This is a genomic window from Psychrobacter pocilloporae (assembly GCF_029872915.1).
Lineage (GTDB): Bacteria > Pseudomonadota > Gammaproteobacteria > Pseudomonadales > Moraxellaceae > Psychrobacter > Psychrobacter pacificensis.
Window position 1 is genome coordinate 807,400 of record NZ_PGFT01000001.1, and the last position, 115,343, is coordinate 922,742.

The 115,343-nt window shown below is 44.3% G+C and carries 112 protein-coding genes, 5 tRNA genes and 3 rRNA genes (2 of these 120 only partly in view); 78 read left to right on the forward strand and 42 right to left on the reverse strand.

Translation table 11 applies throughout. The features are described from left to right. The 5 genes from CUR83_RS03530 to gatC form a co-directional block, all read right to left on the reverse strand. A protein-coding gene (locus tag CUR83_RS03530) for a tyrosine-type recombinase/integrase (protein WP_252962844.1) crosses the window boundary here: on the reverse strand, positions 1–74 show its beginning. Its footprint begins 1,165 nt before the window's first position; the window shows 74 of its 1,239 coding nt (coding positions 1–74); the start codon lies at positions 72–74; the stop codon falls past the left edge of the window. 161 nt (positions 75–235) lie between these two features. Next, a tRNA-Pro gene (locus CUR83_RS03535) sits at positions 236–312 on the reverse strand. 114 nt (positions 313–426) lie between these two features. After that, positions 427–1,953, reverse strand: a complete 1,527-nt coding sequence (gene gatB, locus CUR83_RS03540; protein ID WP_284719101.1) for an Asp-tRNA(Asn)/Glu-tRNA(Gln) amidotransferase subunit GatB — start codon at positions 1,951–1,953, stop codon at positions 427–429. Next, positions 1,953–3,449 (reverse strand): Asp-tRNA(Asn)/Glu-tRNA(Gln) amidotransferase subunit GatA, encoded by a 1,497-nt coding sequence (gene gatA, locus CUR83_RS03545; RefSeq protein WP_284719102.1) that lies wholly within the window; start codon positions 3,447–3,449, stop codon positions 1,953–1,955. The genes gatB and gatA overlap by 1 nt, the downstream gene beginning before the upstream one ends. A gap of 81 nt (positions 3,450–3,530) precedes the next feature. After that, complete coding sequence (gene gatC, locus CUR83_RS03550; RefSeq protein ID WP_071003135.1) at positions 3,531–3,845, reverse strand: Asp-tRNA(Asn)/Glu-tRNA(Gln) amidotransferase subunit GatC; 315 nt, start codon at positions 3,843–3,845, stop codon at positions 3,531–3,533. Between the two features lie 617 nt (positions 3,846–4,462). On the opposite strand from gatC, the gene CUR83_RS03555 reads away from it, so the two are divergent. From CUR83_RS03555 to rplQ, 33 genes are all read left to right on the forward strand, one after another. Further along, a complete protein-coding gene (locus CUR83_RS03555; protein WP_071003137.1) occupies positions 4,463–5,500 on the forward strand; it encodes a rod shape-determining protein in 1,038 nt (345 codons plus the stop codon). A gap of 231 nt (positions 5,501–5,731) precedes the next feature. Continuing rightward, positions 5,732–6,586 carry a rod shape-determining protein MreC gene (gene mreC, locus CUR83_RS03560; RefSeq protein WP_284719103.1) on the forward strand — a complete coding sequence of 285 codons (855 nt, stop codon included), beginning with the start codon at positions 5,732–5,734 and terminating at the stop codon, positions 6,584–6,586. Positions 6,587–6,718: 132 nt separating this feature from the next. Then, positions 6,719–7,204, forward strand: a complete 486-nt coding sequence (gene mreD, locus CUR83_RS03565; protein WP_071003141.1) for a rod shape-determining protein MreD — start codon at positions 6,719–6,721, stop codon at positions 7,202–7,204. 74 nt (positions 7,205–7,278) lie between these two features. Continuing rightward, a complete protein-coding gene (locus tag CUR83_RS03570; protein WP_071003143.1) occupies positions 7,279–7,965 on the forward strand; it encodes a Maf family protein in 687 nt (228 codons plus the stop codon). A gap of 120 nt (positions 7,966–8,085) precedes the next feature. After that, a complete protein-coding gene (locus tag CUR83_RS03575) occupies positions 8,086–9,690 on the forward strand; it encodes an Rne/Rng family ribonuclease (protein WP_071003145.1) in 1,605 nt (534 codons plus the stop codon). A gap of 408 nt (positions 9,691–10,098) precedes the next feature. Further along, positions 10,099–10,410, forward strand: coding sequence for a 30S ribosomal protein S10 (gene rpsJ / locus CUR83_RS03580; protein WP_010196670.1), 312 nt, complete (start codon positions 10,099–10,101; stop codon positions 10,408–10,410). Positions 10,411–10,459: 49 nt separating this feature from the next. Then, the gene (rplC, locus tag CUR83_RS03585; RefSeq protein ID WP_071003147.1) at positions 10,460–11,098 is read left to right on the forward strand and encodes a 50S ribosomal protein L3; all 639 of its coding nucleotides are present in this window, start codon (positions 10,460–10,462) and stop codon (positions 11,096–11,098) included. Positions 11,099–11,112: 14 nt separating this feature from the next. Continuing rightward, positions 11,113–11,715 (forward strand): 50S ribosomal protein L4, encoded by a 603-nt coding sequence (rplD, locus tag CUR83_RS03590; RefSeq protein ID WP_058025577.1) that lies wholly within the window; start codon positions 11,113–11,115, stop codon positions 11,713–11,715. Further along, positions 11,712–12,062: a 50S ribosomal protein L23 gene (gene rplW, locus CUR83_RS03595; RefSeq protein ID WP_058025576.1), complete on the forward strand. Its 351-nt coding sequence runs from the start codon at positions 11,712–11,714 to the stop codon at positions 12,060–12,062. Before rplD ends, rplW begins: the two co-directional genes overlap by 4 nt. A gap of 11 nt (positions 12,063–12,073) precedes the next feature. Next, positions 12,074–12,901: a 50S ribosomal protein L2 gene (gene rplB / locus CUR83_RS03600; RefSeq protein WP_058025575.1), complete on the forward strand. Its 828-nt coding sequence runs from the start codon at positions 12,074–12,076 to the stop codon at positions 12,899–12,901. A 12-nt stretch (positions 12,902–12,913) separates the two neighbouring features. Beyond that, positions 12,914–13,189 (forward strand): 30S ribosomal protein S19, encoded by a 276-nt coding sequence (gene rpsS, locus CUR83_RS03605; protein WP_010196682.1) that lies wholly within the window; start codon positions 12,914–12,916, stop codon positions 13,187–13,189. 10 nt (positions 13,190–13,199) lie between these two features. Beyond that, a complete protein-coding gene (rplV, locus tag CUR83_RS03610; RefSeq protein WP_058025574.1) occupies positions 13,200–13,529 on the forward strand; it encodes a 50S ribosomal protein L22 in 330 nt (109 codons plus the stop codon). 3 nt (positions 13,530–13,532) lie between these two features. Next, positions 13,533–14,261 (forward strand): 30S ribosomal protein S3, encoded by a 729-nt coding sequence (gene rpsC, locus CUR83_RS03615; RefSeq protein WP_058025573.1) that lies wholly within the window; start codon positions 13,533–13,535, stop codon positions 14,259–14,261. A gap of 3 nt (positions 14,262–14,264) precedes the next feature. Next, on the forward strand, positions 14,265–14,678 hold the full coding sequence (rplP, locus tag CUR83_RS03620) for a 50S ribosomal protein L16 (protein WP_025644399.1): 414 nt from the start codon (positions 14,265–14,267) through the stop codon (positions 14,676–14,678). Further along, positions 14,678–14,875, forward strand: coding sequence for a 50S ribosomal protein L29 (gene rpmC, locus CUR83_RS03625; protein ID WP_025644397.1), 198 nt, complete (start codon positions 14,678–14,680; stop codon positions 14,873–14,875). The genes rplP and rpmC overlap by 1 nt, the downstream gene beginning before the upstream one ends. Next, entirely contained in the window at positions 14,872–15,147 is a 276-nt protein-coding gene (gene rpsQ, locus CUR83_RS03630) for a 30S ribosomal protein S17 (protein WP_021813375.1), read from the forward strand. The genes rpmC and rpsQ overlap by 4 nt, the downstream gene beginning before the upstream one ends. A gap of 183 nt (positions 15,148–15,330) precedes the next feature. Next, entirely contained in the window at positions 15,331–15,699 is a 369-nt protein-coding gene (gene rplN / locus CUR83_RS03635) for a 50S ribosomal protein L14 (RefSeq protein ID WP_010196702.1), read from the forward strand. Positions 15,700–15,707: 8 nt separating this feature from the next. Beyond that, entirely contained in the window at positions 15,708–16,025 is a 318-nt protein-coding gene (gene rplX / locus CUR83_RS03640) for a 50S ribosomal protein L24 (RefSeq protein WP_058025572.1), read from the forward strand. A 21-nt stretch (positions 16,026–16,046) separates the two neighbouring features. Continuing rightward, positions 16,047–16,583 carry a 50S ribosomal protein L5 gene (gene rplE / locus CUR83_RS03645; RefSeq protein WP_057758706.1) on the forward strand — a complete coding sequence of 179 codons (537 nt, stop codon included), beginning with the start codon at positions 16,047–16,049 and terminating at the stop codon, positions 16,581–16,583. 12 nt (positions 16,584–16,595) lie between these two features. Further along, positions 16,596–16,901 (forward strand): 30S ribosomal protein S14, encoded by a 306-nt coding sequence (rpsN, locus tag CUR83_RS03650; protein ID WP_058025571.1) that lies wholly within the window; start codon positions 16,596–16,598, stop codon positions 16,899–16,901. Between the two features lie 11 nt (positions 16,902–16,912). Further along, positions 16,913–17,311 (forward strand): 30S ribosomal protein S8, encoded by a 399-nt coding sequence (rpsH, locus tag CUR83_RS03655; RefSeq protein WP_058025570.1) that lies wholly within the window; start codon positions 16,913–16,915, stop codon positions 17,309–17,311. A 176-nt stretch (positions 17,312–17,487) separates the two neighbouring features. Next, complete coding sequence (gene rplF, locus CUR83_RS03660) at positions 17,488–18,021, forward strand: 50S ribosomal protein L6 (protein WP_058025569.1); 534 nt, start codon at positions 17,488–17,490, stop codon at positions 18,019–18,021. A gap of 11 nt (positions 18,022–18,032) precedes the next feature. Continuing rightward, complete coding sequence (rplR, locus tag CUR83_RS03665; RefSeq protein WP_058025568.1) at positions 18,033–18,383, forward strand: 50S ribosomal protein L18; 351 nt, start codon at positions 18,033–18,035, stop codon at positions 18,381–18,383. Positions 18,384–18,385: 2 nt separating this feature from the next. Next, positions 18,386–18,901: a 30S ribosomal protein S5 gene (rpsE, locus tag CUR83_RS03670; RefSeq protein WP_075106935.1), complete on the forward strand. Its 516-nt coding sequence runs from the start codon at positions 18,386–18,388 to the stop codon at positions 18,899–18,901. Between the two features lie 20 nt (positions 18,902–18,921). After that, positions 18,922–19,101, forward strand: coding sequence for a 50S ribosomal protein L30 (rpmD, locus tag CUR83_RS03675; RefSeq protein ID WP_071003155.1), 180 nt, complete (start codon positions 18,922–18,924; stop codon positions 19,099–19,101). Continuing rightward, positions 19,101–19,541 (forward strand): 50S ribosomal protein L15, encoded by a 441-nt coding sequence (gene rplO / locus CUR83_RS03680; protein WP_058025566.1) that lies wholly within the window; start codon positions 19,101–19,103, stop codon positions 19,539–19,541. The genes rpmD and rplO overlap by 1 nt, the downstream gene beginning before the upstream one ends. A 19-nt stretch (positions 19,542–19,560) precedes the next feature. Further along, the gene (secY, locus tag CUR83_RS03685) at positions 19,561–20,892 is read left to right on the forward strand and encodes a preprotein translocase subunit SecY (protein WP_180952577.1); all 1,332 of its coding nucleotides are present in this window, start codon (positions 19,561–19,563) and stop codon (positions 20,890–20,892) included. A gap of 32 nt (positions 20,893–20,924) precedes the next feature. Further along, a complete protein-coding gene (gene rpmJ / locus CUR83_RS03690; protein WP_011279805.1) occupies positions 20,925–21,041 on the forward strand; it encodes a 50S ribosomal protein L36 in 117 nt (38 codons plus the stop codon). Between the two features lie 252 nt (positions 21,042–21,293). Next, a complete protein-coding gene (gene rpsM / locus CUR83_RS03695; RefSeq protein WP_058025564.1) occupies positions 21,294–21,650 on the forward strand; it encodes a 30S ribosomal protein S13 in 357 nt (118 codons plus the stop codon). Positions 21,651–21,670: 20 nt separating this feature from the next. Then, positions 21,671–22,060, forward strand: coding sequence for a 30S ribosomal protein S11 (rpsK, locus tag CUR83_RS03700; RefSeq protein ID WP_058368279.1), 390 nt, complete (start codon positions 21,671–21,673; stop codon positions 22,058–22,060). 48 nt (positions 22,061–22,108) lie between these two features. Beyond that, positions 22,109–22,750: a 30S ribosomal protein S4 gene (gene rpsD / locus CUR83_RS03705; RefSeq protein ID WP_068408447.1), complete on the forward strand. Its 642-nt coding sequence runs from the start codon at positions 22,109–22,111 to the stop codon at positions 22,748–22,750. An 81-nt stretch (positions 22,751–22,831) separates the two neighbouring features. Next, on the forward strand, positions 22,832–23,839 hold the full coding sequence (locus CUR83_RS03710) for a DNA-directed RNA polymerase subunit alpha (RefSeq protein WP_068408445.1): 1,008 nt from the start codon (positions 22,832–22,834) through the stop codon (positions 23,837–23,839). A 19-nt stretch (positions 23,840–23,858) separates the two neighbouring features. Then, positions 23,859–24,218: a 50S ribosomal protein L17 gene (rplQ, locus tag CUR83_RS03715; protein WP_068408443.1), complete on the forward strand. Its 360-nt coding sequence runs from the start codon at positions 23,859–23,861 to the stop codon at positions 24,216–24,218. Between the two features lie 78 nt (positions 24,219–24,296). Here the strand turns inward: rplQ and CUR83_RS03720 are convergent, their stop codons facing one another. Beyond that, entirely contained in the window at positions 24,297–24,917 is a 621-nt protein-coding gene (locus CUR83_RS03720) for an L-threonylcarbamoyladenylate synthase (RefSeq protein ID WP_093069565.1), read from the reverse strand. 232 nt (positions 24,918–25,149) lie between these two features. Then, positions 25,150–25,893, reverse strand: a complete 744-nt coding sequence (locus CUR83_RS03725) for an elongation factor P hydroxylase (protein WP_093069567.1) — start codon at positions 25,891–25,893, stop codon at positions 25,150–25,152. A gap of 182 nt (positions 25,894–26,075) precedes the next feature. Here CUR83_RS03725 and CUR83_RS03730 point away from each other — a divergent pair, with 182 nt between their 5' ends. The 6 genes from CUR83_RS03730 (at position 26,076) to lysM (ending at position 30,545) form a co-directional block, all read left to right on the forward strand. Further along, positions 26,076–26,669, forward strand: coding sequence for a YceD family protein (locus tag CUR83_RS03730; RefSeq protein ID WP_212563826.1), 594 nt, complete (start codon positions 26,076–26,078; stop codon positions 26,667–26,669). A gap of 317 nt (positions 26,670–26,986) precedes the next feature. Continuing rightward, positions 26,987–27,169 (forward strand): 50S ribosomal protein L32, encoded by a 183-nt coding sequence (rpmF, locus tag CUR83_RS03735; RefSeq protein ID WP_057758809.1) that lies wholly within the window; start codon positions 26,987–26,989, stop codon positions 27,167–27,169. A gap of 423 nt (positions 27,170–27,592) precedes the next feature. After that, the gene (gene fabD / locus CUR83_RS03740; protein WP_223334772.1) at positions 27,593–28,561 is read left to right on the forward strand and encodes an ACP S-malonyltransferase; all 969 of its coding nucleotides are present in this window, start codon (positions 27,593–27,595) and stop codon (positions 28,559–28,561) included. Then, entirely contained in the window at positions 28,558–29,286 is a 729-nt protein-coding gene (gene fabG, locus CUR83_RS03745) for a 3-oxoacyl-ACP reductase FabG (protein WP_058025367.1), read from the forward strand. The genes fabD and fabG overlap by 4 nt, the downstream gene beginning before the upstream one ends. Positions 29,287–29,539: 253 nt before the next feature. Then, entirely contained in the window at positions 29,540–29,776 is a 237-nt protein-coding gene (gene acpP, locus CUR83_RS03750; protein ID WP_071003168.1) for an acyl carrier protein, read from the forward strand. Positions 29,777–30,035: 259 nt separating this feature from the next. Next, positions 30,036–30,545 (forward strand): peptidoglycan-binding protein LysM, encoded by a 510-nt coding sequence (lysM, locus tag CUR83_RS03755; RefSeq protein ID WP_071003170.1) that lies wholly within the window; start codon positions 30,036–30,038, stop codon positions 30,543–30,545. A gap of 109 nt (positions 30,546–30,654) precedes the next feature. On the opposite strand, the gene queG is transcribed toward lysM, so the two are convergent. After that, a complete protein-coding gene (queG, locus tag CUR83_RS03760; protein ID WP_284719104.1) occupies positions 30,655–31,824 on the reverse strand; it encodes a tRNA epoxyqueuosine(34) reductase QueG in 1,170 nt (389 codons plus the stop codon). 248 nt (positions 31,825–32,072) lie between these two features. On the opposite strand from queG, the gene CUR83_RS03765 reads away from it, so the two are divergent. Further along, a complete protein-coding gene (locus CUR83_RS03765) occupies positions 32,073–33,896 on the forward strand; it encodes an NAD(P)H-hydrate dehydratase (RefSeq protein WP_284719105.1) in 1,824 nt (607 codons plus the stop codon). A gap of 18 nt (positions 33,897–33,914) precedes the next feature. Here the strand turns inward: CUR83_RS03765 and CUR83_RS03770 are convergent, their stop codons facing one another. Then, positions 33,915–34,412 (reverse strand): DUF4124 domain-containing protein, encoded by a 498-nt coding sequence (locus CUR83_RS03770; RefSeq protein ID WP_240365363.1) that lies wholly within the window; start codon positions 34,410–34,412, stop codon positions 33,915–33,917. Positions 34,413–35,256: 844 nt separating this feature from the next. Here CUR83_RS03770 and CUR83_RS03775 point away from each other — a divergent pair. The 5 genes from CUR83_RS03775 to CUR83_RS03795 all read left to right on the forward strand — a co-directional run bounded on the left by CUR83_RS03775 (position 35,257) and on the right by CUR83_RS03795 (position 40,009). After that, positions 35,257–37,089, forward strand: a complete 1,833-nt coding sequence (locus CUR83_RS03775; RefSeq protein ID WP_212564547.1) for an acetolactate synthase 3 large subunit — start codon at positions 35,257–35,259, stop codon at positions 37,087–37,089. Beyond that, the gene (ilvN, locus tag CUR83_RS03780) at positions 37,089–37,586 is read left to right on the forward strand and encodes an acetolactate synthase small subunit (RefSeq protein WP_071003178.1); all 498 of its coding nucleotides are present in this window, start codon (positions 37,089–37,091) and stop codon (positions 37,584–37,586) included. The genes CUR83_RS03775 and ilvN overlap by 1 nt, the downstream gene beginning before the upstream one ends. Before the next feature lie 139 nt (positions 37,587–37,725). Further along, positions 37,726–38,742, forward strand: coding sequence for a ketol-acid reductoisomerase (ilvC, locus tag CUR83_RS03785; RefSeq protein ID WP_058025375.1), 1,017 nt, complete (start codon positions 37,726–37,728; stop codon positions 38,740–38,742). Between the two features lie 352 nt (positions 38,743–39,094). Next, the gene (locus CUR83_RS03790) at positions 39,095–39,427 is read left to right on the forward strand and encodes a hypothetical protein (protein WP_227517147.1); all 333 of its coding nucleotides are present in this window, start codon (positions 39,095–39,097) and stop codon (positions 39,425–39,427) included. A 369-nt stretch (positions 39,428–39,796) separates the two neighbouring features. Then, positions 39,797–40,009 (forward strand): cold-shock protein, encoded by a 213-nt coding sequence (locus CUR83_RS03795; RefSeq protein ID WP_071003179.1) that lies wholly within the window; start codon positions 39,797–39,799, stop codon positions 40,007–40,009. Positions 40,010–41,566: 1,557 nt separating this feature from the next. On the opposite strand, the gene CUR83_RS03800 is transcribed toward CUR83_RS03795, so the two are convergent. The 8 genes from CUR83_RS03800 to CUR83_RS03835 all read right to left on the reverse strand — a co-directional run bounded on the left by CUR83_RS03800 (position 41,567) and on the right by CUR83_RS03835 (position 48,176). Further along, entirely contained in the window at positions 41,567–43,825 is a 2,259-nt protein-coding gene (locus CUR83_RS03800; protein WP_071003181.1) for a YfjI family protein, read from the reverse strand. A gap of 109 nt (positions 43,826–43,934) precedes the next feature. Continuing rightward, complete coding sequence (locus CUR83_RS03805; RefSeq protein ID WP_071003183.1) at positions 43,935–44,126, reverse strand: hypothetical protein; 192 nt, start codon at positions 44,124–44,126, stop codon at positions 43,935–43,937. Beyond that, positions 44,113–44,388 carry a hypothetical protein gene (locus CUR83_RS03810; protein WP_071003185.1) on the reverse strand — a complete coding sequence of 92 codons (276 nt, stop codon included), beginning with the start codon at positions 44,386–44,388 and terminating at the stop codon, positions 44,113–44,115. Before CUR83_RS03810 ends, CUR83_RS03805 begins: the two co-directional genes overlap by 14 nt. Next, on the reverse strand, positions 44,381–44,656 hold the full coding sequence (locus CUR83_RS03815) for a hypothetical protein (protein ID WP_071003187.1): 276 nt from the start codon (positions 44,654–44,656) through the stop codon (positions 44,381–44,383). Before CUR83_RS03815 ends, CUR83_RS03810 begins: the two co-directional genes overlap by 8 nt. Further along, positions 44,640–44,948, reverse strand: a complete 309-nt coding sequence (locus CUR83_RS03820) for a helix-turn-helix domain-containing protein (RefSeq protein WP_071003189.1) — start codon at positions 44,946–44,948, stop codon at positions 44,640–44,642. The genes CUR83_RS03815 and CUR83_RS03820 overlap by 17 nt, the downstream gene beginning before the upstream one ends. Positions 44,949–44,951: 3 nt before the next feature. Further along, positions 44,952–45,179 (reverse strand): helix-turn-helix domain-containing protein, encoded by a 228-nt coding sequence (locus tag CUR83_RS03825; RefSeq protein ID WP_071003191.1) that lies wholly within the window; start codon positions 45,177–45,179, stop codon positions 44,952–44,954. 133 nt (positions 45,180–45,312) lie between these two features. Then, the gene (locus tag CUR83_RS03830; RefSeq protein WP_071003192.1) at positions 45,313–46,668 is read right to left on the reverse strand and encodes a coiled-coil domain-containing protein; all 1,356 of its coding nucleotides are present in this window, start codon (positions 46,666–46,668) and stop codon (positions 45,313–45,315) included. A 179-nt stretch (positions 46,669–46,847) separates the two neighbouring features. After that, complete coding sequence (locus tag CUR83_RS03835) at positions 46,848–48,176, reverse strand: tyrosine-type recombinase/integrase (RefSeq protein ID WP_284719106.1); 1,329 nt, start codon at positions 48,174–48,176, stop codon at positions 46,848–46,850. 272 nt (positions 48,177–48,448) lie between these two features. Between CUR83_RS03835 and CUR83_RS03840 the strand changes: the two genes are divergently transcribed. From CUR83_RS03840 to CUR83_RS03850, 3 genes are all read left to right on the forward strand, one after another. After that, positions 48,449–49,012 carry a DUF421 domain-containing protein gene (locus CUR83_RS03840; RefSeq protein ID WP_240365360.1) on the forward strand — a complete coding sequence of 188 codons (564 nt, stop codon included), beginning with the start codon at positions 48,449–48,451 and terminating at the stop codon, positions 49,010–49,012. A 456-nt stretch (positions 49,013–49,468) separates the two neighbouring features. Next, positions 49,469–50,218 carry an electron transfer flavoprotein subunit beta/FixA family protein gene (locus tag CUR83_RS03845; RefSeq protein WP_212563821.1) on the forward strand — a complete coding sequence of 250 codons (750 nt, stop codon included), beginning with the start codon at positions 49,469–49,471 and terminating at the stop codon, positions 50,216–50,218. Positions 50,219–50,369: 151 nt separating this feature from the next. Beyond that, entirely contained in the window at positions 50,370–51,302 is a 933-nt protein-coding gene (locus CUR83_RS03850) for an electron transfer flavoprotein subunit alpha/FixB family protein (protein ID WP_252962847.1), read from the forward strand. A 212-nt stretch (positions 51,303–51,514) separates the two neighbouring features. Here CUR83_RS03850 and CUR83_RS03855 read toward each other — a convergent pair whose 3' ends face one another. Both CUR83_RS03855 and CUR83_RS03860 read right to left on the reverse strand, forming a co-directional pair. Continuing rightward, positions 51,515–52,309, reverse strand: a complete 795-nt coding sequence (locus tag CUR83_RS03855; protein ID WP_252962848.1) for a TrmH family RNA methyltransferase — start codon at positions 52,307–52,309, stop codon at positions 51,515–51,517. Between the two features lie 93 nt (positions 52,310–52,402). Next, a complete protein-coding gene (locus tag CUR83_RS03860; protein ID WP_240365359.1) occupies positions 52,403–53,386 on the reverse strand; it encodes a class 1 fructose-bisphosphatase in 984 nt (327 codons plus the stop codon). Positions 53,387–53,771: 385 nt separating this feature from the next. Here CUR83_RS03860 and CUR83_RS03865 point away from each other — a divergent pair, with 385 nt between their 5' ends. The 3 genes from CUR83_RS03865 (at position 53,772) to CUR83_RS03875 (ending at position 56,657) form a co-directional block, all read left to right on the forward strand. Then, on the forward strand, positions 53,772–54,845 hold the full coding sequence (locus CUR83_RS03865; RefSeq protein ID WP_071003207.1) for an aspartate carbamoyltransferase catalytic subunit: 1,074 nt from the start codon (positions 53,772–53,774) through the stop codon (positions 54,843–54,845). 175 nt (positions 54,846–55,020) lie between these two features. After that, positions 55,021–56,115 (forward strand): dihydroorotase, encoded by a 1,095-nt coding sequence (locus tag CUR83_RS03870; RefSeq protein ID WP_071003776.1) that lies wholly within the window; start codon positions 55,021–55,023, stop codon positions 56,113–56,115. A gap of 56 nt (positions 56,116–56,171) precedes the next feature. Next, entirely contained in the window at positions 56,172–56,657 is a 486-nt protein-coding gene (locus tag CUR83_RS03875; RefSeq protein WP_227517148.1) for a DUF2127 domain-containing protein, read from the forward strand. An 88-nt stretch (positions 56,658–56,745) separates the two neighbouring features. Here CUR83_RS03875 and CUR83_RS03880 read toward each other — a convergent pair whose 3' ends face one another. From CUR83_RS03880 to CUR83_RS03895, 4 genes are all read right to left on the reverse strand, one after another. Then, on the reverse strand, positions 56,746–58,020 hold the full coding sequence (locus CUR83_RS03880; RefSeq protein ID WP_277077833.1) for a cation:proton antiporter: 1,275 nt from the start codon (positions 58,018–58,020) through the stop codon (positions 56,746–56,748). Positions 58,021–58,158: 138 nt separating this feature from the next. Continuing rightward, positions 58,159–59,790, reverse strand: a complete 1,632-nt coding sequence (locus CUR83_RS03885) for a DUF2254 domain-containing protein (protein WP_284719107.1) — start codon at positions 59,788–59,790, stop codon at positions 58,159–58,161. Positions 59,791–60,336: 546 nt separating this feature from the next. Further along, positions 60,337–63,198 carry a M66 family metalloprotease gene (locus CUR83_RS03890; protein WP_284719806.1) on the reverse strand — a complete coding sequence of 954 codons (2,862 nt, stop codon included), beginning with the start codon at positions 63,196–63,198 and terminating at the stop codon, positions 60,337–60,339. A gap of 166 nt (positions 63,199–63,364) precedes the next feature. Continuing rightward, entirely contained in the window at positions 63,365–64,936 is a 1,572-nt protein-coding gene (locus CUR83_RS03895) for a YihY/virulence factor BrkB family protein (RefSeq protein ID WP_284719108.1), read from the reverse strand. Positions 64,937–65,224: 288 nt separating this feature from the next. Between CUR83_RS03895 and wrbA the strand changes: the two genes are divergently transcribed. Together wrbA and CUR83_RS03905 are read left to right on the forward strand one after the other, a co-directional pair. Beyond that, entirely contained in the window at positions 65,225–65,842 is a 618-nt protein-coding gene (wrbA, locus tag CUR83_RS03900; protein WP_075106955.1) for an NAD(P)H:quinone oxidoreductase, read from the forward strand. 127 nt (positions 65,843–65,969) lie between these two features. Beyond that, positions 65,970–66,422 carry a hypothetical protein gene (locus CUR83_RS03905; RefSeq protein WP_223334802.1) on the forward strand — a complete coding sequence of 151 codons (453 nt, stop codon included), beginning with the start codon at positions 65,970–65,972 and terminating at the stop codon, positions 66,420–66,422. A gap of 112 nt (positions 66,423–66,534) precedes the next feature. Here the strand turns inward: CUR83_RS03905 and CUR83_RS03910 are convergent, their stop codons facing one another. Continuing rightward, complete coding sequence (locus CUR83_RS03910) at positions 66,535–67,290, reverse strand: DUF3108 domain-containing protein (protein WP_284719807.1); 756 nt, start codon at positions 67,288–67,290, stop codon at positions 66,535–66,537. Between the two features lie 457 nt (positions 67,291–67,747). Here CUR83_RS03910 and groES point away from each other — a divergent pair, with 457 nt between their 5' ends. Further along, a complete protein-coding gene (gene groES / locus CUR83_RS03915) occupies positions 67,748–68,038 on the forward strand; it encodes a co-chaperone GroES (RefSeq protein WP_284719109.1) in 291 nt (96 codons plus the stop codon). A gap of 99 nt (positions 68,039–68,137) precedes the next feature. Further along, positions 68,138–69,778 carry a chaperonin GroEL gene (gene groL, locus CUR83_RS03920; protein ID WP_284719110.1) on the forward strand — a complete coding sequence of 547 codons (1,641 nt, stop codon included), beginning with the start codon at positions 68,138–68,140 and terminating at the stop codon, positions 69,776–69,778. A gap of 210 nt (positions 69,779–69,988) precedes the next feature. Here the strand turns inward: groL and yaaA are convergent, their stop codons facing one another. Next, positions 69,989–70,801 carry a peroxide stress protein YaaA gene (gene yaaA / locus CUR83_RS03925; protein WP_223334803.1) on the reverse strand — a complete coding sequence of 271 codons (813 nt, stop codon included), beginning with the start codon at positions 70,799–70,801 and terminating at the stop codon, positions 69,989–69,991. Between the two features lie 478 nt (positions 70,802–71,279). Here yaaA and CUR83_RS03930 point away from each other — a divergent pair, with 478 nt between their 5' ends. From CUR83_RS03930 to CUR83_RS03955, 6 genes are all read left to right on the forward strand, one after another. After that, on the forward strand, positions 71,280–72,434 hold the full coding sequence (locus CUR83_RS03930; RefSeq protein WP_071003229.1) for an NAD(P) transhydrogenase subunit alpha: 1,155 nt from the start codon (positions 71,280–71,282) through the stop codon (positions 72,432–72,434). 97 nt (positions 72,435–72,531) lie between these two features. Then, on the forward strand, positions 72,532–72,870 hold the full coding sequence (locus CUR83_RS03935) for a proton-translocating transhydrogenase family protein (protein WP_058024937.1): 339 nt from the start codon (positions 72,532–72,534) through the stop codon (positions 72,868–72,870). Continuing rightward, positions 72,867–74,267, forward strand: a complete 1,401-nt coding sequence (locus tag CUR83_RS03940; protein WP_075106960.1) for an NAD(P)(+) transhydrogenase (Re/Si-specific) subunit beta — start codon at positions 72,867–72,869, stop codon at positions 74,265–74,267. Before CUR83_RS03935 ends, CUR83_RS03940 begins: the two co-directional genes overlap by 4 nt. 172 nt (positions 74,268–74,439) lie before the next feature. After that, on the forward strand, positions 74,440–74,976 hold the full coding sequence (locus tag CUR83_RS03945; protein WP_284719111.1) for an acyl-CoA thioesterase: 537 nt from the start codon (positions 74,440–74,442) through the stop codon (positions 74,974–74,976). Between the two features lie 134 nt (positions 74,977–75,110). Further along, positions 75,111–75,320, forward strand: coding sequence for a Fe-S cluster assembly protein IscX (gene iscX, locus CUR83_RS03950; protein WP_071003236.1), 210 nt, complete (start codon positions 75,111–75,113; stop codon positions 75,318–75,320). Between the two features lie 170 nt (positions 75,321–75,490). After that, positions 75,491–76,009, forward strand: a complete 519-nt coding sequence (locus tag CUR83_RS03955; RefSeq protein ID WP_284719112.1) for a GyrI-like domain-containing protein — start codon at positions 75,491–75,493, stop codon at positions 76,007–76,009. Here CUR83_RS03955 and CUR83_RS03960 read toward each other — a convergent pair. The 3 genes from CUR83_RS03960 to CUR83_RS03970 all read right to left on the reverse strand — a co-directional run bounded on the left by CUR83_RS03960 (position 76,006) and on the right by CUR83_RS03970 (position 79,480). Beyond that, the gene (locus tag CUR83_RS03960) at positions 76,006–77,220 is read right to left on the reverse strand and encodes an IS256 family transposase (RefSeq protein ID WP_284719113.1); all 1,215 of its coding nucleotides are present in this window, start codon (positions 77,218–77,220) and stop codon (positions 76,006–76,008) included. The genes CUR83_RS03955 and CUR83_RS03960 overlap by 4 nt on opposite strands. A 243-nt stretch (positions 77,221–77,463) precedes the next feature. After that, positions 77,464–78,663 carry a succinyl-diaminopimelate desuccinylase gene (dapE, locus tag CUR83_RS03965; RefSeq protein WP_284719114.1) on the reverse strand — a complete coding sequence of 400 codons (1,200 nt, stop codon included), beginning with the start codon at positions 78,661–78,663 and terminating at the stop codon, positions 77,464–77,466. Between the two features lie 61 nt (positions 78,664–78,724). Next, positions 78,725–79,480, reverse strand: a complete 756-nt coding sequence (locus tag CUR83_RS03970; RefSeq protein ID WP_284719115.1) for a 2OG-Fe(II) oxygenase — start codon at positions 79,478–79,480, stop codon at positions 78,725–78,727. 140 nt (positions 79,481–79,620) lie between these two features. Here CUR83_RS03970 and CUR83_RS03975 point away from each other — a divergent pair, with 140 nt between their 5' ends. The 11 genes from CUR83_RS03975 to CUR83_RS04025 all read left to right on the forward strand — a co-directional run bounded on the left by CUR83_RS03975 (position 79,621) and on the right by CUR83_RS04025 (position 90,169). Continuing rightward, entirely contained in the window at positions 79,621–80,508 is an 888-nt protein-coding gene (locus CUR83_RS03975; protein WP_284719116.1) for a 23S rRNA (adenine(2030)-N(6))-methyltransferase RlmJ, read from the forward strand. 148 nt (positions 80,509–80,656) lie between these two features. Then, positions 80,657–81,460 (forward strand): CDP-diacylglycerol--serine O-phosphatidyltransferase, encoded by an 804-nt coding sequence (gene pssA / locus CUR83_RS03980; protein ID WP_284719808.1) that lies wholly within the window; start codon positions 80,657–80,659, stop codon positions 81,458–81,460. Positions 81,461–82,468: 1,008 nt separating this feature from the next. Then, a 16S ribosomal RNA gene (locus tag CUR83_RS03985) occupies positions 82,469–84,007 on the forward strand. Between the two features lie 73 nt (positions 84,008–84,080). Continuing rightward, a tRNA-Ile gene (locus CUR83_RS03990) sits at positions 84,081–84,157 on the forward strand. A gap of 96 nt (positions 84,158–84,253) precedes the next feature. Continuing rightward, positions 84,254–84,329, forward strand: a tRNA-Ala gene (locus tag CUR83_RS03995). A gap of 351 nt (positions 84,330–84,680) precedes the next feature. Further along, positions 84,681–87,536: ribosomal RNA gene (locus tag CUR83_RS04000) — 23S ribosomal RNA — on the forward strand. A 164-nt stretch (positions 87,537–87,700) separates the two neighbouring features. Then, positions 87,701–87,814, forward strand: a 5S ribosomal RNA gene (gene rrf, locus CUR83_RS04005). Together the 16S, 23S and 5S rRNA genes with 2 tRNA genes alongside form the textbook arrangement of a ribosomal RNA operon. Positions 87,815–88,085: 271 nt before the next feature. Then, positions 88,086–88,490 carry a hypothetical protein gene (locus tag CUR83_RS04010; RefSeq protein WP_223333910.1) on the forward strand — a complete coding sequence of 135 codons (405 nt, stop codon included), beginning with the start codon at positions 88,086–88,088 and terminating at the stop codon, positions 88,488–88,490. 72 nt (positions 88,491–88,562) lie between these two features. Beyond that, positions 88,563–88,976, forward strand: coding sequence for an OsmC family protein (locus CUR83_RS04015; protein ID WP_071003250.1), 414 nt, complete (start codon positions 88,563–88,565; stop codon positions 88,974–88,976). A 4-nt stretch (positions 88,977–88,980) separates the two neighbouring features. Next, positions 88,981–89,442 carry a flavodoxin family protein gene (locus CUR83_RS04020; RefSeq protein ID WP_284719117.1) on the forward strand — a complete coding sequence of 154 codons (462 nt, stop codon included), beginning with the start codon at positions 88,981–88,983 and terminating at the stop codon, positions 89,440–89,442. A gap of 67 nt (positions 89,443–89,509) precedes the next feature. Further along, entirely contained in the window at positions 89,510–90,169 is a 660-nt protein-coding gene (locus tag CUR83_RS04025; RefSeq protein ID WP_284719118.1) for a DUF938 domain-containing protein, read from the forward strand. Between the two features lie 99 nt (positions 90,170–90,268). Here CUR83_RS04025 and CUR83_RS04030 read toward each other — a convergent pair whose 3' ends face one another. Beyond that, positions 90,269–91,060, reverse strand: a complete 792-nt coding sequence (locus CUR83_RS04030) for a dienelactone hydrolase family protein (RefSeq protein WP_284719119.1) — start codon at positions 91,058–91,060, stop codon at positions 90,269–90,271. Between the two features lie 425 nt (positions 91,061–91,485). Here CUR83_RS04030 and CUR83_RS04035 point away from each other — a divergent pair, with 425 nt between their 5' ends. Together CUR83_RS04035 and CUR83_RS04040 are read left to right on the forward strand one after the other, a co-directional pair. Next, positions 91,486–93,573, forward strand: a complete 2,088-nt coding sequence (locus CUR83_RS04035) for a catalase (protein ID WP_284719120.1) — start codon at positions 91,486–91,488, stop codon at positions 93,571–93,573. Between the two features lie 254 nt (positions 93,574–93,827). Next, the gene (locus tag CUR83_RS04040; protein ID WP_071003256.1) at positions 93,828–94,616 is read left to right on the forward strand and encodes an MBL fold metallo-hydrolase; all 789 of its coding nucleotides are present in this window, start codon (positions 93,828–93,830) and stop codon (positions 94,614–94,616) included. A gap of 74 nt (positions 94,617–94,690) precedes the next feature. Here CUR83_RS04040 and CUR83_RS04045 read toward each other — a convergent pair. The 7 genes from CUR83_RS04045 to leuS all read right to left on the reverse strand — a co-directional run bounded on the left by CUR83_RS04045 (position 94,691) and on the right by leuS (position 103,715). Then, positions 94,691–94,766: transfer RNA gene (locus tag CUR83_RS04045), tRNA-Lys, on the reverse strand. A gap of 202 nt (positions 94,767–94,968) precedes the next feature. Then, a tRNA-Lys gene (locus tag CUR83_RS04050) sits at positions 94,969–95,044 on the reverse strand. 194 nt (positions 95,045–95,238) lie between these two features. After that, entirely contained in the window at positions 95,239–97,188 is a 1,950-nt protein-coding gene (locus CUR83_RS04055; RefSeq protein ID WP_284719809.1) for a MacB family efflux pump subunit, read from the reverse strand. 250 nt (positions 97,189–97,438) lie between these two features. Next, positions 97,439–98,758, reverse strand: a complete 1,320-nt coding sequence (locus CUR83_RS04060) for an efflux RND transporter periplasmic adaptor subunit (RefSeq protein WP_284719121.1) — start codon at positions 98,756–98,758, stop codon at positions 97,439–97,441. 258 nt (positions 98,759–99,016) lie between these two features. Beyond that, the gene (locus tag CUR83_RS04065) at positions 99,017–100,102 is read right to left on the reverse strand and encodes a DNA polymerase III subunit delta (RefSeq protein WP_284719122.1); all 1,086 of its coding nucleotides are present in this window, start codon (positions 100,100–100,102) and stop codon (positions 99,017–99,019) included. A gap of 161 nt (positions 100,103–100,263) precedes the next feature. Further along, positions 100,264–100,977 (reverse strand): LPS-assembly lipoprotein LptE, encoded by a 714-nt coding sequence (locus CUR83_RS04070; protein ID WP_284719123.1) that lies wholly within the window; start codon positions 100,975–100,977, stop codon positions 100,264–100,266. Between the two features lie 50 nt (positions 100,978–101,027). Beyond that, complete coding sequence (leuS, locus tag CUR83_RS04075) at positions 101,028–103,715, reverse strand: leucine--tRNA ligase (protein ID WP_071003262.1); 2,688 nt, start codon at positions 103,713–103,715, stop codon at positions 101,028–101,030. A 236-nt stretch (positions 103,716–103,951) separates the two neighbouring features. Between leuS and CUR83_RS04080 the strand changes: the two genes are divergently transcribed. Continuing rightward, positions 103,952–104,323: an arsenate reductase gene (locus tag CUR83_RS04080; RefSeq protein WP_186474917.1), complete on the forward strand. Its 372-nt coding sequence runs from the start codon at positions 103,952–103,954 to the stop codon at positions 104,321–104,323. 85 nt (positions 104,324–104,408) lie between these two features. On the opposite strand, the gene CUR83_RS04085 is transcribed toward CUR83_RS04080, so the two are convergent. The 6 genes from CUR83_RS04085 to CUR83_RS04110 all read right to left on the reverse strand — a co-directional run bounded on the left by CUR83_RS04085 (position 104,409) and on the right by CUR83_RS04110 (position 111,749). Next, entirely contained in the window at positions 104,409–104,582 is a 174-nt protein-coding gene (locus CUR83_RS04085; RefSeq protein WP_186474916.1) for a hypothetical protein, read from the reverse strand. Positions 104,583–104,595: 13 nt separating this feature from the next. Next, complete coding sequence (gene argB, locus CUR83_RS04090; protein ID WP_284719124.1) at positions 104,596–105,513, reverse strand: acetylglutamate kinase; 918 nt, start codon at positions 105,511–105,513, stop codon at positions 104,596–104,598. 74 nt (positions 105,514–105,587) lie between these two features. Then, positions 105,588–107,435, reverse strand: coding sequence for a phosphohexomutase domain-containing protein (locus CUR83_RS04095; protein ID WP_284719125.1), 1,848 nt, complete (start codon positions 107,433–107,435; stop codon positions 105,588–105,590). 177 nt (positions 107,436–107,612) lie between these two features. Next, entirely contained in the window at positions 107,613–108,077 is a 465-nt protein-coding gene (dut, locus tag CUR83_RS04100; RefSeq protein WP_212563795.1) for a dUTP diphosphatase, read from the reverse strand. A gap of 126 nt (positions 108,078–108,203) precedes the next feature. Then, positions 108,204–109,595, reverse strand: a complete 1,392-nt coding sequence (gene mgtE, locus CUR83_RS04105; RefSeq protein ID WP_284719810.1) for a magnesium transporter — start codon at positions 109,593–109,595, stop codon at positions 108,204–108,206. Positions 109,596–109,715: 120 nt separating this feature from the next. Then, a complete protein-coding gene (locus tag CUR83_RS04110) occupies positions 109,716–111,749 on the reverse strand; it encodes a UvrD-helicase domain-containing protein (RefSeq protein ID WP_284719126.1) in 2,034 nt (677 codons plus the stop codon). Between the two features lie 761 nt (positions 111,750–112,510). Between CUR83_RS04110 and ndhC the strand changes: the two genes are divergently transcribed. From ndhC to nuoC, 3 genes are all read left to right on the forward strand, one after another. Further along, positions 112,511–113,134, forward strand: coding sequence for an NADH-quinone oxidoreductase subunit A (gene ndhC, locus CUR83_RS04115; RefSeq protein WP_284719127.1), 624 nt, complete (start codon positions 112,511–112,513; stop codon positions 113,132–113,134). 137 nt (positions 113,135–113,271) lie between these two features. Continuing rightward, the gene (locus CUR83_RS04120) at positions 113,272–113,940 is read left to right on the forward strand and encodes a NuoB/complex I 20 kDa subunit family protein (RefSeq protein ID WP_284719128.1); all 669 of its coding nucleotides are present in this window, start codon (positions 113,272–113,274) and stop codon (positions 113,938–113,940) included. A 160-nt stretch (positions 113,941–114,100) separates the two neighbouring features. Further along, on the forward strand, positions 114,101–115,343 hold the 5' portion of the coding sequence (gene nuoC / locus CUR83_RS04125) for an NADH-quinone oxidoreductase subunit C/D (RefSeq protein WP_284719129.1). 533 nt of this gene lie beyond the right edge of the window; 1,243 of the gene's 1,776 nt are visible here — the first part of the coding sequence; it begins with the start codon at positions 114,101–114,103; its stop codon lies beyond the right edge, outside the window.

The following is a 115,343-nucleotide window of genomic DNA, read 5'->3' on the forward strand; positions in this document are numbered from 1 at the left end:
TATTTGTCAGGTCGGCTAGGGGTGCAAGTGTCGCTAGGCTTTAAGCGTTTGATTTGGCTATCAGTTAAAGGCATGACGGTATATTTCCATGACGGTATAAAATATACCGTAAAATATACCGCATTATTACATGGATTACCATGTTTTATGATGGGCTATAGTGTAGGGCTTATAGCTTGAAACGCCCATAAAAAAAGGGCAGACGGTCAATGACGGTCTACCCTAATATGTTGTTTGGTCGGAACGGCAGGATTTGAACCTGCGACCACCACACCCCCAGTGTGGTGCGCTACCAGACTGCGCTACGCCCCGAATGACTGACTATTTTACGCAAAATTATGTATATTGCAAGGGCTATTTATATTAGTCAAAATCTACAATACCATTCTGCCTAGCATAGTCAGTCTAATTGCTACGCTGCTCGTGTTAACCTAACAATTCTTTTAGAATTTGGTTCACTTGCTGCGGGTTAGCACTACCGCGACTGGCTTTCATGACTTGACCGACCAAACCGTTAAAGGCTTTTTCTTTACCGCCGCGATATTCTTCGACCATCGCTTCATTTTTTGCAATGACGTCTTCGACCATGGCTTTGATAGCGCCCGTGTCAGTCTCTTGCTTGAGGCCTTTTTCTTTGATGATTTTGTCTGCTGCGTCATCATCATTGCCACTTTCGCGCTCATATAGCGCACTAAAGACTTTTTTGGCCAATTTGCCAGATAGCGTGTCATCTTTGATACGTTTTAGCATACCAGCCAACTGTTTGGCGCTGATAGGGGAGTGGGTGATGTCTTTATCGTCTTTGTTCAGTGCGCCGAGTAAGTCGCCCATGACCCAGTTGCCAGCCATTTTGGCATCTGCTTGCCCAACTTCTGCGACCACAGCTTCAAAGTAATCAGCAATTTGACGACTACCAGTCAAGATACGAGCGTCATATTCTGACAGACCAAGCGCTTCTTCAAAGCGTGCACGGCGAGCGACAGGTAGCTCTGGCATGGCTGCTTTGATCGCGTCAACGGTATGCTGCTCAATTCGGACAGGTAGCAAGTCAGGATCAGGGAAGTAGCGATAGTCGTTGGCGTCTTCTTTGGTACGCATGGTACGCGTTTCGTCACGCTCTGGATCATATAGCATGGTTGCTTGTACGACTTTGCCGCCATCTTCTAGGATGTCGATTTGACGCTCGATTTCACGATTGATAGCACGTTCGATAAAGCGGAACGAGTTTAGGTTTTTAAGCTCAGTACGTGTACCAAGCTCAGCGCCTGGCTTGCGCACAGAGACGTTGCAGTCACAGCGGAATGAGCCTTCAGCCATTACTGCGTCTGAAATACCTAGCCAAGTGACTAGCTGATGGATGGCTTTGATATAAGCCAGCGCTTCGTGAGCAGAGCGCATGTCTGGCTCAGAGACGATTTCGATTAGTGGCGTGCCCGCACGGTTCAAATCCACACCCGTCATACCATCGACGGCATCATGGACAGATTTACCCGCATCTTCTTCTAAATGTGCGCGGGTAATACCTATACGTTTAGGATATTCGTTCTTCTCGCCTTCGTTGACCACAACATCGATATAGCCTTCACCCACGATAGGGTTGGCCATCTGAGTGATTTGATAGCCTTTAGGCAAGTCAGGGTAAAAGTAGTTTTTACGATCAAATGTATTAAACAGACCCAGCTCAGCATTGACACCGATACCGAATTTTAGCGCGCGATCGACCACGCCAGCATTTAATACTGGCAATACACCAGGTAAGCCTAAATCGACGTTGTTGGCTTGGCTGTTTGGCTCATGACCGAAGTCAGTTGGCGCACTTGAGAATATTTTACTTTCTGTATTCAACTGGCAGTGAATCTCGATACCGATGACCACTTCATAGCCATCGACAAGTAGCTCTTTACGCACGGCGTGCTCGCGGACGGCACTGTTATCAGTAGTAGCTGTACTCATTATACCGTCTCCTTTGCGATGGTAGAGTGTTGTAGATGATGGTCGGTATGCTGCTGGAACAAATGCGCAGTCGTAAGCAATTGACTCTCTTGCCAGTGTTTACCGATTAATTGCAAGCCAATAGGTAGGCCTTCTGTCGTCAAACCTACTGGCTGACTGAGCGCAGGTAGACCCGCTAGGTTGACCGCGATGGTATAAACGTCGCCTAAGTACATGGTCGCAGGGTCGAGGTCTTCTGCCAGCTTATAAGCTGCGGTCGGCGCGGTGGGACTGGCGATGACGTCACAATTGGCAAAAGCATCATCAAAGTCTTTGACAATTAAGCGGCGGATTTTTTGTGCTTTAGTATAGTAAGCATCGAAGTAACCAGCAGATAGCGCATAAGTCCCTGTCAGGATACGGCGCTGTACTTCAGGGCCAAAGCCTTCAGAACGTGAGCGCGTGTATAGATCGATCAGATCCGTTGGGTTTTCACAGCGATAGCCAAAACGTACGCCATCGAAGCGTGATAGATTTGATGACGCTTCGGCAGGTGCTAGCATGTAGTAAGTGGCAAGCGTGATTTCAGGGTCAGTGATGTTTACTTCTACAATCGTTGCGCCCAGCTCTTCGTACTTCTTAAGAGCCGCACGTGCTGCTTGTTCGACTTCGCTATCAAGCCCTGTACTGAAATATTCTTTTGCCACACCAATACGCAAACCGTCAAATGGCTTATCACCAGCCGCAGCCTCTGCATCATTGATGTCTTGTACGTAGTTAGGTATGTCGTATTTGATAGAAGTGGCATCGCGCGGATCGTGCCCAATCATTGGCTGTAGCAAATAAGCACAATCTTTAGCGCTGCGTCCCATGCTACCAGCTTGATCCAAGCTTGAGGCATAGGCAATCATACCAAAGCGTGACACACGGCCATAAGTCGGTTTGATACCGGTTAGGCCACAGAATGAAGCTGGCTGACGAATAGAGCCACCCGTGTCACTACCGGTAGCAACAGGGACAAAACCTGCGGCAACGGCAGCGGCACTACCACCTGATGAGCCACCAGGGACGCGCTCTAGGTTCCAAGGATTGTGTACGGTGCCGTAGTATGAGCTACTGTTGTCTGAGCCCATCGCAAACTCATCCATATTGAGCTTACCTAAGCTAATCATGCCAGCTTTGTCGATGTTAGAGACGATAGTCGCGTCATATGGTGAGACAAAGTTATGCAGCATCTTAGAGCCACAAGTCGTTAATACGCCTTGGGTACAAAAGATATCTTTGTGCGCCATCGGTACGCCAAGTAGTGGACGCTGATCGCCTTGTGCACGCATCTCGTCAGCGGCTTTTGCTTGTGCACGTGCTGTCTCAGAAGTATGCGTGATAAAACTATTGATTTTGCCATCTAGCGCATCGATACGCTTGATGTAATGCTCGGTTAATTCTGCGCTGCTAAATTGTTTGTCTTGCAAGCCAGTAATTAGCTGCTCGGTACTTAATAAATGAAGTTCAGACATAAGGTGTCTTCCGTCAAAATGTGAATAGCATAAAATAAAATAGGATAATGGCAAATGCGTGGTTGTATTATTCAGCCACTATTATTCAATCACCTGAGGTACAAGGTATAAGCCATCTTCAACGGCAGGCGCGACTGACTGATTGCGCTCGCGATTGATATCGTGTTTGGCTACGTCAGCACGTAACTCTTGGCAAGCCTCATGGATATTGGCTAGTGGTTTGATGTCTGTTGTATCAACGTTAGATAAGGTATGCATCAATTTTAATACTTTACTGATATCGGCGGCATAGCTATCGGCCGTGCTTTCATCGACACCCAAGCGTGCAAGGTTGGCAACTTCTAGGATTTCTTCACGGCTGACAGTGTTGTCAGACGTTGCTGATTGCTGAGACATAGTTTCTCCAGTTAAGGACAGTTTTTGTTAGAGTAGGGATAAGGCAAATATATAAGCGCTCAAATGTAATTGGCTATAAAGTTGGCTTATTATAAAGCATCTGACCCAAGTTTACAGAGTATGAGGCTTGATTGATGCACAATATCAATCAACATCCGTATCAATCAGGGCAGAGTGCCGGCATAGCAATACGCAAATACTTGCAAAACTGACCGCATAATTCATGATTGATTTTCAATTGCTTCCCAATTAGGTTCTAAAATACGTTACAGTATGCACCTACTACTAAGCAAAACAATTATGTGCCTGTAGAACCTTGTTAGTTATCACATTAAAAGCAGTTTCATTGAGTTGAATGATAGTCACTACTATTTCAAACTTTGTAACAACTTTTAGCGTCTCAGACAAAAATCCTTGCTTACTGATGCAAATACCTATGTTTTTTTTGAGCTAAATCGGTATAATTTAGCTCAGTTTTTCATTTCATCATTATTGCTTAGGTTTGACTGGTTGCGATGATTTACTTTCGCTCCCGTTAATGTCTAACGACGACCTGCTCAACACTGACGAGTAACACCTCAGTCAATCTCATTCGCCTCATTCGTAAGACGCTGGATATATTAGTCATGAACCTGTTTGGATTTTTATCAAATAATATCGCTATCGACCTCGGTACTGCGAACACCCTTATTTTTATTCCTAATAAAGGCGTCGTACTTGACGAGCCTACGGTGGTCGCATTACGAAGCAATCGTACTCAAAACCCGACCGTCGCTGCTGTGGGTATCGATGCCAAGCAAATGCTGGGTCGTACGCCTGCCAATATCACAGCGATTCGCCCGCTAAAAGACGGTGTGATTGCTGATTTTGAAGTGACGCAAAAAATGCTAAAACACTTCATCACTAAGGTAAAAGCCAAGCGTTTTATGGCACAGCCTAACGTGGTGGTTTGTGTACCATGTAAGTCCACCTTGGTTGAGCGTAAGGCGATTCGTGAGGCAGTATCATCAGCAGGCGCGAGCAAAGTATTATTGCTAGAGGAGCCAATGGCTGCGGCTATCGGTGCTGGCATGCCTGTTCATGAAGCCAGTGGTTCTATGGTCGTCGATATCGGTGGTGGCACCACTGAGATTGCTGTTATCGCGCTATCTGGCTGCGTCTATGCTGAGTCTATCCGTATCGGTGGCGATATGTTTGATGAGGCGATTATTACACATGTGCGCCGTACGCATGGTTGTGTGATCGGTGAGACGACCGCTGAGCGCATCAAAAAAGAAGTTGGCTCTGCATTGAATGAAAATAGCCAGCTAGAAGTAGAGGTTCGTGGTCGTAGTATGGCAGAAGGCGTACCAAAAACCTTTATCGTCAATTCAGAAGAAGTACAAAAAGCATTGACTGACCCACTAAGCGGTATTGTCAGTGCAGTCAAAGTCGCTCTTGAGCAGACACCGCCAGAGTTGTCATCAGACATCGCAGAGCGCGGTATCGTATTGACGGGTGGTGGCGCATTGCTACGCGATTTAGATAAGCTTATCTCACAAGAGACGGGCTTACCAGTGACGGTAGCAGAAGACCCATTAACCTGCGTTAGCCGTGGTGGTGGTATCGCCCTTGATTTCATCAATAACAAAAGCTTGAATATGATTTTTGTCTAAACAGCTTTTGCTCATGAGCATGATTTCCTTGTTAGGATACCTATAATGCCTCATGGTTTATGCATCAATCATTGATGTAGCCGATGCGATGATAAGTAAATAACATTAAAGGTAGCCGACTGCGCTGCCTTTAATTGCATTAATCCATGCTAGAACCCAATATCACCGATAAACATTTATGCTCTAAATAAGTGCTATTGCTCATTTTAGAATTCTTAAATCAGACGACTTATGACTACAAGTATCTTTGCGCGCCAAGCGTTATCACTTCGTAAGACTGCCATTGTATTGATAGCAGCCTTAATACTGATGTGGTTTGATAGCAAAAACTCGGAATGGTTCAATCCAGTACGTAGTACCAGTCATGCTGCCATGCAGCCTATTTATGAGATGTCTTTATTACCGAGCTATGCCAAGCATTGGGCGAGTGGTAGTTTGCAGTCAAAAGAAGCGCTGCGCCGCGAAAACATGCAGCTAAAATCGCAACTCATTCATGCACATGCCAAACTGCAGCAACAAGATTATATCTTGGCACAAAATGCGCGCTTGCAAGGGATTTTATCCACCACAAAACCTGAGCAGTTTGATCTCAACTTAGCTCAAGTCATTGGTACAGATACCAACTTACTCAGACAGATTGTTGTGCTCAATAAAGGCAAGCAAGATGGTGTACAAGTGGGACAAACGGTTATCGATGAAGATGGTATTTTAGGACAGATCATTAACGTCTATCCTAATACGAGCCGTTTGTTATTGATTACAGATGACCAGCAGTCAGTGGCTGTCACTGTCAAACGTACTGGTCAGCGGGCTATTGTGACAGGCCAAGGTATCCCATCTGCACTGAGCTTAAACTATGTCTTTAAGACTTCAGACGTGCGCGTGGGTGATGAGTTGGTATCATCTGGTTTGGGTGGGCGAATTCCAGCGGGCTATCGTGTTGGCCGTATTGCTCACATCAAAGATGGGCAAGCGGATAACTTTAGAAGCATTGAGGTCACGCCAGCTGCAAACTTTATTGACAACGCTTATGTCTTGATATTACAAGACAAAATGCTCACTAAGAGTAAGAGCAGTAGTCAATGAATTCTGATGTCATAACGTTTTAACCAATGATGCCAGCTGCCTTTTTTATCAAAATTTTGCCTATCTTACTATCTCATTATTACCCAATGCATTCTATAACAGCGGTCGCTACACAATCGAAGGTAAATACTCATGTCGTATCCTGATTCTGAGAATTCAACGGCACTGTTGATTGTGGTCATTGTTCTAAGCTTTATCATTGCTTCATCGCTCAATGTCTATCCGTTAAGCCCAAGTATGGCAACATTACGGCCCATGATTATGATCATGGTGCTGATATATTGGCTACTGTTCCAGCCGCGCTATGTGGGTATCTTTACCGCATTTACTATTGGGCTTATTACAGATTTGCTGATGGACACCCATCTAGGACAGCAAGCCTTTGCCGCTGTCGTGGTGGCACTAGTGATCAAAATTACTAGTATCTATGTTAGACAACTAAATACCATCAGCGCATGGTTGATAGCCAGTTTAGGATTAATTGTTTTTCAGCTAAATTTATGGATGCTGCAGATGTTTATCCAAAATACCTTTATCGCAAAATCTGCTTTGTCGCTTATGATGAGTATCATCAGCTGGCCACTTGTCTTACTGGCTCTGCGCAAGTTTGCGCGTTAATGATGTTTATTAACTTATATACAAAATATCTAAAAAATACATACCTCATAAATCTGTAAATGAAGAGAAGAGCGATGGATATCATTTTAGCGTCTGGTTCGCCGCGCCGTCGAGAGCTACTAGCAAGAGCACAGTTAGATTTTAGAGTATTGAGTGTAGATATTGACGAAACGCCGCAAGATGATGAATTACCCAAAGACTATATTGAGCGTATGGTCGCTACCAAAGCCATGGCTGCCATAGAGCAACTAAACGGCACATTAGAAATCGATGAGAACGGTACCAACGAATTAATTATCATTTTGACCTCTGATACCATCGGTGTGTTACCAGATGGCAAGACAGTACTGGTCAAACCGACCGATCGTGAGCATGCTTATAGCATGTGGCAGCAGATGTCAGATAATATCCATGAAGTATGGACTGCCGTACAAGCCACCAAAATACAGCGGCTACCTAAAGGAACAGAACACAATGCATCAAAGCGCACTCAGGCATTTCAAATTATCGACCAGCAGCAAATTACTGAGCGTACAGCAGTAACCTTTATACCATTGACTACAGAGATGATGAGCAATTATTGGGACAGTGGAGAGCCTGCTGATAAAGCGGGTGGCTATGGTATTCAAGGTTTGGGTGCTGCTTGGGTCAGCCGTATCAACGGCAGTTACACCAATGTCGTTGGATTGCCACTGGCGCAAACGCTGGCCTTAATCAAAGACATGACAGAAGGCAGTGAGGATATCGTTGACCCGTTATAATTATATATGCACATAATGACACGGTAGGGCAATGGGCAAGAGCAAGGCGCATTTGTTACACTGTCAATCTAATAGACGATGACCGTCTGATAAGAAAGCTGAGAGATAAGAGAAAAAACTATGTCCGAAGAGCTGCTGATTAATATTAGTCCAATGGAATCCCGTGTTGCGGTTTTAGATAATGGCATCTTGGGTGAGATTTATATTGAGCGACATCACAAACTGGGTTTGGTCGGCAATATTTATCTGGGCACAGTCGTACGTGTCCTTCCAGGCATGCAGGCAGCCTTCGTTGATATCGGTCAATCGCGGACAGCGTTTTTACATGTCAATGATATGCAGCGTGAGCCTCGCCCAGTTGCAGAAGACAAAAGCAAAGCCGCTACAAATGACAAAAAAGATAATAGTGACAATAGCGCCATCTTAGAAACATCCACGGATGGCTTAGCAGTCACGCCACCTGTTGTCAGTGCTCAAAGTACGGAGGTCGTGCCTGTTTCTAAGACCTTGATTCAGCATCGATTACACGAAAGCCAGCGTATCTTGGTACAAGTCACCAAAGACCAATTAGGCAGTAAGGGTGCTCGCTTAACGACCAATATATCGTTGCCATCTCGCTATCTGGTTTATCTACCATCAAGCGATCATATCGGTATATCACAGCGTATTGATGGTGAAGAAGAGCGCACGCGTCTGAAAACTGAGCTTAGTAGCTTAATGCAAACGGTCAATCTAAAAGGTGGACTCATCGCTCGTACTGCCGCCGAGCGTGTTCCTGTAAACAAGCTAGAAGAGGATATTTATTACCTGTTGCAGCTGTGGCGTACCATCTGTGCTCGTCGCCAAGAGATCAATCATCACCAAAGCTCAGAGCTGATTTATCAAGAACTATCGCTACCACTGCGCTCTATTCGTGACTTGGTACATGCTGATACCGAAAAAGTCATCATCGATAATACGCAAGTTTATGAACAAGTCAGATACTTTGCCAAAGAGTTTGTACCGTTCATTTACGATAAAATCGTGCATTATACGGCAGAGCAGTCACTGTTTGACGTGCATCGGGTTGAAGATGATTTACGTGACGCATTGAAACGTCGTGTTGACTTGAAGTCTGGTGGCTATCTGATTATTGACCAAACAGAAGCAATGACGACGATTGATGTTAATACAGGCTCTTTTGTAGGCGGTCGCTCATTAGAAGACACCGTTTATAAGACTAATCTAGAAGCCACACATGCCATCGCACGTCAGCTGCGCCTGCGTAATCTAGGCGGCATTATTATTCTAGATTTTATCGATATGCTAGAGCAGCAGCATAAGGATGATGTACTAGAGAGCTTACAGGCGCAGCTAACCCAAGACTATGCCAAAACCAAAATTACGCAGGTTAGTGAACTTGGCTTAGTGGAGATGACGCGCAAGCGCACGCGTGAATCCTTGGGTCAGCAGCTTTGTGAGCCGTGCTCAACTTGCCAAGGTCGTGGGTTCGTTAAAACCGCAGAGACCGTTTGCTTTGAGATTTTCCGTGAGATCATGCGCTGCGCCCGTACTTATAATTCTCCTAAGAAATTCACAGTAGTGGCTCATGCGGCAGTCATTGATTTATTGCTGACATCAGAGTCAGATACAGTAGCAGATTTAGAGTATCTACTGGGTCGAGTGATTACATTTGACGTAGAAAATCTATATACCCAAGAGCAGTATGACATTGTTTTGGACTGAGATTACTGAGCCTACTGCCAGAGACTTGTTACAAGTATCTTGACCAACAAAACAGTTTTCTGAAAATTGAGGTCTTTAATTACGCTAGATATTGCCCTTGCAATACCTAAAATACTCTGTATAATACACACCACTGAATTATATATGCGCAGCTAACTAAAAAAGCTGACGCTATGACAGCTGGAGCATCGTTTCTAGCACTATTTCATTATGCCTTTGCTGACATCCATTATAGGAGAGTTGGCGGGGCTTTAAACTATTTTGCTTTTGGCACGCTATAAGTTCGGATAAAGAACTCATTCTGGTTAAGAACAGAAGGCCGCTTTAAGTGAATATTTAACCAAACTGCTTTTGATCATAGTCTTGCAAACCAAGAATGACGAAAGCACATATTAGGAGCTTGCTGGCATGGCTAACCAGAGAATCCGTATCCGTCTTAAGTCTTTTGATCATCGTCTGATTGATCAATCTGCACAAGAGATTGTTGATACTGCAAAGCGCACCGGTGCGCAAGTTTGTGGTCCTGTACCGTTGCCGACTCGCATTGAGCGCTTCAACGTTCTAACCTCACCACACGTTAACAAAGACGCGCGTGATCAGTACGAAATCCGTACTCACAAGCGTATGGTTGATATCGTTCAGCCTACTGACAAAACTGTGGATGCGCTAATGAAATTAGATTTAGCGGCGGGTGTTGACGTCCAAATTGCTTTGGGTTAATGCACATTACACACCCAACCCATTAATATAAGATATAAAGAGGTCTAAAATGGCGATCGGTTTAGTCGGTAAAAAATGCGGCATGACCCGTGTCTTCACTGAAACAGGCGCATCTATTCCTGTAACAGTGGTTGAGGTCGATGCAAACCGCATTACTCAAGTAAAAAATACTGATGTAGATGGTTACCAAGCCATCCAAGTCACCACAGGTACCCGTCGTGACAGCCGCGTAACTGCTGCACAAAAAGGTCACTTCGCGAAAGCTGGCGTTAAAGCTGGTCGTGGTGTTTGGGAATTTCGTGTCAACGATAGCGATCTTGAAGGTCGTGAGGTTGGCGGTGAGATTCTAGCTGACTTGTTTGAACAAGGTCAGATGGTTGATGTGACAGGACAAAGCAAAGGTAAAGGCTTCCAAGGTCCAATCAAACGTCACAACTTTAGTATGCAAGATGCTACTCATGGTAACTCAGTGTCTCATCGTGCACATGGTTCAACTGGTCAAAACCAGTCACCAGGTAGAGTATTCAAAGGCAAAAAGATGGCGGGTCAGATGGGTAACAAGCGTGTTACTGTTCAAGGCCTAGAAGTGATTTCGGTTGACGCCGAAAAAGGGTTACTTGTCATCAAGGGTGCTATCCCAGGTGCCACCGGTGGCGATGTTATCGTACGTCCGTCAGTCAAAGCCTAAGCAAGGGGATTAACGTGGATTTAAAAACAGTTACAGGTGCAGCGGTTGAGCTTTCTGATACGGCTTTTGGTCGTGAATTCAATGAAGCATTAGTGCACCAAGTCGTCACCGCTTATCTAGCTGGTGCTCGCCAAGGTACACGCGCTCAAAAAACCCGTGCCGAAGTTTCTGGCGGTGGTATCAAGCCATGGCGCCAAAAAGGTACTGGTCGCGCTCGTGCGGGCTCTATTCGTAGCCCAATCTGGCGTTCAGGTGGTCGTGCATTCGCTGCAAAACCACAAGATTGGTCACAGAAAGTAAACCGCAAAATGTATCGCGGTGCGATGCAGTGCATCCTAGCAGAATTGATTCGTCAAGAGCGTCTGATTTTGGTAGAAGAGTTGAGCGTTTCTGGGCCGAAAACTAAAGAACTGATTGCAAAGCTAAATGAGCTTGATGCACCACGTGCATTGATCGTCACCAAAGAAGTTGACGAAAACTTATACTTAGCTGCTCGCAACATTCCGCACGTCAATGTACTTGGTACAAACGAAGTGGATCCAGTGAGCTTGATCGCATTTGATAAAGTGATCATGTCAGTTGAAGCTGCGAAACAATTTGAGGAAGCACTAGCATGAACAACGCAAGACTTTATCAGGTCTTAAGAGGGCCTGTATTTTCAGAAAAATCTCAAATGCTTGGCGACTCACTTGGTGTGCAGGTATTTAAAGTTGACTCTAACGCTACTAAGCTTGAAGTCAAAAAAGCAGTTGAGTTGATGTTTGAAGGTGTTGAAGTTACTAAAGTAAACACTTTGAATGTTAAAGGTAAGACAAAGCGTTTTGGTAAAAGTATCGGCCGTCGTAACGACTATAAAAAAGCCTATGTTACCTTAAAAGCTGGTCAAGATGTACAAATGGCTGATGCTGGTGAAGACGTCGCAAACACGACTGCTTCTACTAGTGAAACAGCGAATAACGAATAAGGATTACACTCATGCCTATCGTAAGAGCAAAGCCAACATCACCAGGCCGTCGTTTTGTTGAAAAAGTGGTGCATCCACACCTTTATAAAGGTCGTCCTTATGCAGCGCTTCTAGAATCAAAAAGTAAGTCAGGTGGTCGTAACAATAATGGTCGTATTACTACTCGTCACATTGGCGGTGGTCATAAGCAACATTATCGCATTATCGACTTCAAACGTACTAAAGACAATATCCCAGCTGTGGTAGAGCGTATTGAATACGATCCTAACCGTACTGCACATATTGCATTACTTAAGTATGCTGATGGCGAACGTCGTTACATCATCGCTGCTAAAAAACAAGCAGTTGGCGATACAGTAATGTCAGGCGAAACATCTCCAATACGTCCAGGTAACTGCCTACCGCTAAAAAACATTCCATTGGGTACTGTGATTCATAATATCGAACTTAAAATCGGTAAAGGTGCACAGATGGCTCGTTCTGCGGGTGCTAGCGTTCAGTTATTAGGCCGTGACGGTATCTACGCTATTTTACGTCTACGTTCAGGCGAAACTCGCCGTGTACACGTAAATTGCCGTGCTGTTATTGGCGAAGTTTCTAACACTGAAAACAACTTGAAATCACTTGGTAAAGCTGGTGCTTCACGTTGGCGTGGTGTTCGTCCTTCAGTTCGTGGTGTCGCGATGAACCCGGTTGATCACCCACATGGTGGTGGTGAAGGTCGTAACAAAGGTCGCCATCCAACTAGCCCTTGGGGTCAGAAGTCTAAAGGACTTAAAACGCGTCATAATAAGCGTACTGACAACATGATCATCCGCCGCCGCGCCAAGAAGAAATAAAGGAAGAATTTCATGCCTCGTTCATTGAAAAAAGGTCCATTCATAGACGCGCACTTATTTGCTAAAGTTGAGAATGCATTAGACACCAACTCACGCAAGCCAATTAAAACTTGGTCGCGCCGCTCGATGATCCTACCACAAATGGTTGGCCTGACTTTATCTGTCCACAACGGCCGTACTCACGTACCGGTTATCGTCAGTGAGCAGATGGTTGGTCATAAACTAGGTGAATTTGCCCCGACTCGTACGTATCGTGGTCATGGCATTGACAAAAAAGCTAAGAGATAAGGTGCTTACCATGGAAGTAACTGCAAAATTACGCGGTGCCGCCATATCGGCACAAAAAGTTAGACTCGTTGCTGATGAAGTTCGTGGCAAATCTATTGAGCGTGCTTTGGATATCCTAACGTATAGCAATAAAAAAGGCGCTATCTTTGTTAAGAAATGTCTTAACTCAGCCATCGCCAATGCCGAACATAATCACGGCCTAGATATTGACGACCTAAAAGTCGCTACTATCTATGTTGATGAAGGCATTACGCTAAAACGTATCCTACCACGTGCCAAAGGTCGCGCTGATCGTATCAGCAAGCGTACTTGTCACATCACTATAAAGGTAGGAGAATAAGTTATGGGTCAAAAAGTACATCCAATCGGAATTCGTCTTGGTGTTGTAAAAAAGCATAACGCAAACTGGTATGCTGATCCTAAACAATACTCAGAATACCTAATCAACGATATCCAAGTCCGTGAATATCTACGTAAAAAGCTAGATAATGCAATGATTAGCAACATCATGATCGAGCGTCCTACTGGCGCTGCTAAGATTACCATCGCCACTGCGCGCCCTGGTATCGTTATCGGTAAGAAAGGCGAAGATATCGAAAGACTTCAAAAAGAATTGACCAAAATTATGGGCGTACCTGCTCAGGTCAACATTGAAGAAATCACGTCACCTGATCTTGATGCACGTTTGGTAGCAGAGGGTATCGCAAGCCAGCTTGAGCGTCGTGTTATGTTCCGCCGTGCGATGAAACGCGCTGTACAGAACAGCATGCGTTCTGGTGCTAAAGGTATTAAAGTTGAGCTGTCTGGTCGTCTTGGCGGTGCTGAGATTGCTCGTAGCGAATGGTATCGTGAAGGCCGTGTGCCCTTGCATACACTTCGTGCTGATATTGACTATGCGTCAATTCGTGCAGAGACAACTTACGGCACCATCGGTGTTAAAGTTTGGATTTTCCGCGGAGAGATCCTTGACGGTATGAACAGTGTTTATAATCCCGTCAAAGAAGAGCAGACTCGTGCGCCAAAACGCCGTGGTCGCGGAAACGGAAACCGTCGAAACTCAGACAGAGGTTAAACTATGTTACAGCCAAAACGTACCAAGTTTCGTAAAATGCATAAAGGTCGTAACACTGGGCTAGCTCATCGTGGAAGCACTGTTGCATTCGGACAAATTGGTCTAAAATCATTGACGCGTGGTCGTATGACAGCCCGTCAAATCGAAGCAGCACGTCGTACCATCACTCGTAAAATCAAGCGTGGCGGTAAGATTTGGATTCGTGTATTCCCAGACAAGCCTATTACCAACAAACCATTAGAAGTACGTATGGGTAAAGGTAAAGGTCCAGTTGAGTACTGGGTATGCGAAATCAAGCCTGGTAAAGTGCTATATGAAATTGAAGGGGTATCTGAAGAGCTTGCTCGCGATGCATTAACGCTTGCTGCAGCAAAACTGCCCTTTAAAACTACCATTGTTAAGCGGACGATAATGTAATGAAGATCAGTGAATTACGTGATAAATCATTAGAAGAACTGACCCAGTTACTTGATGAAAAGCAGCTTGATGCTTTCCGTATTCGTATGGCTAAAGCAACTGGTCAGTTGGGTAATACCCATGAAGTCAGAGCAAATCGTCGTACGATTGCTCAGCTTCAGACTTTGATTAACGAGAAACAACGAGGCGACTCATGAGCGATAACAATCAAACAGCTACCAATGCTAGCGTATTGACAGGACGAGTTGTCAGCGACAAGATGGACAAGTCCATCACAGTTTTGATTGAGCGTCTGGTTCGTCATCCTTTGTATGGCAAACAGCTTCGTCGTTCTACTAAAATCAAAGCACATGATGAGAACAATGTTTGTCAACAAGGCGACCTTGTCCGTATCAAAGAAACGCGTCCAATCTCAAAAACTAAGTCTTGGACTTTAGTTGATGTGGTTGAAAAAGTAGAAAAAATCTAAGTAAATTGCATTAAAAGCCAGAAGCTGTTAAAATAGCCGCCTTTTTAAGGATGCTGATTGCGCCCGTCGCATATCACTCACATTAAGAGTAAGCTGCGGTTATTTATATTAAAATGCCGCCTTGCTCATTCTGTGCTAGCGGCAGCAACTGGTTTTTATTGCTCATACGTGTGGAGTAACGCTATGATTCAGGTTGAGTCAATGCTGGAAGTTGCAGACAATAGCGGTGCAAGGCGAGTTCAGTGCATTAAAGTACTGGGTGGTTCTCATCGTCGTTATGCATCAGTTGGCGACATTATTAAAGTAACGGTTAAAGAAGCCATTCCTCGTGGTCGTGTCAAAAAAGGCGACGTGATGAATGCAGTAGTTGTACGCACCAAAAAAGGCGTTCGTCGTCCAGATGGTTCTGTGTTACGTTTTGATGACAATGCTGCGGTATTGTTGAACCAAAACAAAGCGCCGATTGCAACTCGTATTTTTGGACCGGTAACTCGTGAACTACGTGGTGATCAGTTTATGAAGATTGTATCACTAGCACCAGAAGTATTGTGAGGTAATCCATGTCAAAATTACGTAAAGGCGATACAGTTATCGTGATTGCTGGGAAAGACAAAGGCAAGCAAGGTACTGTACAAGCTGTAAAAAACGATCGTATTAAAGTTGAAGGCGTTAATATTGTTACTAAACATCAGAAGCCAAATCAGGCGACTGGCGTTGAAGGTGGCATTCTTAAGCAAGAAGCTTTTATGCATATCTCAAATGTCGCAATCTTAAATGCGCAAACCCAAAAAGCAGACCGTATTACTTATCAGTTTGGCGAAGATGGCAAGAAACAACGCGTCTATCGTTCAAACGGTGAAGTAGTGGCGACTGCGTAAGACACTAAGGGTGTAATGGTAATGGCAAGATTAAAATCTTTATATAACGATAAATTAAAGCAGCAAATCAAAGAAGATCTTGGTTTGGACAATGTGATGCAAGTGCCTAAAATCACTAAAATCACACTTAACATGGGTGTAGGCGGCGCGTCTCAAGACAAGAAATTGCTTGAAGGTGCTGTAGCTGACATGACCGCGATTGCTGGTCAAAAACCTGTTGTCACCAAAGCGCGTAAATCAGTTGCTGGCTTTAAGATTCGTGAAGAATGGCCAATTGGCTGTAAAGTAACGCTACGCGGTGAGCAAATGTACGAATTTTTAGATCGTCTCGTTGCCATTGCAATTCCTCGTATTCGTGATTTCCGCGGTTTTTCACCTAAAGCCTTTGACGGACGTGGTAACTACTCATTGGGTATCAAAGAACAGATCGTATTCCCAGAAGTAGATTTTGACAAGATTGACCGTATCCGTGGTATGGATGTGACAATCACCACGTCAGCTCAATCTGATGAAGAAGGTCGTGCGTTGCTTAAAGCATTCGGCTTCCCATTTAAATAAGGTAAAGACGTTATGGCAAAGAAGAGCATGATTAACCGCGAATTAAAGCGCGAAAAAATGGTTGCTAAATATGCTGAAAAGCGTATCAAGCTAAAAGAAACTATCAGTGATATCAACGCATCAGACGAAGAGCGTATGGACGCGATGTTAGAGCTACAAGCTCTTCCACGCAACTCATCACCAGTACGTCTGCGTAATCGTTGTGCTATCACCGGTCGTCCTCACGGTTACTTCCGCAAGTTTGGCTTATCACGCAATATGCTGCGTGAGCGTGTCATGCAAGGCGATGTGCCTGGTGTTCGTAAAGCAAGCTGGTAAGGAGTAACTATATGAGTATGCAAGATACCGTTGGGGATATGCTAACCCGTATCCGTAACGCACAAATGGCTAACAAAGTATCGGTAGCAATGCCGAGCTCTAAATTACGTAAATCAATTGCTGATTTGCTAGTTAGCGAAGGTTATGTGGCGAGCGCTGTTGTTACTGAAGAAGAAAACAACAAAGCAACCCTTACTATTGAATTGAAATACTTCGAAGGCCGTGCGGTTATCGAAACTATTCAACGTTATAGCCGCCCTGGTCTACGCCAGTTCCGCGGTAAAGACGAAATCCCTACTGTTAAGCAAGGTATGGGTGTTGCTATCGTATCTACAAGCCAAGGTATCATGAGCGATCGTGCTGCACGCGCTGCTGGTATCGGTGGTGAAATCGTTGCATTTGTAGCGTAAGCTATACGACGATGAAGTCTATTTGATGGTGGTTAGGCTTCTATCGATTGAGTAATGTTTAATTATTTCAAATTGATAGGTGTCTAACACAGTCAACTATGCTAAACTAACACGCTTTTTAGCCTGTTAGTTTTTTCGCTAATAAAAGCAAGTTAAATTTTTTAAGGAATATTCCTATGTCTCGTGTGGCTAAAGCCCCAGTAACGCTGCCAAATGGCGTAAGCGTTACTTTGAACGATCGGCAGGTCGAAGTTAAAGGCAAGAACGGTACTATGTCTTTACACCTGCATGAATTGGTCGAGCTGAAACAGGAAGATGATGCTATCATTTTCTCACCTGCAGTCGATTCAAAAGAAGCTATGATGCACACTGGCACCATGCGCGCTCTTGTTAACAACTATGTTACTGGCGTAAATGAAGGCTTTGAAAAGCGTCTTCAATTGATTGGTGTTGGTTATCGCGCACAAGTTGCTGGTAACAAAGTAACCTTGAACGTTGGCTACTCTCATCCAGTAGAGTACACGCTACCTGAAGGTGTATCGGCTGAAACCCCAACGCAAACTGAAATTGTTTTGAAATCAAACAATAAACAGCAGCTTGGTCAAGCAGCGGCTAATATCCGTGGTTTCCGTCCACCTGAGCCTTATAAAGGTAAAGGTATTCGTTATAGTGACGAGCATGTGATTCGCAAAGAAGCTAAGAAAAAATAAGGTGAGTTGAAATGTTTGATAAAAAAGCAGCTCGTCTGCGTCGAGCTAAGAAAACACGTGCACATATCCGTCATCTAGGCGTTCATCGCTTAACGGTTAACCGCACGTCAAAACATATTTATGCCCAGATTATCTCTCCAAATGGTGGTGAAGTGATTGCTCAGGCATCTACCTTAGACAGCAGCTTGCGTTCAGGCGCGACTGGTAACGCTGATTCAGCAACGTCTGTAGGTCAAATGATCGCAGAACGTGCAAAAGCAGCTGGCATTACTAAAGTTGCCTTTGACCGTAGTGGTTTCAAATATCATGGTCGAGTTAAAGCTTTAGCAGAAGCTGCTCGCGAAAACGGATTGGAGTTTTAATCATGGCTAGAAATGATAAAAATGATAAAAATGAACAGACTGACGGTCTAGTAGAACGCTTAGTTACCGTTGATCGCGTTGCAAAAGTTGTTAAAGGTGGTCGTATTTTCTCTTTCACTGCGTTGACTGTAGTGGGTGACGGTAATGGTCGTGTTGGTTTTGGTCGTGGTAAAGCGCGTGAAGTGCCTGCTGCTATCCAAAAAGCACTAGAAGCTGCCAAACGTAATATGATTACTGTTGAGCTAAATGATGCAACTTTGTATCATCCGATCAAAGCAAGTCATGGTGCTAGTAAAGTCTACATGCAACCTGCATCTGAAGGTACTGGCGTAATCGCTGGTGGTGCAATGCGTGCTGTATTAGAAGTTGCTGGTGTCAAAGATGTTTTGACTAAATGTTATGGTTCTACCAATACTGCTAACGTTGTTCGTGCAACGTTTAACGGTTTACGTGATATGTCAACTCCAGAGAAGATGGCAGCTAAACGTGGTAAATCTGTAGACGAAATCTTGGGTTAACTTAGACTAGGTGAGTTACGATGAAAAAAATGAAAGTCACTCAATTTAAATCGGGTGCCCATCGCCTAAAGAGCCACAAAGCGAGCTTGAAAGGATTGGGTTTACGCCGTATTGGTCATAGTGTGGTCGTTGAAGATACTCCTTCAACCCGTGGTATGGTTAATCGCGTTAACTACATGGTAAAAGTGGAGGAAGCGTAATGGGTCTTAGATTAAATGAATTATCACCAGGTGTTGGCGCAAAGAAAACTGCCCAACGTCGTGGTCGTGGTATCGGTTCAGGTCTTGGTAAGACTGGTGGTCGTGGTGTAAAAGGTCAGAAATCTCGTTCAGGTTCTAGCGTTCGCTCAGGATTTGAAGGTGGTCAAATGCCTTTATATCGTCGTCTACCAAAATTTGGTTTTACCAGTAAACTGGCTATGAAGACTGCTGAAGTACGTCTTTCTGAACTGAATAAAATTGAAGGCGATGTAGTTAGTCTTGAAACACTTAAAGCTGCTAACCTTATCCGTCACGATATGAAACGTGCTCGTGTAATGCTATCAGGTGAAGTCACTAAAGCTTATACTTTTAAAGGTATCAAAGTGACTAAAGGCGCCAAGCAAGCAATCGAAGCTGCTGGTGGTAGCATCGAGGAGTAGTAACGTGTCAAAACAATCAATGTCATCGACTGGTATACCGCTCAATCCATTTGCCTTTATACGTAAGTATGATGAATTATGGACGCGTTTATTATTCTTAATCGGCGCATTGATTGTTTATCGTTTAGGGTCACATATTCCAGTACCGGGTATCAATCCGGTTAACTTGGCTGATCTGTTTTCGCGCAACGAAAATACCATTTTGAGCATGTTTAACATGTTCTCAGGTGGTGCACTAGAACGTATGTCCATCATGGCACTTGGCATCATGCCATATATTTCAGCATCTATTATCGTTCAGATGATGTCGGCGGTATTGCCATCGCTTGAAGCCCTCAAAAAAGAAGGCGAAGCGGGACGACGTAAGCTAAACAAGTACACCCGTCAAGGGACACTTGGATTAGCACTAGTACAGTCATTAGGAATGTGTGCTGGCCTTATCAGTCAGAATCTTACCTTATCTACTGGTTTGACTTTTTATATTCCAGCGGTTACCTCATTGGTAGCTGGCGCTATGTTCCTAATGTGGCTTGGTGAGCAAATTACAGAACGCGGCGTGGGTAATGGTATCTCAATGCTCATCTTTGCGAGTATTGTGGCTGGTACGCCAGGTATGATTTCGCAGTCTATCGAACAGGTCAATCAAGGGCAGATGAACTTGATTGTACTTTTTATCTTTGTATTGCTAGGCATCGCGGTGACTGCCGGTATCGTTTATATTGAACGAGCGCAGCGCCGTGTCCCAGTAAACTATGCGCAGAAGCAACAACAAGGTCGCAAAATTTATGCTCAGCAGCAGTCGCATTTGCCGCTTAAGCTAAATATGGCAGGGGTTATTCCCGCTATTTTTGCCAGCTCGTTATTGTTGTTTCCAGCAAGTTTAGGACAATGGGTTGGTCAATCGGCTGATCCTACTTTTACACAAAAGATATTACAAAATATGGCATTGGTGTTGTCTCCAGGGCAGCCGCTGTATTTGGTTCTGTTTGGCGCAATGATTATTTTCTTCTGTTACTTTTACACGGCATTGGTATTTAGTCCGCGTGAAGTTGCTGAAAACCTTAAACGTAGTGGTGCGTATATCCCAGGTATTCGCCCCGGACAACAAACTCAGCGTTACCTTGATCATGTATTAAACCGACTGACCTTTATTGGCGCGATGTATATGACGGTTATTTGTTTAATGCCAATGGTCGTGCAGTCATCGTTTGGTGTGCCGTTTCAACTTGGTGGTACGTCATTACTGATTATGGTGGTTGTGGTAATGGACTTCATTTCGCAAATCCAAGCGCATTTGATGACCCATCAATATCATGATCAGACGTTAATTCAATCGCCCACTCAACCTTAAATGAGCGGTACGATATCTCAAAGGAGTATGCTATGAAAGTTCAAGCATCAGTTAAGAAGATTTGTGGTAGCTGTAAAGTTGTGCGCCGTAAAGGCCGTGTACATGTTATTTGTACCGCAGAACCTCGCCACAAGCAACGTCAAGGTTAATATTTGATAGCATAAGTTTTTTAACTTTTGTTACTAATTAAATTAATACTTGAAAAATAACGGCGGATGGGATATCATCCGCCACTTGCCGTGTTTATGCAGAATGTCTTATAATGTTTTCGATCAATAGGCTTTTAACTAAGTCAAAAGAACGACTATCGTTATAAAGAATCTAGTATTAACAGCAACAAATCTGAAGAATAATGCCTTATTGATAAATAACGCTTATTTTTCTTTAATGGAGAGAAATCAATGGCTCGTATTGCCGGCGTAAACATTCCGGATAATAAGCATGCTGTTATTTCACTAACTTATATCTTTGGTATCGGTCGTACCACTGCTCAGAAAATCTTAGAAGCAGTTGGCATTGCCCCTACTACTAAAGTTAGCCAGTTAGATGATACACAGTTAGATGCTATCCGTGCACAAGTTGCAAATTACATGACTGAAGGTGATCTTCGTCGTGAAGTGTCGATGAATATCAAGCGCTTGGTTGATCTTGGTTGTTACCGTGGCATCCGCCATCGCCGTAACCTGCCAGTTAGAGGTCAGAACACCAAGAACAACGCTCGTACTCGTAAGGGTCCGACACGCCCTCTCAAAAGATAATTAACTTAGGAAGCTAAAAGATGGCTAAAGACACTCGTAGTCGCAAAAAAGTGACTCGTCGTTCAGTATCGGAGGGCGTTGCCCATATCCATGCGTCTTTTAATAACACCATTGTTACGATTACCGATCGTCAAGGTAATGCACTGGCTTGGGCCACTTCAGGTGGACAAGGCTTCCGTGGTTCACGTAAATCTACACCATTTGCAGCTCAGGTTGCAGCTGAAGTCGCTGGTAAAGCGGCTCAAGAATACGGTGTTAAGAATATCGACGTTTTGGTCAAAGGACCAGGACCGGGTCGTGAGTCTGCGGTAAGAGCACTTGGTGCATTGGGTTATAAAGTTAACAGCATCTCTGATGTGACCCCAATCCCACACAATGGTTGCCGTGCGCCGAAAAAGCGCCGCGTCTAATATTAAAGACGAAGCTTTTTATCATAAGAGCTTATAGGAGACATAACAATGGCCCGTTATATTGGACCAAAACTCAAATTATCACGTCGTGAAGGTACAGACTTAGGCCTTAAGTCTGGTGTTAAACCATATGACGTAAAAACGAAAAAAGCGGCTCGTCCACCTGGTCAACATGGTGTTAGCCGTAATAAGAGCTCAGAATACTCTCTACAGTTACGCGAAAAACAAAAAGTTAAGCGTATCTACGGTGTATTAGAGCGCCAGTTTGCCAACTACTATAAAGAAGCTGCTCGTAAGCGTGGCGCTACTGGTGAAAACCTGCTAGCAATGCTTGAGAGTCGCCTTGATAACGTCGTTTATCGCATGGGCTTTGGCTCAACTCGTGCTGAAGCACGTCAGCTCGTTAGCCATCGCACTGTGATGGTAAAAAAAGCTGGCCGCGATGAGTTTGTTCGTGTGAACATTCCATCAATTCAGTTGCAAGATGGTGATGTCGTCGCTATCCGTGAGAAGTCTCGCGAACAACTACGTATTAAAAACGCTATTGAACTAGCGACACAACGTGGTATTCCAGAATGGCTAGATGTTGACCACAGCAAGCTACAGGGCACGTTTAAACAAGCGCCTGATCGCATTGATCTACCTGCTGAAATCAACGAAAGCTTGATCGTTGAGCTATACTCTAAGTAAGTAACGTACTGCTCGATGTTATAACAATAGCATTGAGCAATTGACGTTAATTAAACCAGTTTAATAAATCGAGGTGACATCATGATGCTAAGTGCAACTGAGTTTCTAACGCCGAACGCCATTAACGTGGATACGGTTAATGAAACGATTGCGAAAGTCACGCTCGAACCGTTAGAACGCGGCTTTGGGCATACCTTAGGTAATGCCTTACGTCGCATCTTGTTATCTTCATTACCTGGTGCTGCAGTCATTGAAGCTGAGATTGATGGTGTTGACCATGAATACTCAACGCTTGAAGGACTACAAGAAGACGTGCTTGACTTGCTTTTGAACTTAAAAGGCTTGGCAATCACCCTTCATGACCAAAATGAAGTATTCTTGACCTTGGATAAACAAGGTCCAGGCACTATTACTGCTGCAGACATCACGTTGCCGCATAATGTCGACATTATCAATCCAGAATTGGTATTGGGTACATTAAGCGACCGTGGTCATCTTAAGATGCGTTTGCGTGTGGTAATGGGTCGTGGATATGAGCCAGCAAACCAGCGCCGTGAAGATGGCGACACTAAAGCGATTGGACGCTTAAAGCTTGATGCAAGTTTTAGTCCAGTACTGCGTGTTGCTTATCAGGTTGAGAACGCACGTGTAGAACAACGTACTGATCTTGATCGTCTTATCATCGAGCTTGAAACTAATGGCACTATCGATCCAGAAGAAGCAATTCGTAAAGCAGCCACTATTTTACAACAACAGATTTCTATCTTTGTTGACCTAGAAGCTGAAGAAGCGCCTGAGCCTGTGAAAGAAAAAGAAGAGGTTGATCCGGTGCTATTACGCCCTGTGGACGATCTTGAACTAACGGTTCGCTCAGCCAACTGCTTGAAAGCTGAAAACATTTACTATATCGGTGATTTGGTACAGCGTTCAGAGACTGAACTACTAAAAACCCCAAATCTTGGTAAGAAATCATTGACCGAAATCAAAGACGTATTAGCGTCTAAAGATTTAGAGCTCGGTATGCGCCTAGACAATTGGCCACCAGCTGACCTTCGTGTCGATGATCGCTTTTCTTATCGTAGCCGTTAAACTTTAAGGATTTTTGACTATGCGCCATCGTAAGAGTGGAGTCAAGCTGGGTCGTACCGGCAGTCATCGTAAGGCAATGTTTCAGAACATGACCAACTCATTATTTGAGCATGAACTGATCAAAACAACTTTACCAAAAGCAAAAGAATTGCGCCGTGTTGCTGAGCCATTAATCACTTTGGCTAAAGAAGACAGCGTTGCTAATCGCCGTTTGGCATTTAGCCGCATGCGTAGCAAAACTATGGTAGGCAAACTATTTGGCACGTTAGGTCCTCGTTACCAAACTCGTCCAGGTGGTTATTTGCGTATCGTAAAATGCGGTTACCGTGATGGTGACAATGCGCCAATGGCTTATGTAGAATTGGTTGATCGTGACTAATTTTATACGCTCATTGTATAATAAAAAAAGCTCCAATAATTTGGAGCTTTTTTTATGCCTTTTATTCTTAAAATTTTTTTATGGTACGAGTGAGCTGACGTCAGCAGCACCTTGTCTGATGATTTCGGGCTGATTAGTGGTCATATCGACGATAGTAGTCAGTTTGGTGGTTTTGATACCAGCATTAATGAGACCATCTATTTGATTACCGAGTAACTCTTCAATCTCAAATGGATCATCCAATATCTCATCTCGATGCGGCAATATGAGTGAACTGGTCAATATAGGTTCATCCATCGCTGCTAGCAATGCTTGCGCAATAGGATTGCTTGGCACGCGAATACCAATGGTTTTTTTCTTAGGATGCGCCAACTTCTTAGGTACATCTTTGGTGGCGTTTAAGATAAAGGTAATCGGTGCCGGTGTATGGGCTTTTAGCTGTTTAAATTGCACATTGTCTACCGTGGCATAGTTGGCAATTTCACTTAAATCGCGACATAACAAGGTAAATTGATGCTTATCATCAAGCTCACGGATATGTTTTAATTTTTCTAGCGCGTCTTTAGCGCCTAAGCGGCAGCCAAACGCATAACTGGTATCGGTAGGATAGATAACTAATTGATCATTACGTAATAAATCCGCTGCTTGTTCGATAAGCCGCGGTTGTGGGTTGTCCGGATGAATGTAAAATACTTGCATGATTTTTCCTTATTTTTTAATTATTGGTTTTTAATTGAGACAATTTTTTCATTAATTAGATGTAGTTCAATCATTAGACATATTAAAAAAGTTATTTTAAAAATTAAGAAAATCTGTATTTTTAACATACTACTTTAGTTATCAGTATAGCTTAAAGCAAATATAAGTTTAGTGGCAAGGCGTTACCAACCGTAGAAAATCGTTAATAAGTAGGAACACTTAGTAATTTGAATTAAGCGTTGATTTCAGATGAAGGAGTACAAACGCTAATTAAAGCAGTCAGTAAAGTCTTAGCGTCACGCGGCAGAGTATAAGGTTTGGCTATATAGCTTTCTACTTGCTGATAGACATCATTAGCAAAGGTACTACTGCTAGTGTCGAAGTCGGCAAACAAGTTATCTTGTGAGACTTGGAAGTTTCGACCACACGCTAAGGTGAATAAACATTCTAATGCCTGTGGTTTGATCTCTACGCGCTCAAATGCTTGCTGCTGAGCTTCTGTCCTACCGTCTGGAGCATACCAGTAGCCAAAGTCAGGTAATTGTCTACGAGCGTCACCAGCCAGGCACCAATGACTCAGCTCGTGCAGGGCACTGGCAAAAAATCCATGAGCGAATTCAATTCTGGCAGGCTCATTGTCTTGAGCAGGGAAATACTCTGGCTCACCCTCACTACGAACCAATATCACTTGCTGGTTAGTAAATAAAGTATTAAATAGCTGTATGAGCCAATCAGTGGCTAATCGTTCGCTATCAATTATCAACCCTGCTGAGTAAGTATTGTCAGGCTGAGTAGTAGATAACTTTTGCCACTGACTTCTCCATTCTCTTAAATACTCATCTTCATCGAGGCACAGTCTATTGCTAAGAGCATTTTCAGTATGACGATCTAGTTGAGTAAGATATTGCAGCAACGAACTTGCTGTAGCAGGAGAAAGTAAATCAGAAAAATTAATTTTATTATCAGGTAGATTCATAGAGAAGACATTGACTTAATAAATATTAAAGACAAAAAATTTTAGGTAAAAAAGTAAGTAGTAAAAAAGCTTGAACATATTTGCTATCAAAAAATCTTAACATACTAGCGCTAGCAGAATATGGCACTTTCCGTTAGTATGGCAGGCAATATTATACACCGTTTTTATGAATGAGGCCGCGCATGTCAAGCACTCCAGAAACTAAACCGTCAGCACCTTACGCTGACAATAAAAAAGCGCCTGTATCTACTAGCATGCTTGAGCACATTTCTTTGGACAAATGGGCAGACACGGGTTTTGAGTGGTCAGGAGAAGTCGATCCAAACTCTTTTGAACGTCTTGCCACGACGTTGAGCGCCGAGCATGATCAGTCAAACACTCAGTTAAACGCTGAACTCTATCGCCGTAATAATGTTTTGCATTTGGCATTTACATTAAAAGGCGATATCTGGCTAACATGCCAACGCTGTTTACAACCAATTGCGATAGACTTATCTGATGATTATAATATTGCATTACTAGAGAATGATAGCCAAGTACGCTTGATTGATGAAGAGCAAGACTACTTGTTACTTGATGAAATCGTCACTGAGCAGTCTCCGGAGCGTCTACTACCATTTAAAAAACTGGTAGAAGATGAGATATTGCTCAAAACACCAATGGCGCCAAAGCATGATGATTGTGAGATGTCAGTTGAGCAGTTTGGCGAGATACCAGAAGAAGAAGAGAGTGAAAATCCATTCGCTGCTTTAGCCTCCTTAAAAGGTAAGCTATAAGAGCCAAATTTATTTATTCAAGTATTTGAGAAGCCTTTTATCTGCTTTGTACAGAAGAGTGCAAGGCAGGGCTTTATTAATCTAATAAACATGCGTATAATGTCCGGTTTATTGCATTCGAGCAACCTGTTGCGTGCTGATAGAAGCTGACTAGGCAAATTTTTCATAAATTTCAGACATAGTTAGCGCTTTATGTAAGTAACAATCTATTTAACTAATGATGCTTCAGACTTAGGTTGTTGTGATTATATAGCCTCTGTCAGTATCGACTAAAGCTGAATTTCAAGCTTATCCCTTTTAAGTATAGGAGCTATATCATGGCTGTTCAAAAAAGTCGTAAAAGCCGTTCTCGTCGTGACATGCGCCGTTCACATCACCGTATGGAAATTGCTGAACTAAGCGTAGATGCTACCACTGGTGAAAAACATCGTCGTCATCACATGACTAAAGATGGTTTCTACCGTGGTCGTCAGCTATTCAAAGTTAGTCAAGATGCCTAAGACATTGGCCCTATGATAGCTAGGTAAAATAGTGACGGTACTGGTGACTGTTGTTGTATTTACCTGGCTATCATTAGTCAATAAGCTTTGAGCTAAAAAAAGCCAAGTTATTTCGCTATCATATATTATGTGGCTGGATAACTTGGCTTTTTGTTATTTATGACTAAACTCATTGCTTAGATGACTTTTTATTTTTAGCAAATAGAAACGCGTACTCAATCGTTAGTGCTTTTGATTGGTACTGTATTTTCCTATCGTTGTTTGGTCTGCATCCGCTATGATAATAGTGTGTGTCAGTGTATAGTTTACTGACAATCCGTTTTCTTAGATAAATAATTGAACTAGCGGCTTTGTATCACATCTAATAATATAATACACCCCATTGTTTTAGGGATATTTCTAATCAGATAAGGGATATTGGTTATGGCTTCTGTACCCGATATGGTAAAAAAGCAACCCGCTCGTATCGCGGTCATTTTTCCTGGACAAGGATCTCAAGCAGTCGCGATGACGAGTGAGCTTGCTGAAATCTACCCAGAGATACGCGATACATTTACCGAAGCGAGTGAGGCGCTTGGTGAGGATTTGTGGGCAATCTGTCAGGATGAAGAAAAACTCAATCAAACCGAGTATACTCAGCCAGCGCTACTGACAGCTAGCATTGCCATTTGGCGTGTCTTACAACAAAAAATAGAAGAGACGCCTTGCTATTTAGCTGGTCACTCTCTGGGCGAGTACAGCGCCCTGTGTGCTGCCAATGTGATATCGCTTGGTGATGCCGTCACCCTAGTGCATAAGCGCGGTCAGTTGATGCAAGAGGCCGTTGTAGGTGTCGATACTGCTATGGCTGCCGTGTTAGGACTAGAAGACAACCGAGTCGAAAATCTGTGTGAGCAAGCAACAGAGCATGTCGAGGGTGCCATTGTTGGCGCTGCTAACTTCAACAGCCCAGGACAGGTAGTGATCTCGGGTAACGCTGCTGGCGTTAACGCTGTAATCGACAAAGTCAAAAATACGGGCAAAAAATCTGTGCCCTTAAAAGTGAGTGTGCCATCTCATTGTGCATTAATGGAGCCTGCAAGTAATGCCTTAGCTGAGATATTAGCAGGTATTCAATTTGATCAAGCGGCCATTCCTGTGATTCAAAATCGCTATGCGCGTGTTGAAACCAGTGCAGTAGGTATCAAACAAGCATTGACTGAACAGCTGAGTGAGCCAGTACTGTGGTCAAAAACCATGCAGGAACTGGCCGATAAGCAAATTAATCTATTAATCGAATGTGGCAGTGGCAACGTATTAAGCAATTTGGCTAAGCGTCAAGCGCAGCCAATCGCAAGCTATCCTACAGACAAGCCTGCCCGTCTAGAGAAATTATTAGAGGTGTTATCATGAGCCGTACGATTACATTAGTAACTGGCGCGAGTCGCGGTATCGGAAAGGCAGTCGCCAAACGCTTTGCTAAAGAAGGACATTTTGTCATTGGAACAGCAACCACTGAAAAAGGTGCTGAACTTATTGATGACTATCTTCATGATAGTGGTGGTATCGGTCGCGTCTTAGACGTACGTGATACTACTCAAATTGATAAATTGTTTGAAGAGATCGAAAGCGTCTATGGAGCGGTACAAGTATTGGTTAACAATGCAGGTATCACGCAAGACGGTCTGCTAATGCGTATGAAAGACGATGACTGGTCAAATGTCATCGATACGAATTTGACCTCAGTGTACCGCATGAGCAAACGCGCAGTACGCGGTATGATGAAAGCGCGCCGTGGTCGTATTATTAATATCACCTCTGTTGTTGCTCAAATGGGTAATGCAGGTCAATCTAACTATGCCGCGACTAAAGCTGGTGTAGAAGGTTTCAGTCGTACGCTTGCACGTGAAATCGGTTCACGCCAAGTGACTATCAATTGCGTGGCACCAGGTTTAATCGAGACTGATATGACAGATGAGCTCGACGAGCGCCTATTGAATTCTATGCTAGATGCCGTTCCTATCAGCCGTCTTGGTCAACCAGAAGACATCGCAGCAGCAGTACATTTCTTAGCCAGTGATGAAGCCAGCTATATCACCGGCGCGGTCATTCCGGTCAACGGTGGCATGTATATGTAGGCGTTACATAGTTATAATAAAAAACTGTGTGAACGAGTGTAAACTATAATAAAGGGTGCTATAATTACGAATACTTTTGAGTCAAAGCCCTGTATGATAACAGGGCTTTATTAGACAGACTGTGTAACAAGTCATAGAGTACTCAGACAGCAATGCTGATCTGGCAAATACATTTTATATATCATGCTATAGAGCTTAAATAAGGCGCTATAGCAGTTTATTAAAAATAATAGATGATAACGGAGTGATCTATATGAGTAATGATATCGAGCTAAGAGTAAAATCAGCAGTTGCTGAGCAACTAGGTATGAACGTTGAAGACATCAACAACGATGCTTCATTCATGGAAGACCTAGGTGCGGACTCATTGGACCTAGTCGAATTGGTCATGTCTTTTGAAAGTGATTTTGGTATCACTATTCCTGACGAAGATTCTGCAGAATTGACTACTGTTCAAAAAGCAATTGATTACGTACAAGCCCAGCTATAATTTGCCATTTGTTTAGCAAATTTTATAATGCCGCTTATCTTAATAGATAGGCGGTTTTTTTTATGAGGGTGATTTAATTGATCGGTTGCATTAACATAAGCTACGTCAATTAACATTACTCAACATACTCTTACTATTCACGTTTGGTTCGTTTGTCTATACTCATCATGGTAAGCAGTACAAAGCACGGTGATGTTCAATAACACACCACCGAAAATAAATATGAATAATAAATAACAATATTTCAAGGAGCAGTTATATGGGTATGTTCAGTTTTGCAAAAGATATTGGCGATAAAATTTTTAATCGTGATGATGAGAAACACGATGCCAAATCAGAGACTAAGGCAGATGCCAATACACCAGTACAAAGTAGCGAGCCTTCAGCTCAATCCGTTGCTAATATCTTGTTACGCCGTATACAACAACAGAATCTAAACATCAGTAATTTAAAAATCAAATATAACGGCTCTACAGATACAGCAGAAATCAGCGGTAACGCGAAAACTCAAGCTGATCGCGAAAAAGCAATTATTGCTATTGGTAACGTACAAAATGTTGCTAAGGTCATTGATAATATCGATATCGAAGAAGATGCACCTGAGTCAACGATGTATACGGTAAAATCTGGCGATAGCTTATCTAAGATTGCGAAAGATGTTTACGGTGAGTCTGGCGATTATATGAAGATATTTGAAGCCAATAAGCCAATGCTATCTGATCCAGATAAGATTTATCCAGGCCAAGTACTACGCATCCCCAAGCCATAATTCTCAGATTCTAAAAAGTATTTAATATGAAAAAGCCTCTTATCGTTAAGAGGCTTTTTTTATGAACATCTATCAAAGCAAATAATGACTTGCTCCGTTATGATATACATCAACTCGTTGGCTTACTACTAGCGTCTAGTTTTCTGCCCTGTTCAGCTATTGCCCATTCAATGTGTTCATCAAGCATGGCGTTATGTAGCGTCAACTTAGACTTCAACTGCTCAATGACGTGTGGACTAGCATTAGCGTTACCCAAACCAATAGCAACATTACGTAAAAAATTCACATAGCCTGTGCGTCTGAGCGGGCTTCCTTGTGTGTTGTTCAAAAAATCCGCTTCTTGCCATTGCCATAATTCAAGCAAACTGCTGTTATCGAGACCATGCCTTGGTGCGAAGTCCTCAACGGTAGTCAGATTGGCATAACGATTCCATGGACAGATCAGCTGACAGTCATCGCAGCCAAACACCCGATTACCAATCGCGCGTCGATACTTGGTATCAATAATACCATCGTGTTCAATCGTCAAATAAGAGATACAGGCAGAGGCATTGAGCTCATAAGGCGCTACAATCGCTTGGGTAGGGCATACATTAATGCAAGCGCTACAACTGCCACAATGCTCTTTAACAGGCTGGTCATCGGGCAGCTCTAAGCTTAAAAACAGCTCACCTAGCACAAAAAATGAGCCAGCTTGTTTGTTGATTAATAACGTATGCTTACCTGTCCAGCCCAGACCAACAGCATCGGCAATAGGCCGCTCAAAGATAGGCGCAGAATCACTAAAGGGTCTAAAAACAAACTCTTTATCTGAACCAATATCGAGATGTTGCCATTCAGGAAGCATGGCCTCGATATTCAGAGCCAATTGCTTTAAACGGCTACGCATTGTCTTATGATAATCACGACCTCTTGCATAACGCGCAATGATGCCTTGGTTGGGATGGTCGTTGTCTGTGACAGCACGCGGTGTTGGGGCTTTGGTTAGGTAGTCCATCCTTACACTAATAATGGTCTTTGCGCCATCCACTAACTGCTCGGGATGAGCGCGCAGATGATGGTTGTTGTGCATGAACTGCAATTGACCCTCATAGCCTTTATCCAGCCACTTCTGTAACTGTTCGATTTGCTTAGTAAACAGTGGATGATGGACAGATAAAAACCCACAGTCAGCAAATCCTAATGTTTGCGCTTGCACTTTGATCCATTGTTTAATATCTGCTGTTGTTGCAAAGACTGTTGAGTTACTAACGGCAATCTTGTTTTTATCGGTAGGCATATAGATAGAGGCTTATTGGCTGTCTGCTTGTTTGGGTTGATCAGATTATTCGCATCTCACAATCAGTAATCATATGAATAGTGTTTATGATAAGCCAGTGAGCGATAAGCGCAAGTAGAAAAGAAAATAAACTCACATTCATATTGATACATAAGTAGACATGAGCTTTTGCTAAGCTGATACCAAAGTTTAGAAACTAGACTTTCAACCCTATAAAAATATCAGAAAAACATGGCCGAGGATAATAAATGAAGAATTTTACCAATTTATCACCTATAAAAAATACAAAACCTATTGCGCTTTATAGTAGTGAGCAAATTTATACCATGGAGCAAGCGTGGTTTGCTCAAGGATATGATAGTTTTGGCTTAATGCAGCAAGCAGCTTGGCAAATGGCACAGCAGATAGAATTGCTTTATGAACAAAAATGTCTCAATGCTAATCATTCTGCTAATACCAACGTTTATCATCGTGCGGAGCGTTTGCGCCGAGTAAGTGTCTGGGTAGGCAAGGGTAATAATGGCGGGGACGGTTGGCTCATTGCTTATTACTTGCAGCAAGCAGGCTGGCAAGTAGAAGTGGTCACTGTCGGTTTTGATGTCAATGATTTTGATACTCGTACTCAGTCGGCCATCTCTAATAAGAAAGACCACAATAATGACCATATAACTGATGCTGACAAAGCGCGACAGATAGCAATATCTGCCCACTGTCATTATCAACGCTTCGAAGAGATTCATAGCAGTCACAATGAGTCAGAGAAAATGGCTTTATTAGCTGACATTTATATTGACGCACTGTTTGGGATTGGGCTAGATCGTGCGCCAGAAGGTGTCTATAAAGAGGCTATTAGCGCTTTTAATCGTACTACTCAGCAACAAAACGCACTAGCAGTCGCCGTCGATATTCCAAGTGGATTGGTGGCTTCTACTGGTGCGGTCTTTGATCGTATAGCAGTACAAGCTGATGTCACCTTATGTCTGATTGCGCGCAAATTTGGTTTGCACACCAAAGACGGTACGGATTATAGCGGAGACATAATCGATATACCGTTAATACCTTATCAAACAGCTAGACCTCACAAAATATCTGATAAAAATACCAAGCAAAATACTATTGAAGCATTTGAACCTGTTGCCATACTGCTGACGGCTGCACATAGTATGAAGCCGCGCCGCCAAAACAGTTACAAAGGTAGCTACGGTCATGCGCTAATCATTGGTGGAAATCGCGTTGATGGCTCTCAAGGGATGGGCGGTGCTGCGATACTGTCTGCCTCAAGCACCATGGCAACTGGCACTGGTAAAATAACTGTTGCCTGTCATGAGGCTTTTCATGGTGCATTATTAACTTCATTGCCTGATGCGATGACTATCAATCTGCACGATACAGATGGCGTAAAGGCACTTATCAAACAAGCCAGTGTTATCGCGATTGGTATGGGATTGGGCCGTGACGAAAAAGCAAAAATGTTATTTATCGACTATATACAGGCTGCCATAGCTCATGAAAAATCAATAGTGATCGATGCAGATGGACTTTACCATTTGGCATCGTTACAAGCGGACAATCACCAATTGGTGACAGCGCTGCGTGAATATAGCATGAGCCATCAGGTTTGCTTAACACCGCATAGCGGCGAAGCGGCTAGATTGCTCGATCAAAAAATAAGCGAGGTAGAAAGTGATAGATTGCGATCCATAAAACAATGCGCTGCAGTTTATGGTGGTGACTGGGTATTAAAGGGAGCAGGGTCGCTAGTTTTGGAGCAAAAATCAGGACCAGCGCGAGTATATGTCTGTGATGCGGGCAATGCTGGTATGGCAACTGCTGGCATGGGCGATATTCTATCTGGAGTGATTGCTGGATTATTAGCACAACAAGACTTAGCAGCAGAGTCGTACAGTTTATCTCAGGCAGCGCTTATTCATGGATTTTCAGGGGACACACTGGTTAATCAAGGTAATGAATATCATCGTGACAATAAGCTATTGATTGGACAACGAGGGCTACAAGCGCAAGATATGCCAGCAGCCATTCGCCATGTTATGCAGCTAGTGATGGTCGACTAACCCTCACTATTGGGTCGACTAGGTTGTAGAGCCGCTACAATACTGGTCGATCGCCTGTTGTACGCGTTCACGCTTTAGCTCAATCTCACGGCCATCTAAGTACTGACGCTTGCCATTTGCATCCATCTCATAGATACGTCCGCCAACGTTTAGATTCGTTAAATTGTTACGTAGCGATTGGCAGCGCTGGGCATTGGCTTGCGCTTCTTGCTCTTTGATACGTGCTTCAAGTGCGGCTACGCGCTGTTCTTCTGCCGTTTGAGTATTATTGCTTTGTCTGGGGTCTGTTTTGCCAGCCATTTGTCCGGCGTTGTTTTGTCTACCGTCGCTACGAAATTCAATCAACTCAACGTTTTTACCATTTTGCGGTGCGTGCTGGCTATATTTAACTTCGCCATATGCGCCAATGGATTTGTAAACTTGAATAGCCTGACTGGCATTCATGGATAGCATTAGCATACAGGTGGTACTCGTTAGCCATTTAGCAGCAGTCGCTATTTTAGACGCATATGCCATAGCAGCAATCCTTTTGTTTGATAAAAGCAAATTTGTATAAGGGTAAATATAACATTTGAGCACTTTATTGGCAGCACTAATGTATCGACTTCCAATTTTAGCAAATAATACTTATCAATGTGTATTATTTAATAACTAATAGTTTGGGATAGGCTTTAGAAGTTTTTCTTGACAATAGCGGGCAAACCATCGAATATAATAGAAGTTGATTGGTCAGTGAACGGCTTTTATGATATTGCCGTGGCACTTGAAAATGATCACTACGAGCTACTTATCGGTAGTTTATGCAGTGTTATTTTCTTTGTGATGATGATATAGCACACGTAGCATTGGCTACTCATAACTATACATTGTCTCCGGACTTATCTGTCTACAATGACTAAGATAAACTTATTATTTGAACTGTGCTAAATGTAATTCTGGCAATTGTGCAAAATACGATACAGTACTGGTTATAAAAAAGTACGCCAAAGCCTCTGTTATAAGTTTTAGTAACTTATGCATAGTATTTGGGTATAAATATCCTGTTATCTCTACGTCTTTGCACCCATGAATTTATTATCAGTACTTATTTATAGAAAGACTCAATAATAAGCTTCTTTCATAGGTGCGTCCGCATCTTGTCACTGTATATCGATAAACATCCATCACAAAACTGACCTTACATACATTGCTATGTTTGAGTAATTTGCTGTCTTAAAAAAACAACGTTACTTAAATATGATAAGCAAATATTCTTGATATGGACAAGGATTAGCGATCATTTTATGAGTTTTGAAGTAATACCTATATGGGGTTATCTCTTATCATAGAATACCGCAAATCCTCGCCGCAAAAAAAGGTGATGACAGTGACGCAAACCACGCAAAGTCCGAATATGACGGGACATACCCAAACGGGTAATGCCGCCAAAAATTTTGAAGAAAAACAACAACGTCTTGCAGAAGGCAGCGTTCAGCCTGTGATGCTATCGGGCGCTGAAATGCTGGTACAAGCGCTGACAGACGAAGGTGTCAAATATATCTTTGGTTATCCAGGCGGTGCCGTTCTACACATCTATGATGCGCTGTTTCAGCAAGAAGCCATTGAGCATATCTTGGTGCGTCATGAGCAGGCGGCAGGACACATGGCAGATGCTTATTCACGAGTTACTGGTGAGACGGGGGTTGTACTGGCAACCTCAGGACCTGGTGCAACCAATACGGTTACCGCTATTGCGACAGCTTTTATGGATTCAGTACCGATGGTCGTGATTTCAGGTCAGGTGCCAAGTAGCCTAATCGGTGAAGACGCTTTCCAAGAAACGGATATGGTGGGGGTATCACGTCCGATCGTTAAGCATAGCTTCCAAGTGCGCCATGCTAGCGAAATTCCGATGATTGTCAAAAAGGCATTTCACATTGCACAGTCTGGCCGACCAGGTCCTGTCGTTATTGATGTGCCAAAAGACATGACTGCGCCTAGTGAAAAGTTTGCCTATAAATATCCAGAAGAGGTATTTATACGCTCTTACCAGCCTTCGCTCAAAGGCCATAGTGGTCAGATCAAAAAAGCGGTCGAGACATTATTATCTGCCCAGCGTCCTGTCGTATATGCAGGTGGCGGCGTTATTTGGAGCAATGCTCACGAAGAGTTGACTGATCTGGCTCACCGTCTTAATTTACCAGTGACCAATACATTGATGGGTCTTGGTGCATTTCCTGGCTCTGATCGTCAGTTCCTAGGTATGCTTGGTATGCATGGTACTTATGAAGCCAACATGACTATGCATCATGCCGATGTTATTTTGGCAGTGGGTGCGCGTTTCGATGATCGCGTCACCAATAATGTCAAAAAATTCTGTCCGAACGCGACGATTATCCATATCGATATCGATCCTGCGTCGATTTCAAAGACCATCCTTGCGCATATTCCTATCGTTGGCGATGTAAAATCTGTCTTAACCGATATGCTAGAGATCGTTGGAGAAGATAAGCAATTAGAGCAACACGCATTGCTCGATTGGTGGTCACAAATTAATGAGTGGCGTAAGCGCCATGGTTTGCGTTATGACACCAGCACAGATAATGGCATTAAGCCACAAAGTGTCGTACAAGCTCTAGATAAAGTGACTAACAGTAACGCTATTATCACAAGTGACGTCGGTCAGCATCAGATGTTTGCAGCCCTTTACTATACTTATAATGAGCCTCGCCAATGGCTGAACTCAGGCGGCCTAGGTACGATGGGCGTTGGCTTGCCGTATGCCATGGCAGCCAAGCTTGCTAATCCAGAGCGTGATGTGGTGTGTATCACAGGCGAAGGCTCTATTCAGATGAATATCCAAGAGCTGTCAACTTGCTTGCAGTATGACTTGCCAGTTAAAATTCTAAATTTAAATAACGCACAGCTAGGTATGGTGAAGCAGTGGCAGGACATGCTATATGAAGGACGCCATGCACAGTCTTATATGAACTCCTTGCCAGATTTTGTCAAATTGGCTGAAAGCTATGGTCATGTTGGTATCAAGATTACTGACCCTGATACGATGGAAGAGCAGTTGGCTGAAGCGATGGCCATGAAGGACAAGTTGGTATTTATCGATGTTTATGTCGATCGTAATGAGCATGTATATCCGATGCAAATCGCTGGACAAGCCATGCGTGATATGTGGTTAACAAAAGGGGAGCGTACCTAATGCAACAACAACATCTGATTTCGGTATTGATGGAAAACGAAGCGGGTTCGTTGTCGCGTCTAGTCGGTTTGTTCTCACAACGTGGCTACAATATCGAAACGCTCAACGTCGCGCCTACTGATGACCCAAGCATTTCACGCTTGACCTTAACGACCATTACCTCACCAGAAAGAATTGAACAAATCACCAAACAATTGCATAAATTGATTGAAGTAGTTAAAGTGCATAATCTGACAGAGAATGTACACGTTGAGCGTGAATTGATGCTCATCAAAGTACGAGCAACTGGCAGCGTACGTGAAGAGGTGAAACGCAGCGCAGATATCTTCCGTGCGCAGATTGTCGATGTGAATGCCAACTTATATACGATTCAAATCGTTGGTGACAAAGCCAAGCTTGACGGTTTTATCGATGTGCTTGGACGTGACCGTATTATGGAAGTGGTTCGCTCGGGTGTGATTGGTATTGCCCGCGGTGAGAAAACCCTTAGCACCTAGAATTAATGCCCAAATATCCTATTTTATTGAAGAACTATTTATCTAAATCAACAAAGCGCTTATCTTAATCACTATCTTGATTACAGTATAAGCGTCTACTATCCATGGTAAGCCATGATTGAGGACAAGGACTCTATTTATGAACGTTTTTTATGACAAAGATTGTGATCTATCCATTATCCAAGGTAAAAAAGTGGCCATTATCGGTTATGGTTCACAAGGCCATGCGCACGCGCTTAACTTACAAGACTCAGACGTTGATGTAACGGTTGGTCTACGTGCCAACTCAGGTTCATGGAAAAAAGCTGAAAACGCGGGCCTAAAAGTTGCTGAAGTCGAAGAAGCGGTAAAAGCTGCTGACGTCATCATGATTTTGACGCCTGATGAGTTCCAAAAAGAGCTTTACAACGATGTCATTGAGCCAAACATTAAAGAAGGCGCGACCCTTGCATTTGCCCACGGTTTTGCTATCCATTATAACCAAGTAGTGCCACGTAGCGACCTTGACGTGATCATGGTAGCACCAAAAGCACCAGGTCACACCGTACGTTCAGAGTTCACCAAAGGTGGCGGTATCCCTGACTTAATCGCCATCTACCAAGATGCTTCAGGTCAAGCTAAGCAATTAGCATTATCCTACGCTGCTGGCGTTGGTGGTGGTCGTTCAGGTATCATCGAAACCACATTTAAAGATGAGACTGAAACCGATCTATTCGGTGAGCAAGCGGTTCTTTGTGGCGGCGCGGTTGAATTGGTAAAAATGGGCTTTGAAACCCTTACTGAAGCAGGCTACGCGCCAGAAATGGCTTACTTTGAGTGTTTACATGAGCTAAAGCTTATCGTTGACTTAATGTATGAAGGCGGTATCGCTGACATGAACTATTCAATCAGTAACAACGCTGAATACGGCGAATATGTCACTGGTCCTGAAGTCATCAATGAGCAGTCACGTGAAGCCATGCGTAACGCGCTAAAACGCATCCAGTCTGGTGAGTACGCAAAAATGTTCATCTCTGAAGGTGCAACCAACTATCCATCAATGACAGCTCGTCGTCGTAACAATGCAGCGCATGAGATCGAAACCACAGGTGCCAAATTGCGCGCTATGATGCCTTGGATCGGTGGTAACAAAATCATCGATAAAGACAAAAACTAATTCGATACTACTTAAATAGAGTATTTGGTAGTTTATTAAGTAACCCGTGTTATCACCTGATAGCACGGGGTTTTTTATATCCTACTTTTGACATAGGGTTACACCGCTATATGTGTTGGTTGAAAACCAGTAAAAACTGCCCAATATAGGCAGGCATCTTCACATTAGCCAGTGGGCTTTTACTGTGCTTATTTATCTTTGATTGATCAAAGTAGATGAGTCCTCATTCATATTTTCTATAGATTACAGGTTGTATGTTGTGCAAATATCTTATCCAGACTGGCTAACGCCGCAATTCGTGTATATTACTCTTAGCGCTGTCGTAGCAGTTTTAATTTGGATAGAAGGAGAAATGCTTAAGAAAACCGATGGTAAACTGCCTAAATCTAAGTTTTTCCAAATCAGCTCAATCTTAGATACCATCTGGTTCTTTATCTCTGTTGTTGTCCTATACGTGATTGATTTGGCACCGCTCGCGATTGCTGTACCTGCCGCTTATGGCATTTACACGACCTTTGGTTGGGTCTACGGTACGCGACTACTAAAGCGCAAAGGTATCCCTGACTCTCCTAAAGACTTGGTCATACCGGCCAAATATATTGCTTATAGTCAGTCGTTTTCGTTGATATTTTTTGGGCTATGTTTGCTTGTATTAAGTTCACCATGGTTACCGATATTGCAATAGGTAATGAATGAGTTTTTGGCCTATAAGGGTCTGTCTTGTCGTATTTAACGATGGCTTCGTAATTGTAGCCTAATATTCATATGTTGGAAATTTATTCAATATCAATATGATAACGGCAAAAATGCTAGCTATTTTGATAGGTTCTAATAGCTGGAATTTATTTACAAAAATCATCAATTTAGACTGTTACCTGTATAGAAAACTGTTATAATCAGATTGTACTCAAAGTATTTGAGGTAAAAAATTCAGGTTTTCTCTTAGATTATTTGCAATTTTGAACCGTAGCGTTCAGCAAAAGATGCATGGGTATATATCAATTAATCGGTGATGATACAAGTCTCGCCAACAGTTAAAGAGTCAGGAAAATTTATGTCAGATAAAGTTGAAGGCACTGTAAAGTGGTTTAATGAAGCTAAAGGTTTTGGTTTTATCGCTCAAGACAACGGCGGACAAGACGTATTCGCTCACTACAGCGCTATCCAAGGTAGCGGTTTCAAAACGCTAGCCGAAGGCCAAAAAGTGTCGTTCATCTTAGGTGAGGGCAAAAAAGGTCCACAAGCTGAGCAAATCGAAGCACTATAATCTCTTTGCTGTTTGGGCACACTGATGTTTAGTAGGCTTGATGACAGTGAGAGTGACGATTATGCATAAAATTTTTGTTTATAAAAACAATAAAAATACTGTTTAGACTTTAAAAAAAAGCAACCTCTTATCAGGTTGCTTTTTTTATGCTTAAGTTATTGATTTTATTAGTTGTTTATAAATGACGTTAAGATTTGGTAGCCGTTTTGGTAGCCAGTTGCTTTAAATTTTAGCTATTGGTAGCCATAGGGCGGTGTAATGGTTCATGGCTTTGTGAGTAGTGACCGCGGCTTAAGTAACTTTTACGCCTGAGCGTTTCTGAAAGTTTTAGGGGTTGCTTTTTGTTTGCATGGGGTTGAATTGTGGAATGCTGCACGCGCTCAATAATGGCACTTAAATGCGTGCGTATTTCGTGCGTTTCTGTGCGTTTGGTAATTCACCCCCATTGGGGGTTATCTGCTCAATAGGTTTCTACGCATTATAAAAAGGCGTTTACCTGTCCGAAAAGTCGCTTATGCTGCCTCGTGTTACTTGTCTTGAAACTACCAATCACGGGCAGAATATGCCTCGTGCGCGTACTGTTCCATAAACTAGCCCTTAACGTGTCCAACAATACATTTTTAGCCCCTCTTACGATGTCCGAAAAGTCCCTTACGATACCTGTGCATAAAGTCCCTTTTATGGACTCAAAGAATTACCCTTAGTTGATTTAGAACAGTCCGAAAACAGTCCTTTTTATGGACTCCAAAAACTACCCCAGTCCTTTTAAATCACTCCGAAAAACTATCCCTTTATGGACTCCGAAAACCCTGTAATTGGCGCTTGCCTCGCGTACGCGCGCGATACTTGTCCGTTAATTAGCTAAGCCCTTATGCTGCATGGCTTTGTGATATTCGCAATGATGGGTGGCTGCCTTTTCAATGTTAGCATTAGCGGCGTGTGATTTGGTTTTGAATGTAAGGTTTTATAGGGTTTTGGGTTCAGGTTTTATCAGGTACTAAATGACAAGTTTTGACAAGTCGGTACTGCCTGCCAATATAGTAAAAATTAGTAGTTTGCCGTTGTACTGGTCTGCTTTCAAAGTGAGGTTTTATGAGGTTCTAACCTGTAGTTTTCTGTAGTCGATACTAGCTACCAATGTCAACAAATGACAACATGCAAGGCAGGGTAGATTAATTTTGAGCGCCAGTTTTGATTAGGTTCTAACGTGTCCGAAAACCTTAGTTTCTTTACACTATAAAAGGGCTTGGTCTGTCCATTGAGTACCACTTGTTTAGTTTTAAACCTTAACATTTATTAACATGCTGGCATGTCATCAAACTGTTTTGAATGTAAACAAATGACAACATGCGGCACGGTGTCTGTTTATCTAAAACCTTAGGGTTTCCTTAGGTTGTTGAGCATTATAAAAAGACGTTCATACACCAATTAATCATAAAATTATTGCTACTACCTCTAACTTTGCACTGCCAAAACTGACATAACCCCTCAAAAGACACAAAAAAGGGCGCTATTTATTAATAATGCCCTGATATTGCACTGCCAAAACTGACGAAACTAAATAAATGTTTTTAGGTTTGGATTGATAAAGTAACGCTCTGTCGGTCTGCCCCCTTGTCCCGTGCTTTCCACCTGCTTGTAATTGAGCCAGTCATATTCTATCAGCACATCAAGCGCGGTCTGTATGGCATTGTCATCATTTAGCCCTTTCCAGTTCTTGCGCTTAAGACTTCGAGCCGTAAAGCCATAACTTAGCCAGTTGGTTTTGTCGGTTTTGTCACCTCCTTTTTTAACCATCTCTAATATTTTATTTGATAGTAAAGACGCTTTGAGGTGTGAATTATCAGTAATGCAGCTATAAACTCTCAGCATGTGCGACTCCAACATATCGCCCCATGCAATCGCTGCTTTGAGTGCGTCAAGGCTAACCCCTCCTAAACGTCTGCCTATTTCGATACAGTCCACCAGATGAAAGATGAGGGCTAACGCTGGTATCAGTCTGCCATACTTGAGCAAGTGCTGGGTTATTACGTCATGTTCTGCCTCATCAGCTTTGTTCTGTAAGTTGTTATACCAATCCATAAACACAGGATAGGCATTACTATCAAAACGAAAGTATGGGCGCTTGTAATATTCGTTTGGCTCATGTGCCCCGTAACTGACTAGGCTATCAGTATAAAGGTTGTCCATTGACTCAAACAAGGCATAAACGGCGTTACGGCTGTCCTTGTCCACGGCTATATCGTTCTCCTTTGCCCGTGCTATTGGGTCTGGGTAAACCATCATTTGAAAGCGTTGCATGAGTCCGTCATTGCCTAACCCTCGCATGGTTTTCTCTAAATACATTTCGAGCTTATCAGGCTGCAAACCACCAATGACAGACAAACAATGATTTTCAATGAATAGCGAGCCGCGCCCTATTCTGTCCACCATTGCGCTGCCTGTACCGTTAAAGCCCTCTAAATAAAACGCGCGTTTTTCTTGTTCGCCCTCCTTATCAAGACTGGCTAAAAAGCCTGACAGCTCATCACGAAACTGTAGTACGCCATTATTGTTCTCGTTCTCAATTTCGCCCAGCTTTTCCATAGTAATATCGCCTACCATGTGTCGGCGTGGTGTAGGGACGTTGTTATCTTGCGCCTTACTCTCTGCTATGGCGGCTGCCTTTTGGTGCAAGTCATCAGGTGTTATAGGGTTGTCCGTGTCATCGGCTTGGGTAGCGAGCTGCTTAGCCATTTTCTTGAGTGCGTCATCGTCTGCCTTTGCTTTGCTGTCGTTGATAAGCTTTTGCGTTTCATATTCTTGTTTAGCGAGTTCATGAGCTGCCCGTGCTTTGCTGGCAAGATTATCAATCGGTTTCATTGCGGCGGCGATTGAGGGACTTTTCTTACTTGAGGGTTGCCCAATGACTGCACCCCACAGGTTTGGCACTATGTCCCAGTCGTCATAGCGTTTAGGCATGATAGCTACCTTTGTACCAACAACACTACCCAATGCCACAAGCAAAGGCACTGCTACAAATTCCAGCGATACGTTGAGCCGTTCGGCGCTGTTCATTGCATAGTTGTAAAGCGGTTCAGGTAGCATGTTCTTGGTTATGCTGGTCACTGGTGGCAAGGTGTGATTGATTGGCTTTGGCTTTGCCCAGTCTGCAAGCTCCAAGTCGATTATCTGGGTATCATCAAAAGATAAGATTTCAGCATAACTTTTGCCACACTCAAGATGAGTTATCACACCCAATGGGGCTATAACTACTTTGACGTTGCACCCTGCAAACTGTTTTTTAACCTTGTCCTTGTGCTCAATGCTTGGGAATATCGTTACTTGGGTGTCGTGTGCAAAGTGCTTAACCGTATCAAGGAATAGGTACGGCGTTGGACTCACTGCTACTATGATTTTCTCATGTGCAAAATGCTTAGCGAGCATTACACCATCTTGATAATTATCAACGATGACAAGTTCATAATCATTTTTAGGTGTGCCAAGAAATAACGCGCATGATTGGCTTGTGTCAGTGACAAACGGCAAGCTGCTATCATTTGGCGTAAAGCAAACAATACTGATTGCCTCTATAACTCTATTATGTAATATTACTCCTACTGTTCCCGTAGTTTGCTGCTTTACCCCTGCATGTTCGCCTGTGGTCGGTGCGATTTCATGTTGAATGTCTAACAAACTATTGGGTTCTAACAGGTGATAAATATCAGTTAGCAGTTTGTCACCTTGTAATGTTTGCTCCGTTGCTGGGCTGTGGTCGCCCAAAACAGTAGTTACGCCCGTGTTGGTCGCATGGGCGTTTTGCTGTGTGGTAGTCATTTTTTACCCCTTGCTTGCGTCTGTTTCGGCTGGCGTGTGGCTCTATACTTTTTGTAGTAGCTTTTACGCTTGGCGTGCTTACGGCTTTGCTTTGGTGGGTAGGTTTTCACTATGCTACCTCCTCAACAATAAAAACCTTTGGATTGTTTGGCTGGCATGCTACCAGTGAGAGTAGCAAGCCAATACCTATCACCCATGCCATAAAGATGATAAATCTCAGTAGTAAGCCGCGTTTATGTGGCTCATTGCGATTGTGTGCTCCGTGGTCGGTTGTTAGGTCATTTCTGTTATCGTTGCTCATTTCTTACGTCCTCCACGTTAAAAGCGATTTCTGCTATTTTTACAGATAGATTTTTTAGCGACTCTACTTGTCGGCTGCCTGTAGGTAACAAGCTGCCTAACATCTTGATTTCAAGCTCTGCAAGTTCTGTCATGGTATTAATAATGGTTACATTGGCGTGCAAGGTAATGATGAGCTGGTCTATAAAGTCATCAGGTATCATCAACATGCCCTCATTTTTCAGCCCGTCCATGACTTCGTTTATAAAATCGTTATCATTCATGGTCTATTGCCTCCGTTTGGTACGGTAATGCGTGTTCACAAAACATGTCACTAACAATACCTGCCAGCTCGCTATTGGCATAAAGTGCGGCTTTGACTGCCACAAGTACGCCTTGACTAACATCGTCTTTTGTATTGATAGCATCTAGCGCGGTGGCTAAGTGGTCAGTATCGCGGTAAATGTCCTGTATGCGGTCATTCATAAGACGTAAGTAAAGGCTATCCACAGTTACTAGGCGCGGTTCTAAAACATCATTGGACTGGGGCATGTGCTGCTCCTTTGCTGTCGTTGCTGTCGGTGTGCTCAAGTTCTAGCAAGGTTGCCTCATCGAGCCAATACAGGCTAAAACGCTTGTCATTGTGCGTCACCATCTCGCTTTGAATGACTAACCCCGACTTTCTAAGCTCATGTATGCGTTGGGCAAGGCAAGTAATGCGGTAAAGGCGATAAGCGTCCCAAGTGGTTATTGATGAGCCTGTCATTAAGTGCGCTCTTATAATGTCGATTTGGGTCTTGGGTGTTTGCTCATTGGTAACGGGTGCGGTTGCTGTAGTGGTCATCGGTTACACCTCACTGTCAGTATGTTGGCTATCAATAAATGCCAGAATGTCGCTGTTCTTGAATAGCAAAATGCCATTGACGTTTGACGGCTTGATAAACTTGCCAGCTTTCCACCAACGGCGTAACGTTTGATGATGAATGCCTAAGATAGCGGCGGCTTGTTTGATACGCATTTGCCCGTCTGGGTGAATTGCTGGGGGTGTCTGTGTGTTGTCTGTTGCTGGGGTCATGCTATTAACTCCTAATGATTGCCATTGATTGGCGTGGTCTGGAGTTAACAGATTAGATTTGTTTTTAGATAACAAAAACCCCCTAAACCTAGCGGTTACGGGGGTTAACGAGGATTGATAGCGTTTAAGGATATTATTTTTTCATGGTTAGGGTGATTTCGCTGGGCGCATTCTTTGGGGTTCTACCTGATTTTTTAGCATGAGGCGGCGCAACTTCTGCTAGCCATGTTCTTATAGTTTCGTCCTCGCTAGGTAGTAAGTCATAATTAACCTTAATCATAATTGCTTTGACTTGCTGCACCATGTCGCCCGTTCTAATAGCCTCGCTTTTATCCAATGACCAAAGATAATCAGCGATTGCTTTGGCGCTACTTATGAAAATAGGCTTTTCAATATTTAGCTTAGCAATTCCTTTTAATTCATCAATGCTATCAGGCGCATCTATTTTATTGCTTAGCTGCTCTTTGAACTCTTTAATATCAGCTTCTGCTTTCTCAAGCTGTGCCTTGAGTTCTTTTATCTCGTTTTGGTTCTGCCTGTAAATATCACTAGCTTTGTTCAATCTAGCGTTGAGTTTGTCATTCTCAGCTTGGGCGCTTTCTAATTTTGTGAGTAGTTCGCTGTCTTGTGCTGTAGGCTCATCGCTGACAGAAACGGGCGCAAGTGAGGCTATATAGCCGTCCAGTTCACGCTTCGAAAATCTGATTTCGTCCGCTTCAATATGTGATAGCCTACCTTTTTCAGCATCGTTCAGCCCGTTGGGGTTTTCATAGAATAAAAACAATCCATCATCATAATCTGCAAATTCTGCGGTTTTCCTTTCAATAACTCTATAAATCTTGACCCCGTCACTTGGTAGTTTCATATAGTCATCGTAACCACAAATTTCCTCAGTTAATAACCTATAAGTGAAGTAAGCAGCAATAACTTCTGTATGTAAAACTCCCTGATAATCTAATTCGCCCACATAGCCATGGTAATAAAAACAAGGTGTAATTTTCTTTTTCCTAGCTAAGTCTCTCAATTTAGTATTATCAACAGATAGTCCACTTTCATTATTAGGATTAATATTAGTATTGATTAGCTGAATTGTCTCACTTAACGTTAAGTAGTCATCTTCACGATTTTTTTTGTGTTGAGTAATGTCGTAAGTCCGCCCGTACACATCATGAACCATATCGTTAGCGGCTTGGCTTCCCTTGAAAATACCGTGTTTTGTGATTGGCTCAAATGCCATTACATCGGATTTTTGAAAGTAGGTTATATTGGCGTCATTACCTAGACCTAGAAAATAACCATTATAAGGCTCAAAATTATAACTTTCGTCCATATAAAGTAGGGTTAGATGTTCGTCAATATTATGAGCATCAAGATATTTGACTACCTCATCAGGTGTGCTATTGGTCGCATTTGCCATAGTATTTATAACATCTGCTACTAGAATATAATCGTCCTTTCTAGCCTCTAACTCTTTAATTAAAACACTCATATTTACACCCTACACCCTTAAAAAAAGTAGGAGTGAGGCGCTGACAGCATAAGGGTGTAAATTGCTGTCGTTCGGTTCATGACTACCTAGCCTCACAAGTGGAATGACAGCCCTTGAGCTGTCAAAACTGGTTAAAAACTGTCTAATATGGGGGTTTTGTCAGTTATGGCAGTGCTGTTTTAGGCTTGTTTCTCTTTTTTACTCTTAAAATCAGCATGAATAACGTTATCAAACTTGCCAGCCTTAATATCGTCTAAATAGTTCGCCCATTTGGTCATCATGCGCGTTCTATCCTCTATTGCCGTCATGCGGTTGTATGCTTTGCCGTACTTATTCAGCATTGCATGACCTAGTGCCAGTTCGGTGATTAGCTCATCATAGCCCAGTCGCTCCATTAGCATGGTTTTTGCACTGGCTCTAAAACCGTGGGGGCTGTGAATGTGTTTGTAACCTTTGCCGTCATTCATTAATTCACTGTTTAACACCTTGTTAACTTCTTGCATGTGGTGATAGGGCGCTTTTTTGCGTCTGCTATTATGGAATACATGTTTTTGTTCGCCTGTCAGTGGCTGCATACGCTCTAATATAGCCATAGCTTGCGGTGCTAATGGTATGACTATGCTGTCCACCATGTCGCCCCGTCCTTTGCTCTTTTGCGGCTCTAAATGCCATTGTTTGGCGTTCAGGTCAATGTCTACCCACTGCATGGCGCAAGCGTCACCAATGCGGACAAACGTTAAAGACAGTAGCTGTAATATGCTTTTGTTATATAGCTGGCGTGCATCATCTAACTGGTCAATGTCGTTTAGCAGTTTGGCAAATGCGGTAACGTCATTGCTTAATGCTGGGCGGTGTTTGACCTTGTGATTTTTAAGCGTTCCCTGTAGCTCGCTTGCTGGGTTGTACTCAATAATCATATGAGCTTTGGCAATCTGTAAGATACTTTTTAGTAATGTTCTTACTCTTAACCCTTTGTAAGTGTGCTTTTTTTGAATACCATTAATAAACTTGATAACGATACTAGGTGTTATGTCTGTAACTCTCATATGCCCTAGCTGACTTTCAATCGGTTTTAGCAGTTCTTTATTCTTGTTAATAGTGCCTGTAGATAGGTTTTTGCTGTCTTGAATATCGCGCCATTCATTGATGAAGTGCTGCAAGGTGTTTTGGCGGTCTGTTATCTCTTTTTGCTTGGCATCGGCTCTATGCTCTATTGGGTCTATACCCTTAGCTAATAACTGCATGTTGTCGCTGTGGTATTGACGGGCATCGGCAAGGCTCAACGCTGGGTACTGTCCTAGCGTCATGTATGGGCGTTTGCCTGTAATGGGGTGGGTGTAACGGTGTCTAAAGTCGGCGGTAGCGTCTTGGCTATCTTTATGCGGTCTTATGCGTAGCTCTAAGCCTTTATAGCCTGAAATAGGGTAGTTGGCTGTCTTAGCAGTCTTGATAGTGTCTTTGATTGCTTTCTTGATTTGAGTATCAGTTGTTAGGTCTGCTTTAGCCATTGTCTTATTACCTTTATTTGGTAGCCAGTTTGGTAGCCATTTGGTAGCCGTTTTTACGTTTGCACTAACGTTATCACAAGTGATATATTAGCAGTAAAGGCTAGTAAAATAAAGGGTTTGGGGTTATCAGGTTTTATCAGGCTTTATCAAAATATGACCTCTTATCAGGTTGCTTTTTTTATATCATTTTATCTGAAGTAGCGTTTGATTGATTTTCTTAATAATTATCAGTTCATAATAGGTACTGACTCAATAATAAATAAGGCTCTATTATGAAATGGGAAACTTGGTTTTCAATTGACTGGCAACAGCTGTTAGGCATTTCATTGTCTGCGGTGGGTTTCTATATAGGTTTGATGCTTTTTACCCGACTGATGGGTCTGCGCAGCTTTTCCAAACTATCAAGTCATGATTTTGCTATGACAGTTGGTATTGGTAGTATATTAGCGTCGACGGTATTGGCTGACAAGCCGTCTCTGTTGCAAGGACTGTTTGCAGTTGCCATGTTGTTTTTGATTCAAGGTGCTATCTCAATAGTGAGGCGCAAGATTAAACCTCTAAAAGCGCTGATAGACAATCGTGCCATCATACTCATGGCACATGGCGAATACTTCTCAGATAACTTAAAAGAAGCGAATCTTACGACCAGCGATGTTCAGGAAGTGCTGCGCAAAAATGGCATCAAAGCCAAAACTGAAATATTTGCGGTCATTATGGAGACGACAGGAGACATGAGCGTCATCAAAAACAATGATGTAACTCCTGACTGGGCGTTGTTTGATGACATACGTGATAGTGAGTTGTTAATGAGCTCTAACAAAGACAGCGACATATAGCTGTTGGGTTCTTCGCGACTACTATTAGTTAAACCCTAGGAAATAAATAATAACAAAATATTAAATAAACATACCATTGAGAGTGCTATAAAGAGGAGGACTCTTAAGGCTATTGTCAAAGAAAAATCACTAGATTACGTGCTTATAAACTATTTATTATAGAATAGTGACAAATTTATGACGCATTATTCACGGCGTTGTCTTGACCTTATCTGCAGGCTGACGCAAGATACATAGGTCTGATAAGAACGGTTGGCTTAGCTTTAGCAGATTTTATCCGTAAGAAGTGCAATGCTAATATAATTTCGAATATTGGCGTATTTTTCTTAATTAGTTATACATCTGTTGATATAGTAATAACCTTGAGTAGTATTTTGAACGACGATTTGAACCACAACGAAAATTTGGTTCTTAACTGATATTTTTTAATTCATAACATTAATAAACGAGGAACGTATGAAAGCATTAGTAGCGGTCAAGCGTGTCATTGATTATAACGTAAAAGTACGTGTAAAAGCCGATAACTCTGGCGTTGATCTATCAAACACCAAAATGTCGATTAACCCTTTTGACGAAATCGCAGTAGAAGAAGCCGTTCGTCTAAAAGAAGCTGGCGTCATTGATGAAATCATCGTCGCGTCTATCGGTCCAAAAGAGTCACAAGAGCAAATTCGTGCAGCTCTAGCATTGGGTGCTGATCGTGGTATTTTAGTCGTGAGTGACGAAAAACCATATCCATTGCAAGTTGCCAAAATTCTAAAAAATATCGCTGAAACAGAAAGCACTGATATTATCTTGCTGGGTAAACAGGCGATTGATGATGACAATAACCAAACGGGTCAGATGTTAGCGGCATTGATGGGTATCGGTCAGGGTACGTTTGCATCAGAAGTGAAGGTTGAAGGTGACAAAGTCAACGTCACGCGTGAAATCGATGGCGGTCTGCAAACCGTTGCGCTTGATTTGCCAGCAGTCATCACAACTGATCTACGTTTGAATGAGCCACGTTATGCGAAACTGCCTAACATTATGAAAGCGAAGAAAAAGCCGCTTGATGAGAAAACGCCAGCAGATTTCGGTGTCGATATGGCGTCTAAGCAAGAGATTATTAAGGTCGTGCCACCTGCTGAACGTAAAGCTGGTATTACAGTAGGGTCAGTTGATGAGTTGGTTGATAAGCTAAGAAACGAAGCAAAAGTCATTTAATTTTTCAATGATTAGATACTTCGCTACGGCATATCCTGTACAAAGCTAAGAATTTGACTGCTTTATTTATATTAAACGATAGTTGCTCAAAGGGCTTTGTACACAAACAACCGCATGAATAGATAATACGAATAAATAAAGGATTAAAACCATGGCAATTTTGGTATATGCAGAACATGACAATGCCAGTCTAAAAAAGGCAACTTTGAACACCATCGCTGCTGCTAAGCAAATCGGTGATGACATCCATGTATTAGTGGCAGGTAGTGGCGCGCAGGCCGTTGCTGATGAAGCAGCAAAAGCAGAAGGCGTGACAAAAGTACTCTTAGCTGATAACGCGGTCTATGAGCATCAATTGGCGGGCAATGTGGCACTATTGGTTGCTGATGTGGCTGGTGATTATAGCCATATCCTAGCAGCTGCGACTACGACTGGTAAAAACTTTATGCCACGCGTTGCCGCGTTACTTGACGTCAGCATGTTGTCAGAGATCTCAGGCGTAGTAGATGCGCAAACGTTTGAGCGTCCAATTTATGCAGGCAATGCAACGGCAACCGTCAAAACCTCTGAAGATAAAGTTGTGCTAACCGTACGTACGACCGCGTTTGATCCAGTAGCAAGCGAAGGTGGTTCAGCGACTGTTGAAACGATCGATAATGTACAAGAAACTGGCAAAGCTAGCTTCGTGAACGAAGAAATGGCTAAGTCTGATCGTCCAGAATTGACCTCAGCTGGTATCGTGGTTTCTGGTGGTCGTGCCTTGGCAAATGGTGAAAACTTCACCAAATATATTGAGCCATTGGCTGACAAACTAGGCGCTGCTGTTGGCGCATCACGTGCCGCTGTCGACGCAGGTTATGTACCAAACGATATGCAGGTTGGTCAAACCGGTAAAATCGTTGCACCGCAGCTATATATCGCCGCTGGTATCTCAGGTGCGATTCAGCATTTGGCTGGTATGAAAGATTCTAAAGTCATCGTTGCGATCAACAATGACCCAGAAGCGCCTATCGCTAGCGTTGCTGATTATTTCTTAGAAGCTGATCTATTTGAAGCACTGCCTGAGCTAACTAGCAAGGTTTAATGTTAATGTATAGTCACAGAACTACTAAACGGCTACGGCGTTACCCTCCTTAGAGGTGCTACTTGTACAATCTGCAGTCGGCTGCCTTGTATCCGTTTTAGATTTCTTTGACTATATTAGTAGTAGACAGATAACAAAAACCCACTATCAATCGGTAGTGGGTTTTTTTATTGCTTGATAGAGAAGATTTTAATTGTAGTTATAAATGGACGCTAAGAGTACTGTCTTTGGCGCAAGGTTTCGTACAGACATAAAGATCCTGCAATCGCAACATTTAAGCTCTCTTGACCATTTGGCTGCGGTAAAGCGATAGGGGTGGCACATTGCATCAAATCATCGCTGACGCCTTGACCTTCATGACCCATAATCCACGCCACAGGCGCAGATAAATCGTGATCGTAAATGATAGTATCGGTATGTGAGCTGGTCGCCAACAGTGGAACTTTTACGTGATCTAAAATATCTTGCGTACTCAAGCCTTCATAAATAGTCAGTGCAAACTGTGCACCCATACCTGCTCGTAGCGTCTTGGGAGACCAAGCTTGCGCGGTAGCACTGGTACATAAGATGTTGCGAATACCAACGGCTGCTGCTGTACGCAGGAGTGTGCCGACATTTCCGCTGTCCTGTACATCATTTAAGATCAAGCAATCTTCATCAATCATTGATAAGTTAGGCGTTGGTACGTTGATAATCGCCATGATATCGATACCAGTACCTAAGCTACGAATACTCTCGTACAGTGAATTGGATAAAATAAGAATAGGCGTATAAGTCGGCAGGCGAGTTAATACCTGCTGAACTTCAGGATGACTACGCGCTGACTCAGACAGTAGTATCTGGGCAAAAGGATAGTCGCTACGCAGCGCAGCATCTATCAGATGAACACCTTCTATGACGGTCTGACCATGCTTTTTGCGTTGACGTGCTTGTGCCAATAGGGCTTTTACAAGCTTGACGGTGGTGTTCTTATCTGAGGTAATCAGCTCGGTGGGATTTAGTACCATAGTGGGTCGCTTAGAGAAGAGTAGGAGGGATAACCAGCATCGAGCTTATAATCTCGCTGTAAGCTGGTTATTTTTAGAAAGTACTTATATCAATTACTGCTCAGAATAATTGACGTGTAAGTCTCTAACATAATTGACTTCGTTTTTGCTACCGAGCACCACAGGAACACGCTGATGAATGTCAGTGGGCTCGATATCTAAGATGCGATTGACAGCGTCTGTCGCACCGCCACCCGCGCGTTCAATCAATAAGCTCATTGGATTGGCTTCATACATCAAGCGTAGTTTACCTGCTTTATGCGCGTATTTGGTATCAAACGGATAAGTGAAGAGACCACCGCGGCATAAGATACGATGGACGTCACCAACCATAGCGGCGACCCAACGCGTATTGAAATCGCGTTCACGTACGCCTGTCTCGCCAGCGATTAACTCATCGATGTACTGTTGCATCGGTGCGCGCCAGTAGCGATAATTTGAGCTATTGATCGCATATTCACTCGTATCGGCATCGATTTGCACGTTGTCTTCTATTAGCACATAGTCTTCAGTTTCTGGATCTAGGCTAAACATCACGACCTTATCTGCGATGGTCAACGCCAGTACCGTAGAGGTGCCATATAACAAGTACCCTGCTGCTAGCTGTTTGTTACCTGCCTGTAGATAGTCGCTGTTTTCACTGGTTTGACCTTGACGCTCGTACGGCAGAACAGAAAAAATCGTACCTACTGCCATATTGATATCAATATTTGATGAGCCATCTAGTGGGTCAAACAAAACCAATAGACTGCCATCGTCATTAGCAGGGGTGGCATCATCAAGCTCTTCTGATGCAACGCCGGCACAATGGGTATTCTTTGCCAATGCATCTAGCAGTAAGTCATTGGCCAGTACATCTAGTTTTTTCTGATCTTCGCCTTGGACGTTTTGATTGCCAGCCTCGCCTAAAATATCTGCCAGAGCACCTTTTCTAAGTAGTTGTGAGATGGTTTTACCAACATTAGTGACCGTGGTAATTACGTCGTTGAGTGCAGGACTAGAGGCATGTTGGTTTAGATAATCTGCTAAGGTCGTCATAACGCTTCCTAATAGAGGGTATGGAAAGTAAAAAATGGATGGTCTTAGAGTCAGGTCATAGACGGCATTTGGCACACCTTAAAGGGGTGAATTTTTAAATAGCTTATACGGTATCTTTGTCCTGACCACAAAATCGGCTACACTATATCTATTGTTATTCATTTATAGATTTGTCAGAATTATTCTCTATGAGAATATAGCATGTCTATTTACGCTTTCTGATTGTCTGCTGAGGCGGTTTTTGGTCGAGTTTGACTACGGTAAATTGTAGCAAATAAGCGTCAAAATGTCCTCGTCTCTGTGCCTATCGGTGCTAAATGATTGAACAAAGATGAATAAGCGATTACGACAGACTCATATAAACCCACAATAAAGACTCGCCATTATGTCAAATTCTCTCGATAGTAGCGCTACCCAACCAGTCTCACCGACTGATTATGCAAAATTTGATCCCAATACAATTCATCAAAGACTCAATACCTCATTGAGTCGTCCGCAGCTCAACACCGATGGCAGTATCAGGCATTTCTTGGGTGTTGAAGGTCTTAATAAAGCACAGCTCAAAGCTATTATCGCAAAAGCAGAGACTTTCTTTGATGAAAACGGGCAGCTCATCAATCGTCCTGAGTTAGATGGCTATACGGTCATGAATTTGTTCTTTGAACCATCGACTCGTACCCGGACGACTTTTGAAGTAGCAGAAAAACGCTTGGGTGCTAATGTACTCAATATCGATATCGAACGCTCTAGTACCAAAAAAGGCGAGAGTCTACGCGATACCTTGTGGAATCTACAGGCGATGACCGCAGATATTTTTGTAGTTCGACATTCAGCATCAGGTGCCGCGCATTTTATGGCGACAGAAGTGACCCCTGATATTGCTATCATCAATGGTGGTGATGGCTGGCATGCGCATCCTACTCAGGGAATGCTCGACATGTTGACCATTCACCGTGAGGCACCGCGCCCATTTGAAGAGCTTTCTATCGCAATCGTTGGTGATATTAAGCACTCACGCGTCGCCCGTTCTGATATTAGCGCCTTGCAAACCCTAGGTGTGACAGATATCCGTGTGTGTGCGCCGCGTACTTTATTGCCGAAAGGTATTGAGCGTTTTGGCGTAAAAGTATATGAAAATATGGATGAGTGTGTCACTGATTGTGATGTGATTATGGGATTAAGAATACAAAATGAGCGTATCGGTTCGCCGCTATTGGCATCGTCAAGTGAATACTATAAGCATTATGGGATCACGCCAGAGCGAGTGGCATTGGCCAAGCCTGATGCGCTAGTTATGCATCCAGGGCCAATGAACCGCGGTGTTGAGATTGCCTCTAGTGTGGCTGATGGCGCGCAATCGGTGATCTTAAAGCAGGTAAATAACGGTATTGCCATACGAATGGCGGTCTTGTCGCTTGCGATGGAAGGTCAACGTGCTCATCAAGCGGCTGGCAAGTAACAGCTTGCCGCGCGACTTATTCTCATTTATTTCATTTTATTGATACGGTAATAACGTTATGTCTACCATGCTTAATACGGATGCACCCATCTTTGACCATTTACCAAAAGCGTTCAAAGACACGCTGTCACAAACTGCCAAAGAAAAATTGTCTACGCTTGATGCTGAACATGAGATGTGGCTATTACCACCATTGGTCGATCTGTGCGCACGCCTACGTGAGCCGGGCCAACAGCAACACGGTACACTGGAATCAGAAGGTAGGGCAGCTCGTGGTAACGGGTTTTTGCATGTAGTCACGCCACCTGACACCAATCCTATTTTAGAAAATGGCTCCCTCTTAAAGGGCTTGCGTGAGCGCGCCTTGAATGATGGCGGTATTTACTTGCATATTTTGGGCGCATTGACCACAGGGTTAGAGGGCGAACGACCGTCTAATATTGCAGGGCTTAAAAAGGGCGGCTGTATCGCAGTATCCAATGCGCGTAGACCTTTTCGCAATGACTTAGTATTGCTAAGAACACTAGAGTACGCGGCGACTTTTGGTATGAAAGTATTCTTTTATCCTGATGAGCCAAGTCTGTCTGGAGATGGCGTGGCGCATGAGGGTTATATCGCCTCTTATCATGGTTTACAAGGGATTCCTTGGATTGCGGAAACGGTTGCACTGTCTAAGCAGCTGTTGATGGTTGAAGAGACGGGGATAGCCGCTCACTTCAGCCAGCTGTCTTGCAAGTCTTCGATTGAGCTCATGCGCTGGGCAAAAGATAAAGGCTTGCCTGTTACGTGTGATGTTGCGATGCATCAGCTGTATTTAACTGATGACAATCTTGAAGGCTTTAATGCTCAGGCATATGTCTTGCCACCGCTACGTAGTAATACCGACCAGCAGGCAATCCGCCGTGGCTTAAAAGATGGCACTATCGATGCCATCTGTAGTCATCACGAGCCACTGAACAGTACGGCGAAAAAAGCGCCATTTGCTGAGAGTACGCCAGGTATCTCGAATTTTGATACTTTTATGGCGCTAGCCTGTCAGCTGGTCAATGATGAGGTACTAACACTCTCAGAGCTGGTTGATAAAATCTGTCTTAATCCGGCAAAGATTGCGGGTATTCATGAGCAGTATGAAGCGATCGGCGGCGCGGTATTGGTTGACCCGAATTTTGAGTGGCAAGTGACTGCGCAATCTATGCTATCGAATGGTAAAAACACACCATTTTTTAATCAGCAGTTGCAAGGACGTGTTGTGGAGACGTTCTTTGGCTAATTTGCCTCGACAGGATGATAGTCTACCGCTATCCTCGAAGGATAAAGGGGGTGAAAATGATTGACCCTCTAGAAAAAACGCACAGCACAGCCAGTGAGTCTATCAAAGCAGTGGCCATCTATGAAGTCGTCAAAGGTGTGGGGGCATTATTAGGTGCAGGTGCATTGTGGTCGTGGCATACCGATCTTGAGCATTGGCTGACGACCGCGACTGGCTCTTGGCGCCATACCTTTGGCCACCTACTTGCACCGCAAATCGACAGTGTAGTAAGTATTGCCCAACAGGCCAGCAAAAACTGGCCAGTGTTTTTATTGTTGATATTTGCTTATGCCAGTTTGCGCTTCCTAGAAGCCTATGGATTATGGCGCGATAAGACATGGGCGTATTGGTTTGGTGTGCTGGGCTATGGTGTCTTTATTCCTATAGAGGTTTATTATCTGATAACCAGTCCATTTGATTGGTTTAAACTGGGAATATTGGTTTCTAATCTGCTTATTATCATCGTGGTTTATCGTAATATGAAAAGAAAGGGTTTGATATAACCATTGAAACTGCTCAAAAAAGCCAGCCAAAGCCATCCTAAGACATCATGTCTCAGGCTGGCTTTTTTATACGTGCTGTATTTGTGGTTTATGCCTCTGTTATTTCTTTATCCTTACGAATGCTCTTGGCGACTCTGCCAACACTGAGGCCCTGTACCAAGATAGAAAATATCACTACCGCATAAGTGAGTGCCAATAAAATATCGCGCTCGGTACCGATGGGTAGCTGTAATACTAAAGCGACTGAGATACCGCCGCGCAATCCACCCCATGTTAGTACTTTCCATGCACCAGTGGGCAAATCAAGCTGGCGATGAAAGGTCTTGGTCGTCATCCCAACCACGATAAAACGAGCTACTAGAGCAATAACAATAGTTAGACCACCTGCAATAAATAAATTGCCTGAATAAGCAATCATCACTACTTCTAGACCGATAAGGACGAATAAAATAGCATTTAAGATTTCATCAATCAGCTCCCAAAACAGATCAATGTAATGACGCGTCTGATCACTCATCGCAAGCGCCCGCCCGCGGTTACCAACCATCAGTCCCATCATCACCATCGCAAGCGGCCCTGACAAATGCCAATGACTAGCAAGCGCATAGCCACCTATAACGCCTGCTAATGTCAAAAGTACTTCTTCTTGATAACTATCGATGCTCTTTAGCAAATAGTACAAAATCGCCCCGAGTACCAATCCAAAGATGACACCGCCGCCAGCTTCGACCGCCAATGTATGCGCCACATAGTTAATGGTTGGAATATCGCCACTAGATAAAATCCCCAGTAATAGAACGAAAATCACAACGCCGATACCGTCGTTAAACAATGACTCACCAGCGATGACAGTCTCAATGCTTTTTGGCGCGCCTGCTGATGCAAGAATCCCCATGACGGCAATGGGATCAGTAGGGGAGATGAGTGCTCCAAAAAGTAGGCACCAAAGAAACGGTAGTCCAAAACCGAATATAGGCAGCATAAAATAAACAGCGGTGGCAATGAGCATGGCTGATACGATAGTACCGAGTCCAGCTAGGATACCGATAGGCAGTTTATAGCGCCTCAAATCACCAATATTGACATGCAAGGCACCTGCAAATAGCAACATCGAGAGCATACCGTCCAATAGCACCTCGGTAAAATCAAGCTGCTCTAATAGACTGACTTCATAATCAATGAGCTGATCAAACCCCAAAAATCCCAAAAAAATCGCACCGATAGATAGGACAATCGAGATGACCATGACGCCAATGGTCGTGGGCAGACCGATAAAGCGATGATTGACATAGGTCAGTGAGGCCGTAATCGATAAAAATATGGCGCTGATTTCAAGTATGGTTAGGCTGGTTGCAGATGCCATAAAGCAGATCTCGTATGAATATAAAATTAACCCTAAGCCTATGACTTATGAGAGTTACGTAAAGATTTTGAGCTATAAATATTGAAATGATAGGGACTGTGTATTACCAATATGCTATGCGATCCAATTGTCATATTACTAACTCGACTGTGACTGTAGTGCTTCACGGATATTGGCAGCAAATTCGCTGACATAATTAAAATGTTGATGCTGTGCGTCTTCATCAAGAATAAACTGCTTGGCTTGCTCACACATGGCGACAAGGTCATCTATCAGTTCTTGGTAGTTTAAGTTTTCTTCTCCAGCTCGCTTAATCAGATGTAGCTCATGCAGCAAGCTCTGCTGCTGTGCTTGATTGATACAGGCATAGTTGAGATTGACCATCGCTTGACACAGCGCCTTTAGGACCATGGCATCAGCTGCGGCATAGCGCCGAATCTCTCCAAGTGAGGTATTGATGAATTCTGATATTTTGGGCGTATAAGTCACCACGGCCAAGATAGCCACGCGCTGCTGCGCCACCACTTGTTTTGGTATGGCGGTATACGGCGGTTTGTCACGGTGCTCGGCAGGTATATAAAAATGATAGGGACTTGGGGGCTGGCGCCGCATCATAATACTTAAGCAACTTGTCAAAGACTGTACGCAGTTGACGGCTGTTTTTGGGTCATTGATACCAGGTGAGAGGGCGCGCACCGCAATCTCGGTCATCTGCCCCAGACTATAGGCGATATCATTGGAGTGTGCCAGTCGCTGCTCGATACGAATACAACCGGCAAAGCGCTGCCAAAACATACCATCAGGGGCACGTGGCACCACGGCCAACTGCGGCGTTGCGGTTTTTTGCCGATTATTGGGATGGTCTGTCGGACGTTGATAAAAATGCCCAATGACGTTTTTGTCAGTAATATACCCACCAAGATTGACATGCATCTGTACCACACCGCCGTAGTCTTGTGACAGCGCAATCAATGACTCAAGGTAGATTTGCTGTAGATAGCCTGAACTTGGTGAGTAGATAGGCATGGCAGGCCAGTTATGAAACTGCTCGACATCATGATGTTCAGCATCACGTTGATGCTGGATGTCGCATCGATCGCTGTACCAAGAATAAATATTATTAATCGCATCGTTGCTGGCATTTTGGATGACGTGCGAGGCTTGAATGGCATGTACCATATGTTGTACAAAATACACCAGCAACAGCGCACAGATGATCGCCATGATAATCCCAAAGGTCACCGCCAGTTGCGGTACGCCAAAGGCCACATCATACTTATGAATCGACTTGAGCACCAGCAAGCTATAGCTAAAGGTACCAATAAACGCCCCTAAGACAAACTGGTTCGGAGTGTCTGTCAAAAAGTTGCGTAATAGCCGTGGGCCAAACTGGGAGGAGGCCATCGAAAGGACGGCAATCGTAATTGAGAACGTCGTACCAGCCACGCCCAACACCGCACCAGCAATAGCGGTCATGATAGCGCGTGCCGCATCGTCATCACCTGTAAACGCAAAAGAGATCTCTCGGACCGTTTCACGATCAAAGTGCTGATCTATCGTCACCAATACCGGCGCCAGTAAGATGCCGGCGATGACGCAAGCAGTTGGAATAAACCAATAAGAGCCGATCAACTCCTGCCACAAGTTTCTTAAACGATCGGGCAGGTCAGCTAATGTCTGTAACGACCAAAGCTGCGAAAACGCCTTCATTCTCTGCACTGAAAATAAGAGTAGTCGCTTAAAAAAGCCATTTTCAGGGTGTTTGTCCAATATTTGCGCTCCAAAAATGACTGACGAGATCTTATATAGTGAATCTATTTTAAAACAGGTAACGTCCTACAGCGATTCATTGTCCTTGCTTGCTGCGTCTACGCCCTATAGCCGGTTCAAAATAAAATGGTGATGAATTTAAGCGTAACGCTGGAGTAATCTTTTGACTATTTATTACCTTATCATATAAATAGGGCGTGTTGAACATTCACAAATAGGCACTGCTGATCGCCAAAATTGTTCCAGACAAGGCGCAAAGCGACGATAATGCAGATGCCTTAGCTAGATTTGTAACGCAGTATAGGGCAATTTTAGCATCAGCCCCAACGATAAAAGCAGGGGACAGGACTCTTTTTTGCCGCTTCATTGGTAAAAATAGACGCTTAGAGCGACTAAGCTTACTATTTTTACCTTCGAATCGTCTAAAAAATAGTCTCTGTCAGTGCCATGGTTGAATGTTCAACACGCCCTAATAACGATGAAAAATTTAGTAAAAATAAGCCCCTATCATAGGAACTTATTTCTATCATTATTAGGTATTTTCAATTAGCTGATGAGACTATAAAACCAAGTACTTATCGCGTTGCTTACTTTTGCTAGTGTAGAGGGTTGCTGATGATTACTATTGGTGCTTGCCAACTGCATTTGCATGGTGTCTGTCGTCACTGCTTGTTTTTGCATACTCTCTATTATCAGCGGTAGATTTTCGCCAGCGCTAGATAATATCAAACTCGAGTTTTGCGTGAGCATCGTCCATCTTTGGTTGCCACCACCTGTACAGCTATAGCGAATGAGTCGAGCGCGATTATTACTCATATAGCCATTTTCTAAGTCAAAGCATTGATTGCCTTGCTTGATGGCGTTGGCGGATACATCCATTTGCCAAACTTGCAAGCTTGCTTGATCATCACAAGGGGCTAGGTTAATGACATTGCCACCTTGCGGCATTAGGCACTGATCTAGTGCCATTTTATTGTGGATACGACCTTTGCTGTCTTGAATCCATTGCTCAGAGTCATCTCCTGTGCAAGCACTGGGTCCGCTGATAAAAGCATTGAGCTTACCATCTTTTAATGTTTCAACCTTAAGACAGTTGTTACCATTCATGAGTGGGCTGACATTTGCTAGAGGCTGATCATCTTGCAGTTCTAATTCGTTGACAAACTTATGAAAGGCAGTGATGACCTCCGGCCCGCCCTCGATTAAATCATCACGATACACATTGACCCAACGATTTAGGCGATGCATGGTCTGTTGTTGCTGCTCATAACGCTCGAGTACCTGAAAGGCAAGCGGGCTGAATGCTTGACTGAGCGCATCACGATCATCTTTATAAGAGTGGTATATCAGCTCACCCTCGGCGTCCAAATTGATAGTCGGGTTGGCCGATTGATCGATAAGTTGCTGCGCTAATAGTGGTAATTCGATTTTTCTTAAGGCGCTAAAGCCATGCTCTTTACCAAAGGTAACGGCTGGCTTAATGATATCGCTATAGGGGCCAATAGCGGTTGATGATAATAACACCTGTGCTTCGTTGGCTTTTTTACAATACAAATCGACTTTGTTAGGGTTTTCAGAAATCGCTAAATTGACGTGAAATTTATTGGCATTGCTATTGCCATTCATGCGATGAGGGGCAAGGGCAATGTTATTGACCATGTTGTTACTGTAAGTAACGGTCAGCCAGCAGCTAGCGACGTCAGCTGAACTACTCGCCGCCGGTAAGTCAAAGACGTTACCCCAGTTACCACGAGCTGCTGGATAGATAATACCCTTTTGGGTGACAGGGTCATAACCGCTTAAAATAGTATAAACAGGCACGCCTTGCAAACGCGGTCTTAAATAGTTGCCATCGGCGCTGTTGTACCAAACATTATTAGATCGTGGTACTTTTGGTTGTGCGATCTGCATTCTTTGACGCTCAGCATCCCATTTTTTATAGCCAGTCGGTGAGTCACTGGCAAACATATAACGATCAAATGCTGGCTGGATTTTGGTTTTTGTACTATAGCCGGTGTAATGAGTATAGCGCGAGATGTCACTGTTATTAGAGCCACCAGACATAGCGTCACGACCATAGCCGTATTGACCTAAGAAAGTAGGTGAGTCTTCAGTGCCGGCACCGACATCTTTTCGCCACCATTCAAAGTTACCCCGCATTCTATGTCTAAGGGGCATGTAACCCCAACCACTATCGGCATGGTGCTCTGACCAGAATTTTTTATCACCAACTTTACCTGGATAATGCCCCAATCCATAATGATGGCCAATTTCATGACTAAACTCATTACCGACCGAGTCAATCAAAGTCAGCATACCATTGCCACCGCTTAAGCCGTGGTTGAATGTACCGTTGGCGTATTTGCCACGGGCATGGTGTGCATTGACATTTTGGGTGAGCTGCGGCTGCTCTTGGCTTAACATCGATGCGCTAGTGACGCCCCAGTTGGCAAGGTTAATACCGACGCCAAAGGTTGATTTGCCTGTGTTTTCGCGCATATCACCGCTGTATACGCTGCCATCTGAGCTGCTACCTGAAGCCGTATCATAAATAGTACCGTTCGCTACCATCACCCGATCAAGCACGACGTCATCGTATTTAGCGACGGTCATCTTTGCTGCTGGAATGGTCTGGAAATAATCTGCGCCCGCCTTTTCTGGCTGTAGCAGCATATAATGACCATTGTTGTTTACAGTCACTGGGCTCAAAAGACCAAGACGAATATTGGTTAAGACCAGCTCACCTGGCGCCGCAAAGTCTATTTTATTCTCTAATAATTCACCGCTACGATTTTGTTCATCGACAATACGAATCTTAAGGCCGCTTTGTACTTCATCCCAGTTGAGTTTGGTTGACCAAGCGCGCTTACTATAGGCGACCCGTGGTCTATCATCGCTGTTGTTTTGGTCAGATGGTGGGATTTGGGTCGGGTCGTCTAAATTGACCCTGCGTAATAGCAGACCATCTTGATAAATCTCAGCAACCAGTTGATTGACTGCTCCCATCTCAAGCGTAGGCGTAACCAGTAATAACGCCTCTTTTTCTGCAGTTAGGCGTGGCATGTTTTTTGCTTCGTTGCCTTGAGGATCTACCGTATGATTCTGCCCAAACTGAATCATAGCTTGAAAAGAGCCAGTCAAGTCAGAACGGATCTCTCGTGTTTCACCGGCACCGTCATAGTCAAAGAAGCCTAATTGATAATAATCAGCACGGTCTTTTTGTGGTTCTGGATATTTGATCGGCGTGCTTGGTTCCAGCGGTGTTAATGGTTCGCTAGGCTTGATTGGCGTACTTGGCTCCAGCGGTGTCAGTGGCTCACTTATATCAGGTGGAACCACTACAGGCGGCTTATCAGATGATGCAGGCTGTGTATTATCATCACTACCTTCACCGCATGCAGATAGCATTATAGAGATGATGCCGATACTTATGGTTTTTAATGGAAATGGTGTGTTATGTGTCAAAAGAATACCCCAACAAAGGTGTTGCTGGGAATATAACAGCTATATTAATAAACTGTACTACATTTGTTTTCTTGTTTCCAATCAGCTTTCTTTTATCTACTTTAGCAAACTAATTTTTATTGCTAGAGCCGTGTTTAGGGTTGTCCGCTTCGGTGATGATTGTGCTTTTGTGTCCCCATCTGCTGGTTTGTGGAGACGGCGGCGTTTTTGGGTCTATAGGAATGATGATTTCATTATCATGTGCATCACACTCAACCTTACTGTCCTTGTCATAAGCGGCTGGATCAAAGTGCGGTGTCGCTGTTGTATCAGTTGACTGTCGAGCTAAGCTGTTAGGAGCGGCTTGCGATGTTTTTCTAAATTCAGGTTTTTTAAATAAAGGGTGTTGGGTGTTTTTATTCGTGCCTTTATCATCAGGGTTTTTGCGCGGTTCGGCGTTGGTAAAGATTACATTCAACGGCAAATCTAGCTGCTGCTTGGCATAGGCTTCTGTGTGCTCAAAACGATCTACCAGTAAGCTGAGCCAAGGTTTTTGGTCTTCTAGCCTCATCTCATCAAGCTCATCCTTAATAGGCAATGGATAAGGCAAGGTGCGATAAAAATCCCACAATGTCATCTTGCTCAAGTCTTTTTTGAGTACATAGTCCTCATCTTCGGTCATGGTGATGAGGTTACTGTCTTGGAGGTAGTTGATATAGGTGTACCATTTGGGTAGCTCTTTGCGTCCCAACACATTGCGCAGCGCTTGTTCGCTGACGGCCTCACCTTTTAAATGATGGGTATATACCAAGTTCAGCATGTCCAGCAAGCTAAGTAGGGGATGGCGCGGGTAGACTTCTTCGGTCTCAAAAATGGTTAAGGTATAGCTGATCTCAACGCCTAACAAAATCAAATTCCAAGACAGGTATATCCATAACAAAAAGATAGGCAAGGCGGCAAAAGCTCCGTAAATGGCCTCGTAGCTGGTAAAGTTTGCCATCACTGTGCCAAACAGATGCTTCATCAGCTCAAAGATAATCGTCACAAAGACCCCAGCGATGGCTGCATTTTTTGCGGGCACACGCGCCTTAGGAATGAACCAATACATGCCAATAAAACCTGCGACAGTGATACCAATCGATACGGCCTGTACCCAAAACCCCCAATCGATCCCGTAGCCTGCTATTTGGCGATTTAAAAAACTCAAGCTTTGTACCGTGCTTGAAGCGATAAACGCCGTACCCAGCACCATAGGCCCTAAGGTCACAATTGTCCAATAGCGCAGCAGACTCTTTATGCCACCTGAGCGGCTCTCCACTCGCCAGATTTGATTAAAGGCACGCTCAATGGTGGTCAAGGTCATGATGGTGGTAAAAAATAGCACCATGGCGCCGATGATGGTAAGGTTCGATGATTTTTCGGCGAAGTCATTGATATACTCACTGACTTGCATGCTCGATTGGGGTAACAAGTTGCTATAAATGACCTCGTATATCTGCGCTCTGACGGATGCCAGTGCCGGTACAGAGGACAATATCATGAGCAAAACGGTCAATACAGGCACGATCGACAGCATAGTTGTGTAGGTTAGCGATGCTGCTTTTTGCTGACAGTTGTCTTCAAAAAAATGTCGAACCAAAAATCGCAAGAATTGAAACCAGCGTTGTTGTAGAAATGGCAGTTTTTGTGAGAATTTTTCCATGTCGACCAGTTAGCAAAAGTAAGAGTGACAATAGTGTAACAAACATGCGCTGCTCACATCTGCGGTTTAATTGTGTCAAAATGCACAGCGGCTATTTGATAAGGCATCAAGTAGGCGTGGCTGGCGTAAGTGGTCGTAAAATAGTCGTCAGCTGGTTTGCATGTCGGTGAATGACTGGGGCATAATGAGCACATCATCGCATCGCCTATCGCGGGCGGTATCGTTATTGATCGATAAATAATGATATATAAATAATACTATCAATGATTTTATGAGGAAGGACGGTTAATGAGTCAGGCCAACCCTTACGTTTTGGTGCTTTATTATTCAAATTATGGCACGACAAAGACATTGGCATATGCTATCGCTCAAGGGATCGAAGATGCTGGCATGACCGCACGTATTCGTACTGTCCCGACGGTGGCACCTGAAACCACATTGAGCAAGCCTGCAATACCTGATGAAGGTGACTTGTATTGTACGATGGATGATCTAAAAGACTGTAGCGGTCTGGCATTGGGTAGCCCGACGCACTTTGGCAATATGGCCGCGCCCATGAAGTATTTTTGGGACAATACGGTCACGCTCTGGCTGGCGGGAAACCTACAAAATAAGCCAGCCTCGGTATTTACAGCGACAGGCTCTATGCATGGTGGCCAAGAGTCCACATTGCTGACGATGATGTTACCATTGATGCATCACGGGATGGTCATCGTTGGGGTACCGTATGCTGAGCCTGCATTAAATCGGACGCATCGCGGCGGGACGCCTTATGGTGCCAGTCATGTCAGTGGTGCGGCGCATGATCAGCCAGTATCGGCAGACGAGCGTGACCTAGGTATTGCACAAGGTCGCCGCTTGGCAATCACCGCTACTGCTTTAGCACAAGCAAACTGGGGTCGCTAATCGAGTCTCATGTAACCGGTGTTATAGCTCAAGCTTGATACTTAAACACTCTTTGCACTCAAATACTGATTATTAATCGCTAATAGCGATATATCTATGCTATTCATTTAGGAAGTAAAAATCTCTAATGGCTACAAACCACTCTAACAGTAAGTCTCCTAAAGTTACCAAGCCTATCGCACCTATTGCGCAGCGCTTGATGGTCACTTGGCTGATTTGGCTGGTTTATAGATTAATGGGACTGCCTATTTTTATCAGTATTTTTAATCCAAGCAGCCCTGATATTGTGGGCGGTATCGCCTGGCAAGCACTATGGCTTTTGCCAGCTTTTATACTGACGCCATGGATCGTGCGCGGGCGCTCGCCTTATGCGTTATTGGTCGGTAGTATGTTTACTCTAGTATATTTGGGCGCAAGTGGCGTGGTGCTGTTTACGCGCGCGTATGGCAGTAGTTGGGCTGAGATAGCAGTGTACTTGACCGACTTTGTACTGTTACTTGCTATTAATGTCTGGCTCTTTATTTTGCTAAAACGCTTGCCGTCGATGAATAATGTTGTTAAAAAACCGCGTTCTCATTAGTAGGCTGTAATAATAGTCATTAATCTTAAGATATAAAAAAGCGGCGTTCCAAATAGGACGCCGCTTTTTTGTTGCAGTATTACTTTTCAACGCTTCTGTTTACATACTTGGATTAGTTAACCTTGGTCAATTCCAAATCCATCTTCTTACCATCATTGATCTGACTGACTTTTATGGGCAAATAATCCAAGCTCGGCGCTAACCAAAAACTGGTTGAGCGGTCATTGTCGTCATGAATACGGTCGACACGCACGGTATCAAAGGTACCGGCTGGAACGGTAATTTTGGTGCTGCCAGATTTTTTAAATGGGGTCTTTTCGATTTTGTCTTTTTTTGCCATGTAGTAATTGCCAGTGAACTTACCATTTAACAGATCTTGACGAATTTGCACCTCAAGACTCAAATCATCAAAAGCTTGCTGCGGCATACTCAGCGTTGTGGTCTTGCCTTTATAGTTGCTGGTCACCTTTTTGCTATTTGGGTTAAAGTTTAGTTTGTGGGTACGACCCAATCCTAATAGCTTATAAGTGGTGCTGGCTTGGGTTGGAATGACATTATTACCATTGAGGGTAAACGTACTGTTTTGCGAGGCACTAGCTACCCCGGCGACGCGAGCCTTAACGTTGTATTTCCAAGTATTGCCGGATTTGTTTAACGTACGAGTCGCGGTTCCTTTGTATTTGTCTTCAACGGTAAAACTATAGTTGGCCGTTGATGGCTGAACAGTCTTTGCGCTGGCAAGTGTGGGTGCGGTCATACTCAAGGCTCCAATGGTAGAAATACTGATACCTGTGATTAAGGCAGATAAAAATTTAGATGGACTGCGTTTCGTATTATTAGAAGCGTTGGGCAGTGATTTATTATGCATTGATAAAAAACTCATAGATACCTCTTAGTAGTTAATAAGATGCTGATATAGCAGCATCTATCGTCATTCTTATTATGTTCACAACGCTTATAATGGTCATACTCTGTTACATTTTCAAGAGTAACAATCGACCGGCACGTGTGACGATTGTAGCGAATGTTGCTATAACATCTGATACGGCCATCGAGGGTAACGTGCTGTAAAGCCAGCAATAGAGGGTAAATAAAACGTATGGCCTCTATTAAGCCTCATCTCTATCAAATTCCGTCAGAATAATCTTGTAAATTTTTGGGCTTTACACTTGAAGCCAACCTATCTTGCCCCCACTTTTTGTTACAAGCTCAAAGCGTATCTTTAGATTGCTATGATTGAATGGCAACTCTTATAGATACTGTTATTGAGACTATTAATTCAAATAAACCCTTTATTCAAACAACCAATTTTTGGAGTCATATCGATGAATATTCGTCCTTTACATGACCGTATCGTCGTCCGCCGCATAGAAGAAGAGACAAAAACTGCTGGTGGTATTTTATTGCCGGGTTCTGCTCAAGAAAAACCATCACAAGGTGAAATCCTTGCAGTTGGTAATGGCCAAGTTCGTGACAACGGCGAAACTCGCGCGTTGGATGTAAAAGTTGGCGACAAAGTCTTGTTCGGTCAATATGCTGGTCAAACGGTGAAGGTTGACGGTGAAGAATTGTTGATTATGAAAGAGTCTGATGTATTGGGCGTGCTAGAAGGTTAATCCTTTTATACTCAGCATCTTTCTGACATTGATTTTTGATAAAAATAACTCAAATCATTCAATTGTATTCTCATACTTATAATAATGGAGTAATTTACCATGGCAAAAGACGTAAAATTCGGCATAGATGCCCGTAAACAAATGATGGACGGCGTCAACGTTTTAGCAAATGCAGTACGTGTCACCCTAGGCCCTAAAGGCCGCAACGTGGTTATCGATAAGTCATTTGGCGCGCCAACCATCACTAAAGATGGTGTATCCGTTGCCAAAGAAATCGAGCTAGAAAACAAATTTGAAAACATGGGTGCTCAGCTCGTTCGTGAAGTTGCTAGCCGCACAAACGATGTCGCTGGTGATGGTACAACGACTGCGACCGTATTGGCTCAGTCAATCTTGCAAGAAGGCATGAAGTCAGTGGCCGCTGGTATGAACCCGATGGATCTTAAGCGCGGTATCGACAAAGCCGTTCGCGCAGCTGTGCAAGAAATCCATAACCTATCAACGCCTGCTGATGATGAAAAAGCCATCGCGCAAGTCGGTTCTATCTCTGCAAACTCAGACACCAAAATCGGTGAATTGATCTCGCAAGCGATGCAAAAAGTGGGTAAGCAAGGCGTTATCACCGTTGAAGAAGGGTCAAGCTTCGAAGATACCCTAGAAGTTGTCGAAGGTATGCAGTTTGACCGTGGTTATATCAGCCCGTACTTTGCCAACAAGCAAGACAGCTTGACTGCTGAATTTGAAAACCCATATATCCTATTGGTTGACAAAAAAATCAGCAATATCCGTGAGATCGTGCCATTACTTGAGCAAGTCATGCAGCAAAGCAAGCCATTGCTAATCATCGCTGAAGACGTAGAAAACGAAGCGTTGGCAACTCTAGTTGTAAACAACATGCGTGGCGGCTTAAAAACTTGTGCGGTTAAAGCACCAGGTTTTGGCGATCGTCGTAAAGCCATGCTAGAAGACATCGCAACGCTAACGGGCGGCACGGTAATCTCTGAAGAGATTGGCCTAAGCCTAGAGACGGCGACCCTTGAGCAATTGGGTACTGCGAAAAAAGTCACTGTTGGTAAAGAAAACACTGTGATCGTTGATGGCGCTGGTAACAAAGCTGACATCGAAAACCGTGTTGAGTCTATCAACCGTCAGATCGCAGAGTCTACTTCTGATTACGATAAAGAAAAGCTACAAGAGCGCGTTGCGAAACTGGCAGGCGGCGTAGCAGTAATCAAAGTTGGCGCAGCGACTGAAACTGAAATGAAAGAGAAGAAAGACCGTGTTGACGATGCGCTACATGCCACTCGTGCTGCGGTTGAAGAAGGCGTTGTACCTGGCGGCGGCGTTGCATTAGTTCGTGCGTTGAATGCATTGTCTGAGCTAAAAGGCGACAACGACGACCAAGACGCTGGTATCAACATCCTACGCCGCGCGATGGAAGCACCATTACGTCAAATCGTTACCAACGCTGGCGAAGAAGCATCAGTGGTGGTTAACGCAGTGAAAAACGGCACGGGCAACTACGGCTACAATGCTGCCTCTGGTGAGTACGGCGATATGCTTGAGATGGGTATCCTTGATCCAGCAAAAGTATCACGCTCAGCGCTAGAGAATGCAGCGTCAGTAGCAGGTCTCATGCTAACGACTGAAGCCATGATCACTGACATACCAGAGAAAGAAGACGCAATGGCAGGTATGGGCGCTGCTGGTGGTATGGGTGGTATGGGCGGCATGATGTAATTTTACTGTCGCTGCAAAGCGGTTTGTCTTTGTCAGACACGCTCAATGTACAATAAGTACTATTTTCGCTCGTCTTCCTTGATAAATCGCTTTTCGCTGAAAGTATGAATAATATCACGTACCTGTGAAATCTAGTCCAAATAAAACCCCCGATAGGCTAAGCTTATCGGGGGTTTTTTTATGCAAGATAAGTATGTTTTGGCTAAAAGATTAGGCATCTGCCTCATCACGACGAAATGTCCACGTCTTATCATCAGACGCCTCTTTACAATAATAATAACCCGCTAAGTTAAAGCCTTTTAGCTGCTCAGCACTGGTCAGCTTATTGTCTGCTGCATACTTGACCATCAGTCCGCGTGCTTTTTTGGCATAAAAGCTAATGACTTTATATTGACCATTTTTTTCGTCTTCGAACCGTGGCGTGATGATATCCGCCTTCAGTGCTTTCTTTTTCACCGCTTTAAAATACTCGTTCGACGCCAGATTGATCAAGACCTTGTCCTCACTATCTGCCATACGAGCATTGATAACGTCAGTTATTTCTTCTCCCCAAAACTCATAAAGATTATCACCGCGCGCGTTTTTTAGCTTTGTACCCATCTCTAAACGATAAGGCTGAATCAAGTCCAACGGTTTTAATACCCCATAAAGACCTGACAAAATACCCAGATGTTCATTGACATAGACAGCGGTTTCTTTATCCATGTGATACATATCAAGACCGGTATAAACATCACCGTCGAACAAGTAGCCCGCCGGCTTTGCTGCATTACCAGACTCATCATCAGTAAACGGCTTATCTTCGCTCCAATGCCATTGTTGATTGCGCGTGGCATTGAGTTGCGCAAGATCATCAGAGATGCCCATCAACTCTTGCAGATCAACGGGCTCTTTGGACTTCAATACTTTCATGAGTGACTGTGAGTGCGCGATCAGTTCAGGCTGACTATAGTAGTTGCCCAAGTTCACTGGTATAGCGTCTGTTTCATTCAAAGATTTGGCAGGAGAGAGTAAAAAATACATGGTGAGTCCTTATTATCGTGAATCAATGACCGACCTGTTCAGGTGTCAAGCATTCTTATTATACGACAGCTGCGGGTTTAACTTGACTTGACCTTGAGTGTTTTATGTTTTTTTTAAGGGGATATGGCAATGCGTAAATGTCCATATAGTTAGCTTCTATCGAAGCGAGACCTTGTTATATAAGGGGTAGAGGTTTTTTGAAAAAATAAAAAACTTTAATATAACAACAAAAGTTATGCAGATGGTATCAATACCTAACTTTTTATCTTACTTGTTGGTCATCATTAGACAATGAAAGTTGGCAGATTATGTCTCTATAATAAAAAGGCATGATGGTAAACAATACATCATTTATTAAATTGATAGTCTTTATTTATGATATTGGATAAGTCATGGTTAAGGATTTTTGTCCCCTATGCTTTTGAAAATGCGTTGAGGGTATCAAGGGTAAGTCATTCTATATAAGTAAGGAGACGATATGAAAATCGGTGTAATCAGTGCAGATATCGCGAGTGAAAGCCGTGTCGCACTAACCCCAGACGCAGTCAAAAAATTGCGCAAGCTTGGGTTTGAAGTCGTCATTCAGTCAGGTGCAGGCCAAGCAGCGTATTATGCTGATGCGTTGTATCAGGCGGCAGGAGCCGACATTGCCAGCAGCAGCGCCGAGGTGATTGCCCAGTCTCAAATTATTACCACCATTCACGACTTGCCCGCCGAAGTGGCAGAGCATTTGAGTGCAGGCCAAATCGTCGTCGGTATGCTAGACCCGTATCGCAACACTCAGCTTGACACTTATGCAGCCAAAGGTGCGACGGCTTTTGCAATGGAGTTATTACCGCGCACATTATCACGTGCGCAAAACATGGACGTATTGTCATCGCAGGCTAACCTTGCTGGTTATAAAGCGGTATTGCTGGCGGCTAACGAATATTCACGTCCTTTTCCTATGTTTATGACATCTGCGGGTACAGTCAAGCCAGCCAAAGTGGTTATTTTGGGCGTAGGCGTGGCAGGTCTGCAAGCGATTGCAACGGCAAAGCGTCTAGGCGCGGTTGTAGAAGCGAGTGATTTGCGTCCTGCGGCAAAAGAGCAGGTCGAATCACTTGGTGGTAAATGGCTGGATGTGCCGATGAGTGACGACGAAGCACAAAAAGCCAAAGCGACGGGCGGCTATGCGTGGACGCCATCAGAACAATATATCAAAGACCAAGCTGCAGTCGTCGACAAGGCACTCAGCAATGCTGACATTGTCATTACCACAGCACAGATTCCTGGGCGTAATGCCCCGCGTCTAGTGCACGCGGCAACCCTTGCCAAAATGAAAGCAGGTTCTGTCCTGATCGATATGGCTGCTGGTACCGGTGGTAACGTCGAAGGCAGTGTGCCAAATGAGACCATCACCACAGAAAGCGGCGTACGTATCGTTGGTGCCGCCAATATCCCATCTATGCTAGCCGCACAGTCGTCAGATCTATACGCCAATAACTTGGTTAACTTTATCACGACTTTGATTGCACCTGCTGGCGACGATGCAGCAGCAAACGACCTTTCGCTTAACTTAGATATGGAAGATGAGATTCAGGGTGCACTGGCAGTGACCCACGACAACCAAGTGCGCTTGGCCAAACGCTAGCCCTTGCTGGTCGCCATACATTTGCCAGACACGAATAAATTTTTAGGAGGATGAGATGATCGCCACCATTTTAGCGGCAGCGCCTGCCGGTGCAGCCATGAGTAGCACACCATTTGTCGCGATTTTTACCGTATTTGTACTCGCTATTTTTGTCGGATACTACGTCGTCTGGGGCGTGACCCCAGCGCTACATACGCCATTGATGGCGGTGACCAACGCCTTATCAAGTATCGTGATCGTCGGTGCGATGCTACAGACTGTCCATATCGACGGCTCGATGTTTACCCCGACCAGTTTGCTTGGTGCTTTTGCGGTATTTTTGGCCAGTATCAATATCTTTGGTGGTTTTGCGGTGACTGAACGTATGCTCGCGATGTTCAAACCCAAAGTAAAAAAAGCCCCAGCAGCAAGCACTGATAATGGAGGCGACGCATGAATGATTTATCAACAATGATTGCGGCAAATGCGGATTGGTTCTATCTGGTTGGTGCGATCCTTTTTGTTTTAACGTTACGCGGATTGTCGAGTCCAAAGACAGCGATTCGTGGCAACCGCTTTGGTATGGTAGCGATGGCTATTGCCGTCGTGACGACGTTCTTTTTAGCAGAAGGCCCTGTCCTTTGGCTCATTATTGGCGCGATGATTTTAGGTGCGCTGGTTGGTATGTGGAAGGCAAAAACCGTTGCCATGACGCAGATGCCAGAAACCGTAGCGTTGATGCATTCATTCGTCGGTTTGGCAGCGGTTGCGATTGCCCTTGCGACGGTATTACACACTGAGCAAGAACATGGCGCGGTTGCCCGTGTTGAGCTATTTATCGGTTGCTTTATCGGTGCGATTACTTTTTCTGCCTCTGTCTTTGCTTTTGGTAAACTGGCAGCAAAAAGCTGGGCAAAAACAGTCACTGGCGGCTGGGTAAAACCTGTTCAAGCCTTGCTATTTATAGCGATGATTGGTTTTGGTGGCGTGTATTTTGTCACGGATTCCTTGCCTGCGTTTTATGCGATGACAGTGATTGCAGTGATTTTTGGCTGGATGTGGATTGCGCCTATCGGCGGCGGTGATATGCCAGTGGTCGTGTCGCTACTGAACTCATTTTCAGGTTGGGCGGCAGCAGGTATTGGCTTTACGCTGGGCAACTCGATGCTCATTATCGCAGGTTCGCTTGTTGGCTCCTCGGGTGCGATTTTATCTTATATCATGTGTAAAGCCATGAACCGCTCTCTACTAAACGTTTTGTTTGGTGGTATGGGCACGTCAGCGGCCGCTGCAGGCGGTGATGATGGCGCACCAAAAACATACAAATCAGGCTCAGCAGAAGACGCAGGGTTCCTTATGTCCAATGCCAGCAATGTGGTCATCGTACCAGGTTACGGTATGGCACAAGGCCGCGCGCAAAACGCGGTAAAAGAATTGTACGAACTATTAAAAGACGAAGGTGTCAACGTTCGCTTTGCCATTCATCCTGTTGCTGGTCGTATGCCAGGGCACATGAACGTACTATTGGCAGAAGCCGACGTGCCTTATGACGATATTCTAGAGATGGATGAGATTAATTCCGACTTTGCCAGTACCGATGTGGTCTTGGTCATCGGTGCCAACGACGTCGTCAACCCGTCAGCAAAAGACGATCCGACATCTCCTATCTTTGGTATGCCCATTTTAGAAGCCAACAAAGCGCAAACGGTGATGGTCATCAAGCGTTCGATGAGCACCGGCTATGCAGGTCTTGATAACAGCCTCTTCTATATGGACAAAACCATGATGATCTTTGGCGATGCCAAAAAGATGGTCGAAGAGATGGTACGTAGTATTAATGGCGGCGGTCATTAATCGCTAAAATCAGCTTTTTAGCATAAGTTTTGAGTATGTTTTCTTAAATAAAAAAGTCACTTAGGTGGCTTTTTTGCGTTAAAGTGATCTACGTTTCGGAAACAACGATAAGAAAATATCGTTGAGCCGTTCAACCTTCACTCATAAACACAACAAAGTAAGAGCACTATTTATGAATATGTTACTGCGCTTTTTTATTATGGTCAGTTTGCTTAAGCAGCAGCTCAAGCATCAATCGGCGAGCGAAATGATTAGTCTAGAGACATTGACCGCGCCGACTGTTCGCCATTATCGGGTATTACCGCATGACATGGGGTTTCGCGATCATCTGCCCAATTATCGTTATTTGTCCTTTATAGAATTAAACATCACCAACTGGCTGATGACTTGCTGTCATCAAAAGGGAATAAAAAATCTTGGCTGGATTATCGCCATGCAAGAGATGGTTTATCTTAAGCAAATCAAGTTTTTGGATAAAATGACGCTTAGCAGTGCGGTTGCAGGCTGGGATCACAAATATGTGTATTTTGAGCATCGATTTTTTGTCAAAAATCAGCTGATGGGCGTTGGTATGACCAAGTTTGTATTTACCGATGATACCGGTATGCGCACACCAGAAGTATTGGACATGACAGGGGAGCGGTTGACGGAAGTGATTAACACATGGAATAACCACCAAATTGCTGTGAAATCTAACAAGTCAGCATAAAACATATTGAAAAATAGCACCCGATAATAACTTGGCTATAATCATTTGCTGAATTTTGGTAGGATAGAGTCCATCAAATCGTCAATACTAAGGCGACACTACTATTTCTAAAACGACTAAAAAAAGGTACCGTTATGACGCCACAAAAATTAAAATGGACAGACAGCCTCGATATCGCCATTGAGCTTTATGAGAAGTTTCCAGAGGTCGACCCGCAGTACATTCGTTTTACGGATTTGCATCGCTGGGTGACTGAGCTTGAAGGCTTTGATGATGATCCGCAGCGCTCAAACGAAGGCATCTTAGAAGCCATTCAAATGAATTGGATCGATGAAGCCGATTAAGGTGATTTTCTTCTTTAACAGTATAGTCAATCAATATTAAAAGTGGTACAAGGCAGACGAGTGCAAGTACTACAGTAGTAGGCTAAACGAGTCTAACGCTGTAACACTTTAATAGTGGTTCGACTATACATCTAATAACAATAACAGAGAGCAACAGGGCAGGCAGCGTCATGACGTCTCAAATTAAAAAGTTAGCCGAAGCGATAGCGTGTAAGGGTATTAGCATTCGTACCACCAATCACGCTGAGGTTAGCCACGACACTGCCAAGCTTGGTAGATTGTGGCAGAAGTTTTACCAGAATTACGCAGGACAGTTGCCTGAAAATGGAGATATTTATGGCGTTTACCACAATTATGAGAGCGATGATTTGGTCGGTGCTTTTGATGTGGTGGCCAGTTGGGAGGTGATGGGTGAAGCTGAGGCATCAAGCGCGCCTAATCCGGCAGGCGGCTTGGTCGCGGTAAATACTCCTGCAGGTAAGTATTTGGTTTTCTCTGAAACAGGCAATATGCCAAATACGGTAATGAATGCATGGGAAAAGGCATGGGAGTACTTTAATGATCCAAACTGTGAATACACTCGCAACTTTGATGTAGACTTTGAGCACTATATCGATGGGAATTTAGAGTACGGCCAAGTCGACCTTTATATAGGAGACCATCCCGAATTCTGTGTAACTGCCATTTAGATTAAATGCTTACTGATACGGTCATCAAACATAATCATAAAACGATTAAGGGCAGACGTCCAGTTACGGATTGGCATCGACCATTTTTTGGATGCCTGCTGGGTGGCTAAGTACACCACTTTAAACGCTGCCTGATCAGACGGGAACACCTTACGCTTATTCACCGCTGTCCGAATCACACTGTTTAGCGACTCAATAGCATTGGTGGTATATATGACTTTTCTAATGTCTTTAGGGTAGCCAAAGAACACCGTTAAGCCCTCCCAATTATTGCGCCAAGACTTGATGACATGCGGGTACTCTGTGCCCCAAGTCTCATCAAAGTGCTCAAGGTTGGCCTCTGCCATCTCAAGGGTATCAGCGCCGTAGATGGCCTTTAAATCAGCCGCTACGGCCTTCTTATCTGTCCACGGCACAAACTTCATTGAATAGCGCGCCATGTGTACGATACACAGCTGAACCTGTGCCTTTGGATAGACGGTGTTAATGGCATCAGGGAAGCCCTTTAGACCATCGACACAAGCGATTAAGATGTCTTGTACGCCACGGTTTTGTAGCTCGGTAAGAACACCAAGCCAGAACTTAGCGCCTTCATTCTCTGATAACCACATACCAAGCAGCTCTTTTTTACCATCAAGTCCCACGCCTAGTGCCAGATAGATTGCCTTGTTGATGATCTGCTTGTCTTGACGTACTTTAACGACAATGCAGTCTAAGTAGACGATAGGATAGATACTGCTCAGTGGCCGGTTCTGCCAAGCAGTGATGTCCTCTAATATGTTGTCGGTGACTCTTGAGACAAGAGAGCTTGAGATGTCGACATCGTAGAGCTCTTTAATGCTCTCTACAATTTCGGTGGTGGTTTGACCCTTGGCGTAAAGGAATATGATCTTGTCATCAAGACCACTAATACGGGTTTGATGCTTACTAACGAGTACAGGATCAAAGCTGCTATCACGGTCTCTTGGGGTAGAGATTTCAAGATCGCCTGTATCACTGCGGACGGTTTTTTTAGTGTGTCCATTGCGCTTATTAGGCTTGTCTGCTTTTTCATGCTTGGGGTATCCAAGATGGTCTTCCATCTCAGCTTCTAAGGCAGTGTCGATAAACGACTGCATGAGCTGCTTTTGAAAGTCTTTGATGTCATCGAAGCTGTTCATGCTACCAGCCATTTGCTCGGCCAGTTTTTTAATGTCAGATTGAGTAGTCATTGCTTATTCTCCGGTTAATGGATTATAAGCAGTTACACAGAGTTTGGGAAAGGCTCTTATATAGGTATTAAATAAAGCCGTAACTATAGTCAATCCTAAATAAAACAGATACATTCTGTATCGTTTTTATACTGAATTCACTATAGCTAACAACTTAAATGAGTTTTGAGCCAAAGCCACCCATAAAAAAGCGCCAGTCATCTAAGACTCGCGCTTTTTTACTTTTCGGTTTTATCTACACAGTTACTCTAATAATAAATTTTCCAATATCCCTTCATAAATCTGCGCCAATTTACCCAAATCATCCACTTCTACTTTTTCATCGACCTGATGAATGGTGGCGTTACGGACACCAAGCTCGACCACTTGCGCACCAGTCGGCGCGATAAAGCGTCCATCGGACGTACCGCCTGATGTCGATAGCGTCGTGTCTGTACCTGTGACTGACTTGATCGCATTTTGACAGGCTGAAACCAGCTTCCCTTCAGGGGTCAAGAATGGCTGACCAGATAACTTCCAATTGATGTTGTAACTGGCCTTACTGTCGGTAAAATATTTGTCAAAGATAGCATGAGTTTTTGCCTTTAGCTCGTCTTCAGTCGTCTCTGTCGAGAAGCGAAAGTTAAAGACGACCTCTAAGGTTTCGGGGATGATGTTGGTTGCGCCCGTACCACCATTGATATTTGAGACTTGTAAAGTCGTGGGCGGGAAGTAGTCATTGCCATTATCCCATGCGGTAGATGTCAATTCAGCAAGGGCAGACATCGCTGCATGAATTGGGTTAGAGGCCAAATGTGGATAGGCAACATGACCTTGCTTACCTGTGACCGTCAGTTCTGCGCCTAGCGAGCCACGACGACCGTTTTTGATAATATCGCCTAACGTATCCGTGCTCGATGGTTCACCCACAAGACAATAAGTGATTTTCTCAGCGCGCGCTTCTAAGGTTTCGATGACTTTGACCGTGCCGTTGATTGACGGCCCTTCTTCATCTGAAGTGAGCAAAAAAGCAATCGAACCATTGTGCTCAGGATGATTGGCAACGAAGCGTTCGGCGGCAATGGTAAAGGCAGCAATGCCTGTCTTCATGTCTGCCGCACCGCGCGCCCATAGATAGCCGTCAGCAATGGTTGGCGTAAATGGTGGATACGTCCAGTTTTTTTCATCACCCGTTGGTACCACGTCTGTATGACCAGCAAAACAAATAACGGGATCCGTCGTGCCACGGCGTGCCCACAAGTTTTTGACTTCAGCATGCTCGCCTTTTGCTTGTCTATCACCATAGTACATAAACTCGCAGTTAAAGCCCGCTTTCTCCAAACGCTCTGACAATATGTCTTGGCAACCATCATCGTCTGGTGTGACAGATGGGCGTTCGAGTAGGGCAATACTCAAATCTAAGGTTGCTTGTTGGTGGGTGGGCTGTTGGTGAGAGTCTGACATGGGTTAGCCTTTTGTATAATAATGAAAATGTTAAATATAAATAGATAATGAAGAACAGGTGCTAAGCGTCTACTTCGACAAAGGGTACAAGACCGTCACGGCGCATCCACGTAGCAATAGAGTAACGCTGACGATGCGCGATCTGCACTTGATGCTGTAGGTCGCTATCAAAAATGATTAGTCTATTGGCAACTGGCATAACTTCATGGTGCATGCCATGCTTATCAACGACTTCTAGCGCACCGCCGTCAGTCGCTCCCCAATCATCATTGAGATAAAACACGGCTGAGATCACCCGTTCATCGCGTCCAGCAGGGTTGTCGCTATGCCATTGATAACCAAAGCCAGTTGGATAACACGCATAATGCGCTTCGCTATGACGAATACCCGCGAATAAGCTGCGATTAAACAGAGCGGCGAGGGCGTTAATGCTTTGTAGATAATAGTAGCCTGCAAAAAAGTTCTCGGTGATCCAGCGTATTCTATCACCGCGAATATCACTGATACGAATGCCAGCGGTTAGCGCCGCATCACGATAGTCAATAAAACCACTTTCAGCCTGTAGCGCAAGTAATGCGGTCTTATTAAATACATTATCAATAGTGAGCCAGCCATCAGTGACAAAGGTATCAAGCTGCTTATCCGTCAGCCTATCTTCCCAGCTGACTGCAAAGTCAGACAGTTGCAGCATCTTCTGGGTAGGCGCGTCTTGGTCGTCGTTATGACTGTCTGGAGATAGTAACGGAGGATTGTCCTGTCCTATCGGATGATCAACCGCCAATTCTGTCTTGTTCAGGTTGCTAATAATCTGCGTCATTTTATCTCTTTGTTATCAATCAGTGGTCAATATACCGCCATTCAATGCGTTTTTATTGAAAGGCTTACTAAAACCACATTATCTTTTACTCCGCCTATGCTACCATAGATGCAATTTTTCTTATTTAAACTTTTGAGATTATGAACTATAAACACGCCTACCACGCTGGTAACTTTGCTGATGTGGTTAAACACATTTTATTGGTACAACTGCTCAATCAATTGGGGCAGAAAAACAAACCGTTTTATGTGCTTGACGCCTATGGCGGCCGCGGACTGTATTCACTAAGCAGTGAAGAAGCGCGCAAGACAGGGGAGGCCAAAGGCGGTATTCAGGCTTTTTTGAAAGCAGATACCGAAAAAGCACCAGCCGCTGTCAAAGATTATATGGAAGGCATTAAACAAGCCAAATTCACTTACGACAATAAAGTCTATCCGGGTTCGCCGTGGTGGATTGCTCATTATGTCGAAAAAACCGCCGCTAAAAAACCTGATGCTGGCGTGCGCGCCGAAGCTTTTGAAGCCAAAGCGACTGAATATGATGCACTGAACTATCAGCTATATAAGCTGCCAATTGGTATCCAGCATCGTGATGCTTTTGAAGGTATCACCGCTGTTATTCCCCCAGCCGAGCGCCGCGGTTTGATTTTCCTTGATCCTCCTTTTGAGCAAGAGCATAAAGACTTTACGCGTCTGATCGATTTATTAGTCTCGGCTTATAAAAAATGGCCACAAGGTACTTATGCCCTGTGGTTCCCAATCAAAAATATCGAAGCGGTTGAGTTGTTTTATAAGAAGCTCAAGCGTACTGAGATGCGTCGTCAGCTGGTTTGTGAGCTAAATATTTATCCTAATGATGTGGCCGTCGGTCTGAACGGTACAGGTCTACTGGTTATCAATCCGCCATGGCAGTTTGATAACCATGCTCGCGAGATATTACGTTTCTTGCAGCCAGTACTAAAAGTAGAAGATGCGCCAGACTTAACACCTGACAGTGCGACCAATGTACGCTGGCTGGTTGGTGAATAGTGACGTCAGTAGGTGATGTCGGTGAACAGCAACATTGGCCAATAAGGATATCAAGATGACGAATATGCAGCCACCTGAAGGCGAACCAAATAACATGTCACCAAAAGAGCGAGCGTTGCAGGATGATGCAGCGACCCAGCCTCCATACATGGATGAGCATGAGTTTAATATTCGTCTAGCGGACAATGACAATTATGATGGTTTGACCTTTGAGGTCGTCGAGGCAGAGGTTGCGGAAGGTAAGCGTGTGGTCAGTCGCGGTGTCTATTTAGCGCCTAATTTGATTACCACTTTGTCACTGCTATCAGGGTTTTATTCAATTTTGGCAAGTACGCAAGGCGAGTTTTACAAGGCGGCTTTGGCTATTTTTTTATCAGGTATTCTAGATGGGGCTGATGGCCGCGTTGCGCGTATGCTGAATGCCCAAAGCCCTTTTGGCGAGCAATATGATTCATTAGCAGATATGCTCGCATTTGGTGTGGCCCCTGCTATGTTGGTTTATAGCTTTGCGCTAGAGCCGCTGGGTCGTATTGGGATTGGTTGTGCGTTCGTCTTTACTGCCTGTGCTGCTTTTCGTCTTGCACGCTTCAATGTGCAGGTGGGTATCGTCGATAAAAAATACTTCGTTGGTTTGGCAAGTCCGCTTGCAGCTATATTAGTAACAGCAGCGGTTATGGTTGCAGTTGATCATAACGAATGGATTGGTCAGTACGATACGGCGATCATGTTTTTGTTCGCAGCGTGGGTGGTCATTTGTGGTCTGCTTATGGTCAGTAATGTTAAGTACTACAGCTTTAAAGAGTTTGATAAAAAGAAAGTACCCTTTGTGGTGCTTATCATTGGTGTACTGGTCATGAGTATCGTGCTCTATGATATACCTGTTGGTATCTTGGCAATCGGTATCATTTATGCTTTATCTGGTATTGTGACTACGATCAAAGCAAAGATGTAAGCGTAAATATGAACGTTACTGAGATAAAAAAAGGGACTTGCCAATAGGTGAGTCCCTTTTTTTATACTTTATTTACTATAAAAACATGGTGTTATAGTCAATCCACTAAAAAAGCGTTACAGCGTTAACCTCGCTTGAAGTATGACGTATACATCTGCACTCGGTCGCCTTGTACCACTCTTAAATTGAATCAACTATATTGAAGAATATTCTACTATCAGATACGTTTTATCCTTGCATAATAGCCATTCATTATGTTTCTGAACAAAATGTACATCCAAACGAAGGGGCTGTCCTAGATAATTAGTTCAAACCCTGTTTTGCATAACCATTGTAAAATAGATAAAACTATTGAAGTGTATAAACCATTGGAATATCTCTACAATTTGATGTTTGCCAAGGCAGTGAGCAAGACCCTCGAAATAATCCTTGACCCATCCTCAAACCCGCGTATAATGCGTCCCAATCGAAAGGGAAGTGGTGAGGAAGCTTAAGCGATTAAGTTATTTCGAACTAATTAAAAATACTTCTTGACTAAATAAATAAAGGGTCTATAATACGCCCTCATCAGACGGACTGGCAGTGAGAGATGTGTAGATTACACATTAATAACCCAGTTAACCTGGCGAAACAAATTATAAAAAGTCTTGACAATTCAAATCAATATGATAAGATAGTCGGCTCGCTAGATAGCTTAACCGGAGACGGAAAAGGCAGATAGCGTTAGTAATACCCTATATATCGATGACTGGACGACAGTGATTGAGACTATTTAAAAGCATAACTAAAGAACAACTTGTGTGGATTTTTGCTGATTCAGAATGCTAAAAAATAAAGTTGGTCGACTATCTTTTCGGTAGAACACCAACTATAAAAATTATCATTTAAGACAGCAGAAAAACTCAAAGTTAATTCATTACGAACATAATTACGAGCGATTTTGCCAGATTAAATGAGCCAAGATTAGAAGTCGTCTTCCTATTTATAGGTAAAGGCTTCAGATAGATTAAACTGAAGAGTTTGATCATGGCTCAGATTGAACGCTGGCGGCAGGCTTAACACATGCAAGTCGAGCGGAAACGATGATAGCTTGCTATCAGGCGTCGAGCGGCGGACGGGTGAGTAATACTTAGGAATCTACCTAGTAGTGGGGGATAGCTCGGGGAAACTCGAATTAATACCGCATACGTCCTACGGGAGAAAGCAGGGGATCATTAGACCTTGCGCTATTAGATGAGCCTAAGTCGGATTAGCTAGATGGTGGGGTAAAGGCCTACCATGGCGACGATCTGTAGCTGGTCTGAGAGGATGATCAGCCACACCGGGACTGAGACACGGCCCGGACTCCTACGGGAGGCAGCAGTGGGGAATATTGGACAATGGGGGGAACCCTGATCCAGCCATGCCGCGTGTGTGAAGAAGGCCTTTTGGTTGTAAAGCACTTTAAGCAGTGAAGAAGACTCTTCGGTTAATACCCGGGGACGATGACATTAGCTGCAGAATAAGCACCGGCTAACTCTGTGCCAGCAGCCGCGGTAATACAGAGGGTGCAAGCGTTAATCGGAATTACTGGGCGTAAAGCGAGCGTAGGTGGCTTGATAAGTCAGATGTGAAATCCCCGGGCTTAACCTGGGAACTGCATCTGAAACTGTTAGGCTAGAGTAGGTGAGAGGGAAGTAGAATTTCAGGTGTAGCGGTGAAATGCGTAGAGATCTGAAGGAATACCGATGGCGAAGGCAGCTTCCTGGCATCATACTGACACTGAGGCTCGAAAGCGTGGGTAGCAAACAGGATTAGATACCCTGGTAGTCCACGCCGTAAACGATGTCTACTAGTCGTTGGGTCCCTTGAGGACTTAGTGACGCAGCTAACGCAATAAGTAGACCGCCTGGGGAGTACGGCCGCAAGGTTAAAACTCAAATGAATTGACGGGGGCCCGCACAAGCGGTGGAGCATGTGGTTTAATTCGATGCAACGCGAAGAACCTTACCTGGTCTTGACATACACAGAATCTTGTAGAGATACGAGAGTGCCTTCGGGAATTGTGATACAGGTGCTGCATGGCTGTCGTCAGCTCGTGTCGTGAGATGTTGGGTTAAGTCCCGCAACGAGCGCAACCCTTGTCCTTAGTTACCAGCACTTCGGGTGGGAACTCTAAGGATACTGCCAGTGACAAACTGGAGGAAGGCGGGGACGACGTCAAGTCATCATGGCCCTTACGACCAGGGCTACACACGTGCTACAATGGTAGGTACAGAGGGCAGCTACACAGCGATGTGATGCGAATCTCAAAAAGCCTATCGTAGTCCAGATTGGAGTCTGCAACTCGACTCCATGAAGTAGGAATCGCTAGTAATCGCGGATCAGAATGCCGCGGTGAATACGTTCCCGGGCCTTGTACACACCGCCCGTCACACCATGGGAGTTGATTGCACCAGAAGTGGTTAGCCTAACTTAGTGAGGGCGATCACCACGGTGTGGTTGATGACTGGGGTGAAGTCGTAACAAGGTAGCCGTAGGGGAACCTGCGGCTGGATCACCTCCTTATAGACAGCATTCGCTCAGCAAGAATTCACAACAAGTTGTTCTTTAGTTTAAGCTTACGTTTTAGGACGTATCAGGGTCTGTAGCTCAGCTGGTTAGAGCACCGTGTTGATAACGCGGGGGTCAGTGGTTCGAGTCCACTTAGACCCACCATTATTAATGTAGGTGAAAGAGCCCTAAGTAAATCCCCTTCAAGGGATTTCCTCTTGCGCTCGGATCGAAACAATGCTTCGATTGCATCCTCGCTCAGGGGCCATAGCTCAGTTGGTAGAGCGCCTGCCTTGCACGCAGGAGGTCAACGGTTCGACTCCGTTTGGCTCCACCACTACATACAGCTAAGCTTAGCGTGCTAAATAAAATAGGTATCAAATAGAAACAAGTGATTCATCTTGAATAAAGACACGATTACTTCTTTCTGTTTTATACAGAAAACTATGACTCGACGAGAGCATAGGAACTATTTAAAAACATAGATATGAGTCTGGGTTAGGATGAGCGTATTCACGCGCCCATCTTAACCTTAATAACTCACCTCTTAACGACATTGTTTGTTATCCCAGGGGTGAGTTATTAAAAAAGTAAAGAGAACTGAATCAAGCGTATAAACATAGGTGATATCGTTATCATAATTAGATTGTATGACACATAGAAGTCGAAAGACTACTTGGGGTTGTATGGTCAAGTAATGAAGCGCACATGGTGGATGCCTTGGCAGTCAGAGGCGATGAAAGACGTGACAGCCTGCGATAAGCTTCGGGGAGGCGGCAATATCCTGTGATCCGGAGATTTCTGAATGGGGAAACCCACTTACCATAAGGTAGGTATCCTAATTTATTAGGAAGCGAACGAGGGGAAGTGAAACATCTCAGTACCCTTAGGAAAAGACATCAATTGAGATTCCCCTAGTAGCGGCGAGCGAACGGGGAGAAGCCGATTAATGCTAATGTAGAAGAACAGCGTGGGAAAGCTGACCATAGTAGGTGATAGTCCTGTATTCGAAACATTAGCGTTAACATATTAAGTAGAGCGGGGCACGAGAAATCCTGTTTGAAGATGGGGGGACCATCCTCCAAGGCTAAATACTCCTGACTGACCGATAGTGAACCAGTACCGTGAGGGAAAGGCGAAAAGAACCCCTGTGAGGGGAGTGAAATAGAACCTGAAACCGTGTGCGTACAAGCAGTGGGAGCCCACTTGTTGGGTGACCGCGTACCTTTTGTATAATGGGTCAGCGACTTATATTCTGTAGCAAGGTTAACCGTTTAGGGGAGCCGTAGGGAAACCGAGTCTTAATAGGGCGACTAGTTGCAGGGTATAGACCCGAAACCGAGTGATCTATCCATGAGCAGGTTGAAAGTGCCGTAACAGGCACCGGAGGACCGAACCCACTGTCGTTGAAAAGCCAGGGGATGACTTGTGGATAGGGGTGAAAGGCTAATCAAACTCGGTGATAGCTGGTTCTCCCCGAAAGCTATTTAGGTAGCGCCTCGGACGAACACCATTGGGGGTAGAGCACTGTTTCGGCTAGGGGGTCATACCGACTTACCAAACCGATGCAAACTCCGAATACCGATGAGTGATATCCGGGAGACACACGGTGGGTGCTAACGTCCATCGTGGAGAGGGAAACAACCCAGACCGCCAGCTAAGGCCCCAAATTCCTAGTTAAGTGGGAAACGAGGTGGGAAGGCATAGACAGCTAGGAGGTTGGCTTAGAAGCAGCCATCCTTTAAAGAAAGCGTAATAGCTCACTAGTCGAGTCGGCCCGCGCGGAAGATGTAACGGGGCTCAAACTAGGAGCCGAAGCTGCGGATTTGAATTTGTTTTCAAGTGGTAGGGGAGCGTTGTGTAAGCCTGTGAAGGTGTGTTGTAAAGCATGCTGGAGGTATCACAAGAGCGAATGCTGACGTGAGTAACGATAATGGGTGTGAAAAGCATCCACGCCGGAAGATCAAGGGTTCCAGTCCAACGTTAATCGGGGCTGGGTGAGTCGACCCCTAAGGCGAGGCCGAAAGGCGTAGTCGATGGGAAATCGGTTAATATTCCGATACTTGTTTATAATGCGATGGAGGGACGGAGAAGGTTATGTCAGCCTGGCGTTGGTTGTCCAGGTGAAAGGATGTAGGTTTATAGCTTAGGTAAATCCGGGCTATTCTATACCGAGATCTGATAGCAAGCTGTACTTGTACAGCGAAGTGGCAAATACCATGCTTCCAGGAAAAGCTTCTAAGCAATAGTTATAAACGAATCGTACCCTAAACCGACACAGGTGATCAGGTAGAGAATACCAAGGCGCTTGAGAGAACTCTGCTGAAGGAACTAGGCAAAATGGTACCGTAACTTCGGGAGAAGGTACGCTGTTGGTGGTGATAGGACTTGCTCCTTGAGCTGCTGGCAGTCGCAGATACCAGGCTGCTGCAACTGTTTATTAAAAACACAGCACTCTGCAAACACGAAAGTGGACGTATAGGGTGTGATGTCTGCCCGGTGCTGGAAGGTTAATTGATGGGCTTAGCGTAAGCGAAGGTCTTGATCGAAGCCCCAGTAAACGGCGGCCGTAACTATAACGGTCCTAAGGTAGCGAAATTCCTTGTCGGGTAAGTTCCGACCTGCACGAATGACATAATGATGGCAGCGCTGTCTCCAGCAGAGACTCAGTGAAATCGAAATCGCAGTGAAGATGCTGTGTACCCGCGGCTAGACGGAAAGACCCCGTGAACCTTTACTACAGCTTTACATTGAACTTTGACCTGACTTGTGCAGGATAGGTGGGAGGCTTTGAAGCAGACACGCCAGTGTTTGTGGAGCCATCCTTGAAATACCACCCTGGTCATGTTGGGGTTCTAACTCAGGTATAACAATACCGAGGACAATGTATGGTGGGTAGTTTGACTGGGGCGGTCTCCTCCTAAAGAGTAACGGAGGAGTACGAAGGTGCGCTCAGACCGGTCGGAAATCGGTCGAAGAGTATAAAGGCAAAAGCGCGCTTAACTGCGAGACCCACAAGTCGAGCAGGTACGAAAGTAGGTCTTAGTGATCCGGTGGTTCTGTATGGAAGGGCCATCGCTCAACGGATAAAAGGTACTCTGGGGATAACAGGCTGATACCGCCCAAGAGTTCATATCGACGGCGGTGTTTGGCACCTCGATGTCGGCTCATCTCATCCTAGGGCTGAAGCAGGTCCTAAGGGTATGGCTGTTCGCCATTTAAAGAGGTACGCGAGCTGGGTTTAGAACGTCGTGAGACAGTTCGGTCCCTATCTACCGTGGGCGTTGGAAATTTGAGAGGATCTGCTCCTAGTACGAGAGGACCAGAGTGGACGAACCACTGGTGTTCGGGTTGTCATGCCAATGGCATTGCCCGGTAGCTACGTTCGGATGGGATAACCGCTGAAAGCATCTAAGCGGGAAGCCCACCTCAAGATTAGATTTCCCTAAAGAGCCGTTCAAGACTAGGACGTTGATAGGCAGGGTGTGGAAGCGCAGCGATGCGTGTAGCTAACCTGTACTAATTGCTCGTTTGGCTTGACCATACAACACCCAAGTGGTTTGCATACAAGTCTAATTAATCTATCTTATATAGCTCAGGCTATAGAAACAGACAGAAACATTTCGATATCACCGTTAACCTTGATTCAGTTAGGTTACGTGGTACTTATTAAAAGTCACACAAACAGACTCATATCTAACCCCCTTTGCTGACGACAATAGCACGATGGCACCACCTGATCCCTTCCCGAACTCAGAAGTGAAACATCGTTGCGCCAATGGTAGTGTGGTTCGCCCATGTGAGAGTAGGTCATCGTCAGCTCCTTATTCCTGATTAGCCCCCGACACTTATGTGTTGGGGGCTTTTTTTATCTTAAACCTATCTGACTTCCCTAGAAAATCTTTTTATTTAAATGGTTTTATCTTTCGCTCGCACCAAAGCAGTTCTTCAACTCTTTCCTTGTCCAAATCATCACTAGCCTCTTATACCTAAAAGCCCCCGCTCACTTGATAGAGTGCTTTTTTATTGGCTTATTTATTGATAATAATTTATAACTATAGATGGTCAACTGAAAGTTTATTGAGATAATCTAATGATATTAGAAGAAACGGATAAATTGTATTTATATGACAGCTATGGAGATGCATATCTCATCGATAAAGAAAGCAGGGATATCTTGTTTACTGATAGTTTTTACGGTGGTCCATCTTGTACTTTAATTGATCCAAATAACAAATATGCAATCGTAGCTGGTAAGCATTTAACTCTTTGGGACTGTTATGAGGGAAATAATAAGCTCACAAAATTTGAAACAGAACAGTTTTGCTGGATAGAAAGACTAAGGTTAATCAATGAAAATACTATTCAAATATTATTAGATCCATGGTTCCAATACAGTGCTATATGGGAATTAACAGTTTCTAATAAGTCCTTATTTAAAATTTCAGATTTTATCAAGTATAAAAACCTACCTTATACTGATAATATAGTTTGGTGATTCATTATAAAACCACTATTTGAACCTTATAGTGGATTGTATATTTCTGAATTTTAGCTTAGGAAAGAACCTATGACTACATCAAAAGTAACCTACCAAGGCGATTTGCGCACCACCGCCATTCATTTTCAATCAAATAATGAAATCATCACCGATGCCCCAACAGACAATCAAGGCAAGGGTGAGGCTTTTTCACCGACTGATCTATTAGCGACGAGCTTGGCAAGCTGTATGCTAACGATCATTGGTATCAAAGCCCGTGACATGGAGATTGACCTTGCAGGCACCACAGCTGAAATGACCAAAGTCATGGCCGCTGATCCAAGACGCGTGAGCGAGATCCATATCATCGTGACCTTTAATAAGGAGCTTGATGATAGAACGCAAACGATCTTTTATAACACCGCATTGACTTGTCCAGTCGCCAAAAGCCTCCACCCTGATATCACGCAGAACTTAACGTTCCGTATTGCTCGTGGCCTTTAATGCCATGGCAAAAACGTTATTGATTGTCGCTCATGCGCCGTCACCCAATACTGAGAAGTTGGCGCAAGCGGCGTATGGTGGTGCCAATCATCCTGATCTAGATATCAATGTCATTTTGAAGTCGCCGCAGGACACGCAGCCTGAAGATGTGTTGGCTGCTGATGCTTTGCTATTAGGCACGACTGAAAATCTGGCATATATGGCAGGGCTGACCAAAGACTTCTTTGATCGCTGTTATTATCCTGTGCTAGAAGAGAAGCAAGGCATGCCATTTGCACTATATATACGTGCAGGGCATGATGGTACGGGTACCAAGCTTGCAGTAAAGACGATCACGACGGGGCTGCGTTGGTCGTGGATTCAAGAGGCGCTGATACTACAAGGTGAGTGGCAAGACAGCTTTGCTGACCAAGTAAAAGAGCTTGCCATGACGTTAGCCGCTGGCGTTGAAGCGGGTATTTACTAGTAGCATATTTTGCCAATAATTCGCGAGAGATACTGCAAATGTAACGTGCAGTCTGAGGAGAGTATCCATGCAAATCGATCATCTAAACAGCCAAGTGGATATCGACGCGTTGCCATTCTCTCAAGCGTGCGAGAACAATAAGCAGCCTATCCTAGAAGTATTGCAAAACGAGCTACAAGAGCATACTCATGTCTTAGAAATCGGCTCTGGAACGGGTCAGCATAGTGTTTACTTTGCTCCTCGTTTACCTGAGATACAGTGGCAAACCAGCGATGTCACGAGCAATCATCATCATATAGCGGCTTGGTATCATGCTTATCCTGCGCCCAATCTATCTCTACCATTAGCGTTTGATTTGGCTTACGATTCTCTACCTATCAGTAGTCAGTCAGCAAATAGCAATATAGCCAAGCCCTATGATGCGATATTTACGGCAAATACGCTACATATCATTAGCTGGGCTTTAGTTAAGCGGTTATTTTTACTGGCTGGTGATGCGCTACCTGTGGATGGTAAGCTGATCGTCTATGGTCCATTTAACGAACATGGTAACTATACTAGCGCGGGCAACCAGCGATTTGATATCAGTCTGCGCCAACGCGACCCAAAAAGTGGTATCCGTCATAAAGAAGACATTGTAAATTTAGCAAATATGCATCATCTAACGCTTAGCAGAACGTACGCGATGCCTGCCAATAATCAGCTGTTGGTCTTTCAGAAGTATTAAATGATTAGAACGTCAAAAAAAGACACCTCACCGATGATTCGTTGAGGTGTCTTTTTTTTGCATTGCTTATATGGTGACTGATATTTTTATACGATTAGATTATTTATACTCATCTGCTAAGAAGTCCAAATAACGTTTCCAAGAGCGCTCATCGGCGCGTGCATCATATCTGTCACTACCAAATACGCTAAAGGCATGGGGTGCGCCGCTGTAAGTGACCATTTCATGAGGAACTTTTGCCGCTTCTAGCGTTTTGCCCAGAGTCGCAAAGCTCTCTAGAGAGACAGACTGGTCAGCTGAGCCGTGGAATACCAATATCTCGCCAGTGGTCTTGTCATAACTTTGACCGGTCGGAGTATCAAAGGCACCATGGAAGGGGACAAAGGCTTTTTGCGGGAAGCCTGAACGTGCTAACTCTAAAGCAACCGTACCACCGAAACAGTATCCCATGATCGTGCCGTTGCGCACATCATTGCCCTCCAGTCGTCCAGCATTCAATGCACCTTGTAGTATGCGGCGCATTTTGTTGCGATCGTCATACAATTCGCCTGTTAAACGCTTATTTTCTTCGACAGAGGTCGGACGAATGCCTTGCCCAAACATGTCTGCTGCCAGTACGTTGTAACCTTCATTCGCTAGCATATCAGCGCGTTTGCGCTCATAGTCGGTTAGACCATCCCAGTCATGAATCAACAAGATAAAAGGGGCGTAGGGCTTATCGGCTTTGGCGTAATAGCCCTCGTATGCTTGGTTATCCACTGTATAAGTGACGTTCTTGGTCGTGATAGCGGCAGCGGTTTGGCTGATGGTCAATGCCAGGAGCCCCATTGATGCACCCGCCAATAATGAGCAGTAAGGTTTTTTGGACGAGAAATTCGAAGTTGGTAACATAGTCGATAGCCTTATAGTTATATAAAAAAGAGATAAATATATGGCTAAAAACCATGCCAATGTTATTTATCGATGATCTCTAGTACGCCATAAAGCATACCTTAAAGAATAACTAAATTACAAGATTGGATTGTTAACGTTTAGGCTGGCTCAAAAGCCGTCAAGCGGTTGAGTGACTGCGCACGTAAACTTTAACCAAACATCAACAACTTTCACTATATACGCAACTATAAGCGACTTAGTTTTTGGGTAAGATAAACCGTATGCCTTTTATTCCTTTATCTTTTTTAATAATTGGTCATGCAGCATCACAGACAGATAATCGACAGATGAAGTCAGTATTATCCCAAAGGATACAACACCTGTGTAAGCACATTTTTAATGGTCTTAGAAGAGACTATTTTACTCATTAGATAGGATGTTTTATGAATAATAATATCGATCATACCGACCCAGCCAAAGATATGAATAGTGAACGCGGCAATGGGGGCGAAACCCATCAGCGCGCAGGTGATGACACCAAAGTATTGACTACCCAACAAGGCGTGGCTATCAGCGACAATCAAAACTCACTAAAAGCAGGCGCACGCGGTCCTACGCTATTAGAAGATTTTGTACTACGTGAAAAGATCAACCACTTTGACCATGAGCGTATCCCTGAGCGTATCGTCCATGCGCGTGGTAGTGCGGCACACGGTTATTTTGAGCTGACCGAATCATTAGAAGAGTATACAACGGCCAAAATTTTGACTGAGACGGGTAAACAAACACCACTTTTTACCCGTTTTTCGACCGTTGCCGGTAATAAAGGCTCAAAGGATACGCCCCGTGACGTACGCGGATTTGCAGTCAAGATGTACACAGAAGAAGGTAATTGGGATTTAGTCGGTAATAATATGCCGATCTTCTTTATTCAAGATGCCATTAAGTTTCCTGATCTCATTCATGCAGTCAAGCCGGAGCCGGATCGCGGGTTTCCGCAAGCGGCCTCTGCACACGATACCTTTTGGGACTTTGTCTCGCTAAGCCCAGAGACGATGCATAACCTGATTTGGCTGATGAGTGATCGTGCATTGCCGCGTAGCTTTAGCATGATGGAAGGTTTTGGTATTCATACCTACCGTTTGCTCAACAAAGAAGGTAAGAGTACTTTCTTCCGTTATCATTGGAAACCAGTAGCAGGTGTACAGTCGCTTATTTGGGATGAAGCTGTAAAAATATCTGGTGCTGACCCTGATTATAACCGCCGTGACATGTATGAAGCGATTGAAAATGGTATGTATTTTGAGTGGGAGCTTGGTGTACAGCTCTTTACCGAAGAAGAGGCCAATGAGTTTCCATTTGACCACTTAGATGCCACTAAGCTGATTCCAGAAGAGCTAGTGCCAGTTAAAATCATCGGTAAAATGGTACTAAACCGTAACCCAGATAATTTCTTTGCAGAAACTGAGCAGGTAGCCTTCTGTCCATCGCATATACCACCTGGTATCGACTTTAGTAACGATCCCTTACTGCAAGGCCGTTTATTTAGTTACTTAGATACGCAGTTGTCACGATTGGGCTCACCAAACTTTGTTCAGATTCCTATCAATGCGCCTAAATGTCCGTTTGCAAATAACCAGCAAGACGGTCATATGCAAATGCAAGTGCCTAAGACTCGTGTGCTTTATGAGCCTCAAAGTCTAGATCTAGACCGTCCACGTGAAAGTCCTCAAAAAGGTTTTAACTCGTTTCATGAAAAACTGGACGATGGCGTAAAAGGTCGTATCCGTGCTGAGAGCTTCGCTGATCACTATAGTCAGCCACGTATGTTCTATCGTAGCCAAACCCCTGCTGAACAAGCACACATTGCATCAGCCTACGCGTTTGAGCTGGGTAAAGTAGATACTGCGCATGTTCGTACTCGCGTGCTCAGTCACCTTATCAATATTGATGAAGATCTAGCTAATCGTGTTGCCAATGCCTTAGGTATGGAGCTACCAGAAGCGGCAGAACCAGCAGCACCAGTACAAGATATGGACACCTCTAAGCCTCTGCAAACGATTGGTCGTACGCCTAAATCACTAAAAGGCCGTTTGGTTGGTATCTTAGTGGCTGAAGGATCAAACCATGAGCAAGTTAAGAAGTTTGAAGATGCTATTAATGCTCAAGGCGGTATGGTCAAAATTGTTGCTCCTAGCAAAGAAGTCAAGCTTGACGACAATACGCGTATCCAAGCAGATGAGCGTGTTGCTGGCGCACCCTCTGTATTCTTCGATGCGGTAGTGAGTATCATTATGCCGGATCAAGCTAAGAAACTGGCGGAGGATAGCTCAACGCTAGATTGGTTCACTGATGCTTATGTACATTGCAAAGCGATTGCTTATTGCGGTGCAACGGATGAGTTTATCTTAAGTAAACTTCCTGTAGAAAAAGATGAGTTTGTCACACCGCTCGCTAAGCTTGACAGCTTTGTAGAAAATGCAAAATCTCGTCTATGGGAGCGTGAGCCTAAGGTTCGTGACCTTGCGTAATCGCTAGCATAATTGATGGTATCAGCTTTAAATCTATAAAGTAAATACTTAATGTAGAAAACCCAGCCTAAGCGCTGGGTTTTTTGCGTTTTTACTGGAAGTATAAACGTAGTCATTAATGATGTTACGCATTATGCGACTATTATCAACCGTATCTATAGTCACAAGCGTTCACTGAAAACGATTTGTTTTGTATTGATTATCGCTATACTAAAAATACAAAGACACTAGGATCAAATGATCAGGGATGATAAATGAGTTCGTGTGAGATTGTACGCTTAGAGGGCTATATCCAAAGTAGCTACCTTGCGGTGTATCCAGATAAAATCATGCTACTAGACGGCTGCTGCCGTGCCGATGTGCCAATGGTGCTTGGGTATATCAAAAATACTCTAAATAGGCCGATAACAGACCTAAAAGTGGTGGTGGTCACCCATATGCATCCGGATCATGCGGGTGGTGCGCGCAAGTTTCGCCAAGAGACTGGCTGCCGCATTATCTCTGCTGATAAGAAAAGTCAGTGGTACGGCGGTATTGGTGGACGAGCGATGCATTTTGTCGATATGAATCTTGCGTACTATGTAGCGCGGCGGCAAGGTCGCCCATTCAAAAATCTGTACTATTCGGCAAGCCTAAAGCCAGACATTACTGTCACAGACGGTGACTTTGTCCCAGAGTTTGATGAATGGCAAGTGTTAGAGACGCCTGGGCATACCGATCGCGATCTGTCTTTATTTCATTTGCCCAGTCGTCAGGTATATACGGCTGATCTCATCATTAAATTGCGCCATAAGTTTGTGGCGCCATTTCCTGTCTATGATCCCAAAGCTTATAAGCAATCGTTAAAAAAAATAAGAGATTTAAAACCATCAATGGTAATGATGGCACATGGTCGAGAGCGTGCAATGAGTGAGGTAGAGTTTGATGCGTTCATCGACCAAGCCCCCAAGTATCCGCGCACGATTAAAGATACGATCAGACATAAACTGCTATGGCGTAAGAAAGGCAGCTTCCGACTTTTTAAACGGCGACATCATAAGTAGATATAAAATAAAGGATAGAAAGTGCAGCCGAAAAAAAGCCCAGTTACTATGATAGTAACTGGGCTTTTCAAATATGGTGGGCTGTCCGCGACTCGAACGCGGGACCAATTGATTAAAAGTCAACTGCTCTACCAACTGAGCTAACAGCCCTGAGAAGCGTGTAAAAATGACACTGCAATTTTAGCTTCGCAAGAGAATATTCTTTAAATAGAATTTTCTAAAAGTTATGCTAACAATAAATGTATATTATTGCCAACAAGAGTAATTCATTTAAAAAAGAGCTTTTTAAACTTAACTTTATTAAACAACTACCGGATAGGGTAGAACGATGAATAAAGGTTAAACTAAAATATGGTGGGCTGTCCGCGACTCGAACGCGGGACCAATTGATTAAAAGTCAACTGCTCTACCAACTGAGCTAACAGCCCTAACGTTTAAAGTGTTTGTATCCCTAAACGTGAGAGCACATTATATATATAATTCTGACAATTACAACCCCACAGGATAAAAAAAGTGTAATTCTCTTATAAAATTGCCAATTTATTCCAGTTTCTTTAAATTTTTGCCATTATATCGATATTGACTGCTCTATTTTTGGCTAAAGCGAGTCAATACTCAATTATTAGTCTCGAGAAAGCGCCTCAACAGGATCTAGTTTGGCAGCATTACGTGCTGGCAAGAATCCAAATACTACGCCAATCAATGTCGAGCAAACAAATGCGGCAATAATAGAAGTCGGTGAGTAGATGACTTTGAAACTGTCACCGCCCACACTATTAATCAGCTCACCAATGGCAAATGCCATTCCAATACCAATCAGTCCCCCTAGGATACAGACTAGAACGGCCTCAATGAGAAATTGCTGCATGATGTCGCTTTGACGCGCACCTACTGCCATACGAACACCAATCTCATTAGTGCGCTCGGTGACAGAGACTAGCATGATGTTCATGACCCCAATACCACCAACAATCAACGAAATAACTGCAACTGATGAGATAAGTAGGGTCATCGTACCTGTCGTTGACTCAATGGTTTGACGGATAGAGTCTGAATTTCGTAGCTCAAAGTCATCTTTGCCATGGCGACTTTCTATCAAGTCAGAGATGGCCGTCTCTGCGGCACTAGAAGAGATACTATCATCTAACAACGCCACAAAGCGGTCGATATTGGTACTACCGGTGACGCGCGACATCACTGTCGTATAAGGCATATAGATAGTAGGCGTCGTTACACTGGGACCAAAGCCACCATCGCTCTCTTCAAGTACGCCAATCACGCGTCCAGGCACACTACCAACCAATATTACCTCGCCAACAGGGTTATCAATATCTGAGAAAAAGGTCTGTTTAGCGTTGTCATCGATGATGATATCTTGACTACGTAAAGTAATGCTTTTTGCATCAAACCCTTGGCCAAGTGCTAATGTCTCACCAGTGACGGTTAGATAGTCTTCACCAACGCCATTGACGGTAGCATCCTCTTGTATATTACGATAGCGGACACTAGAGCTGGCATTTACCTGAGGGCTGACGCTGATAATATAGGGCTGATTGCCGACCGCCTCTGCATCTTCTGGTGTCAAATTGTCATCATTATAGCGGCGTCTAGGATCGCCTCTAGGGTAGCCATCATTGACAGTAATGGTATTGGTACCTAATGAGCTGATATTGGCAAGGATTTGCTGCTGAGAGCCTTGTCCAAGACCTACGATAGATACGACTGCGGCAATACCGATAATAATGCCGAGCATCGTTAGTAGAGTACGCATCTTATGCGCGCGCATGGCAAGCAAAGACATTTTGAACGCTTCAAGCAGTCGATCAATAAAACTACCAAAGGCACTTTTGCGATGCTCGCCAAGGATAGATTCTGGTTTTTTGTCTGTGTGCTTATAATGCTCAGTTTGATAGTCAGCGATGACATGGCCATCTTTGAGCTCAATCACACGCTCTGCTTGTGCTGCTAGTTTTGGATCATGAGTGACCATGATAATGGTATGACCTTGTGCGCTGAGGTCATGCAAAATCGCCATGACATCTTCGCCAGACTTACTGTCTAGGGCACCAGTTGGCTCATCTGCTAAGATAACATCGCCACCATTCATCAGTGCACGAGCGACAGAAACACGCTGCTGCTGTCCACCTGAGAGCTGATTGGGACGATTGTTGACCTTATTGCCAAGGCCGAGGTCAGTTAGTAGCTTCTCAGCACGATTGGTGCGTGCCTCGGTATCCATGCCTGCATACACGGCAGGGACGGCGACGTTGTCTTTGGCACTGATATCACCAAGCAAATGATAGCGCTGAAAAATAAAACCAAAGTGCTCACGGCGCAGTTCTGCTAGCTGATCGGCATCAAGCTTACGGGCGGATTGACCATAAATCTTATAATCACCAGCAGTGGCTTGATCTAGACAACCCAAGATATTCATCAAGGTGGACTTACCAGAGCCTGACTGTCCAATGATAGCGACCATCTCACCTTGGTGAATCGTCAGATTGATATCATGCAAGACGCGAATGGTTTGCTCACCAGCAGGGAACTCTCTGATAATGCCAGATAGTTCCATAATGGGCTTGCCTGATGCAGAGTGGTTAGCGGTATTGGTTTTTGCTGAGTTGTTTGAGCGATTAGCAGAAGTGTGTGACCCTAAGTTTTGAGCCGTGCTACTTTCAGAGCTATCTTCAGTCGACGGTTTAGGAGATTGAGATATAGTCATAGCAGTGTCTTTAATAAAGGCTAATAAGCGTTATAGTGTTGTTATGAAAGGGCTGCTATGTTTAGCAAGCCTTTCTTACTCAACATAGTCAAAGCACAAGTTACATTCGAGGTCCACCAGGTACGCGGCCGCTATCTGATTTCTTACCGCTCTCTTCACTGATGATTACTTCTTCCCCTTCTTTCAAACCACTTAAGATTTGCGCATGTACTCGGTTATCAATACCGACTTCTACAGTACGCTCTTCTACGGTTCCGTCATCTTTTAATACACGTACAAACTTGCCCGTTGTTGATTTGCCTTTTTCTTTAGCTCGCCTTTCTTGTATCACTGTTGATGGTACTAATAGAGTATTTTTGGCTTCGTTGACGATGATATATATCTGTGCGGTCATATCGATTCGGAACAAGCGGTCAGGGTTTGGTACTTCTACGTAGCCGACGTAATAGATAGCAGCGTCTGTCGAGCTGGTGCTACTGATCTGCTCTGGGGCAGGTTCGATAGCGGTTAATGTCGCATCATACTGTTTGTCTGGATTACCGATAATATTGAAATAAGCAGGCATACCAGCACTGACGTTAATGACATCAGCTTCTGAGATTTGCGCGTTGATACGTACGGTCGATAAATCTGCTAACGTCACCAGTGTGGGCGCCGTTTGGTTAGCATTGACCGTAGTACCTTGCTCAGTCGTAATAGAAACGACTGTACCTGATATTGGTGCACGAATCGTGGTATAGCTTAGATCTTCTTCAGCAGTACTGACGTTGGTTCGTGATTTGCGTAATGCTGCTTGCTGACTGTTGATATTGGCTTCTGTGGTCGCAATCGCGGCTTTAGCTGTGTCGATAGCCGCACGTGCATTGGCAACGGCTGCTTTTGCAGTCTCGACACTGGTCGCCTGCGTGTCATATTCTTGTTGTGAGATAGCATCGATAGCGACTAAGTCTTGCAAACGCGCAAAATCAGACTGTGCTTGTTTGAGTTCAGACTGGCGGCTAGCAAGATCGGAATAGGCACTTTTTAGTGCTGCCTGTTTGCTGAGCGACTCTGCTTGCGCACTTTGTAGCGCGGCTTCACTTTGCTCAAGGCTGGCTTGTTCGTTGCTCAGGTTGTTTTTTTGGGTCACTTGGTCAATCTGTGCGATCAAGTCGCCTTGCTTGACTTCATCACCGACTTCAACGTACAGGCGTTTTACCTCGCCAGATACCTGCGCGCCGACATCAACGGTATTTAACGCTTTTACTTTACCAGAGGCCATGACATTGTTTTCAATATCACCGACTTCAACGGTTGCGGTTAAATAGTTAGGTGTGGTTTCTTCTGGTTTTAAAAAAGTATAGGCCAAAGCCCCTAATGCTACGATAATTAAGGTGATGACACCCCATTTAATAGCAGATTTTCTGCTTATTTTGCGCATGACAACAATCCAATCACAATTAAATCAAGTGTAGATATAGTAGAGACTTCATGTACGAAAGGGAATGATAATTAGTTTACGAAAGGTTAAGGCCTATGTAGTACAGTTTACATAACAGCAAGTAAGCGGCTGTTAATGGATAAATATGAGGAAAGGGTGGACATGATAAGAGGTAGTAAGGGAGAGGCCTTTAAAATACTACTTGGTAAAATAAGGCATAGGGTGTGATAGTGAATGACGACTGGCTATCACGAAGTACTATCGTATGGTAAACAAACGCTTGCCTGCCAGCTCCAATGCCGCTTGCAGTAGTAACTCCCACGCTGGTTGGCGAATAAGGCCTTTGATGGCTTGGTCACAGCGATAGAGCAGAGGAGGCCATTCGCTCGTTTGTTCTTTTGACTGACGGCGGCACGCTTGTTGGTATAACCCTTGCTTACTACGCCAAATGCCTAATGCTTGAGGGTCTTGACCATCCATCAGTTGGATAATTTGACGCATGTCTTTGCTAATAGCCCAGAGTACTAAAGTAGTAGGCTCATCGGTCGACTTTAGCTGAAACATGATTTTGGCAACCTGCGTGCTATTACCCGCGAGCATCGCATCAGACAAATCAAACACACTAAATTGCGCGTCGCTGACTAAGGCTGCTTGTAAGTCTGCAATATCCAATGCCACATTATTTACTGGCTGTGTAAAACTATTAGAGTGCTCGTTATCTTCATCATTATCACTATTGCTAGTAGCTAATTGCGGTGCAAACAGATAAGACAGGCGCCATAGCGTTTGATAAGCACTGAGTAGGTGGTGCTCAGTGTGAGACATGAGGAGTTGCCACGCTTCTTGTGACAATCGTAGGCCGAACTTTTGCGCCTGTATCTGCAATAACTGCTGGCGCTGCTGCTCGTTGTATAAATTACAATCAATGACATGACCGTACTGTGAAAAAGGGGTAAACCACTTGCTGCTCTGACTGCGTTTGTCTTGCTTAGGTGTGAGCCATAATACGCTATGACTGTGCGCACCTGCTTGCGCTTCAATGGCAAAGCGCTCAAGCTCAGCAATCACCGCTTTATCAGGCTTGTGATTACCTGTCACGATCACCGCACTGGCATCATCAAATAGAGACTGGCTGCCAAGCTCTGACAATACCTCTTGCCAACTCTTCACCGATATCAGCTCTATACGTTTGATAGCATAATTTTGCGCGCGCCAATGGGGACGTAGTGCATCGATGAGCCATTGACTGAGCAGTGGCTCATCACCATGCGCCAGCCACAAGCCAGCTACCGCAACCGAAGATTGCAGGAGTTTTGGATAAGCTTGTATAAAGGTGTTTTGCATAGCGTGGTAGGACACAGGTTGGTAAGCAGATGATAGCATTTGTAAAAATATGACGAGCGCTGTCGAACTTGCTTAGCTGACTAAGTTAGTGCGTACGCTCGTTGTTCTTCATACTTAAATGGCTGCAAATGATAGAGCTTAATAACAGTATTTGTTAAAAGTTACTTCTCAGGTACGACGACAACCGTTGGCGTTGCGCCTTTATTCATCAGTACAGACTGCTTGGCAGCAGGTGCAACTTTTGGCAAGGAGATCGCCACATATTGATCCGTGATACGGCGTGCTAAGCTGTCATAGAGCCAATCACGAACCTGGTCGCCTTGCTGGTCATCAGTACTGACTGATGCTTCATTGTACTGGTAGCTGCGCTCGACTTGAATGGGATTGGTAAGCGTGACTGGCTTGCCGTTCTCAATTGTCTGGTAGCTGACATCAGCAGAGAGTACCAAGCGAATCTCTGTCAATACACCCACCAACTCGTAACGTTTAAAACGCACGTTACTGATATCGATCGCTGCAATCGGTTTAGCACCAGCTTGTTGATTGCTGCGAATCACATCATCAACTGTCATATTGCCAATGACATCGACACCTAATGTGGTTAGGCGACGCGTCAATGGCAATTTTAGAGGAAATGAGGTGCGATTGTCTTCGATAATGATGGCTGTTTTGTTGGCATTGAGCAGCATTGGCGAATCATAGCCGCGTAGCTGAAAACCGCAACCACTTAGACCTGCCGTTGCACCCAATATCGCAAACATAGGTAATGCTGTGAGCAATGCCGTCGCAATCTTCTTTCCACCAGATTGTTTTGTACCAAAGTGCAGTGCGCTTGGCGTTGGTTGTGATTGCTCAGCTCGATGCTTATACGACATAAACGCTATCCTCATATGATAAAAAGGCTTAGAGCACTAAGCCTAGGCGACTAGCCTGCAACCACGATATTAACCAGCTTGTTGGGTACGACGATTTCTTTTTTGATCTCGCCTGTGATGAACTTTGCTACGCTTTCCATCGTTCGAGCTTGCTCTTTTAGTTGCTCAGGATCGCTGTTCGGTGCGACATCCATCTTACCACGCATTTTACCATTGACCTGAACGACCATTGTGATCATGTCCTGTACCAGCGCACTTTCATCAACAGTTGGGTAATCTAAGGTTAAAGTATCAAGGCCGAGCTGCTCAAGCAAATGCTCACCAACGTGCGGCGCATAGACAGAAAGCATAATCAGCAGATTGGTCAACGCCTCGTGTTTAACGTGTAGCTCTTGCTCGCTACTGGCGTTAAAGGCAGTCAACTCGTTGGCAAGTTCCATCAGGCTTGATACTGGAGTGTTGAGTGCTAAACGATCACCCAAATCACTATCAATCTTGGCGATGGTTTCGTGCGTTTTACGGCGTAAGTTTTTGGCTTCTTTACTCAGACCCTCTTTGTTCAATGTCGCACCGTTCAGCGTATCAATACTGATATTAGCTGCCGTTAGCGCTTGCATGTGATCATTAGCGATGCGCCATACTTTTTTCACAAAGTTGTAAGGGCCTTTTAGCGCGTCATCTGACCATTCAAGCGTCTGATCGGCAGGTGCGGTAAATAGTGTATATAGACGAACCGTGTCCGCACCGTATTTATCAATAGTCAGCTGTGGATCGACACCGTTGTTTTTTGATTTAGACATTTTTTCGATTTTGCCAATCGTGACTGGCTGACCATCCAGCTTTAAGGTCGCTTTGATCGGCTGTCCACGGTCGTTGTAGTCGATATCGATGTCTTCTGCAAAGTAGTAAGTGGTACTGCCATCCGCGTTGACACGGTAGAAGGTGCCAGCGAGTACCATACCTTGCGTCATTAGGTTGGCAAATGGCTCGTCGCCAGTGACCAAGTTTTCATCTCGCATGAGCTTATGGAAGAAGCGCGCATACAACAGATGCATCACTGCATGCTCAACACCGCCCACGTATTGATCGACTGGCAGCCATTTATTGGCAGCAGACTTGTTGACCATGTTTTGTGTGTCAGTTGGACTAGCAAAGCGGGCGTAATACCAGCTTGACTCCACGAATGTGTCAAAGGTATCGGTCTCACGCTCAGCAGGATTACCACATTTAGGACAAGTGGTATTGACAAACTCTGGTATATTCTTGAGTGGATTACCACGACCATCAGGTACGACGTCGGTTGGCAACACAACGGGCAAGTCTTGCTCTTCAACAGGAACCGTACCACAATGCTCACAGTTGATCATTGGGATAGGGCAGCCCCAATAGCGCTGGCGCGACACGCCCCAATCCCGCAGGCGGTATTGGATTTTTTTCTTGGCAAGCGATTTTGGCTCAAGTTTGGCAAGCATGGCATCAAACGCCTGCTCAAAATCTAAACCGTCAAACTCACCTGAATTGACCAGAGTGTTGCGCTCGGTATAAGCAAGATTGACTTCACTATCATTTGCCTTAGCATCTGCTTTTAAATCATCAAAATAGCCATCAGGGGTATTGATGACTTGTTTAATCGGTAGGTTGTACTTTACCGCAAATTCATAATCACGCTCATCGTGAGCAGGCACGGCCATCACTGCACCTGAGCCGTAGCTCATCAGTACATAGTTGGCGACCCAAACAGGCACTTCTTCACCAGTCAGTGGATGAGTGACGGTCAGGCCGGTATCCATACCGATTTTCTCGGCTTTGGCGAGATCGGCCTCAGCCACTGAACCTTTTTTGCACATCGCACAGAATTGGGCAATCATGTCGTCTTTTTCAGCAGCGTACTGTGCGAGTGGGTGTTCTGCGGCAACGGCGACATAAGTCACGCCCATCAAAGTATCAGGACGAGTGGTGAACACATCTAAGGTGTTTTCTTCGCCAGCAATCTCATAAGGGAAATGTACTTCCATACCGGCACTACGACCAATCCAGTTGCGCTGCATGGTCAATACTTCAGAAGGCCAGTGACCTTCTAGTTGATCCAAATCGTCGAGCAATTCATCGGCATAGTCAGTGATGTTGAAGTAATACATGGGGATGTCACGTTTTTCGACTGCCGCACCACTACGCCAGCCTTTACCATCAATGACTTGCTCGTTTGCTAAGACAGTATTATCAACGGGATCCCAGTTGACCGTCGATAGCTTTTTGTACACTAGGCCTTTTTTGTACAACTGCAAGAATAGCCACTGCTCCCACTGATAGTATTCAGGGCTACAAGTGGCAAACTCGCGTGACCAATCAATAGACAGGCCTAGCAATTTAAGCTGCGCGCGCATATTGTCGATATTGGCAAACGTCCATGCAGCAGGTGGCGTTTGATTGGCAATCGCGGCGTTCTCAGCTGGCAAGCCAAAACCATCCCAGCCCATTGGCTGCATGACCTCATACCCTTTTAGGCGATAATAACGGCTTAAGACGTCAGAAATCGTATAGTTACGTACGTGGCCCATATGCAGCTTGCCGCTTGGGTAAGGGAACATCGACAGCATGTAACGACTTGGCTTGTCGCTTGGCTCATTGCTGACTTCAAAGCGCTTGTCAGTGGCCCATTTGGTCTGCTGAGCGGCTTCGATCGCTTGCGGGTTATAATGATGGTTGTCGGTTTGGTCTGCTGTCACGGCGTTGCTCATAGTCGGCTCGAAATTGGTTGATACTGATTTATTTAATACGGATTTGTTTAATACTGTTCAAAATAGGTGGAATTTGACAATGCCATAGCATAGCGTAATTTGGCAAAAATTGCGACGATATGATGCATTTGCTCATCAGGTTTGACGATTAAAAGTGAGGTATTTTTTATATCCAGTCAGCCTCCGGTATAATAGAAACGTTCACCAGTATTTATGAGTAATGATAAGGAGTCATCATGACCATCACCGTTTACGGTATCAAATCATGTAGCACGATGAAAAAGGCGTTCAATAAGCTTGACGAGCTAGGCGTTAGCTATGAGTTTCATGATTATAAAAAACAAGGTATCGATAAAGATACAGTACAGCGCTGGGTAAATGCGTTAGGGGTTGATAAAGTGCTTAATAAGCGTGGTACGACATGGCGCAAACTTGATGACGCTCAAAAGCAAGCGGCTGACGCCAGTATAGACAATGCCATTGAGCTATTGGTTGAAAACACCAGTATGATCAAACGTCCGATTGTAGAAGGTCAATTAGCAGATAAAGATCAGCCGATATTGCTGTACGGTTTTGATGAAGCGGAGTTTGAGCGTGTGTTTGGTTAAAAACGGGCATAAAACGCCCAAGCTAATAATTAAATCTTAGCTCGGGCTTGATAACGCCAACAATAAACCAAATCACACTAAAGCCCTAAATAATGAGCACATAGAGGCGGATTTGCTCCGCTGTCCAATCAAGGGCAAACCAGTCAATCATAAAAAACGACTTCCAGCCCTCTATCCACTTTGCGCCGCCATAGCCTATAATCCACCAACAATAGACCGTTTCTAATATAAACAGCATAAACCACAGCGACAAGGGCATGATTTACTCATTTCTATGATTGGCTCAAAGCGGCGTCTATCTCACGGCTAATCAGTGTACCAACCCCTTCGTTAGTGAAAATTTCCAGTAACGTGGCATGAGGCACACGGCCATCAACGATAACGGCACTTTTAACACCGCTACGCACGGCATCAAGCGCACACTGTATTTTGGGAATCATACCGCCTGAGATCGTCCCATCTTCGATTAAAGCATCGACTTTCTTGGGTGTTAGCCCAGTCACTACCTCGCCGTCACGGCCCAATACGCCTTTGATATTGGTCAATAGCATCAGTTTCTCTGCTTGTAAAAACTCAGCCACTTTACCAGCGACTAGGTCTGCATTGATATTATAAGTATTGCCTTCTTTATCGACACCAAGTGGTGCGATAACGGGAATAAAATCAGAGGCAATGAGCATATTGATGACGTCTTTATTGACACTGACTACGTCGCCCACAAATCCTAAATCTACGGGAACCGCGACACCGTCGTTACCGATTTTTTCCATCATCAGTTTTTTGGCTTGAATCAAGTTGGCGTCTTTGCCCGTGAGGCCAATTGCGCGACCGCCGTGCTTGTTAATCAAACTAACAATCGATTTGTTGACACTGCCGCCAAGCACCATTTCTACGATATCCATCGTGCTTTTGTCAGTCACACGCATCCCATCGATACGATCAGACTGACGCCCCAGCTCTTTTAGTAAGTTATCAACTTGTGGGCCACCACCATGTACAACGACTGGATGTATACCGACCGTTTTTAGCAAGACGATATCGCGAGCAAATGAGCTTTCGAGTTCAGGATCGGTCATGGCATTGCCGCCATATTTCACCACGATGAGTTTATCAACAAAGCGCTGAATATAGGGCAGTGCGGTGGTTAATACTTCAGCGGTGTTTTTGGCGTCATCTAAATTAAGTGTCATTCCTAACTCCTAAAGGGCGGGTTTTAAATGGGTTGTTCTTTTTAGCATATTTAATCGATACAGGTTTAATGCCGTTATTCAGCAGGCATGGCGATAATCTGTGTTGCCAGCTCTGCATCAAATGGGCGACACAACGTGGCAAAGGTTGCTTGAATGTCTTTTAGATCATCCATGCTGTCACCAGCGAAGCGCGCAGTCAGGCTATTACTGGTATTTGATTGACGCAACACGCCAAAGCCGTGCGCAAAATCCAAGCGGACACCATCAATGCAGCTAAGTCTAGTGCCTACTGGCAATAAAGACTTGGCTTGTTCGACAGCTATATGGGGTCTGATAGTGGAGCAAGTACAGACTGGTGACGCACATAAAGCCGTTGGTAGATTGGCGGCGTCTAGTCGGTAATCAGAAATATCAAACGAATCAGCATGAGTCGTCACGCTCGCTAGCTGCTGCAAGTAGGTACAAACCCTGGTTAATTGCTCCATGATTGAGCAATCTGTCCTAGCAGTCTGCGGCATCGGCAAATAATGATCTGCTGTACTGACCAAGGCGGGCAAGCGTTGGAGAATATCTGATAGTGCATTTTTATCATCTAAGATATTACGAGACTTGACAAACCAATGCAGTAAGCGCAATGCAGCATATATGGCATCATCATAAGGGATAAAGCGGTCATCATTAAAAATAAAATGCCCTGATAGCTCACCTGCAAAGACAATTTGACTATCAGGATGCTGTACCTGTTGGCGCATAAAGCTGCTACCGGTTTTGCTAATCACTGGCATCGCGCCAAGATCCGCCAGTAGCTTTGGCAGATGATGCGCGCATTTAATATCAAATAGCACCTCAGACGCTAAGGAGCTGGTCAAAGAATCCGGACGTTCTGTAATGGCAATGCGTGCTAACAAGTAGAGTAGGTGATCAGGCATGACCACTTTGCCGTTATTATCAATGATCATCAAACGATCACCATCACCATCAAATGCTAAACCAATATCGGCACAATGAGAAGCAACAGCTTGCTGCAGCGCTGTTAGACGGTTGGGCTCGGCTGGATCAGGACTACCAAGAGGAAAACTGCCATCTGGCGTGTCATTGAGCACAATGACATGCTGGCAAAAACGGTCAAATAAGCGCTGAGTGATGTTGCCAGTGGCACCGTGCATACAATCAATAACCACAACCAAATCAAGCTTAGACGCTGTTTTTCGGTTGTTTGTAGGTGCTGTCTGATTATCCTGAGTCAACTGGCAAAAGACTTGCTCAATAGCCGCGATATAGACATCTGCTACTTGCTTGGCAGGCAGCTCTTTAAGCAAAGCTCTAGACAATTCAGTATTGCTGCTAATATTTATATAGTGTGAGTCTGGTTCTGAGTCTAAGGTTGCTTGCTCGACCTGATTTTTAGATAAGTAATGAGTATGAGAGATTAATTGTTGATAAAGGGCTTTTATCTCTAAGCTACTAGGAGATTTATGATTGACCAGCCACTTGATACCCAATACGTCTTTGGCAGAGTGGCTGGCGGTTACAATAATGCCATGACCTTGATACTGCTTTGCCCAAAACGCCATCATGGGTGTGGTAACAAGACCGAGCTGAATAACGCATAAACCCTGTTGGGCTAATACAGTAGAGAGTGTACGTGCAATCGATTCGCTGCCATGACGCATGTCATAGCCGATCACCACGATAGTTTCGGCTACTGTATCCTCTTGAACGTTAATGGTGCTATCGGGAGAATAAGTAAAATCAGTAGCAGCATGGGCATTACTATTTTTTGTGAATTGGCTGCGTTGAGAGCCATAGAGCTGAGCAAAACGATGGCCCAGCGCTTGTACAAACTCATCGGTGAAATGCGTGTTTGTACCACGGATGTCATAAGCACGAAATAAGGATTGCTGCGCCGCAAAAGATGGCATGGCTTACTCTCCTTATGAACGTGTTAAATAGGTAATTATGAATACAAAACGGGTAGCGTAACATTCTATTAATGTAAACAATTACTCTTAGTCGCTATCCCAATAATTATTTTAGCCACTAAACTGGCACTGCTAACCTGAAATCGCCACTTCAACGATCATTAATTGAGCGAATAATTACTGACGGCCTGAATGTCCAAATCCGCCTGCACCGCGTACGCTTTTGTCACTGAACTCTGTGACCACTTCAAACTCAGGACGGGCAACAGGCACCACGATATACTGTGCCATGCGCTCTGCAGGGTTCAGAGTAAAGTCTTCGTTACTGCGATTCCAAATACTGACCATCAGCTCACCTTGATAGTCGGCATCAATCAGCCCAACCAAGTTACCCAAGACGATGCCGTGCTTATGGCCAAGGCCTGAGCGCGGTAGAATCATGCCTGCATAGTTAGGGTCTTGAATATAAACAGCAAGGCCCGTACCTATCAAGTGGGTTTCGCCTGCTTTGATCGTTAAAGGCTCATCAATACAAGCGCGCAGATCGATACCAGCACTGCCATCGGTAGCGCGAGTCGGTAGAGAAAATGCTTCATCTTCAGTAATTTTAGGGTTGACCACTTTCACTTGTACAGCTTGCATAACACACTCACTTAACGATTTAGAAGTTTTATAAATTAAGACTATTTAACAATATTGTATAAACAACAATGATATATAAATAGCAATGCTATATTTTTATTGGATACTTTATTATTTAGCAATTCACTAGAGTATTAACACACTCGCCAAGCCTAAAAATGACATAAAACCGACAATATCTGTGACAGTGGTTAGAATCACTGAGGCGGATAGTGCAGGATCGATATTCATACGTTTTAGCATCAGCGGTATACTAATTCCCGAGACATTCGCCGCCGTCATGTTGATCGCAATGGCAAAGCCAATGACAGCACTAATTTCGATGTCATGAAACCATAATTGGGCAATAAATGCCATGATGATCGCCCAAATGATACCGTTTATCGCGCCAACCCACAGCTCTTTATTAAGGAGCCAGACTCGGTTAGAACCACCGATTTGACCCATTGCCATCCCGCGGATAACGACGGTCAAGGTTTGCGAGCCTGCAATACCGCCCATGCTGGCAACTACAGGCATCAATATCGCCAGCGCCACCACTTGTGCCAAGACTTCCTCGAATTGTCCAATCACCGCGGCTGCCAAGAGCGCGGTACATAGATTGATACCCAGCCAGACACTACGGCTTTTGGCACTGGTTAGAATAGGCGCGAACAGCTCTTCATCTTGGCTAACACCCGCCAAATTTTTCATAGTGCTATCGACATCATCTTGGATAATCTCCATGATGTCCTCGCCATTTAGCTGTCCAACCAGCTCGCCGTAGCTATTTGTCACGGGGGCGAAACGAATGTCTTCTGAACGAAAAATCGCTGCAGCATCTTGGATATCTAGGCGATCATTGATGGTGATGGCTGTATCGATCAGTTCTGAGACTAGGGTGTTTTGATCATGTTTAATCAGATCTACCAGGCTTAATAGCCCAAGTAATTGCTGGCTTTGATCGACAACAAGCAGCTCTTGGCTTTCGTCATCGAGTAGATCCTCGTTTTCGCGTAGCCAATCCTGTACATCCGCCAGACAGATATCATCCCGTATTTGGATAATATCGGGATCCATATAGCTCCCAACTTCCCAGTCATCATACGTATCAAGTTTATTGACTTGGACGCGCGTTTCTTCATCGAGCGTTGCCATGACTGAGGTACGTACGCTCTCAGTGACAGTATCCAAAATCTCAGAGATGTCTTGGGCATCAAGATCTTGGGTAAATAGCGAGATTTCTTGAGAAGAAATGTTCTCCAGCAATGGCTGGCGGGTATCGTACTCGAGCTCAGCAAGTACCTCACCTTTAATGCTCTCTGGTACTTGCTCCCAGATGAGTAGGCGGTTTTGAGTCGGGAAAGACTCTAGTAGGCTTGCAATTTCATACTCAGACTGCTTTTCTAAAAACTCTGTAATCGCCTCATATGCTTTATCAGCAACCAAATCCTGCAAATACAGCAGTTTATATTCGGCACTATATTCAGCCGGATTATAATCTCCTGGTAGCACTGATGGTCGTTCCTGATCGGGCATCGAGGTAGGCATAAGGATTCCAATATCTTTTATAAAGTGTTAATAATAGCAAATGGCAAAACGTCGTGTTAGCGTTTGCCGAGTCAGTTCTTTTTGGCATCAGCACTGTCAATATTGATGTTAGCGCTTACCCAATAAAGCGCGAATATTGGCTAAATACTCATCAGCGACCGCTTCTGGGTCTTTGATGGCTTTTTTCTTTTTGGCCTTGGCGGGCCAGTCAACATGATCTTCTGGCAGCTCATCCAAAAATCTGGACTCTGAGGTCACGCGCATCTGGCCACCGGCACGGCGCTGGGCCGCAAGCGTCAAAGTCAGCTCACGACGCGCGCGGGTGATGCCTACGTACATCAGACGACGCTCTTCTTCGATCGTCTCGCTCATAATAGAGTTGCGATGCGGTAGCATCTCTTCCTCAAGCCCCATGATATAAACAAAATCAAACTCCAAACCTTTTGCAGCATGCAAGGTCATTAGATTGACTTTGTTGGTGTTTTCTTCTTCTTGCTGCTGCTCGAGCATGTCTAGCAAGACCAGCTTACGAATGATAGTATCAATCGTGCGGTCTTCGTCTTCTTCCGCGCGATTAATGAGCGATTGGATACTGGTATAGAGCATATCGATATTATCAATACGGTTTTTTTCTTGCTGCGGGGTTTTGGCATCGCTACGGACAAAATCAATATAACCCGTCTCATCAATCATTTGGCGTACGATTGGCACAGGATCAGGGTGTTGATCGAGCTCACGTGTATAGTGCTCGATGAACTCGCCAAACTCTTTGAGCGTACCATACGCTTTTGACGGCAACACATGAGCCAAGCCGGCATGAGTACAAGAAGCCAGTAGCGAGATACTATGCTCTTGAGCAAATAAGCCAAGCTTTTCTAGCGTGGCAGGTCCCATACCGCGCTTGGGTGTATTGATAATACGCAAAAACGCGCTGTCATCTTCAGGGTTCAAAATCAGGCGTAGATAGCCCATGATGTCTTTGATTTCACTACGCGCAAAGAAGGACTGACCGCCCGATAACTTATAGGGTACTTGTAGCTGGCGCAGTTGTGCCTCAAGCATTCGTGCCTGAAAGTTACTGCGGTAGAGTACTGCATACTGCTCCCACTCATTACCAAAACGCAATTTGTGCGTGACGATTTCTTTGGCGACGCGCTCAGACTCATCGTCATCATTACGGCAGTTGATAATCCGAATTTTTTCACCTTGACCTTTATCTGACCACAGTTTCTTTTCGAATAAATGCTCGTTGTTCAGGATAACGGCATTGGCTGAGGTCAAAATACGGGTGGTTGAGCGGTAATTTTGCTCAAGCATGACGATTTTTAGTTTTGGGAAATCTTCTTTTAGCAGTGCCATGTTTTCAGGCTTCGCCCCGCGCCACGCATAGATAGATTGGTCATCATCACCCACCACGGTAAAACGACCTTGCGGACCAACCAAATGCTTAATCATTTCATACTGGGCGGTATTGGTATCTTGATACTCATCGACCAATAGATAACGAATACGGTTTTGCCATTTGTCTCGCAGCTCTCTATTTTCACGCAAGATTTTGGTCGGCAGTACAATCAAGTCGTCAAAATCGACGGCATTATACGCACGCAAGTTACGCTCATAAAGAGCGTACAAGGTCGCAAAAATCATGTCTTCTGGATCGTCTAACGTCTCCATCGCCTTGTCAGGCTCAATCAAATCGTTTTTCCAATCAGAGATCATCTTGATGGCTTTACCAACCAGCTCACGACTTTCAGCACCACTTAAGTTGTCGCGCATCATCAGCTCCATCAAGAGGCGCTTACTATCATCGCTGTCCATGATAGAGAAGTTGCCTTTTAGCGGCGTATGCATCAGCTCATAGCGCAAAAACTGCAGGCCAAATTGGTGAAAGGTCGATACAGTCAAGCCGCGCGTTTTTTCGCTTGGGAGCAGTTTGCTCACACGGGCTTTCATTTCACGTGCCGCCTTATTAGTAAAGGTCACCGCTGTGATGCGCTCGGCTGGCATGTCGCACTCTTGAATCAGATACGCAATTTTACGCGTGATCACCGAGGTCTTACCGGAGCCAGCACCTGCGAGCACAAGTAGTGGGCCGGATACGTAGAGCATGGCTTCTTGTTGTTTGGGATTGAGTTGACTCATAACGTGACCTGTAAGACAAAAGCAAAAAGAGGGTAGCGCTGATATAGCACAATTGATATCTTAATAATGTTTGTTATAAGGATAATAGAATTTAAGGTTTGATGATGACATATCGTAAAATTAGGTGGGTCATTATAAAGCAAAAACGGTCACTTTGGGGGAGGAGTTGGGTGATGAAAATAGGGTATGAGCGCACTTGATTTTTGGTAAATAGCGTGACAGCGTTTGCGTATCGAACAAAGCATGGATTTGGGGTTAATATAAGGTAACGTCTATATCATAATTTTTGGAAAAAAAAACACATTTTGTTTCATAGAAAATGACCGTCGAATACAGTTAAAAACTAGCTTTTAGGCACTGATATGCGTATAGTACATAAATAATTTATGCCAGTTGTCACGTCATTATTAACCACGTGTAATGAGCTATTAAATCAATTAAGTACGCAGTCAGATATGATATTGATTTAATACGTTGATCTTACGTTGTTAGAAGATGCGTTGGGCGACCAGCCTTTATCCGCGTGCATACCGGAATCTCTACCGTTGGTCAGGTCTGACATCGTCGTTAATAAGCTTGATAATTGGTTATTACCAGCAAAATACCTAACATGTGACTCAATGACAGTTACTTAAACACAGTGTCAGTGAATGACAACTGCTTTGTGTTTTCGTCTGCGTTATACCTGTCGTGAGGCGACCTTAATAGGTCAGTGCCTGCGCTGTGTCTAACACTCGATTGGGTGAGGAGCACGTATTATCATGTCTGCTTTTAATTGGTCAGCAGTTGCTTTTATCTTAGCCGCCATTGGGCTAGTTGTCTTTATGCTGGTGGTACCGCGTTTACTTGGCGGTCGCTCTCAAGGCTTACAAAAAGAAGAGATATTTGAAGCGGGTGTTGTCGGATCTGGCAACGCCCGTATTCGTTTGTCTGCTAAATTCTATTTGGTCGCGATTTTCTTTGTGATTTTCGATTTAGAGGCGCTGTATCTCTACGCGTATTCTGTGTCAGTACGAGAGGCCGGCTGGCTTGGTTTTGCCGCTGCTGCTACCTTTATCACTATTCTGATTATCGGTTTGATTTATGAGCTGAGCTTGGGTGCGATGAACTGGGCACCTGCTGACAAGCTGCGTAAAAAGGCACGCTTATATGCCGCGCCTGCTGGCTTTAACTTAGCAGATATCACCAAGTTTGATGGTGCTCATGAGCTGATGGTCGATCCTACTGGTAAAGTACCCGCACAATCATCCGGTCAAATCAATGTCTCAAACAATATCGAAGCCAATCGTCGTCATCTACAAAACATCGATCATATTAATACCACAGGTAATGTGACGTCTGTGGACTTTGCGACGTCTGCACAAAACGACAAGCCTGCGCACTAGTGAGTGCTGCTGGCTTTCGCTGATCACATTTTGTTGCAACGATTGCTTGTGATTGGCCCCTTATTAATAACGAAATTTTTGGCGACAGCGTATACAAGATGAGTATGACGCCAAGCCTAATATAAAGGTTGTATGTTATGAAATACACATTAACAAAAGCCAACCCTGATGCAGATACCTACCCTGCACAGACCCGCCAAACGGTCAATGATCCTATCGAAGATGAAGTCAATAAAAACGTCTTTATGGGTCGTCTCGAAGACCTCGTTCATTCGACAGCAAACTGGGGGCGCAAGCACTCGCTCTGGCCATTTAACTTTGGTACGTCTTGCTGTTATGTTGAATACGCCACTACCTTAACCGCCGTTCATGATTTGTCACGCTTTGGGGGCGAAGTTATCCGTGCCTCACCCCGTCAGGCAGACGTCATGATCGTTGCTGGTACATGTTTTGTCAAAATGGCCCCTGTTATTCAGCGTCTTTATGAGCAAATGCTTGAGCCAAAATGGGTCATCTCTATGGGTGCTTGTGCCAACTCAGGCGGCATGTATGATATCTACTCGGTCGTACAAGGGGTGGATAAAGTGATCCCTGTCGATGTGTATGTGCCAGGCTGTCCGCCGCGTCCAGAAGCATTGATTCAAGGCTTGATGTTATTGCAAGAATCTATTACCAAAGAGCGTCGTCCGCTGGGCATCCATGTCAATGAGCAGGGTATCTATCAGCCGCAAATGACGCCTGAGCGTGACCGTAAGCAAGCAGATCGTATCGCTGTAAAAAACCTGCGTAGCCCAGACAGCATCTAAGTTTAGACAGTATCTAAATTTAGATAGCATGTAGATTTAGATAGCATGTAGATTTAGCAACCTCAATATTTTATGCGCTCATCATGGTTTGGTTATGACTGACATAGCCTCACTGTGATTGACATCGCTCAGTTATGATTAATGAAGGAATACATCATTCATGGTCACGGTAGTCGAAAACACAGATCCTAAGATCAAGCCCGTCCCAGCCGTCATCACAGAGCTGGAGCAAAAGTATGCTGGTAAATTTGTCGTACAGCACACTGTGGATGAGATTCCAACAGTCTGGGTGGCGCGTGCAGATTTATTAGACGTGCTTTTATTTTTGCGCAAACTGCCCAAGCCTTACGTCATGCTATTTGACTTGTCAGCGATAGATGAGCGCTTGCGTCAGCATCGTGCGGGTTTGCCTGACAGTGACTTTACGGTGTTTTATCACCTGATGTCGCTTGAGCGCAATAGTGATATACGTGTCAAGGTCGCACTGAGCGAAGATGACCTCAATGTCCCAAGCGCGACCAATATTTGGCCAAATGCCAACTGGTATGAGCGCGAAGTGTGGGACATGTTCGGTATTGTCTTTACAGGTCATCCGCATTTGACCCGTATTTTATTGCCAAAATATTGGGAAGGTCATCCACTGCGTAAAGAATATCATGCGCGTGCGACTGAATTTACCCCGTATTTCTTGAATACCGCCAAGCAGCAATACGAGCAAGAAAACCTACGTTTTGTCCCAGAAGAGTGGGGCATGAAGCGCTCAGGTCGTGACGAAGACTTTATGTTCTTGAACATCGGTCCTAACCATCCCTCTGCTCACGGTGCGTTTCGTTTGGTACTACAGTTGGATGGCGAGGAAGTCGTCGACTGTATCCCTGATATTGGCTATCACCATCGCGGCGCAGAAAAAATGGCTGAGCGCCAGACGTGGCACTCATTTATTCCTTATACCGACCGTATCGATTATTTAGGCGGTGTGATGAATGAGCTGCCTTATATCATGTCAGTCGAAAAGCTCGCAGGCATTACCGTCCCACCTCGCGCTGAGACTATCCGTGTGATGATGAGCGAGTTTTTCCGTATTACCAACAACCTATTGTATGTCGGTACATTCATTCAGGATGCAGGTGGTATGACCCCTGTATTTTATATGTTTACCGATCGCCAAAAAGCCTATGACGTCATCGAAGCCGTGACAGGCTACCGTATGCATCCGGCTTGGTTCCGTATTGGCGGTACGGCGGCTGATCTGCCACGTGGCTGGCAGCGTTTGGTGCGTGAGTTCTTAGATTGGATGCCTAAGCGCCTGGACGAATATGTCAAAGCAGCACTACAAAACAGCGTGCTCAAAGGCCGTACCCAAGACGTCGCTCAGTATAATGCCAAGCAAGCATTGGCTTGGG

Excerpts from the sequence above, each read along its gene's own strand:
- CUR83_RS03880 (WP_277077833.1), bottom strand. The coding sequence starts at position 58,020 with ATGGCATCTGCAACCAGCCTAACCATACTTGAAATCAGCGCCATATTT.
- CUR83_RS03975 (WP_284719116.1), top strand. The coding sequence starts at position 79,621 with ATGAACTATAAACACGCCTACCACGCTGGTAACTTTGCTGATGTGGTT.
- CUR83_RS03910 (WP_284719807.1), bottom strand. The coding sequence starts at position 67,290 with ATGCATAATAAATCACTGCCCAACGCTTCTAATAATACGAAACGCAGT.
- rpmJ (WP_011279805.1), top strand. The coding sequence starts at position 20,925 with ATGAAAGTTCAAGCATCAGTTAAGAAGATTTGTGGTAGCTGTAAAGTT.
- fabG (WP_058025367.1), top strand. The coding sequence starts at position 28,558 with ATGAGCCGTACGATTACATTAGTAACTGGCGCGAGTCGCGGTATCGGA.
- rplX (WP_058025572.1), top strand. The coding sequence starts at position 15,708 with ATGTCAAAATTACGTAAAGGCGATACAGTTATCGTGATTGCTGGGAAA.
- CUR83_RS03835 (WP_284719106.1), bottom strand. The coding sequence starts at position 48,176 with ATGGCTAAAGCAGACCTAACAACTGATACTCAAATCAAGAAAGCAATC.
- CUR83_RS04110 (WP_284719126.1), bottom strand. The coding sequence starts at position 111,749 with ATGAGTCAACTCAATCCCAAACAACAAGAAGCCATGCTCTACGTATCC.
- CUR83_RS03940 (WP_075106960.1), top strand. The coding sequence starts at position 72,867 with ATGAATGATTTATCAACAATGATTGCGGCAAATGCGGATTGGTTCTAT.
- rplQ (WP_068408443.1), top strand. The coding sequence starts at position 23,859 with ATGCGCCATCGTAAGAGTGGAGTCAAGCTGGGTCGTACCGGCAGTCAT.
- gatB (WP_284719101.1), bottom strand. The coding sequence starts at position 1,953 with ATGAGTACAGCTACTACTGATAACAGTGCCGTCCGCGAGCACGCCGTG.
- CUR83_RS03895 (WP_284719108.1), bottom strand. The coding sequence starts at position 64,936 with ATGGAAAAATTCTCACAAAAACTGCCATTTCTACAACAACGCTGGTTT.
- CUR83_RS04055 (WP_284719809.1), bottom strand. The coding sequence starts at position 97,188 with ATGGAACTATCTGGCATTATCAGAGAGTTCCCTGCTGGTGAGCAAACC.
- CUR83_RS03935 (WP_058024937.1), top strand. The coding sequence starts at position 72,532 with ATGAGTAGCACACCATTTGTCGCGATTTTTACCGTATTTGTACTCGCT.
- rpmD (WP_071003155.1), top strand. The coding sequence starts at position 18,922 with ATGAAAAAAATGAAAGTCACTCAATTTAAATCGGGTGCCCATCGCCTA.
- CUR83_RS03765 (WP_284719105.1), top strand. The coding sequence starts at position 32,073 with ATGAAGAATTTTACCAATTTATCACCTATAAAAAATACAAAACCTATT.
- rpsD (WP_068408447.1), top strand. The coding sequence starts at position 22,109 with ATGGCCCGTTATATTGGACCAAAACTCAAATTATCACGTCGTGAAGGT.
- rpsK (WP_058368279.1), top strand. The coding sequence starts at position 21,671 with ATGGCTAAAGACACTCGTAGTCGCAAAAAAGTGACTCGTCGTTCAGTA.
- CUR83_RS03570 (WP_071003143.1), top strand. The coding sequence starts at position 7,279 with ATGGATATCATTTTAGCGTCTGGTTCGCCGCGCCGTCGAGAGCTACTA.
- iscX (WP_071003236.1), top strand. The coding sequence starts at position 75,111 with ATGACGCCACAAAAATTAAAATGGACAGACAGCCTCGATATCGCCATT.
- CUR83_RS04020 (WP_284719117.1), top strand. The coding sequence starts at position 88,981 with ATGGCAAAAACGTTATTGATTGTCGCTCATGCGCCGTCACCCAATACT.
- CUR83_RS03815 (WP_071003187.1), bottom strand. The coding sequence starts at position 44,656 with ATGCCCCAGTCCAATGATGTTTTAGAACCGCGCCTAGTAACTGTGGAT.
- CUR83_RS03855 (WP_252962848.1), bottom strand. The coding sequence starts at position 52,309 with ATGGTACTAAATCCCACCGAGCTGATTACCTCAGATAAGAACACCACC.
- mreD (WP_071003141.1), top strand. The coding sequence starts at position 6,719 with ATGTCGTATCCTGATTCTGAGAATTCAACGGCACTGTTGATTGTGGTC.
- rplC (WP_071003147.1), top strand. The coding sequence starts at position 10,460 with ATGGCGATCGGTTTAGTCGGTAAAAAATGCGGCATGACCCGTGTCTTC.
- secY (WP_180952577.1), top strand. The coding sequence starts at position 19,561 with ATGTCATCGACTGGTATACCGCTCAATCCATTTGCCTTTATACGTAAG.
- CUR83_RS03825 (WP_071003191.1), bottom strand. The coding sequence starts at position 45,179 with ATGACCCCAGCAACAGACAACACACAGACACCCCCAGCAATTCACCCA.
- CUR83_RS03865 (WP_071003207.1), top strand. The coding sequence starts at position 53,772 with ATGTCAAATTCTCTCGATAGTAGCGCTACCCAACCAGTCTCACCGACT.
- CUR83_RS04070 (WP_284719123.1), bottom strand. The coding sequence starts at position 100,977 with ATGTCGTATAAGCATCGAGCTGAGCAATCACAACCAACGCCAAGCGCA.
- rplB (WP_058025575.1), top strand. The coding sequence starts at position 12,074 with ATGCCTATCGTAAGAGCAAAGCCAACATCACCAGGCCGTCGTTTTGTT.
- rpsN (WP_058025571.1), top strand. The coding sequence starts at position 16,596 with ATGGCAAAGAAGAGCATGATTAACCGCGAATTAAAGCGCGAAAAAATG.
- CUR83_RS03730 (WP_212563826.1), top strand. The coding sequence starts at position 26,076 with ATGTCAAGCACTCCAGAAACTAAACCGTCAGCACCTTACGCTGACAAT.
- argB (WP_284719124.1), bottom strand. The coding sequence starts at position 105,513 with ATGACACTTAATTTAGATGACGCCAAAAACACCGCTGAAGTATTAACC.
- mgtE (WP_284719810.1), bottom strand. The coding sequence starts at position 109,595 with ATGCCCGATCAGGAACGACCATCAGTGCTACCAGGAGATTATAATCCG.
- rplF (WP_058025569.1), top strand. The coding sequence starts at position 17,488 with ATGTCTCGTGTGGCTAAAGCCCCAGTAACGCTGCCAAATGGCGTAAGC.
- dapE (WP_284719114.1), bottom strand. The coding sequence starts at position 78,663 with ATGTCAGACTCTCACCAACAGCCCACCCACCAACAAGCAACCTTAGAT.
- lysM (WP_071003170.1), top strand. The coding sequence starts at position 30,036 with ATGGGTATGTTCAGTTTTGCAAAAGATATTGGCGATAAAATTTTTAAT.
- CUR83_RS03575 (WP_071003145.1), top strand. The coding sequence starts at position 8,086 with ATGTCCGAAGAGCTGCTGATTAATATTAGTCCAATGGAATCCCGTGTT.
- rplN (WP_010196702.1), top strand. The coding sequence starts at position 15,331 with ATGATTCAGGTTGAGTCAATGCTGGAAGTTGCAGACAATAGCGGTGCA.
- CUR83_RS03840 (WP_240365360.1), top strand. The coding sequence starts at position 48,449 with ATGAAATGGGAAACTTGGTTTTCAATTGACTGGCAACAGCTGTTAGGC.
- fabD (WP_223334772.1), top strand. The coding sequence starts at position 27,593 with ATGGCTTCTGTACCCGATATGGTAAAAAAGCAACCCGCTCGTATCGCG.
- CUR83_RS03805 (WP_071003183.1), bottom strand. The coding sequence starts at position 44,126 with ATGAGCAACGATAACAGAAATGACCTAACAACCGACCACGGAGCACAC.
- rplO (WP_058025566.1), top strand. The coding sequence starts at position 19,101 with ATGGGTCTTAGATTAAATGAATTATCACCAGGTGTTGGCGCAAAGAAA.
- CUR83_RS03870 (WP_071003776.1), top strand. The coding sequence starts at position 55,021 with ATGTGGCTATTACCACCATTGGTCGATCTGTGCGCACGCCTACGTGAG.
- CUR83_RS04040 (WP_071003256.1), top strand. The coding sequence starts at position 93,828 with ATGAGTTCGTGTGAGATTGTACGCTTAGAGGGCTATATCCAAAGTAGC.
- CUR83_RS03955 (WP_284719112.1), top strand. The coding sequence starts at position 75,491 with ATGACGTCTCAAATTAAAAAGTTAGCCGAAGCGATAGCGTGTAAGGGT.
- gatC (WP_071003135.1), bottom strand. The coding sequence starts at position 3,845 with ATGTCTCAGCAATCAGCAACGTCTGACAACACTGTCAGCCGTGAAGAA.
- CUR83_RS03770 (WP_240365363.1), bottom strand. The coding sequence starts at position 34,412 with ATGGCATATGCGTCTAAAATAGCGACTGCTGCTAAATGGCTAACGAGT.
- ndhC (WP_284719127.1), top strand. The coding sequence starts at position 112,511 with ATGTCTGCTTTTAATTGGTCAGCAGTTGCTTTTATCTTAGCCGCCATT.
- rpsC (WP_058025573.1), top strand. The coding sequence starts at position 13,533 with ATGGGTCAAAAAGTACATCCAATCGGAATTCGTCTTGGTGTTGTAAAA.
- rplR (WP_058025568.1), top strand. The coding sequence starts at position 18,033 with ATGTTTGATAAAAAAGCAGCTCGTCTGCGTCGAGCTAAGAAAACACGT.
- CUR83_RS03845 (WP_212563821.1), top strand. The coding sequence starts at position 49,469 with ATGAAAGCATTAGTAGCGGTCAAGCGTGTCATTGATTATAACGTAAAA.
- yaaA (WP_223334803.1), bottom strand. The coding sequence starts at position 70,801 with ATGTATTTTTTACTCTCTCCTGCCAAATCTTTGAATGAAACAGACGCT.
- rpsH (WP_058025570.1), top strand. The coding sequence starts at position 16,913 with ATGAGTATGCAAGATACCGTTGGGGATATGCTAACCCGTATCCGTAAC.
- CUR83_RS03720 (WP_093069565.1), bottom strand. The coding sequence starts at position 24,917 with ATGCAAGTATTTTACATTCATCCGGACAACCCACAACCGCGGCTTATC.
- leuS (WP_071003262.1), bottom strand. The coding sequence starts at position 103,715 with ATGAGCAACGCCGTGACAGCAGACCAAACCGACAACCATCATTATAAC.
- CUR83_RS04120 (WP_284719128.1), top strand. The coding sequence starts at position 113,272 with ATGAAATACACATTAACAAAAGCCAACCCTGATGCAGATACCTACCCT.
- CUR83_RS03810 (WP_071003185.1), bottom strand. The coding sequence starts at position 44,388 with ATGAATGATAACGATTTTATAAACGAAGTCATGGACGGGCTGAAAAAT.
- rpsE (WP_075106935.1), top strand. The coding sequence starts at position 18,386 with ATGGCTAGAAATGATAAAAATGATAAAAATGAACAGACTGACGGTCTA.
- rplW (WP_058025576.1), top strand. The coding sequence starts at position 11,712 with ATGAACAACGCAAGACTTTATCAGGTCTTAAGAGGGCCTGTATTTTCA.
- CUR83_RS03905 (WP_223334802.1), top strand. The coding sequence starts at position 65,970 with ATGGCTACAAACCACTCTAACAGTAAGTCTCCTAAAGTTACCAAGCCT.
- wrbA (WP_075106955.1), top strand. The coding sequence starts at position 65,225 with ATGAGTCAGGCCAACCCTTACGTTTTGGTGCTTTATTATTCAAATTAT.
- rpsQ (WP_021813375.1), top strand. The coding sequence starts at position 14,872 with ATGAGCGATAACAATCAAACAGCTACCAATGCTAGCGTATTGACAGGA.
- CUR83_RS04060 (WP_284719121.1), bottom strand. The coding sequence starts at position 98,758 with ATGCGCAAAATAAGCAGAAAATCTGCTATTAAATGGGGTGTCATCACC.
- groL (WP_284719110.1), top strand. The coding sequence starts at position 68,138 with ATGGCAAAAGACGTAAAATTCGGCATAGATGCCCGTAAACAAATGATG.
- CUR83_RS03945 (WP_284719111.1), top strand. The coding sequence starts at position 74,440 with ATGAATATGTTACTGCGCTTTTTTATTATGGTCAGTTTGCTTAAGCAG.
- CUR83_RS03890 (WP_284719806.1), bottom strand. The coding sequence starts at position 63,198 with ATGCTATCTGCATGCGGTGAAGGTAGTGATGATAATACACAGCCTGCA.
- groES (WP_284719109.1), top strand. The coding sequence starts at position 67,748 with ATGAATATTCGTCCTTTACATGACCGTATCGTCGTCCGCCGCATAGAA.
- CUR83_RS03850 (WP_252962847.1), top strand. The coding sequence starts at position 50,370 with ATGGCAATTTTGGTATATGCAGAACATGACAATGCCAGTCTAAAAAAG.
- rpsJ (WP_010196670.1), top strand. The coding sequence starts at position 10,099 with ATGGCTAACCAGAGAATCCGTATCCGTCTTAAGTCTTTTGATCATCGT.
- CUR83_RS03970 (WP_284719115.1), bottom strand. The coding sequence starts at position 79,480 with ATGACGCAGATTATTAGCAACCTGAACAAGACAGAATTGGCGGTTGAT.
- CUR83_RS04030 (WP_284719119.1), bottom strand. The coding sequence starts at position 91,060 with ATGTTACCAACTTCGAATTTCTCGTCCAAAAAACCTTACTGCTCATTA.
- CUR83_RS04015 (WP_071003250.1), top strand. The coding sequence starts at position 88,563 with ATGACTACATCAAAAGTAACCTACCAAGGCGATTTGCGCACCACCGCC.
- CUR83_RS03960 (WP_284719113.1), bottom strand. The coding sequence starts at position 77,220 with ATGACTACTCAATCTGACATTAAAAAACTGGCCGAGCAAATGGCTGGT.
- CUR83_RS03800 (WP_071003181.1), bottom strand. The coding sequence starts at position 43,825 with ATGACTACCACACAGCAAAACGCCCATGCGACCAACACGGGCGTAACT.
- CUR83_RS03790 (WP_227517147.1), top strand. The coding sequence starts at position 39,095 with ATGCTTAAGAAAACCGATGGTAAACTGCCTAAATCTAAGTTTTTCCAA.
- pssA (WP_284719808.1), top strand. The coding sequence starts at position 80,657 with ATGGATGAGCATGAGTTTAATATTCGTCTAGCGGACAATGACAATTAT.
- rplE (WP_057758706.1), top strand. The coding sequence starts at position 16,047 with ATGGCAAGATTAAAATCTTTATATAACGATAAATTAAAGCAGCAAATC.
- rpsM (WP_058025564.1), top strand. The coding sequence starts at position 21,294 with ATGGCTCGTATTGCCGGCGTAAACATTCCGGATAATAAGCATGCTGTT.
- acpP (WP_071003168.1), top strand. The coding sequence starts at position 29,540 with ATGAGTAATGATATCGAGCTAAGAGTAAAATCAGCAGTTGCTGAGCAA.
- CUR83_RS04080 (WP_186474917.1), top strand. The coding sequence starts at position 103,952 with ATGACCATCACCGTTTACGGTATCAAATCATGTAGCACGATGAAAAAG.
- queG (WP_284719104.1), bottom strand. The coding sequence starts at position 31,824 with ATGCCTACCGATAAAAACAAGATTGCCGTTAGTAACTCAACAGTCTTT.
- ilvC (WP_058025375.1), top strand. The coding sequence starts at position 37,726 with ATGAACGTTTTTTATGACAAAGATTGTGATCTATCCATTATCCAAGGT.
- rplP (WP_025644399.1), top strand. The coding sequence starts at position 14,265 with ATGTTACAGCCAAAACGTACCAAGTTTCGTAAAATGCATAAAGGTCGT.
- CUR83_RS03930 (WP_071003229.1), top strand. The coding sequence starts at position 71,280 with ATGAAAATCGGTGTAATCAGTGCAGATATCGCGAGTGAAAGCCGTGTC.
- dut (WP_212563795.1), bottom strand. The coding sequence starts at position 108,077 with ATGCAAGCTGTACAAGTGAAAGTGGTCAACCCTAAAATTACTGAAGAT.
- CUR83_RS03830 (WP_071003192.1), bottom strand. The coding sequence starts at position 46,668 with ATGAGTGTTTTAATTAAAGAGTTAGAGGCTAGAAAGGACGATTATATT.
- CUR83_RS04035 (WP_284719120.1), top strand. The coding sequence starts at position 91,486 with ATGAATAATAATATCGATCATACCGACCCAGCCAAAGATATGAATAGT.
- CUR83_RS03875 (WP_227517148.1), top strand. The coding sequence starts at position 56,172 with ATGATTGACCCTCTAGAAAAAACGCACAGCACAGCCAGTGAGTCTATC.
- CUR83_RS03725 (WP_093069567.1), bottom strand. The coding sequence starts at position 25,893 with ATGAATCTACCTGATAATAAAATTAATTTTTCTGATTTACTTTCTCCT.
- CUR83_RS03795 (WP_071003179.1), top strand. The coding sequence starts at position 39,797 with ATGTCAGATAAAGTTGAAGGCACTGTAAAGTGGTTTAATGAAGCTAAA.
- CUR83_RS04065 (WP_284719122.1), bottom strand. The coding sequence starts at position 100,102 with ATGCAAAACACCTTTATACAAGCTTATCCAAAACTCCTGCAATCTTCG.
- CUR83_RS04095 (WP_284719125.1), bottom strand. The coding sequence starts at position 107,435 with ATGCCATCTTTTGCGGCGCAGCAATCCTTATTTCGTGCTTATGACATC.
- mreC (WP_284719103.1), top strand. The coding sequence starts at position 5,732 with ATGACTACAAGTATCTTTGCGCGCCAAGCGTTATCACTTCGTAAGACT.
- CUR83_RS03860 (WP_240365359.1), bottom strand. The coding sequence starts at position 53,386 with ATGACGACCTTAGCAGATTATCTAAACCAACATGCCTCTAGTCCTGCA.
- CUR83_RS04010 (WP_223333910.1), top strand. The coding sequence starts at position 88,086 with ATGATATTAGAAGAAACGGATAAATTGTATTTATATGACAGCTATGGA.
- ilvN (WP_071003178.1), top strand. The coding sequence starts at position 37,089 with ATGCAACAACAACATCTGATTTCGGTATTGATGGAAAACGAAGCGGGT.
- CUR83_RS03775 (WP_212564547.1), top strand. The coding sequence starts at position 35,257 with ATGACAGTGACGCAAACCACGCAAAGTCCGAATATGACGGGACATACC.
- CUR83_RS03820 (WP_071003189.1), bottom strand. The coding sequence starts at position 44,948 with ATGACCACTACAGCAACCGCACCCGTTACCAATGAGCAAACACCCAAG.
- rplV (WP_058025574.1), top strand. The coding sequence starts at position 13,200 with ATGGAAGTAACTGCAAAATTACGCGGTGCCGCCATATCGGCACAAAAA.
- CUR83_RS04025 (WP_284719118.1), top strand. The coding sequence starts at position 89,510 with ATGCAAATCGATCATCTAAACAGCCAAGTGGATATCGACGCGTTGCCA.
- rpmF (WP_057758809.1), top strand. The coding sequence starts at position 26,987 with ATGGCTGTTCAAAAAAGTCGTAAAAGCCGTTCTCGTCGTGACATGCGC.
- gatA (WP_284719102.1), bottom strand. The coding sequence starts at position 3,449 with ATGTCTGAACTTCATTTATTAAGTACCGAGCAGCTAATTACTGGCTTG.
- CUR83_RS03710 (WP_068408445.1), top strand. The coding sequence starts at position 22,832 with ATGATGCTAAGTGCAACTGAGTTTCTAACGCCGAACGCCATTAACGTG.
- rpsS (WP_010196682.1), top strand. The coding sequence starts at position 12,914 with ATGCCTCGTTCATTGAAAAAAGGTCCATTCATAGACGCGCACTTATTT.
- rpmC (WP_025644397.1), top strand. The coding sequence starts at position 14,678 with ATGAAGATCAGTGAATTACGTGATAAATCATTAGAAGAACTGACCCAG.
- CUR83_RS04085 (WP_186474916.1), bottom strand. The coding sequence starts at position 104,582 with ATGCCCTTGTCGCTGTGGTTTATGCTGTTTATATTAGAAACGGTCTAT.